At 62.7% G+C, this 112,782-nt stretch carries 104 protein-coding genes, 2 tRNA genes and 1 pseudogene (2 of these 107 cut by a window edge); 42 read left to right on the top strand and 65 right to left on the bottom strand.

Going from position 1 to position 112,782, the window contains the following annotated elements; genetic code table 11:
• The 3 genes in view from AC5XE7_RS07120 to AC5XE7_RS07130 are tightly spaced (at most 9 nt apart) and all read right to left on the bottom strand, a layout consistent with a single transcriptional unit that may run on beyond the window.
• Positions 1-247: the 5' end (the start) of an ATP-binding cassette domain-containing protein gene (locus AC5XE7_RS07120; RefSeq protein WP_495365425.1), read on the bottom strand. It extends 1,235 nt beyond the left edge of the window; only the first 247 of its 1,482 coding nucleotides appear in the window; it begins with the start codon at positions 245-247; its stop codon lies beyond the left edge, outside the window.
• Positions 247-1,806: a high-affinity branched-chain amino acid ABC transporter permease LivM gene (livM, locus tag AC5XE7_RS07125; protein WP_495365426.1), complete on the bottom strand. Its 1,560-nt coding sequence runs from the start codon at positions 1,804-1,806 to the stop codon at positions 247-249. The genes AC5XE7_RS07120 and livM overlap by 1 nt, the downstream gene beginning before the upstream one ends.
• Positions 1,807-1,815: 9 nt before the next feature.
• Positions 1,816-2,718 (bottom strand): branched-chain amino acid ABC transporter permease, encoded by a 903-nt coding sequence (locus tag AC5XE7_RS07130; protein ID WP_183825519.1) that lies wholly within the window; start codon positions 2,716-2,718, stop codon positions 1,816-1,818.
• Positions 2,719-3,406: 688 nt separating this feature from the next.
• Here AC5XE7_RS07130 and AC5XE7_RS07135 point away from each other — a divergent pair.
• The gene (locus AC5XE7_RS07135; protein ID WP_495365427.1) at positions 3,407-4,069 is read left to right on the top strand and encodes a GntR family transcriptional regulator; all 663 of its coding nucleotides are present in this window, start codon (positions 3,407-3,409) and stop codon (positions 4,067-4,069) included.
• A gap of 118 nt (positions 4,070-4,187) precedes the next feature.
• Here AC5XE7_RS07135 and AC5XE7_RS07140 read toward each other — a convergent pair whose 3' ends face one another.
• Positions 4,188-4,664: an OsmC family protein gene (locus AC5XE7_RS07140; protein WP_495365428.1), complete on the bottom strand. Its 477-nt coding sequence runs from the start codon at positions 4,662-4,664 to the stop codon at positions 4,188-4,190.
• Between the two features lie 68 nt (positions 4,665-4,732).
• Here AC5XE7_RS07140 and AC5XE7_RS07145 point away from each other — a divergent pair, with 68 nt between their 5' ends.
• Positions 4,733-5,365 (top strand): GntR family transcriptional regulator, encoded by a 633-nt coding sequence (locus AC5XE7_RS07145; RefSeq protein ID WP_495365429.1) that lies wholly within the window; start codon positions 4,733-4,735, stop codon positions 5,363-5,365.
• 66 nt (positions 5,366-5,431) lie between these two features.
• Here the strand turns inward: AC5XE7_RS07145 and AC5XE7_RS07150 are convergent, their stop codons facing one another.
• Positions 5,432-6,928: a CoA-acylating methylmalonate-semialdehyde dehydrogenase gene (locus AC5XE7_RS07150; RefSeq protein WP_495365430.1), complete on the bottom strand. Its 1,497-nt coding sequence runs from the start codon at positions 6,926-6,928 to the stop codon at positions 5,432-5,434.
• Positions 6,929-7,106: 178 nt separating this feature from the next.
• On the opposite strand from AC5XE7_RS07150, the gene AC5XE7_RS07155 reads away from it, so the two are divergent.
• Both AC5XE7_RS07155 and AC5XE7_RS07160 read left to right on the top strand, forming a co-directional pair.
• Positions 7,107-7,988, top strand: a complete 882-nt coding sequence (locus AC5XE7_RS07155; protein ID WP_183825533.1) for a LysR family transcriptional regulator — start codon at positions 7,107-7,109, stop codon at positions 7,986-7,988.
• Between the two features lie 102 nt (positions 7,989-8,090).
• Positions 8,091-8,399, top strand: coding sequence for a hypothetical protein (locus AC5XE7_RS07160; protein ID WP_239801094.1), 309 nt, complete (start codon positions 8,091-8,093; stop codon positions 8,397-8,399).
• A gap of 18 nt (positions 8,400-8,417) precedes the next feature.
• On the opposite strand, the gene AC5XE7_RS07165 is transcribed toward AC5XE7_RS07160, so the two are convergent.
• The 7 genes from AC5XE7_RS07165 to AC5XE7_RS07195 all read right to left on the bottom strand — a co-directional run bounded on the left by AC5XE7_RS07165 (position 8,418) and on the right by AC5XE7_RS07195 (position 17,128).
• Positions 8,418-9,662, bottom strand: coding sequence for a Gfo/Idh/MocA family protein (locus AC5XE7_RS07165; protein WP_495365431.1), 1,245 nt, complete (start codon positions 9,660-9,662; stop codon positions 8,418-8,420).
• Between the two features lie 27 nt (positions 9,663-9,689).
• Positions 9,690-10,709, bottom strand: a complete 1,020-nt coding sequence (locus tag AC5XE7_RS07170; protein WP_495365432.1) for a LacI family DNA-binding transcriptional regulator — start codon at positions 10,707-10,709, stop codon at positions 9,690-9,692.
• Positions 10,710-10,731: 22 nt separating this feature from the next.
• The gene (locus tag AC5XE7_RS07175; RefSeq protein WP_495365433.1) at positions 10,732-11,688 is read right to left on the bottom strand and encodes an ABC transporter permease; all 957 of its coding nucleotides are present in this window, start codon (positions 11,686-11,688) and stop codon (positions 10,732-10,734) included.
• Positions 11,685-12,677 (bottom strand): ABC transporter permease, encoded by a 993-nt coding sequence (locus AC5XE7_RS07180; RefSeq protein ID WP_495365534.1) that lies wholly within the window; start codon positions 12,675-12,677, stop codon positions 11,685-11,687. Before AC5XE7_RS07180 ends, AC5XE7_RS07175 begins: the two co-directional genes overlap by 4 nt.
• Positions 12,677-14,173: a sugar ABC transporter ATP-binding protein gene (locus AC5XE7_RS07185; protein WP_495365434.1), complete on the bottom strand. Its 1,497-nt coding sequence runs from the start codon at positions 14,171-14,173 to the stop codon at positions 12,677-12,679. The genes AC5XE7_RS07180 and AC5XE7_RS07185 overlap by 1 nt, the downstream gene beginning before the upstream one ends.
• A gap of 159 nt (positions 14,174-14,332) precedes the next feature.
• Positions 14,333-15,358 (bottom strand): ABC transporter substrate-binding protein, encoded by a 1,026-nt coding sequence (locus tag AC5XE7_RS07190; RefSeq protein WP_495365435.1) that lies wholly within the window; start codon positions 15,356-15,358, stop codon positions 14,333-14,335.
• 651 nt (positions 15,359-16,009) lie between these two features.
• Positions 16,010-17,128: a saccharopine dehydrogenase family protein gene (locus AC5XE7_RS07195; RefSeq protein ID WP_495365436.1), complete on the bottom strand. Its 1,119-nt coding sequence runs from the start codon at positions 17,126-17,128 to the stop codon at positions 16,010-16,012.
• Between the two features lie 121 nt (positions 17,129-17,249).
• Between AC5XE7_RS07195 and AC5XE7_RS07200 the strand changes: the two genes are divergently transcribed.
• A complete protein-coding gene (locus AC5XE7_RS07200; RefSeq protein WP_183825555.1) occupies positions 17,250-17,678 on the top strand; it encodes an Lrp/AsnC family transcriptional regulator in 429 nt (142 codons plus the stop codon).
• A gap of 136 nt (positions 17,679-17,814) precedes the next feature.
• Here AC5XE7_RS07200 and mnhG read toward each other — a convergent pair whose 3' ends face one another.
• From mnhG to AC5XE7_RS07230, 6 genes are read right to left on the bottom strand one after another with little or no spacing between them, the layout of a single operon-like run.
• Positions 17,815-18,225: a monovalent cation/H(+) antiporter subunit G gene (mnhG, locus tag AC5XE7_RS07205; protein WP_495365437.1), complete on the bottom strand. Its 411-nt coding sequence runs from the start codon at positions 18,223-18,225 to the stop codon at positions 17,815-17,817.
• Positions 18,222-18,503, bottom strand: coding sequence for a K+/H+ antiporter subunit F (locus AC5XE7_RS07210; protein ID WP_495365438.1), 282 nt, complete (start codon positions 18,501-18,503; stop codon positions 18,222-18,224). The genes mnhG and AC5XE7_RS07210 overlap by 4 nt, the downstream gene beginning before the upstream one ends.
• Positions 18,500-18,985, bottom strand: a complete 486-nt coding sequence (locus tag AC5XE7_RS07215; RefSeq protein ID WP_495365439.1) for a Na+/H+ antiporter subunit E — start codon at positions 18,983-18,985, stop codon at positions 18,500-18,502. The genes AC5XE7_RS07210 and AC5XE7_RS07215 overlap by 4 nt, the downstream gene beginning before the upstream one ends.
• Positions 18,982-20,604: a monovalent cation/H+ antiporter subunit D gene (locus AC5XE7_RS07220; RefSeq protein ID WP_495365440.1), complete on the bottom strand. Its 1,623-nt coding sequence runs from the start codon at positions 20,602-20,604 to the stop codon at positions 18,982-18,984. The genes AC5XE7_RS07215 and AC5XE7_RS07220 overlap by 4 nt, the downstream gene beginning before the upstream one ends.
• Positions 20,604-20,945, bottom strand: a complete 342-nt coding sequence (locus tag AC5XE7_RS07225; RefSeq protein ID WP_239799989.1) for a Na+/H+ antiporter subunit C — start codon at positions 20,943-20,945, stop codon at positions 20,604-20,606. Before AC5XE7_RS07225 ends, AC5XE7_RS07220 begins: the two co-directional genes overlap by 1 nt.
• Complete coding sequence (locus tag AC5XE7_RS07230) at positions 20,942-23,857, bottom strand: monovalent cation/H+ antiporter subunit A (RefSeq protein ID WP_495365441.1); 2,916 nt, start codon at positions 23,855-23,857, stop codon at positions 20,942-20,944. The genes AC5XE7_RS07225 and AC5XE7_RS07230 overlap by 4 nt, the downstream gene beginning before the upstream one ends.
• 87 nt (positions 23,858-23,944) lie before the next feature.
• Between AC5XE7_RS07230 and AC5XE7_RS07235 the strand changes: the two genes are divergently transcribed.
• Positions 23,945-24,208, top strand: coding sequence for a helix-turn-helix domain-containing protein (locus AC5XE7_RS07235; RefSeq protein WP_239799991.1), 264 nt, complete (start codon positions 23,945-23,947; stop codon positions 24,206-24,208).
• An 80-nt stretch (positions 24,209-24,288) separates the two neighbouring features.
• Here the strand turns inward: AC5XE7_RS07235 and AC5XE7_RS07240 are convergent, their stop codons facing one another.
• Both AC5XE7_RS07240 and AC5XE7_RS07245 read right to left on the bottom strand, forming a co-directional pair.
• On the bottom strand, positions 24,289-25,659 hold the full coding sequence (locus AC5XE7_RS07240; RefSeq protein WP_239799992.1) for an aspartate aminotransferase family protein: 1,371 nt from the start codon (positions 25,657-25,659) through the stop codon (positions 24,289-24,291).
• Between the two features lie 190 nt (positions 25,660-25,849).
• Complete coding sequence (locus tag AC5XE7_RS07245; protein WP_495365442.1) at positions 25,850-27,286, bottom strand: NAD-dependent succinate-semialdehyde dehydrogenase; 1,437 nt, start codon at positions 27,284-27,286, stop codon at positions 25,850-25,852.
• Positions 27,287-27,498: 212 nt separating this feature from the next.
• On the opposite strand from AC5XE7_RS07245, the gene soxR reads away from it, so the two are divergent.
• From soxR to metH, 3 genes are all read left to right on the top strand, one after another.
• Positions 27,499-27,948 (top strand): redox-sensitive transcriptional activator SoxR, encoded by a 450-nt coding sequence (soxR, locus tag AC5XE7_RS07250; protein WP_239799994.1) that lies wholly within the window; start codon positions 27,499-27,501, stop codon positions 27,946-27,948.
• A 64-nt stretch (positions 27,949-28,012) separates the two neighbouring features.
• Positions 28,013-29,437: an MFS transporter gene (locus AC5XE7_RS07255; protein WP_495365443.1), complete on the top strand. Its 1,425-nt coding sequence runs from the start codon at positions 28,013-28,015 to the stop codon at positions 29,435-29,437.
• 254 nt (positions 29,438-29,691) lie between these two features.
• The gene (gene metH / locus AC5XE7_RS07260; protein WP_495365444.1) at positions 29,692-33,501 is read left to right on the top strand and encodes a methionine synthase; all 3,810 of its coding nucleotides are present in this window, start codon (positions 29,692-29,694) and stop codon (positions 33,499-33,501) included.
• Positions 33,502-33,719: 218 nt separating this feature from the next.
• Here metH and AC5XE7_RS07265 read toward each other — a convergent pair whose 3' ends face one another.
• From AC5XE7_RS07265 to AC5XE7_RS07275, 3 genes are all read right to left on the bottom strand, one after another.
• Complete coding sequence (locus AC5XE7_RS07265) at positions 33,720-35,612, bottom strand: sensor histidine kinase (protein WP_495365445.1); 1,893 nt, start codon at positions 35,610-35,612, stop codon at positions 33,720-33,722.
• Positions 35,613-35,735: 123 nt separating this feature from the next.
• Entirely contained in the window at positions 35,736-37,178 is a 1,443-nt protein-coding gene (locus AC5XE7_RS07270) for a UdgX family uracil-DNA binding protein (protein ID WP_495365446.1), read from the bottom strand.
• A gap of 27 nt (positions 37,179-37,205) precedes the next feature.
• Positions 37,206-38,435 carry a putative DNA modification/repair radical SAM protein gene (locus AC5XE7_RS07275; protein ID WP_495365447.1) on the bottom strand — a complete coding sequence of 410 codons (1,230 nt, stop codon included), beginning with the start codon at positions 38,433-38,435 and terminating at the stop codon, positions 37,206-37,208.
• Between the two features lie 184 nt (positions 38,436-38,619).
• Here AC5XE7_RS07275 and AC5XE7_RS07280 point away from each other — a divergent pair, with 184 nt between their 5' ends.
• Positions 38,620-39,012, top strand: a complete 393-nt coding sequence (locus AC5XE7_RS07280) for a YkvA family protein (RefSeq protein WP_210307194.1) — start codon at positions 38,620-38,622, stop codon at positions 39,010-39,012.
• A 4-nt stretch (positions 39,013-39,016) separates the two neighbouring features.
• Positions 39,017-40,669: an ABC1 kinase family protein gene (locus AC5XE7_RS07285; protein WP_495365448.1), complete on the top strand. Its 1,653-nt coding sequence runs from the start codon at positions 39,017-39,019 to the stop codon at positions 40,667-40,669.
• Between the two features lie 69 nt (positions 40,670-40,738).
• On the opposite strand, the gene AC5XE7_RS07290 is transcribed toward AC5XE7_RS07285, so the two are convergent.
• From AC5XE7_RS07290 to AC5XE7_RS07315, 6 genes are all read right to left on the bottom strand, one after another.
• On the bottom strand, positions 40,739-41,584 hold the full coding sequence (locus AC5XE7_RS07290) for a metal ABC transporter permease (protein ID WP_495365449.1): 846 nt from the start codon (positions 41,582-41,584) through the stop codon (positions 40,739-40,741).
• On the bottom strand, positions 41,581-42,441 hold the full coding sequence (locus AC5XE7_RS07295) for a metal ABC transporter permease (RefSeq protein ID WP_495365450.1): 861 nt from the start codon (positions 42,439-42,441) through the stop codon (positions 41,581-41,583). The genes AC5XE7_RS07290 and AC5XE7_RS07295 overlap by 4 nt, the downstream gene beginning before the upstream one ends.
• Positions 42,438-43,337 carry a manganese/iron ABC transporter ATP-binding protein gene (locus AC5XE7_RS07300; RefSeq protein WP_495365535.1) on the bottom strand — a complete coding sequence of 300 codons (900 nt, stop codon included), beginning with the start codon at positions 43,335-43,337 and terminating at the stop codon, positions 42,438-42,440. Before AC5XE7_RS07300 ends, AC5XE7_RS07295 begins: the two co-directional genes overlap by 4 nt.
• Before the next feature lie 40 nt (positions 43,338-43,377).
• The gene (locus tag AC5XE7_RS07305) at positions 43,378-44,283 is read right to left on the bottom strand and encodes a metal ABC transporter substrate-binding protein (protein ID WP_495365451.1); all 906 of its coding nucleotides are present in this window, start codon (positions 44,281-44,283) and stop codon (positions 43,378-43,380) included.
• A gap of 702 nt (positions 44,284-44,985) precedes the next feature.
• Entirely contained in the window at positions 44,986-45,765 is a 780-nt protein-coding gene (locus tag AC5XE7_RS07310) for an ABC transporter substrate-binding protein (RefSeq protein ID WP_495365452.1), read from the bottom strand.
• A gap of 1 nt (position 45,766) precedes the next feature.
• Positions 45,767-46,726: an arginase family protein gene (locus tag AC5XE7_RS07315; RefSeq protein ID WP_495365453.1), complete on the bottom strand. Its 960-nt coding sequence runs from the start codon at positions 46,724-46,726 to the stop codon at positions 45,767-45,769.
• 100 nt (positions 46,727-46,826) lie between these two features.
• Between AC5XE7_RS07315 and AC5XE7_RS07320 the strand changes: the two genes are divergently transcribed.
• A complete protein-coding gene (locus AC5XE7_RS07320; protein WP_495365454.1) occupies positions 46,827-47,753 on the top strand; it encodes an ArgP/LysG family DNA-binding transcriptional regulator in 927 nt (308 codons plus the stop codon).
• Between the two features lie 565 nt (positions 47,754-48,318).
• Here AC5XE7_RS07320 and AC5XE7_RS07325 read toward each other — a convergent pair.
• Positions 48,319-48,393, bottom strand: a tRNA-Gly gene (locus AC5XE7_RS07325).
• 279 nt (positions 48,394-48,672) lie between these two features.
• On the opposite strand from AC5XE7_RS07325, the gene AC5XE7_RS07330 reads away from it, so the two are divergent.
• From AC5XE7_RS07330 to AC5XE7_RS07345, 4 genes are all read left to right on the top strand, one after another.
• Positions 48,673-49,170, top strand: coding sequence for a prolyl-tRNA synthetase associated domain-containing protein (locus tag AC5XE7_RS07330; RefSeq protein ID WP_495365455.1), 498 nt, complete (start codon positions 48,673-48,675; stop codon positions 49,168-49,170).
• An 84-nt stretch (positions 49,171-49,254) separates the two neighbouring features.
• On the top strand, positions 49,255-50,217 hold the full coding sequence (trxA, locus tag AC5XE7_RS07335) for a thioredoxin (RefSeq protein WP_495365456.1): 963 nt from the start codon (positions 49,255-49,257) through the stop codon (positions 50,215-50,217).
• Positions 50,218-50,274: 57 nt separating this feature from the next.
• Positions 50,275-50,949, top strand: coding sequence for an LON peptidase substrate-binding domain-containing protein (locus AC5XE7_RS07340; RefSeq protein WP_183825620.1), 675 nt, complete (start codon positions 50,275-50,277; stop codon positions 50,947-50,949).
• A 59-nt stretch (positions 50,950-51,008) separates the two neighbouring features.
• The gene (locus AC5XE7_RS07345; protein ID WP_280198813.1) at positions 51,009-51,218 is read left to right on the top strand and encodes a Trm112 family protein; all 210 of its coding nucleotides are present in this window, start codon (positions 51,009-51,011) and stop codon (positions 51,216-51,218) included.
• A gap of 288 nt (positions 51,219-51,506) precedes the next feature.
• Here the strand turns inward: AC5XE7_RS07345 and AC5XE7_RS07350 are convergent, their stop codons facing one another.
• Genes AC5XE7_RS07350 through AC5XE7_RS07360 form a run of 3 tightly spaced genes read right to left on the bottom strand, consistent with a single transcriptional unit; the run spans position 51,507 to position 57,197 of the window.
• Positions 51,507-54,851, bottom strand: coding sequence for an error-prone DNA polymerase (locus AC5XE7_RS07350; protein ID WP_495365457.1), 3,345 nt, complete (start codon positions 54,849-54,851; stop codon positions 51,507-51,509).
• A complete protein-coding gene (locus AC5XE7_RS07355; protein ID WP_495365536.1) occupies positions 54,848-56,293 on the bottom strand; it encodes a Y-family DNA polymerase in 1,446 nt (481 codons plus the stop codon). The genes AC5XE7_RS07350 and AC5XE7_RS07355 overlap by 4 nt, the downstream gene beginning before the upstream one ends.
• Positions 56,235-57,197 (bottom strand): ImuA family protein, encoded by a 963-nt coding sequence (locus AC5XE7_RS07360; protein ID WP_495365458.1) that lies wholly within the window; start codon positions 57,195-57,197, stop codon positions 56,235-56,237. Before AC5XE7_RS07360 ends, AC5XE7_RS07355 begins: the two co-directional genes overlap by 59 nt.
• A gap of 172 nt (positions 57,198-57,369) precedes the next feature.
• Here AC5XE7_RS07360 and AC5XE7_RS07365 point away from each other — a divergent pair, with 172 nt between their 5' ends.
• Both AC5XE7_RS07365 and AC5XE7_RS07370 read left to right on the top strand, forming a co-directional pair.
• Positions 57,370-57,792 carry a metallopeptidase family protein gene (locus tag AC5XE7_RS07365; protein WP_239800011.1) on the top strand — a complete coding sequence of 141 codons (423 nt, stop codon included), beginning with the start codon at positions 57,370-57,372 and terminating at the stop codon, positions 57,790-57,792.
• Positions 57,789-58,133, top strand: coding sequence for a YunG family protein (locus AC5XE7_RS07370; protein WP_495365459.1), 345 nt, complete (start codon positions 57,789-57,791; stop codon positions 58,131-58,133). Before AC5XE7_RS07365 ends, AC5XE7_RS07370 begins: the two co-directional genes overlap by 4 nt.
• 99 nt (positions 58,134-58,232) lie before the next feature.
• On the opposite strand, the gene AC5XE7_RS07375 is transcribed toward AC5XE7_RS07370, so the two are convergent.
• Both AC5XE7_RS07375 and AC5XE7_RS07380 read right to left on the bottom strand, forming a co-directional pair.
• Positions 58,233-58,442, bottom strand: a complete 210-nt coding sequence (locus AC5XE7_RS07375; RefSeq protein ID WP_183825634.1) for a DUF1737 domain-containing protein — start codon at positions 58,440-58,442, stop codon at positions 58,233-58,235.
• 30 nt (positions 58,443-58,472) lie between these two features.
• Positions 58,473-59,342 carry an HpcH/HpaI aldolase/citrate lyase family protein gene (locus tag AC5XE7_RS07380; protein ID WP_495365537.1) on the bottom strand — a complete coding sequence of 290 codons (870 nt, stop codon included), beginning with the start codon at positions 59,340-59,342 and terminating at the stop codon, positions 58,473-58,475.
• A 186-nt stretch (positions 59,343-59,528) separates the two neighbouring features.
• On the opposite strand from AC5XE7_RS07380, the gene AC5XE7_RS07385 reads away from it, so the two are divergent.
• Positions 59,529-60,698 carry an NAD(P)/FAD-dependent oxidoreductase gene (locus AC5XE7_RS07385; RefSeq protein ID WP_495365460.1) on the top strand — a complete coding sequence of 390 codons (1,170 nt, stop codon included), beginning with the start codon at positions 59,529-59,531 and terminating at the stop codon, positions 60,696-60,698.
• Between the two features lie 12 nt (positions 60,699-60,710).
• Here the strand turns inward: AC5XE7_RS07385 and AC5XE7_RS07390 are convergent, their stop codons facing one another.
• From AC5XE7_RS07390 to AC5XE7_RS07410, 5 genes are all read right to left on the bottom strand, one after another.
• Complete coding sequence (locus tag AC5XE7_RS07390) at positions 60,711-61,712, bottom strand: esterase-like activity of phytase family protein (protein WP_495365462.1); 1,002 nt, start codon at positions 61,710-61,712, stop codon at positions 60,711-60,713.
• A 107-nt stretch (positions 61,713-61,819) separates the two neighbouring features.
• A complete protein-coding gene (cobT, locus tag AC5XE7_RS07395) occupies positions 61,820-63,709 on the bottom strand; it encodes a cobaltochelatase subunit CobT (RefSeq protein ID WP_495365463.1) in 1,890 nt (629 codons plus the stop codon).
• Between the two features lie 14 nt (positions 63,710-63,723).
• Positions 63,724-64,071, bottom strand: a complete 348-nt coding sequence (locus AC5XE7_RS07400) for a GFA family protein (protein WP_495365464.1) — start codon at positions 64,069-64,071, stop codon at positions 63,724-63,726.
• A 16-nt stretch (positions 64,072-64,087) separates the two neighbouring features.
• On the bottom strand, positions 64,088-65,074 hold the full coding sequence (gene cobS, locus AC5XE7_RS07405; RefSeq protein ID WP_183825652.1) for a cobaltochelatase subunit CobS: 987 nt from the start codon (positions 65,072-65,074) through the stop codon (positions 64,088-64,090).
• A gap of 126 nt (positions 65,075-65,200) precedes the next feature.
• Positions 65,201-65,815 carry a J domain-containing protein gene (locus AC5XE7_RS07410; RefSeq protein ID WP_495365465.1) on the bottom strand — a complete coding sequence of 205 codons (615 nt, stop codon included), beginning with the start codon at positions 65,813-65,815 and terminating at the stop codon, positions 65,201-65,203.
• Between the two features lie 192 nt (positions 65,816-66,007).
• On the opposite strand from AC5XE7_RS07410, the gene AC5XE7_RS07415 reads away from it, so the two are divergent.
• Positions 66,008-66,310: a BolA family protein gene (locus AC5XE7_RS07415; RefSeq protein WP_239800017.1), complete on the top strand. Its 303-nt coding sequence runs from the start codon at positions 66,008-66,010 to the stop codon at positions 66,308-66,310.
• Between the two features lie 12 nt (positions 66,311-66,322).
• Here the strand turns inward: AC5XE7_RS07415 and AC5XE7_RS07420 are convergent.
• The 4 genes and pseudogenes from AC5XE7_RS07420 to AC5XE7_RS07435 form a co-directional block, all read right to left on the bottom strand.
• A pseudogene (locus AC5XE7_RS07420) lies at positions 66,323-67,215 on the bottom strand (dihydrodipicolinate synthase family protein).
• 131 nt (positions 67,216-67,346) lie between these two features.
• Positions 67,347-68,246: a transporter associated domain-containing protein gene (locus tag AC5XE7_RS07425; protein WP_495365466.1), complete on the bottom strand. Its 900-nt coding sequence runs from the start codon at positions 68,244-68,246 to the stop codon at positions 67,347-67,349.
• On the bottom strand, positions 68,243-69,358 hold the full coding sequence (aroB, locus tag AC5XE7_RS07430; RefSeq protein WP_495365467.1) for a 3-dehydroquinate synthase: 1,116 nt from the start codon (positions 69,356-69,358) through the stop codon (positions 68,243-68,245). Before aroB ends, AC5XE7_RS07425 begins: the two co-directional genes overlap by 4 nt.
• A complete protein-coding gene (locus AC5XE7_RS07435; RefSeq protein WP_495365468.1) occupies positions 69,355-69,951 on the bottom strand; it encodes a shikimate kinase in 597 nt (198 codons plus the stop codon). The genes aroB and AC5XE7_RS07435 overlap by 4 nt, the downstream gene beginning before the upstream one ends.
• Before the next feature lie 129 nt (positions 69,952-70,080).
• On the opposite strand from AC5XE7_RS07435, the gene AC5XE7_RS07440 reads away from it, so the two are divergent.
• The 5 genes from AC5XE7_RS07440 (at position 70,081) to AC5XE7_RS07460 (ending at position 74,069) form a co-directional block, all read left to right on the top strand.
• Positions 70,081-70,233 (top strand): histidine kinase, encoded by a 153-nt coding sequence (locus tag AC5XE7_RS07440; protein ID WP_239800021.1) that lies wholly within the window; start codon positions 70,081-70,083, stop codon positions 70,231-70,233.
• Entirely contained in the window at positions 70,230-71,177 is a 948-nt protein-coding gene (locus tag AC5XE7_RS07445) for a site-specific tyrosine recombinase XerD (RefSeq protein ID WP_495365469.1), read from the top strand. Before AC5XE7_RS07440 ends, AC5XE7_RS07445 begins: the two co-directional genes overlap by 4 nt.
• Before the next feature lie 106 nt (positions 71,178-71,283).
• Positions 71,284-72,234 (top strand): acetyl-CoA carboxylase carboxyltransferase subunit alpha, encoded by a 951-nt coding sequence (locus tag AC5XE7_RS07450; protein ID WP_239800023.1) that lies wholly within the window; start codon positions 71,284-71,286, stop codon positions 72,232-72,234.
• A 304-nt stretch (positions 72,235-72,538) separates the two neighbouring features.
• On the top strand, positions 72,539-73,828 hold the full coding sequence (locus AC5XE7_RS07455; protein ID WP_495365470.1) for a L,D-transpeptidase family protein: 1,290 nt from the start codon (positions 72,539-72,541) through the stop codon (positions 73,826-73,828).
• 7 nt (positions 73,829-73,835) lie between these two features.
• The gene (locus AC5XE7_RS07460; protein WP_495365471.1) at positions 73,836-74,069 is read left to right on the top strand and encodes a sulfurtransferase TusA family protein; all 234 of its coding nucleotides are present in this window, start codon (positions 73,836-73,838) and stop codon (positions 74,067-74,069) included.
• A gap of 90 nt (positions 74,070-74,159) precedes the next feature.
• On the opposite strand, the gene AC5XE7_RS07465 is transcribed toward AC5XE7_RS07460, so the two are convergent.
• Together AC5XE7_RS07465 and AC5XE7_RS07470 are read right to left on the bottom strand one after the other, a co-directional pair.
• Positions 74,160-75,263, bottom strand: coding sequence for a CobW family GTP-binding protein (locus AC5XE7_RS07465; RefSeq protein WP_495365472.1), 1,104 nt, complete (start codon positions 75,261-75,263; stop codon positions 74,160-74,162).
• 10 nt (positions 75,264-75,273) lie between these two features.
• Positions 75,274-76,389, bottom strand: a complete 1,116-nt coding sequence (locus AC5XE7_RS07470) for a D-alanyl-D-alanine carboxypeptidase family protein (RefSeq protein ID WP_495365473.1) — start codon at positions 76,387-76,389, stop codon at positions 75,274-75,276.
• Between the two features lie 191 nt (positions 76,390-76,580).
• On the opposite strand from AC5XE7_RS07470, the gene AC5XE7_RS07475 reads away from it, so the two are divergent.
• The 3 genes from AC5XE7_RS07475 (at position 76,581) to AC5XE7_RS07485 (ending at position 78,682) form a co-directional block, all read left to right on the top strand.
• Positions 76,581-77,744: a M20 aminoacylase family protein gene (locus AC5XE7_RS07475; protein ID WP_495365474.1), complete on the top strand. Its 1,164-nt coding sequence runs from the start codon at positions 76,581-76,583 to the stop codon at positions 77,742-77,744.
• A 99-nt stretch (positions 77,745-77,843) separates the two neighbouring features.
• Positions 77,844-77,920: transfer RNA gene (locus AC5XE7_RS07480), tRNA-Arg, on the top strand.
• Positions 77,921-78,025: 105 nt separating this feature from the next.
• Entirely contained in the window at positions 78,026-78,682 is a 657-nt protein-coding gene (locus AC5XE7_RS07485; RefSeq protein WP_280198832.1) for a CatB-related O-acetyltransferase, read from the top strand.
• A gap of 30 nt (positions 78,683-78,712) precedes the next feature.
• Here AC5XE7_RS07485 and lpdA read toward each other — a convergent pair whose 3' ends face one another.
• From lpdA to AC5XE7_RS07505, 4 genes are read right to left on the bottom strand one after another with little or no spacing between them, the layout of a single operon-like run.
• Positions 78,713-80,107, bottom strand: a complete 1,395-nt coding sequence (lpdA, locus tag AC5XE7_RS07490) for a dihydrolipoyl dehydrogenase (RefSeq protein ID WP_495365475.1) — start codon at positions 80,105-80,107, stop codon at positions 78,713-78,715.
• 55 nt (positions 80,108-80,162) lie between these two features.
• A complete protein-coding gene (locus AC5XE7_RS07495) occupies positions 80,163-81,521 on the bottom strand; it encodes a dihydrolipoamide acetyltransferase family protein (RefSeq protein WP_495365476.1) in 1,359 nt (452 codons plus the stop codon).
• Between the two features lies 1 nt (position 81,522).
• Positions 81,523-82,536 (bottom strand): alpha-ketoacid dehydrogenase subunit beta, encoded by a 1,014-nt coding sequence (locus tag AC5XE7_RS07500; RefSeq protein WP_183825704.1) that lies wholly within the window; start codon positions 82,534-82,536, stop codon positions 81,523-81,525.
• Positions 82,537-82,539: 3 nt separating this feature from the next.
• Positions 82,540-83,772 carry a 3-methyl-2-oxobutanoate dehydrogenase (2-methylpropanoyl-transferring) subunit alpha gene (locus AC5XE7_RS07505; RefSeq protein ID WP_280198836.1) on the bottom strand — a complete coding sequence of 411 codons (1,233 nt, stop codon included), beginning with the start codon at positions 83,770-83,772 and terminating at the stop codon, positions 82,540-82,542.
• A gap of 351 nt (positions 83,773-84,123) precedes the next feature.
• Here AC5XE7_RS07505 and holA point away from each other — a divergent pair, with 351 nt between their 5' ends.
• Positions 84,124-85,167, top strand: coding sequence for a DNA polymerase III subunit delta (holA, locus tag AC5XE7_RS07510; protein ID WP_495365477.1), 1,044 nt, complete (start codon positions 84,124-84,126; stop codon positions 85,165-85,167).
• Between the two features lie 90 nt (positions 85,168-85,257).
• On the opposite strand, the gene AC5XE7_RS07515 is transcribed toward holA, so the two are convergent.
• The 5 genes from AC5XE7_RS07515 to mnmE all read right to left on the bottom strand — a co-directional run bounded on the left by AC5XE7_RS07515 (position 85,258) and on the right by mnmE (position 91,002).
• Positions 85,258-86,133, bottom strand: coding sequence for a ParB/RepB/Spo0J family partition protein (locus tag AC5XE7_RS07515; RefSeq protein WP_495365538.1), 876 nt, complete (start codon positions 86,131-86,133; stop codon positions 85,258-85,260).
• Positions 86,134-86,182: 49 nt separating this feature from the next.
• A complete protein-coding gene (locus tag AC5XE7_RS07520; RefSeq protein WP_495365478.1) occupies positions 86,183-86,983 on the bottom strand; it encodes a ParA family protein in 801 nt (266 codons plus the stop codon).
• Positions 86,984-87,022: 39 nt separating this feature from the next.
• Entirely contained in the window at positions 87,023-87,652 is a 630-nt protein-coding gene (rsmG, locus tag AC5XE7_RS07525; RefSeq protein WP_495365479.1) for a 16S rRNA (guanine(527)-N(7))-methyltransferase RsmG, read from the bottom strand.
• Positions 87,649-89,523 carry a tRNA uridine-5-carboxymethylaminomethyl(34) synthesis enzyme MnmG gene (gene mnmG / locus AC5XE7_RS07530; RefSeq protein WP_495365539.1) on the bottom strand — a complete coding sequence of 625 codons (1,875 nt, stop codon included), beginning with the start codon at positions 89,521-89,523 and terminating at the stop codon, positions 87,649-87,651. The genes rsmG and mnmG overlap by 4 nt, the downstream gene beginning before the upstream one ends.
• Positions 89,524-89,679: 156 nt before the next feature.
• Positions 89,680-91,002, bottom strand: coding sequence for a tRNA uridine-5-carboxymethylaminomethyl(34) synthesis GTPase MnmE (gene mnmE, locus AC5XE7_RS07535; protein WP_495365540.1), 1,323 nt, complete (start codon positions 91,000-91,002; stop codon positions 89,680-89,682).
• Positions 91,003-91,063: 61 nt separating this feature from the next.
• Between mnmE and AC5XE7_RS07540 the strand changes: the two genes are divergently transcribed.
• Positions 91,064-93,079: a thioredoxin domain-containing protein gene (locus AC5XE7_RS07540; protein WP_495365480.1), complete on the top strand. Its 2,016-nt coding sequence runs from the start codon at positions 91,064-91,066 to the stop codon at positions 93,077-93,079.
• A 105-nt stretch (positions 93,080-93,184) separates the two neighbouring features.
• On the opposite strand, the gene rho is transcribed toward AC5XE7_RS07540, so the two are convergent.
• From rho to hemE, 3 genes are all read right to left on the bottom strand, one after another.
• Positions 93,185-94,450 carry a transcription termination factor Rho gene (gene rho, locus AC5XE7_RS07545; protein ID WP_183825725.1) on the bottom strand — a complete coding sequence of 422 codons (1,266 nt, stop codon included), beginning with the start codon at positions 94,448-94,450 and terminating at the stop codon, positions 93,185-93,187.
• Positions 94,451-94,602: 152 nt separating this feature from the next.
• On the bottom strand, positions 94,603-95,136 hold the full coding sequence (hemJ, locus tag AC5XE7_RS07550) for a protoporphyrinogen oxidase HemJ (RefSeq protein ID WP_495365481.1): 534 nt from the start codon (positions 95,134-95,136) through the stop codon (positions 94,603-94,605).
• Positions 95,133-96,167 carry a uroporphyrinogen decarboxylase gene (gene hemE, locus AC5XE7_RS07555; protein ID WP_495365482.1) on the bottom strand — a complete coding sequence of 345 codons (1,035 nt, stop codon included), beginning with the start codon at positions 96,165-96,167 and terminating at the stop codon, positions 95,133-95,135. The genes hemJ and hemE overlap by 4 nt, the downstream gene beginning before the upstream one ends.
• A 403-nt stretch (positions 96,168-96,570) precedes the next feature.
• Between hemE and AC5XE7_RS07560 the strand changes: the two genes are divergently transcribed.
• Genes AC5XE7_RS07560 through dnaQ form a run of 5 tightly spaced genes read left to right on the top strand, consistent with a single transcriptional unit; the run spans position 96,571 to position 100,243 of the window.
• The gene (locus tag AC5XE7_RS07560) at positions 96,571-97,392 is read left to right on the top strand and encodes a pyruvate, water dikinase regulatory protein (protein ID WP_495365483.1); all 822 of its coding nucleotides are present in this window, start codon (positions 96,571-96,573) and stop codon (positions 97,390-97,392) included.
• Between the two features lie 49 nt (positions 97,393-97,441).
• Positions 97,442-98,041 (top strand): Maf-like protein, encoded by a 600-nt coding sequence (locus AC5XE7_RS07565; RefSeq protein ID WP_495365484.1) that lies wholly within the window; start codon positions 97,442-97,444, stop codon positions 98,039-98,041.
• Entirely contained in the window at positions 98,034-98,873 is an 840-nt protein-coding gene (locus AC5XE7_RS07570; RefSeq protein ID WP_495365485.1) for a shikimate dehydrogenase, read from the top strand. The genes AC5XE7_RS07565 and AC5XE7_RS07570 overlap by 8 nt, the downstream gene beginning before the upstream one ends.
• Complete coding sequence (gene coaE / locus AC5XE7_RS07575; RefSeq protein WP_495365486.1) at positions 98,873-99,478, top strand: dephospho-CoA kinase; 606 nt, start codon at positions 98,873-98,875, stop codon at positions 99,476-99,478. Before AC5XE7_RS07570 ends, coaE begins: the two co-directional genes overlap by 1 nt.
• Positions 99,479-99,529: 51 nt before the next feature.
• Entirely contained in the window at positions 99,530-100,243 is a 714-nt protein-coding gene (gene dnaQ / locus AC5XE7_RS07580; protein WP_495365487.1) for a DNA polymerase III subunit epsilon, read from the top strand.
• Between the two features lie 117 nt (positions 100,244-100,360).
• On the opposite strand, the gene secB is transcribed toward dnaQ, so the two are convergent.
• The gene (gene secB / locus AC5XE7_RS07585; protein WP_183825748.1) at positions 100,361-100,861 is read right to left on the bottom strand and encodes a protein-export chaperone SecB; all 501 of its coding nucleotides are present in this window, start codon (positions 100,859-100,861) and stop codon (positions 100,361-100,363) included.
• A 111-nt stretch (positions 100,862-100,972) separates the two neighbouring features.
• Positions 100,973-101,476: an FxsA family protein gene (locus tag AC5XE7_RS07590; protein WP_495365488.1), complete on the bottom strand. Its 504-nt coding sequence runs from the start codon at positions 101,474-101,476 to the stop codon at positions 100,973-100,975.
• A 187-nt stretch (positions 101,477-101,663) separates the two neighbouring features.
• On the opposite strand from AC5XE7_RS07590, the gene AC5XE7_RS07595 reads away from it, so the two are divergent.
• The 4 genes from AC5XE7_RS07595 to AC5XE7_RS07610 are packed head-to-tail and all read left to right on the top strand — an operon-like array spanning position 101,664 to position 104,425.
• Positions 101,664-102,362 (top strand): Tim44/TimA family putative adaptor protein, encoded by a 699-nt coding sequence (locus tag AC5XE7_RS07595; RefSeq protein ID WP_495365489.1) that lies wholly within the window; start codon positions 101,664-101,666, stop codon positions 102,360-102,362.
• Positions 102,363-102,383: 21 nt separating this feature from the next.
• Positions 102,384-103,526, top strand: a complete 1,143-nt coding sequence (mltA, locus tag AC5XE7_RS07600; RefSeq protein ID WP_495365490.1) for a murein transglycosylase A — start codon at positions 102,384-102,386, stop codon at positions 103,524-103,526.
• Positions 103,523-104,050 carry a Smr/MutS family protein gene (locus AC5XE7_RS07605; protein ID WP_495365491.1) on the top strand — a complete coding sequence of 176 codons (528 nt, stop codon included), beginning with the start codon at positions 103,523-103,525 and terminating at the stop codon, positions 104,048-104,050. The genes mltA and AC5XE7_RS07605 overlap by 4 nt, the downstream gene beginning before the upstream one ends.
• A gap of 6 nt (positions 104,051-104,056) precedes the next feature.
• On the top strand, positions 104,057-104,425 hold the full coding sequence (locus AC5XE7_RS07610) for a helix-turn-helix domain-containing protein (RefSeq protein WP_183825763.1): 369 nt from the start codon (positions 104,057-104,059) through the stop codon (positions 104,423-104,425).
• A 27-nt stretch (positions 104,426-104,452) separates the two neighbouring features.
• On the opposite strand, the gene AC5XE7_RS07615 is transcribed toward AC5XE7_RS07610, so the two are convergent.
• Positions 104,453-106,039, bottom strand: a complete 1,587-nt coding sequence (locus AC5XE7_RS07615; protein ID WP_495365492.1) for a peptide chain release factor 3 — start codon at positions 106,037-106,039, stop codon at positions 104,453-104,455.
• Between the two features lie 189 nt (positions 106,040-106,228).
• On the opposite strand from AC5XE7_RS07615, the gene dut reads away from it, so the two are divergent.
• Positions 106,229-106,711: a dUTP diphosphatase gene (gene dut / locus AC5XE7_RS07620; protein WP_183825768.1), complete on the top strand. Its 483-nt coding sequence runs from the start codon at positions 106,229-106,231 to the stop codon at positions 106,709-106,711.
• A gap of 45 nt (positions 106,712-106,756) precedes the next feature.
• On the opposite strand, the gene AC5XE7_RS07625 is transcribed toward dut, so the two are convergent.
• Positions 106,757-107,251 carry a universal stress protein gene (locus tag AC5XE7_RS07625; RefSeq protein WP_495365493.1) on the bottom strand — a complete coding sequence of 165 codons (495 nt, stop codon included), beginning with the start codon at positions 107,249-107,251 and terminating at the stop codon, positions 106,757-106,759.
• 12 nt (positions 107,252-107,263) lie between these two features.
• Positions 107,264-108,775 (bottom strand): APC family permease, encoded by a 1,512-nt coding sequence (locus AC5XE7_RS07630; protein WP_495365494.1) that lies wholly within the window; start codon positions 108,773-108,775, stop codon positions 107,264-107,266.
• Between the two features lie 1,014 nt (positions 108,776-109,789).
• On the opposite strand from AC5XE7_RS07630, the gene AC5XE7_RS07635 reads away from it, so the two are divergent.
• Entirely contained in the window at positions 109,790-110,602 is an 813-nt protein-coding gene (locus AC5XE7_RS07635) for an isocitrate lyase/PEP mutase family protein (protein WP_495365495.1), read from the top strand.
• A gap of 96 nt (positions 110,603-110,698) precedes the next feature.
• A complete protein-coding gene (locus AC5XE7_RS07640; protein WP_495365496.1) occupies positions 110,699-111,691 on the top strand; it encodes an adenosine kinase in 993 nt (330 codons plus the stop codon).
• 10 nt (positions 111,692-111,701) lie between these two features.
• On the opposite strand, the gene proC is transcribed toward AC5XE7_RS07640, so the two are convergent.
• Positions 111,702-112,517 carry a pyrroline-5-carboxylate reductase gene (proC, locus tag AC5XE7_RS07645; protein ID WP_495365497.1) on the bottom strand — a complete coding sequence of 272 codons (816 nt, stop codon included), beginning with the start codon at positions 112,515-112,517 and terminating at the stop codon, positions 111,702-111,704.
• 95 nt (positions 112,518-112,612) lie between these two features.
• On the bottom strand, positions 112,613-112,782 hold the 3' portion of the coding sequence (gene hemA / locus AC5XE7_RS07650) for a 5-aminolevulinate synthase (RefSeq protein ID WP_495365498.1). The gene runs 1,108 nt beyond the window's last position; 170 of the gene's 1,278 nt are visible here — the last part of the coding sequence; the start codon falls outside the window, past its right edge; the stop codon is at positions 112,613-112,615.

Here is a 112,782-nt window from a genome sequence, read left to right on the forward strand (position 1 = left end):
GACGCTCAAGCAGGAACTCGTTGCCCTCGCGCCCGGTGAAGCGGATCATGCCTTCGGTCGGCTTGTAGAAGCCGGTGATGCAGTTGAACACGGTGGTCTTGCCGGCCCCGTTGGGGCCGATCAGCGCCGTGATCTCGCCGCGCCTGACGTCGAAGGACAGGTCACCGATGGCCACGAGGCCACCGAACTTCATCGACAGATGCTCGACACGCAGGATCGGCATCTCTGTGGTGATCGTCGCGCTCATCAGCCGTGCCCTTCCTTCGTAAACGAGCCCGAGACGGCTTTGCTCTCCTTCAGGAAGGCTGTCGGCTCGCGACTGCCGACAAACCCGCGCGGTTTCCACACCATGACGATCACCATCGCCGCGCCGAACAGCAGCATGCGATAAAGTTCAGGCGTGAAATCCGGTCCGAAGATCTGCTTGAGGAACTGCATTTCACGCAGGATCTCGGTGCCGCCTACCATGACGGCCGCCGCGACCGCGATGCCGCCGAGCGATCCCATGCCGCCCAGAACCACGATGGCGAGGATGATCGCCGATTCCAGGAAGATGAAGGATTCCGGGCTGACGAACCCCTGCCGCGCAGCGAAGAAGGAGCCGGCGAAGCCGCCGAACATGGCGCCGATGGCGAAGGCGGTGAGCTTGGTGGTGGTGGTGTTGATGCCGAGCGAGCGGCAGGCGATTTCATCCTCGCGCAGCGCTTCCCACGCACGCCCCACGGGCAGGCGGCGCAGGCGGATGGTGACGTAGCCGGTCAGCAAGCACAGCGCCAGGATCAGGTAATAGAGGAAGATCTTGTAGTAGGACCCCGACTGGGCGATGCCGAGCACCTTCGAGATGTAGTTCGGGTCGGAGACGTTGAACGAGATCAGGCCGAAGAAGCTGACCTTCGGGATGCCGGAAATGCCGGCCGCGCCATTGGTCACTTCACGCCAGTTGATCAGCACCAGGCGGATGATTTCGCCGAAGGCCAGCGTGACGATGGCCAGATAGTCGCCGCGCAGGCGCAGCACCGGAAAGCCGAGGATGATGCCCCACATCGCCGCCATGGCTCCGGCCGCCGGAAGCAGGATCCAGAACGACCAGCCGAACTGGGTGCCGAGCAGCGCATAGGAATAGGCGCCGACCGCGTAGAAGGCGACATAGCCGAGATCGAGCAGGCCGGCGAGGCCGACGACGATGTTCAGGCCCCAAGCCAGCATCACATAGATGAGGATCTGGATGCCGAAATTATCGACCCATTTCAGCGAGCCCTGGAAGCCAAACAGCGACACCATCACGACGGGATAGAGCACCAGCAGGATGAAGCCGAGCAAATAGGAATAGGTGCTGATGAAATTGCGGAAGTAGAAGATGCCCCACGCGATCACGAAGATGATCGCCGCAGCGCGCAGCAGACCCACATAGGCGCCCCAGTAAGGGCCGACGGCCTCCTGGATGGCATTGCCGAACAGGAGCAGCGCACCGGCCACAACCACGCCGATGATCAGATTGCGCTTGCTGAACACGCGCAGCGCAACACTGGTGGGCAGAAGGCCGGTTTTCACATCGACCGTCTTCTGCGATGCGAGGAACGGCATCAGATAGACGACCTGAAGGAAGCGCACGACAGCAGCCAGCACCACCACGGTCGCCAGAAGGCCCCAGCGCGTCACCAGCACCAGTTCGTTGTGAATGTTCTGTTCGGTCTTCACGCCAATGAACAGCACGAACATGAAGAAGGCGATCACCGCTGCATAGACAGCTTCGCGCAGCCCGGCAGCGATGTTGGCGCTGCCAGCGGAGTTTTTCGTTTCAGCCATGGCCATGGGTCAGACCTTTTCGACTTCTGGCCGGCCGAGAATGCCGGAGGGCATGAAGATGAGCACGATGGCAAGGATCGAGAAGGCCGCGACGTCCTTGTAGTCGATGGAGAAATAGGCCGACCAGATGCTCTCGATGAAGCCGATGGCGAGGCCGCCGATCACGGCGCCCGGAATGGAGCCGATCCCGCCGAGCACTGCCGCGGTAAATGCCTTAACACCAGGCACGAAACCATCCGAGAAGACCACCACGCCGTAATACATCAGGAACAGGGTACCAGCGACGGCCGCGAGCGAAGCGCCGATGATGAAGGTGATTGAAATGGTGCGGTCGACATTGACGCCCAGAAGCGCCGCCATCTTGCGGTCCTGCTCACAGGCACGCTGGGCGCGGCCCAGAGCGGTCTTGTTGACGACATACCAGAAGATGACCAGCAGCAAGGCTGTAACCACGACGATTATGATCTGCTTGAGCGAGATCGAGATGCCATAGACATTGTAGACTTGGCTGACCATGGGAGGGATCGGCTTGTTGCGCGGACCCTGCGTGACCTGCACGAAGTTCGACAGCACGATCGACATGCCGATGGCGGTGATCAGCGGCGCCAGACGGAAAGAACCGCGCAACGGCCGGTAGGCGATCTTTTCGATCACCCAGTTGTAAAGGCTGACCAGCAGCATCGAGACGATCATCATGATCAGAAGCGCGGCAACGACCGGCACCGAATAGAACATGGCACCAAGGATCAGGAACACGATCAGAGCCGTGAAAGCACCGACCATGAAGATATCGCCATGTGCGAAGTTGATCATGCCGATGATGCCATAGACCATCGTGTAGCCGATGGCGATGAGGCCATAAATCGATCCCAGCGTCAGCCCGTTGATAAGCTGCTGGATGAAATATTGCATATTATGCCGCTCCCCTGGAATGTCGCCGGCTCGGGCGCATTCCTTTTCGTAGTTCCCCTAGTGGTACGGTTTCAAGTCCGGATTGCAACTCCAAATTTTGTTCTTTTACGCGACTTTGGGATGAGATCGGCCCCTTATCGCGGGAGGTGCATCCTGTTGGCAGGTCAGGGCGGAACCTATCATCGGACCAACGCAATGTCATTGACGTTTTGGGCGCACTTTCAGCTTTATGGGAAAGGAATCCGCTTCATGGGAGTAAATAATAGGTGATTCTTGCAAATCTCAGAAGCGACAGTCCCATCCGCAAATGCCGGCCGGCGCCATCACGCAGACCTGATCACAATTCCGCTACGGAAGAATTGACGTCATTTTTCTTGTCCGGACCAGCACCGATACTTGGAGGCGGCGCAGATCGGGATGACAGGCCCTCCGCAGACGCTTTTTGCCCTCGCGCCCAGAAACCCCGCCCCCAGCCTGCCCCGCACGCACTTTCCAACTTTCGGCAAACTGGGTGAAGCAGAACGACGCTCCGGCCCTGCAGGATTACATCGCCGTTCTCACCTGCGCGCGATCTCTGAAAAACCATGCATCCTCTTGTTCTTCCAGTGAGATACGACAGATATATCTGTGGACGACGCGGGCGGTCTGCAGAATGAACTGGTGATATATGATTTCGCGCAGCATGGAGATGCGCGTGATATCCGAACCTTTCGACAGCTCAGTTCCCGCCACCACCAGAGCCTTCAACGCGCTGGAGCGGATGGTCGTCACTCTCGAACTGGCGCCCGGAAGCTTCGTCACCGAAAGCGCGCTGATCCAGAAAACCGGCCTCGGCCGCACGCCCGTTCGCGAAGCCGTTCAGCGGCTGGCGTGGGATGGGCTTCTGGAGATCAGGCCCCGCGCCGGCATCACGGTCACGCCACTTTATGGCAGCGACTGGCTGCGCATCATCGACGCGCGGCGCGGCATCGAAAAACTGCTCGCCCGATCGGCGGCACGCTTCGTCACCCGCGAAATCGCCGGGAGGTTCCATGAGGCTGCCCTTGCCATCCAGCAGGCCGTTCTGGCCACCGATGTCGTTGCCTTCCTCGCTGCTGACAAGGCGATCAACGAAGCGCTCGCAACCGCCGCAGACAACATGTTCGCATCCCGTGCAGCGGCAGCCCTGCAATCGCATAGTCGCCGCTGCTGGTTCCGCTTCCGCGCGCATGTGGGAATGGCCGACTGCGCCGCACTGCATGTGGCGCTGATCCAGTCAGTGCTTGAGGGTGACGAGAACGACGCCGCCGTCAATGCCGACAAGCTGATGGATTTCCTGCGCGGCATGGCCGAGGATGCCGCCACCCGGTAGGTCTCCCGACAGCAGGACGGAAAGAGCAGCCTGCCCTGCGCGCCGGTTGACCGGAAGTCGCTGACCGGAAGTCTCGTCTGCGCCCCGTCCTCACCAATCAGCCACGGACGCTCGCAACCTATGCCTGCACCGTGATCTCGGGCTCGTTCCCCACCGGGAAATTGACAGATCGGGCAATGAAGCACATGGCGTGCGCCTTGTGGTGCAGGGCGGCGGCAACATCCGGGTCGGACTGAGCATCGATCACGATCTTCGGACGCAGCATCACCGACGTGAACTGACCGGCGCCATCGGCCTCCTCCACCATCTCGCCCAGCGCATCATCCTCATAGGAGAGCACGGTTACGCCCGCCTGCGCGCAAAGCCCGAGATACCAGAGCTTGTGGCAGGCGGAGAGCGAGGCCACGAGAAGATCTTCCGGGTTCCACCGGGCCGGATCTCCCCGGAAAGCCGGATCTGACGAACCCGCGATCGCCGGCTTTGCACCCGCAGTTACTTCATGATTGCGGCTGTAGCCGCGATACGAGCCGGTTCCCGTTCCCTCATTTCCCGTCCATGTCACGTTGACTTCGTACCTGTGCAGCTTCCCATCCACGATCAATCTCCAGATTGGATACATGTTTACATGTGTTCATGTATCAGCGCCTGTGATATGTGGCAACCATGCTCAGATCGAACACGACCTCCGACCTCATCGCCGACCAGCTGAACGCAGAGATCATGCGCGGAGACATCAGGCCCGGCGCACCGTTGCGGCAGGAGGATCTTGCCACGCGTTTTGGCGTCAGCCGCATCCCCGTGCGCGAAGCTTTGCGCCGTCTGGAGCGCGACGGGCTGGTTGCCGTCTTTCCCAATCGCGGTGCCTTCGTCATCGAGGTGACGGCGCAGGATATCCGCGAGATTACTCACATGCGCATTCTGGTGGAGTGCGATCTGATCGAACGCGCGGCAAGCCTTCATGACCAAAGCGACATGGAAGCCCTTGGCGAAGCGCTTGAGCTTGCCGAGCGCACCGCCGCCGCCCCGGATTGGATCAGGACCGACCGCGCCTTTCACATGCAGCTTTACAAGCCGGCCGTTGCACCGCGCCAGATCCGGCTCGCCATGTCGCTGCGCACCGAGGTCGAACGCTGCAACGCCCTCTACGATCAGCTGCCGGGGGCCAGAGATGAATGGCTCACAGATCACCGGCAAATGTTCGACGCCTATGCGAGGCGCGATGCCGGCCATGCCGCAGAATTGCTGCGCGGGCACATTCAGCGGGCCGGCGATTTCCTCGTCCGCTGCCTGAGCTGAGATCAGCCCCGAACGAAAAAAGCCGCCGGATGATCCGACGGCTTTTTTTGTGATGGAAACGAAGCGTTACTTCATCAGGGGCATCGAGAACTCGGCACCCTCCTTGACGCCGGACGGCCAGCGCGAGGTGACGGTCTTGGTCTTGGTGTAGAAGCGCACCGCATCCGGGCCGTACTGGTTGAGGTCGCCGAAGCCGGACTTCTTCCAGCCGCCGAAGGTGTAGTAGGATACCGGCACCGGGATCGGCACGTTGATGCCGACCATGCCGACATTGACGCGGGACGCGAATTCGCGGGCCGCATCGCCGTCGCGGGTGAAGATGGCGACGCCGTTGCCATATTCATGCTCGGAAGGCAGGCGCACCGCTTCCTCGAAATCATGCGCGCGCACCACCGAGAGAACCGGCCCGAAGATCTCTTCCTTGTAGATGCGCATGTCGGGCGTGACGTTGTCGAACAGGCAGCCGCCGAGATAGAAGCCGTCCTCATAGCCCTGCATCTTGAAGCTGCGGCCATCGACCACCAGCTTGGCGCCTTCCTCGACGCCGAGGTCGACATAGCCGCGCACGCGCTCCAGCGCCTGCTTGGTCACCAGCGGACCGAAATCGGCGCTCGGATCGGTCGAAGGGCCGATCTTGAGGCTTTCCACGCGCGGGATCAGCTTTTCCATCAGCTTGTTGGCGGTTGCCTCGCCAACCGGAACAGCCACAGAAACGGCCATGCAGCGCTCGCCCGCCGCACCGTAGCCGGCGCCCACCAGCGCATCGACCGTCTGGTCCATGTCGGCGTCGGGCATGATGATCATGTGGTTCTTGGCGCCGCCGAAGCACTGCACGCGCTTGCCGTTGGCGCAGCCACGGGAATAGATGTACTGCGCGATCGACGACGAGCCGACGAAGCCGATGGCGGAAATGTCGTCATGATCGAGAATGGCGTCGACCGATTCCTTGTCGCCGTTGACGACGTTGAGGATGCCGGCAGGCAGGCCCGCCTCGATCATCAGCTCGGCAAGACGCATCGGCACGCCCGGATCGCGCTCCGAGGGCTTGAGGATGAAGGCATTGCCGCAGGCGATGGCCGGGCCGAATTTCCACATTGGGATCATGGCCGGGAAGTTGAACGGGGTGATGCCGGCGACCACGCCGAGCGGCTGGCGCATGGAATAGAGGTCGATGCCGGGGCCCGCGCCCTCGGTGTACTCGCCCTTCATCAGATGCGGCACGCCCAGCATGAACTCGATCACCTCGACACCGCGCTGGATGTCGCCCTTGGCGTCGGGAATGGTCTTGCCGTGCTCGCGGGCCAGCAGCTCGGCCAGCTCGTCATTGTCGCGGGCGACGAGTTCGAGGAACTTCGACAGCACGCGTGCGCGGCGCTGCGGGTTGGTGGCAGCCCAGGCAGGCTGCGCTGCCTTTGCCGAAGCGACGGCGGCATCGAGTTCGCCCTTGGTGGCCAGCGCCACCTTCGCACGCACCGAACCGTCGAGCGGCTGGAACACGTCCGCCGTGCGGCCGGAAGCGCCCTTTACATGCTTGCCGTCGATGAAATGACCGTATTCAATCATCGTCTCTCTCCCTGATGGATGCCAGAATTTGCAGTGGGCCTGATTGTTCACCGTCCCGACAAGCTTGGCAATGCGAGTGGAAACGCATCCGTTGTGCAAATTTACGATAACGAATTCGCATCGCGCTTCATTTGGTGCATAGTAAGGCTTGCCGCTGGTCCAGCGGGAGGAGAGCCATATGAACTGGGACGACGTACGCATCTTTCTGGCCGTGGCGCGGTCGGGACAGATTCTCGGTGCAGCGCGGCGGCTGGAGCTGAACCACGCAACGGTCTCGCGCCGCATCGGTGCGCTTGAGGAGGCGTTGCGCGCCAAGCTGTTTCGCCGTCTCACCACGGGCAGCGAGCTGACGCCGGCCGGCGAGCGGTTTCTCGAAATCGCCGAACGCATGGAAGCCGACGTGATCGCCGCGCGTTCAGCCGTCGCCGATGAGGACGAAGACATTTCCGGCTCGGTCCGCATCGGGGCACCAGATGGCTTTGGCGTCGCTTTCCTCGCCAGACATCTAGGCGAACTGACGCGCCAGCACCGCGACCTGACCATCCAGCTCGTGCCGGTGCCGCGCTCCTTCTCGCTGTCGCGGCGCGAGGCCGACATCGCCATCACCGTCGAGCGGCCGCAGGAAGGCCGGCTGGTGGCGGGAAAGCTGGTTGACTACACGCTGGGTCTCTTCGCCTCGCGCGACTATGTCCGCGAACACGGATTGCCGCAAAATCCCTCCGAACTGCCGCAGCATGCGCTGATCGGCTATGTGCGGGACCTGATCGTCAGCCCCTCGCTCGACTATGAGGCCGAGTTCAGCCCGGACTGGCGTTCAGCCTTCGCCATTTCCTCCGCGCTCGGCCAGGCGGAAGCGGTGCGCGCTGGCGCCGGCATCGGCATCCTGCACACATTCATCGCCCGCTCCATGCCGGAACTGGTGCCGGTCGAGGCGATCCCCCCCATTCGCCGTTCCTACTGGCTGGTCTATCACGAAACGGTGCGGCCGTTGCGCCGCGTGCAGGCGGCGGCAAGTTTCATCACGCGCGTCGTGGAACGCGAACGGGCCCTGTTTTGCTGAGCCCGACGCTTCCGGAACAAATATAATCTTGATTGTTTTTATCCACTTTAATATGAAGGCTGCCGGGATCGGATAAAAGCGGAGTTGCGTGTCTTGACCAACATGGCGGAAATCGAGCGGCGTCAGGATGAGGCGCAGGAGCACCTGCGCATGACGCTCATGAACGAATTCTGTCGAATCATGGGCCGCAGCGGCCTGCCGCCGATGGCTGTCATGCGTCTTGCCGCGCGCGCCGTTGGCGACGTTTACCGCGAGGTCGCCGACAGCCATTCCGGGCCGAACGCCTGCCCCTGCAACTGGCGGCCGGATGAGCGCGCCGACACCGACATGCTGTGCACCGCGCTGATGGCGGCGATCCGCTTCAGGCCGGTGGCGGACCTGCGCACCATGCGCATTGCCGGTTCGGCCTGAAGCCTTTCCCTCGTTTCCTTACGCGCCGCGCCGCGCAACGACCGGCACGTAATCTTCCAGTTCGGGAGCCGGGAAGCGCACCGTCTCGCCGGTTTCGGCCGAGCGGTAGAGCCCCATCAGCATCTCCACCACGCCCAGCCCGTCCTCGAAGGTTTCCAGCGGCGTCTCGCCCTTGCGGAAGCATTCCACCATGTGGCGGTTCTCGTCCGTGTAACCATAGACGCCCGGCTCGTCCTCCAGCACCGGCATCAGTCCCTGCTCGGCATTCTGCTTCTCGACGAGATCCTCGCCTTCCGAGCCCTTCACCTCGCGCGACATGAACACCTTCAGTCCGGTCGAAAGCGAGTTGAACTCCATGGCATATTCCGGCCCCAGCAGTTCGAGCTGGATGCGCAGGCCGGCCCCTACATAGGCCCATGAGGTGGTCGCCTCGATCACCAGCTCGTTGCCGTCCTCGTCCTCCAGCGTGATGGTGCCGCGCGCGAAATCCTCCGAGGGCCGGTTGCGGTAATCGACTTCCGCGCCGAAGCGGGCCCGCAGCTGGTCGGCATAATGCGGCCGGGTCCATTTCAGATTGGCGACCGTACCGTTGACCGATTTGATGGTGAGCGAGCTGCGCGGCGCGCCGGGTGCAGTCAGCAGATGGCGCGCGACCTCGACCGAATGGCACATCATGTCGGAGAGCACGCCGCCGCCCTGCTTGTCGCCCTGCCAGAACCACGGCTCATGCGGGCCGGCATGCTCCTCCGCCGCGCGGGCCAGATAGGGCCGCCCGGTGGTGGAAGCGGCGCGTCGCCAGATGATCTCCTTGCCGCGCAGCACCGGCGTCGAAAACACCTGATTTTCCAGATAGCCGTGATTGAGCCCGGCATCTTTTGCCAGCGACAGCATTTCGCGCGCCTCGCGCACGGTGCGCGCCAGCGGCTTCTCGCAGGCAACGGCGAAGACCTTGCTGCGCCCCGCCTTCACCTCGGCATGGATGGTGCGCATGATGTCGAGGCGCGTGTGATTGGGCGACAGGATCCAGATGGCGTCGACATCGCCGGCGCGCAGCATCGATTCAAGGCTGTCATGGCTGGTGCAGGCGCCAAGCCCCAGTTCCGTAACCTGATCGACGAAGCGCTGGCGGTTGTCGGCGCTGCGACTGTAAACGCCCGTCACCTCGACATTGCGCACGCCAAGCATCGACTTCAGGTGGAAATGGGCAATGAAGCCGCTGCCGACGAAACCGACCCGCAGCGTGGCTTTCGGAAACTCCGTCATGGTCGCTCCTTTCAGGAAATGCGTTGTTCAGGACATTTTGGGCGCGGCGGTGGTGCCGCGCACTTTCAGCGTGGTGGGCAGGATCACCGGCTCTTTGGGCGCAGACCCGCCGCCGAACATGTCGAGCAGCATGCCCATGGCCCGCCGGCCGATCTCGGCGCGCGGCTGCGCCACCGTGGTCAGCGGCGGGGAGAAGGCTTCGCTCAGATAGAGATCGTCGAAGCCGACCACGGAAACGTCGCCCGGCACGTCGCGCCCCATCCGGCGCAATTCGTGGATGGCGCCGAAGGCCATCTCGTCATTGGCCAGAAAGATCGCGGTCGGCGGCACAGGCAACGCCATCAGCCGGCGGCAGGCATCGCGGCCCGATTGCAGCAGGTAATCGCCGCGCTGCTCATAACCTTCCGGGATCGACAGGCCGGCTTCATGCATCGCAGCGCGATAGCCGTCGCGGCGGCGGATGCTCATCACCTCCGGCACAGGCCCGCAGACATGGGCGATACGGGCATGGCCCAGCCCGACAAGATGCGCGATCGCCTGCCGGGCGGCAGCGGCATTGTCGATCTGCACATGCGGAAAATCCACATCCTCGATCATTTCCAGCGCCACCACGACCGGCAGGTTCGGCGACAGGCGGCGGCGAAATTCCGGCGTCGAGGGCAGCGAGCCGGTCATCAGGATCATGCCGTCGGCATGGCCGTCGCGCAGCATGTCGAAATATTCGCTTTCGCGCCCCGGATCGTTCTCGGCATTGCCCATCAGAACGGCATAACCGGCGGCGCGCGCCGCCGCCTCCACGCCCTTGACCACGTCGAGATAGAACGGGTTGCCGATGTCGCGCACCACCAGAAGCACTGCCATGGAACGGCGGGTGCGCAGATTGCGCGCGCTGACATTGGGCCGGTAGTCGAGCGCGCTCGCCGCCTCGCGAATGCGCGTCAGCGTCGGCTCAGCGACGAGCCCGGTATCGGCCAGCGCCCGCGACACGGTGGCCGGCGAGACGCCGAGACGCTCGGCAATGTCCTTGATCTTCGGGCGCCTTGTCATGGGTTTCGTCACGCCCGCCCCATTACGCGCGCATCGAGCGGCCGCGGCCGTAGAACAGCATCAGCACCAGAAGCGTCGCCCCGAACACCATCTGGCGGCCGGATTCGTCGATGTTAACGGTGGTGAGGATGCTTTGCAGGATGACCAGCAGGAACGCGCCGGCCATGGTGCCGGTATAGCCGCCTTTGCCGCCCGACAGCGGCGTGCCGCCGAACACCACGGCGATAATCGAGGCCAGCATATATTGCTCGCCGACATTGGCGAAGGACGAGCCCGAATAGCCGAGCAGGCAGATGCCGGCGATCGCCGCGAATACGCCCGACAGCACGAACAGGGCAATGCGGATCACCTTCACCGGCACGCCGGCCATGAACGCCGCCTGCTCGTTGGAGCCGATGGCATAGATGCGATGGCCGAAGACGGTGCGGCTGAGCAGGAAGGCCATGACGAGGCCGATGGCCACCCACAGCCACAATATGCCCGGCAGGCCGAGCAGGAAGTCGCGCGATACGAAATCGGCCAGCGCCGGGGCGGCGCGCCCCGAGGGGATGCCCTGCCGCACCACAACCAGCAGGCCCTGCAACACACCCAGCATGCCGAGCGTCATGACCAGAGGCGGGATGCGCAGCAAGGTCACGCCGATGCCGTTGATCAGGCCGAAGAAAGCGCCGGTTAAGATGCAGGCGAGGATGGCCAGCGGAATGCCGCCATTTTCGCCCGCCATCAGATTGCCGGCGATGATGGCGCTGAGCGACACCACGCCGCCGACCGACAGGTCGATGCCCTCGCGTCCGCCGAGGATGACGAGGTTCTGGCCGGCCGCGACGATGCCGAGAAGGGCCGCTACGATCAGCAGGCGCAATATCTGCTGGCCGGACGCGAAGCCCGGCGACAGCGTCTCGCCCAGCCACAGAAGGGCTGCGATCAGGATCAGGGCCACCACCAGTGGCTGCCTGAGGAAGGTGGTCATGCTGCTCATGCCCGCGCCCTCCGCCCGACCAGCACGCCGGTCATCAGCGCCAGCAGGATGGCGGCGCCCTGAACGAGGTTCTGCCATTCCGAGGGCGTACCGACGAAGAACACCAGCGAGTTGATGAAGCCTATGATCAGCGCGCCGATGACCGAGCCGACGACGGTACCGTAGCCGCCGGACAGCGCGCTGCCGCCCAGAACGACGGCGGCGATGGAGAACAGCGTCATCTTGCCGCCGACCAGCGGATCGCCGCTCGCCGTGTCACCGGTGATGCAGAAGGCGGCGAGTGCCGCGAACACGCCGCACAGCGCATAGCCGCCCATGCGGATGCGAGTGACCGGCAGGCCGCTCTGGAACGCCTCCTGCTGACCGTCGCCGACCGCAAGAAGGCGCAGCGACAGGCGCGTGCGCACCAGCACCACAAGCAGGATCGCGAACAGCACCGCCATGTAGAAGACGAAGGGAATTTCGAGAATGCGCCCGCCATAGGTGCGCCAGAAGGCGGTGGGTGCCGGCGTTCCCGCCACCGGCTGGATGTAGAGCGCGAGCCCGGTGAAGAAGATCGAGGTGGCGAAGGTGGCGACGATGGCCTGCAAGCGAAGTGCGGCCACCACGAGGCCGTTGACGATGCCGCAGGCGAGCCCGGTCGCCAGCCCGATGGCGAGCGCGGCAAAGATGGTGACACCGTCCCCGCCCCATTGCGCCATGACGCCGACGATGACGACATTGACCAGCGACACGATCGCGCCTGCCGAAAGATCGATGTCGCCGGCATAAATGACATAGGTCTGGGCGACAGCCAGAAGCATCAGCGCCAGATAGGTTTTGATCTGCCCGGTCATGCCCACCAGCGACACGCTGCGCGGCTGGAACCAGCCATTTAGCGCGATCAGCACCAGAAGAATGATCAGGGCCGGCAGGAACGGATAGCGCTCGAACGCGCGCTTGACGGCGCTGCTGCTGCGGGAACGGGCGGGTGCCTCGATGCTTGCCATCATGCAGCCTCGTATGCGGCCTGGTAGAGGTTGAAGCGGGTGCGCTCCGCGCCGGTCAGCTCGCGCCGGACCGAGCCTCCGTTGAACACGAGGATGCGGTCGGCATTGTCGAGCAGCTCGGCGTCCTCGGATGCATAGAGCACGATGCCCATGCCTTCCGCGGCCAGCTTTCGGATCAGCGTGAACAGGTCCGTCTTGGCGGAGAGATCGATACCCTTGGTGGGATCGTCGAGCAGAAGCACGGCCGGGCGGTCGATGAGCCAGCGCGCGATCACCACCTTCTGCTGGTTGCCACCGGAAAGCGACGAGATCGGATGGCCGAGGCCCGCGAATTTGGTCCTCAGCGCCTGCAAAGCGGGCAATGCCTTCGCCGCCAGCGCGGAAGGATTGGCCAGCACCATGCGTTCGCGCAGGTAATGGATCGGCATAACGTTTTCGAGGATCGGACGGCCCGTCACCACGCCGTCGCGCGAGCGGTCGCCCGACACATAGGCGACGCCCTGCCGGATGGTCTCGCGCGGGTTCTTCGGGTGGAGCGGCTTGCCGCCGAGTTCGACATGGCCCGAGGCCGGCGGGTTCGCGCCGAACAGCGCGCGCAGCACCGCCGACTGGCCCTGCCCGTGCAAGCCGCCAAAGCCGAGGATTTCACCGGCACGCACCTCGAAGCTGACATCCGAGAAGCCGGCACCGGAGAGATTTCTCACCGACAGCACCGAAGCCGCGCCAGCCCGGGCAGGGGCGGCTTCGGCAGGCGCTGCCGCTTCTTCCTGCGCGCCCACCATCAGCGAGATGATCTCTGCCGGTGTGGTGTCCGCGATCTGGCGGGTGCCGACGATCTCGCCGTCGCGGATGACCGTGGCCCGGTCGCCGATCGCAAAGATCTCGTCCATGCGGTGCGAGATGAAGATGATGGAGCGGCCTTCGCGCTTCAGGTCGCGCAGGATCTCGAAGAAGCGCTCGACCTGCGCCCGGTCGAGCGCCGAGGTCGCCTCGTCGAAGATGAGCACCGACGCCTCGCCGGCCAGCGTCTTCATGATCTCGACGAGCTGGCGCTGATCGGCGCGCAGATCCTGCACCACCGCATCCAGTGAAAAGCCCTCGCCGGTCACACCCTCGAACAGCGCGGCATATTTCGCAGCCAGTGCTTCCAGCGCCTTGCGGTCCACGAAGGCTCCGCGCGACGGCAGGTCGGCAAGGCAGATGTTCTCAGCCACCGTGCGGTGCGCGGCCAGCGACAGTTCCTGATAGAAGATGGCGATGCCGAGCGCCCGCGCCGCCTGCGGCCCGCTGATGGTAACCGGCTTTCCGTCGAGAACGATCTCGCCCGTATCGGGCCGCACGGAGCCGGCGACGATCTTGGACAGCGTGCTCTTGCCGGAGCCGTTGGAGCCCATCAGCACATGCACCTCGCCGGCCCCGATGTCGAGATCGGCATGGCGAAGCGCCTTCGTCGCGCCATAGCTCTTGGCGACGCTCTTGAGTTGCAGCCTGCTCATGGTCCTGCCGTCATCATCCGGTGGCGGGGACAAGCCCCGCCTGCCGTTTCCGGAACGGTTCCGCCTTGCCTCGAAAGACGGAAACGCCCTCACCTTCTGTTCTTTGCAATCCCGGCAAAAGCGCGAAGCTGTTTTGCCGGGATTGCTATGCTCGCTCTGTTACTTGAACAGCGCCTCTGCGTCGGAGATCGACAGCGCGCTGGTGTAGGAATAGTAGCCGGGCTTGCCTTCGACCTGCTTTGCTGCTTCCTCCAGATTGGAGCTGTCGATGAACGGGATCGGCAGGTACATCGCGTTCTTGTACTGGCCCGCTTCCGCCGGCTCCTTCAGCTCTTTGCCCTGCAGCATCAGCACGGCAACGTTAAGCGCCGAAGCCATGACGCCCGGAGGATTCACCGACGCGCCGGAGTTCAGCTTGTCCTTGGTCCAGAGATCGATGAAGTCCTTGCGGATCTCGCCGGTGGCGGCGATGGAACCGGCCTTGCCCGCATCCATGATCGACTTCCAGGCCCCGGCGGCCATGCCGTCCTGCACCCACACGCCGTTGATGTCGGGATAGGTGGCGAGCAGGTTCTGCATGGCCTGCTGGCCCTGCGCCTGATCCCAGTTGGCGTTCACTTCGTTGACGACCTTGATGTCGGGATGCTTGGCGAACACTTCCTTGTAGCCTGCGACGCGCATCTCGTTGGCCGGATGGCCGGCGACGCCGTTGATGGCGACGACATTGCCCTTGCCGTCGAGCGTCCTGGCCAGCCACTCGGCGCCCGCAGCGCCCCATGCCTTCTGGTCGATGCCGACATAGATGGCGTCCGGCGAAGAAACTTCGGCATCGGTGGCGATGACGAGGATGCCGGCTTCCTTGGCCTGCGCGAACACCGGATCGAAGGCGGTCGGGCTGTTCGGATTGATGATGATGGCATCGACGCCGGCGCTGATGAAATTGCGCACATGGGCGATCTGGCCGGGAACGTCGACATTGGCGCTCTGCACCTCGACGGTGACGTTGACGCCCTTTTCCTTCCACGCCTCGGCGGCGGCCTTGGCTTCATCGATCATCTGCGTGCGCCACTCAGAGCCGACCCAGCCGTTGGAAAGGCCGATCTTGAAATCCTGCGCGAATGCGGAGACCGCCGAAAATGCGAGTGCAACGCCCGCAACGGCGGAGAGTATGTGCGACTTCTTCATGTGAAATCCTCCCTGGAGCTCAGTTTCGGGAATGAGCTTAGAGACAAATGAAATCGATTTCAACGGGGATCGGAAGCGCTCACCGATTCGTGCATCCGGCCCGGAAAAAGCAGGAAATCCGCCGCCGCACGGCGCCCCCGGAACATTCCCGTTTTCTACGACCCGCAGAAACGCTCCAGTTCGTTGTTTTCGCGCAGTTGCGACCGCAAGGCAGCTTCGCACCTCTGCTGGCACTGTCAGGGGCGCTTAAAAAGTCCGTCTGGCTTGCATATGCGCTGCGGCCACCCGTCAGCGGTCCGGCGTCTCCGCGCAGACCGGCTCGCAGGATCAAGGCCGCCGAAACAGTGACGAGGGAGAAAACAGGGGCTGAAATAACAACACCCGCCGGGGGAGGAGGTCCGGCGGGTGTCGTATGAGAAGGCCAGCTATCGGGAGGAGGATAATGGCTGGCCTATATCCGCTGGGTCTGGGAGGAGGTAGGCCCCGCGGAATTCGATGATCAATAGATACAGGCAGCCCCCTTTCGGCGAAAGGCTCAATTTTGCATGGCTGCGTTGCGTTTTGTGCAATGCAACATAAACGTTGATGCATATACGCCCCCGCATCCGATTCGGAGCGGGGGCGCGCGGTTTTCCCTGCAGTCTGTGGCGATTACGCCGCCTTGCCCGTCAGGTTTTCAGCACCATGGTTCTCCGGCTGGGCGTAGGCGCGGCCGAAACGGTTGGCGAGGAAGATGTCGAGCGCGATGTCTTCCTGCCGCACAAATCCCTGCTGCGGCAGGTCGCCGGAGGCCAGCATGTCGAGCACGGCGCAGATGCCGGAGGCCGTGGTGATCTGGATGGCGCTCAGCACCTTGCCGTTGATGCGGCGGCTGTAGACCTTGTTGGCATAGGTTTCCTGCAGCAGACGGCCATCCTTGCGGCCCGCCACCGTCACGAAGACGATGACCACGTCCTGCGTGGTGGCCGGCAGGGCGCTTTCGAAGATGTCCTTCAGCACCTCGCGGCGGTGACGCAGGCCGAGATCGTTGAGCAGCGCCTTCATGATCGCGGCATGGCCGGGATAGCGGATGGTGCGGTAGTTCAGCGTGCGCACCTTGCCCTTCAGCGTCTCGCAAAGCGTGCCCAGCCCGCCCGATGTATTGAAGGCCTCATAGGTCACGCCGTCGAGCGAGAATTCCTCGCGCTCCTCCAGTGGCGGCACCTCGACCAGTTCGCCCTCGACGATCGCCTCGCACGGCTCGCAATATTCGTTGATGACGCCGTCCGTGCTCCAGGTCAGGTTGTAGTTCAGCGCATTGGACGGGTATTGCGGCAGGGCGCCGACGCGCATGCGCACGCTGTCCAGCGTGTCGAAGCGGCTGGCAAGGTCGGCGGCGACGATGGAGATGAAGCCCGGAGCCAGCCCGCACTGGGGAATGAAGGTGCTTTTGGCCGTCTTCGCCAGTTCCTTCACGCGGCGGGTCGAGGCGACGTCCTCGGTGAGGTCGAGATAATGGACGCCGGCGGAAGCGGCCGCCTCGGCGATACGCGTGGTAAGGCTGAAGGGCGCAGCGCTCAGCACGGCGAACTTGCCGTCCAGCGCCTTTTCCAGCTCGCCGGGCGCGGCGATATCCAGCTCCAGACCCGATACGCCTTCCACCCGGTCCAGCCGTGCAAGCTGCTCTGCGGAACGGTCGACGATGGTGACCCTGTAGTCGCCGGTCCCCGCCAGCATGCCTGCAATGGTGGAGCCGATCTTGCCCGCGCCGATGACGACGATTTCCTTCATGGCCAATCCCTCTGTTGGTGAAATCAGGGAGGAATCATCGCAACTTCCACGTCGAAAGAAAGGATGCATTCAGGCAGATCGATGCTATATTTTCAGCAGTCTGATATGTGAGTTTGACGATATGCCGAAAAATACCGATCAGGAGCTTATCGCCCTTCTGCGCGAGAATGCGCGTGCGCCAACGGCGGAGCTTGCCCGCAGGCTCGGCGTGTCGCGCACCACCGTGCAAAGCCGCATCGAACGGCTGGAGGCGCGCGGCGTCATCACCGGCTACGGGGTGCGGCTGTCGCCGGACTATGAGAAGGGCCTGGTGCGCGCCCATGTGCTTTTGACCGTCACCCCGAAACTCTCCGACAAGGTGGTCCGGGACCTGAGGGCAAAGCCGGCGGTGCGCGCGCTGCATTCGGTGAGCGGCAGTTTCGACATGATCGTGGTGGTCGAATCGCCCTCGATCAGCGATCTCGACACGCTTCTGGACGAGATCGGCGCGATGGAGGGGGTTGAGAGAACCCTGTCCTCCATCATCCTGTCGACGCGCATCGAGCGCTAACGCATGTCGCCGGAAAGCGGGAACCGGTTTCGGGACAACGACAAGCCTGAAAACAGGGGGCTTAAAGCATAAGAAGCGAATCGGAAAAATCGCGGCACGCTTCAGGAGCCGTTTGAGCAGGGAACCCGCCGCGCGATCAGCCCTCTGCCGCTCCGCCATTGTTGACGCCGCGCGCCACCACTTCCGACGAGCGCTCCGCAACGGCAGTAAAGGTCGGAACCTCGGGATTCTTCTCGGTGCGGTCGCGGAACAGCGCCGCGCGCGCCAGCAGCATCAGCGTCACCGGCGTCGTCACGGTGACGAACACGGCGATCAGCAGCTCGTGCAGCACCGGGCGGCTTTCGATCACCGAAAAGAACAGCATCGAAGCCAGCAATATGCCACCCGTGCCCCATGTGGTGCCGAGCGTCGGCGAATGGACGCGCTTGTAGAAGCTGTCGAGACGCACCAGCCCGATCGTGCCGAGCAGCGTCAGGCCCGACCCCAGAAGCAGCAGGAAAGCGACGATGAGCGCCGCCCACAGCGGAAGTTCGGCGGCGTGGCTCATTCGATCACCTCCCCGCGCATGAGGAACTTCGCCAGCGCCGAGGTCGAGACGAAGCCGATCAGGGAGATCACCAGAGCCCCCTCGAAATAGAGCGTCGAACCGGTGCGGATGCCGAAAGTGATCAGCAACAGCATGGCGCAGACATAGAGCGCATCGAGGGCCAGCACCCTGTCCTGCGCGCGCGGCCCCTTGAACAGCCTCACGCCGCAGCACAGGGCGGCTGCCGCAAGGAAGAGCTGCGCCAAGGTGATGGACCAGAACAGAATGGTGACGCTCATTCGAAAATCTCCATCAGCAGCGCCTCGTAGCGGCCCTTGATCAGTTCGCTCCACGATTCCTCGCTGACCAGATCCAGCACATGGATCAGCAGAAGATCTTCAGTCGACCTGTATTCCACCCAGGCGGTGCCAGGTGTGCTGGTGATGATGCAGGCGAGGAAGGCAAGGCCGGTCGGATCGCGCATTTCCAGCGGGATAGCCACGAAGCCCGACACGACCTCCAGCTTCCTGCCACCGAGGTTGATGCGCGCCACCGCGATGTTGGAACGCAGGATGTCGACGAAGACAATGCCCATCAGCATGGCGATCCGGCTCCAGCGGCGGATGCGCGGCTTGGACGGCTGCAGGGCCGACATGGTCGATGCCGCGACCAGCGCAATGACGGCTCCCAGCAGGAAATGTCCGGCCGTGAAACCGTTGAGCAGCAGCCACATGAACAGCAGCGAGACGGCCAGCAGCGGATAGGGAAGCAAGCGTGTCATCGGCCGGCCTCCATCTTCGGCGACGGCACCTGACGGGCCGACAGCACGCCTTCGATATAGGCATCCGGCGAGTGCAGCGATTGCGAGGTGGCATCGACATAGGCCATCACCGGCCCGGCCTTGACCGTCATCACCACGCACAGCGCCAGCAGCAGCGCCACCGGCGCAAACTCCACCACCAGCACGCGCGGCACCACGCCCTCGATGGGCGGCGCCCAGAAGGTGCGGATACCGACGCGCAGCATGGCCACCATGGCAAACAGGCCCGAGATGATGAGGACGGCGAAGAAGGCCCAGGCCATGCCGGAAATCGCGCCGTCATCGCCGGCCGACAGCGCCGCCGACAGAAGCGCGAACTTGCCGAGGAAGCCCGACAGCGGCGGCAGCCCGGACAGGAGCAACCCGCACAGCACGAAGCAGATGCCGAGAATGGCGAGCGTTGCCGGCAGGGTCACGCCGATCTCCTCGTCGATCTCCTCTTCTTCCGGATCGTCGCCATAGGCCTCCATCGTCACCGCAAGAACGTTGGCGGCGGGGTCCTGCGAGCGGTCGACCAGTTCGACCAGCAGGAACAGCGCGCCGATGGTGAGCGTGGATGAGACCATGTAGAACAGCGCGCCGGTGGTGACGCCGGCATCGGCCATGCCCACCGCGGCCAGCAACGTGCCCGAGGAAACCAGAACGCTGTAGGAAACGAGGCGCGCCATGGCCTGCGAGGCCAGAACGCCGATGGTGCCGAAGGCCATCGTCACCAGACCGGCGACCAGCAGGCCGACGTCGCCGAAGCTGGCGGAATCGCCGGCGCGCGCGCCGAGCAGCAGCGGCGACAGGCGCAGCACCGCATAGACGCCAACCTTGGTCATGATCGAGAAGATCGCGGCAACGGGTGCCGCCGCCGCCGAATAGGCGCCGGGCAGCCAGAAACACAGCGGCCAGATGCCGGCCTTGGTGAGAAAAGCGATGCCCAGAATGGCGGTTCCGGCCTCCAGAAGCGCCCGGTCCTGCGCCGGGACCGCCGGAATGCGCACGGCAAGCTCTGCCATGTTCAGCGTTCCGGTGACGCCATAGATGAGGCTGACGCCGATCAGGAACAGCATCGAGGCGGCGAGATTGACGGCGATGTAGTGCATGCCGAAGCGCACCCGCGTCACACCCAGCCCATGCAGCATCAACCCGTAGGAGGCGGCCAGCAGAACCTCGAAGAAGACGAACAGGTTGAACAGGTCGCCGGTGAGGAAGGCGCCGTTCAGGCCCATAAGCAGGAACTGGAACAGCGAATGGAAATGCGGGCCGGCCTTGTGCCAGCGCGCCAGCGAGAACACCAGCGCCGCAGTTGCCAGCAGGGCGGTCAGCAAAAGCATCATGGCCGAAAGCCGGTCGACGACCAGCACGATGCCGTAAGGTGCGGCCCAGTTGCCCAGCAGGTAGACGCTGGCCACCGAACCTTCGACATCGGCCTGAGCCACCAGCGTGCCGGCAATAAGAAGCAGGCCGAGCGTGGCCGCGATATTGACCAGCGACTTGAAGGTGTGCCGCCTCTCGTCGAACAGGAGCAGGAATGCGCCTGTGACCAGCGGCAGGATGATGGGCGCTATATCGAGATGATTGGCCAGCTGCATCACGGCTCCCTGCCGTCGACATGGTCGCTTCCGGTCAGACCGCGGGCCACGAGCATCACCACCAGAAACAGGGCTGTGGTGGCGAAGCCGATGACGATGGCGGTCAGCACCAGCGCCTGCGGGACCGGGTCGGTATAGGCTGTCGGGTCAACCACGCCGCCCGTATCCAGCACCGGCGGCACGCCGCTGCGCAGCCGCCCCATGGAAAAGATGAACAGGTTGACGCCATAGGCGATCAGCGACAGGCCGACGATCACCTGATAGGTACGCGGCCGCAGAAGCAGCCAGACGCCGGAGCCGACCAGAACGCCGATGGCGAGCGAGAGGGTCAGTTCGGTCATTGCACCTCCTGCTCGGCAAGGGCCGCCGTCTTCGCCACCCTGAGCTTGCGGATGGACTGGTGCGCCAGCGCGATCAGCATCAGAACCGTGGCGCCGAGAACCAGCGCGAAGACGCCGAGATCGAAGAACAGGGCCGTCGCGGCCGGTACTTTTCCGATCACGGGCAGGTCCACATATTGCGCGTGCGACGTCAGGAAGGGATAGCCCAGTGCCCAGGAGCCCATGCCGGTGGCGGCCGCGATCAGCAGACCCCAGCCGATCCACTTGACCGGCAGTACTCTCAGCCGCTCCTCCACCCAGCGCGTTCCGGCAGCCAGATATTGCAGGATGAACGCCGAGGCCAGCGCAATGCCCGCCACGAAACCACCACCCGGCAGATCATGTCCGCGCAGGAACAGATAGGCCGACAGAACGATGATGACCGGGAACATCCACTGCATGATGACGGAAGGCACATACAGATAGTCGCTGGCAATGGTGCCGGCGCCCGGCTTGGCGGCCGGATCATCCGCCGACTGTCGGCGCTGCTGGTCGGTCGAGCCGACACTCTCCGGTGCGGGGCGGAAGCGGCGCAGCAGCACGAAGACGGTAATGGCGACGATGCCCAGAACAGTGATCTCGCCGAACGTGTCGAAGCCGCGGAAATCGACGAGGATCACGTTGACGACATTGGTGCCGCCGCCCAGCGGATAGGCGTTCTCCACGAAGTAATCGGCAATGGTCTGCGGCGGTCGGCGCGCCATCACCGCATAGGAGATGACCGCCATGCCGAGTCCGCAGGCAATCGCCATCGCAAAGTCGCGGTAGCGGCGCAGTTGCGCCCAGAACGCCTGCACCGGCGTCTCGACTTCCTGAAAACGCTGCGGCAGCCAGCGCAGGCCAAGCAGGATCAGCACTGTGGTAACGACTTCCACCAGAAGCTGGGTCAGCGCCAGATCGGGCGCGGAGAGCCACACGAAGGTGATGCAGGTGATCAGCCCTGCCCCGCTCAGCAGCATGAGAGCGACCAGACGGTGGAACTTCGCCTGATAGGCGGCCCCGATGGCGCAGGCCATTCCAAGCAGCCACAGCGCGGAGAAGACCAGATCGCTGCTGGCAGGCAGCTTGACATCCGGCAGCATCGGCCCCCGCCACAGCGACAGGATGCCGGCAATGAAGGCGATGACGACAAGCAAGCGAAGCTGAGGCTGCAGACGGCGGGTTCCGAGCCACCCTTCGAGGAAACGCGCCCAGCGCCATGACACGGTGACCATGACCTGCTCGAAGATGCGCTGCCCGTTGATCCGCCGGAAGAAGGGCGGCCCCTCCTCGCTGGTCGCCAGATAGGTGCGGATGACGAGGAACATCAGGACGCCGGCGACCAGCGCCACGATGCTCATCATCAGCGGCAGGTTGAAGCCGTGCCACACGGAAAGGCTGTAATAGGGCGTGGAATCGCCGAGCACCGAAACCACCGCGCTGTGCAGGTAGGGGCCAATGGTGCGCCCCGGAACGATGCCGACGATGAGGCAGATCAGCACCAGCAGGAGCACCGGCAGGCGCATGAAGAAAGGCGGTTCGTGCGGCTCGTGCGGCAGGGGTTCGGGCGCCTTGCCGAAGAAGACGCTGTGAATGAAGCGGATCGAATAGGTGACGGCGAAGGTGCTGGCGATGACGGCGGCATAGGGCGCGATGGTGTCCAGCCACGAATCGGCATGATGCTCGATCGCCTCGGCGAAGAACATCTCCTTGGACAGGAAGCCGTTGAGCAGCGGCACGCCCGCCATGGCCGCGCTCGCCACCATGGCGAGCGTCGCCGTGATCGGCATGGCGCTGAGCAGCCCGCCGAGGCGGCGCATGTCGCGCGTTCCCGTTTCATGATCGATGATGCCGGCGGCCATGAACAGCGACGCCTTGAAGGTGGCATGGTTCATCATGTGGAAGATCGCCGCGACCGCGCCCAGCGGACTTCCCAGGCTGAGCAGCATGGTGATGAGGCCGAGATGGCTGATCGTCGAATAGGCGAGCAGGCCCTTGATGTCCTGCTGGAAGATCGAGAAGAAGGCCCCCAGAACCAGCGTGATCATGCCGGCCAGACCGACGATGAAGAACCACTCATAGGTTCCCGCCAGCACCGGCCACATCCGTGTCATCAGGAAGACGCCGGCCTTGACCATGGTGGCCGAGTGCAGAAACGCCGAAACCGGCGTCGGCGCGGCCATGGCGTTCGGCAGCCAGAACTGGAACGGAAACTGCGCGCTCTTGGTGAAGGCGCCGAGCAGCACGAGGATCAGGATCGGCGTGTAGAGATCATGCTCGCGCAACAGATTGCCGGAGGCCAGCACCTCGTCCAGATCATAGCTGCCAACCACATGCCCGATCAAAAGCATGCCGGCCAGCAGCGCCAGCCCGCCGATGCCGGTGACGGTCAGCGACATGCGCGCCCCATCGCGCGCCGCCGGATTATGATGCCAGTAGCCGATCAGCAGGAAGGAGAAGACGCTCGTCATCTCCCAGAAGATCACCAGCTGGATGAGGTTTCCGGACAGAACGACGCCCAGCATCGACCCCGCAAAGGCAAGGAAAAACATGTAGAAGCGCGGAATGGGATCTTCCGGCGACATGTAGTAGCGCGTGTAGATCACCACCAGGAAGCCGATGCCGGAAATCAGCATGGCGAACATCCAGGCAAAGCCGTCGAGACGGAAGACCAGCTCCAGTCCCAGCTCCGGCACCCAGCTGATTTCCTGACGAACCGCATTGCCCGCGGCGATGTCCGGATAAGACATCATCACCACGATGAAAATGACGAGCATCACACCGCCGGCCAGCCATGCTTCGGCATTGCGTGCATTGGACGGCAGCAGCGCGGCGACAGCGCTCGCCACGAACGGCAGCACAATCATCCAGATGAGAGACGCGCCGCCCAGCATGCGGTGATCCTTGGATAGAGTCGAGACGATATTGCCTGATTTCATCCATTATGGTTGAATCTACCGCCGTACTGCAAGGGCTGATCGATGCAAATATTTCCCGAACAGTGTCGGGCCGCGCGTGGCCTTCTGAACTGGACACAGGACCGGCTCGCCAGCGCTGCCGGCGTTTCGCGCAGCACGATCAAGGATTTTGAATGCCACCGCCACGCGCTTCAGCGCGGCTCTGAAGAGCTGGTCATCAGGGCGTTCACGCGCTGCGGCGTCGAACTGCTGTTCGACACAGATGGCGCGGGCATCGGCGTGCGCATGGAAAAGGCAGGTAACCTGCCGGTCGCTGCAAGGCCCTGAAAAGGCAAACCGGCCGCCCTCTTTTCGAGGCGGCCGGCTTCCATAAGTCGCACGACGGGCAGGGCCCGTAATGAAGGGGATCAGCCCCTTACTTCAGGCAGCGAGGCGTCGAGAGCTTTTTTCACCGCCGCGACCATGTCGTCGACCTGGCTCTCGGTGATGATCAGCGGCGGGCAGAAGCCCAGCGTATCGCCCATGTTGCGCGAGATGACGCCGTTTTCCTGCAGATGGCCATTGACCAGCAGGCCGAGCGCGCCGGCGTTCTTCCACGGTGCCCTGGTGGCCTTGTCGGCCACCAGCTCGACGCCGGCGATCAGGCCGACGCCACGCACTTCGCCAACCAGTTCATGATCCGCCAGCTCGCGCAGGCGCTTCTGCATGTGGGCGCCGACCCGCTTTGCATTGCCGACCAGATCGTTCTCCTCGATGATCCTGAGGTTTTCGAGCGCGACAGCCGCCGGAACCGGATGGCCACCGGCGGTATAGCCATGGCCGAACGTGCCGATGCGGTTGCTCTCGTCGGCCAGCGGCTGGTAGACGCGATCGTTGATGAGCAGCGCAGAGATCGGCAGATAGGACGAGGACAGCTGCTTCGACATCACGAGAATGTCGGGCCTGATGCCGAAGGTCTCGCAGCCGAACATGCTGCCGGTGCGGCCGAAACCGCAGATCACCTCGTCGGCGACCAGCAGGATGTCGTACTTCGCCAGAACCGCCTGGATCTTCTCCCAGTAGGTGGCCGGCGGAACCACGACGCCGCCGGCGCCCATCACCGGCTCGCCGATGAAGGCGGCGACCGTATCCGGGCCTTCCGCGAGGATGAGCTGTTCGAGCTCATCGGCGAGGCGCGTGGCGAAAGCCTCCTCGCTCTCGCCGGGCTGCGCATCGCGATAGTGATGCGGCGTGCCGGTGTGGATCACATTGGCGATCGGCAGGTCGAAGGAAATGTGGTTGTTGGGCAGGCCGGTCAGGCTGGCCGAGGCAATGGTGACGCCGTGATAGCCGCGCTTGCGGGAGATGATCTTCTTCTTCTGCGGCTGGCCCAGCGCATTGGAGCGATACCAGATCATCTTCATGGCCGTGTCGTTGGCTTCCGAGCCGGAATTGGTGAAGAACACCTTGCTCATCGGCACAGGCGCGATCGACACCAGCTTCTCGGCCAGATCGATCACCGGCGCATGACTTTTGTGCGTGAAATTATGATAGAAAGGCAGCTGTTTCATCTGCCGCGTGGCGGCATCGACGAGACGCTGCTCTGAGAAGCCGACCGCCACGCTCCACAGCCCCGCCATCGCTTCGATGTAACGCTTGCCCGATGCATCCTCGACATAGATGCCGTCGCCCTTTTCGATGACCAGCGGCCCGATTTCCTCATGCCTGCGGGCATTGGTGTAGGAATGCATGTGGTAGCTTATATCGCGGGCTTCGACTGAGTTCGGCTGGGCTGTCATGACGGCTCCTTGCATTCGGGTTCAGGCAGGCAGGGAAAAGCGCGCTGCCATTATGGTATTTGATGCATCATGTTTTCGGGCAGATGCATTGTCAATGTCAGTGCATTGGTCCACGCGGGGGACCGGCATCCCCGGCTTCATAACAGAAAAGGCCGGGACGAACCCGGCCTTCGATGCATGGTAAAGCGTCCTACACGCCGGACTGGCTGACGAATTTGGTCACCAGATAGGCTTCGAGGGCTTCGGTGCCACCTTCCGAACCATAGCCGCTGTCCTTGATGCCGCCGAAGGGCACTTCCGGCAGCGCCAGACCCAGATGATTGAGGGTCAGCATGCCGGTTTCCAGTTCCTGCCCGAGCGCGGTTGCCGTCTTTGCCGAGGAGGTGAAGGCATAGGCGGCAAGCCCGTAAGGCAGGCGGTTGGCCTCGGCGATGACGTCATCGAAACCGCTGAACGGCGCGACCAGCGCCACCGGCCCGAACGGCTCCTCGTTCATGATGCGCATGTCGCTGGTCACGCCCGACAGCACGGTCGGCTCGTAGAAGCTGCCCTTGTTGCCGATGCGCTTACCGCCGGTTTCCAGCTTCGCGCCCTGGCTGACCGCTTCCGCGATCAGCGTGTCGACCGCCTGCACCCGGCGCTCATTGACCAGCGGGCCCATTTTCGTGCCCTCGGCCAGCCCATCGCCGACCTTGATGGATTTCACGCGGTCCACGAACTTGTCGAGAAATGGCTGATAGGCCTGCTCCTGAATGAGGAAGCGCGTGGGCGACACGCACACCTGCCCGGCATTGCGGAATTTCGATGCCACCAGCAGCTCGGCCGCCCTGTCGAGATCGGCGTCGTCGAACACGATCGCCGGCGCGTGACCGCCGAGCTCCATCGTCGCCCGCTTCATGTGCTGGCCGGCGAGTGCGGCCAGATGCTTGCCCACAGGCACCGAGCCGGTGAACGAGACCTTGCGGATGACCGGATGCGGAACCAGATAGCCCGATATGTCGGGCGGATTGCCGTAGACAAGGTTGAGCACGCCGTCCGGCAGGCCGGCATCCCTGAAGATATCGGCCAGGGCGGCCGGCGAGGCCGGCGTTTCCTCCGGCGGCTTGACGATGATGGAGCATCCGGTGGCCAGCGCCGCGGCAATCTTGCGCACGGCCTGCGAGACCGGGAAGTTCCACGGCGTGAAGGCGGCAACCGGGCCGACCGGCTCCTTCACCACGAGCTGATAAATGCCTTCGGCGCGCGCCGGCACGACCCGGCCATAGGTGCGGCGGCCTTCCTCGGCGCACCAGTCGATGATGTCGGCGGAACCGTGGATCTCGGTCAGCGCCTCGGCCAGCGGCTTGCCCTGCTCCATCGTCAGAAGCCCGGCAATGCGCGGCGCGCGCTCGCGCATCAGGCGGGCGGCCTCGCGCAGCACCTTGCTGCGTTCGAAAGGTGAAACCTTGCGCCACGTGCGGAAACCACGCTCGGCAGCCGCAAGTGCCCGGTCGAGATCCGCCGGCGTGGCACAGGCCACCGTGCCGATCACCTCACCCGTCGCCGGGTTGAGCACGTCCATCGTCCTGCCGTCCGAAGCCGCGCTCCACGCGCCATCGATGAAGAGTTCTGTCTGCGGATACATCATGCCATCCCGTTCCATAGCCGGTGTCGAGGAATTGCGAAATCAAAGGCGATGCATCGGCTCGGGAGAGAGCTGACGCACGCACCCGGCTGCTCTAGACGATGCACCCCGCCCATGGAAAGAGCTTTCGCCCGCGCATGTCGCCGCATGGAGTGCGGCTTGCATTGAGCGTTACGGCACACCATGATTACCTCATCAATAGTTGAGGTTTGATCATGCCCAAAAAGCCGGCCGCCGTTCTCACGGTGGGCGAGGTGGCGCGGCGCTCCGGCATAGCCGTCTCGACCGTGCATTTTTACGAAACCAAGGGTCTGATCGAGGGCTGGCGCACGCAGGGCAACCAGCGCCGCTATCATCGCGCGGTGCTGCGCCGCATCGCCATCATCCGCATCGCGCAGCGCGCCGGCATTCCGCTGGCGCGCATCCGCGAGGCGCTGACCGATCTGCCGCACGATCATGTGCCGAATGCCCGCGACTGGCAGAAGTTCACCGACGAGTGGCGCGGCATGCTCGACGACCGCATCACCCGCCTGCTCCAGCTTCGCGATCAGATCGCCAGTTGCATCGGCTGCGGCTGCCTGTCTCTGGAGGAGTGCCCGCTGCGCAACCCCGACGATGTGCTGGGCGACGAAGGGGCCGGACCCCGCCGGCTGAAGCTGCGATAAAGGCGCTTGACCTTAACCAAGGTTGAGGTCCTACAAGGCATGTCGACCAAAACAGGAGTCGACAATGCAGGATTCGATCGATACCGCCCTTTCGCCCCCGGCGCCGGCCGGCTGGGGCGATCTCTTTTCCGGCGGCAACGCCATGCCGATGCTGGTTCTGGCCGGCGGGGTGACGCTCTATTCCGTCAACATGTACATCGCCATCACCGTCATGCCTTCGGTGGTGCAGGAGATCGGCGGGCTCGACTTCTATGCCTGGACCATGACGCTGTTCGTGGTCGGCTCCATTCTGGGGGCAGCACTGGCGGCCAATCTCCTGCGCCAGTGGGGTCCGCGCGGTGCCTATTTCATCGCCTCGGTGCTGTTCGCCGCCGGCACGCTGACCTGCGCCATGGCGCCGAGCATGTCGGTCATGCTCATCGGCCGCACGCTGCAGGGCCTCGGCGGCGGCTTCCTCTATGCGCTGGCCTATGCGCTGACCCGCATCGTGCTGCCGGAGCGGGTCTGGGGCCGCGCCATCGGGCTCATCTCGGCCGTGTTCGGCATCGCCACGCTGATCGGTCCGGCCATCGGCGGCATCTTTGCCGATGGCGGCTCGTGGCGCACTGCCTTCTGGTCGCTGATGCCTTTCGCCGTCGGCTTCGCGCTGCTGGCGCTGTTCGCCTTCCCGCGCCGGAGCAGCGACAGGAACGAGCGCGCGCCGGTGCCGGTGCTCCAGCTCATCCTGCTGACGTTGGCGGTTCTGGCGGTTTCGGCCGGCGGCCTGTCGAGCGAAACGCAATGGGCCGCGGCAAGCCTGATCGGCGCGCTGGTGCTGATCGTGCTGATCGCGCGCACCGACGCGATCGCCGGCGCCCGCCTTCTGCCGCGCCGCTCGTTCCGCTTCTCCTCCGCACTCGCGCCGCTCTATCTCAGCGTGGCGCTGTTGATGCTGTCCATGCAGCCGGAAATCTACGTGCCCTACATGCTCCAGCAACTCCATGCGCAGACGCCGCTGTGGGCCGGCTATCTGGCCGCCATGATGTCGATGGGCTGGACGCTGGGCTCGCTGCTCTCCGCCCGCCGCCAGTCCGGCGGCAAGGGCATGCTGACGATTGGCCCCGCGCTCACCTTCATCGGGTTGGTCATTCTTGCCATCTGCCTGCCGGTTCAGGGCAACGGATCCTGGATGTGGCTTGGCCCGATCTGCCTCGCGCTGATCCTCGTGGGCCTCGGCATCGGCATCGCCTGGCCGAATCTCGTCACCGAGGTCTATCGCAGCGCCCCGGCCGACGAGCAGGATTTGGCGACCGGCGGCATGACCACGGTGCAGCTCTTCGCCATCGCCATGGGCACGGCGCTGGCCGGCATGATCTCCAACACCGCCGGCATCGGCACGCCGGGCGGCGTCGAGGGAGCGGCGTCCGCAGCCTTCTGGGTCTGCGCCCTGTTCGCACTGGCGCCCGCGATCGGCGTGCTCGTGGCCGCACATATTCAGGGTCGCTCCTGACCCTGAAGCACGGAGCCTCGCGCCAAAGCCTGCGCCCTTTCCCCGTCATTTTACCCGGGGCGGCCAGCGCTTCGGCCCGGGCGGGTGTCGCTCCCCTGCCCCTTCCTGCCCCTCGGGCACCGTGCCACCCATCCCGTCACCAGGCGTGACGGGATGGGTTTTTCATTTTCCGAACAGCAGGGTGCTCGCAATTGTATATGTTGACATAAAGATATCTTTATGCGATTTCGCATGCTTCACATCGGGACCGGGATATGTCGCAGAATTCGCAAACGCTGGACGGCCTGTTCGGGCCCGTCGGTCGCAAGGCTGACGGATCGGAAATCCTTGCCGCGCTGAAGGCCGCAGCGCGTGAGCGCATTCTCGTTCTGGACGGCGCCATGGGCACCCAGATTCAGGGCCTCGGCTTCGATGAGGATCATTTCCGCGGCGTCCGCTTCACCGGCTGTGCCTGTCACCAGCAGGGCAACAACGACCTGCTGATCCTTTCCCAGCCGAAGGCCATCGAAGATATCCATTACGCCTACGCCAGGGCAGGCGCCGACATCGTCGAAACCAACACCTTCTCCTCCACCTCGATCGCGCAGGCCGACTACGGCATGGAGGAGATGGTCTATGAGCTGAACCGCGACGGCGCCCGTCTTGCCCGGCGCGCCATGATCCGCGCCGAACAGGAAGATGGCCGCCGTCGCTTCGTCGCCGGCGCGCTTGGCCCGACCAACCGCACCGCCTCGCTCTCGCCCGACGTCAACAATCCCGGATACCGCGCCGTCACCTTCGACGATCTGCGCATCGCCTATGGCGAGCAGTTGCGCGGCCTGATCGACGGCGGCATCGATATTGTCCTGATCGAGACCATCTTCGACACGCTGAACGCCAAGGCGGCGATCTTCGCAGCAGAAGAAATCTTCGTCGAGAAGGGCATTCACCTGCCGGTGATGATCTCCGGCACCATCACCGACCTCTCGGGCCGCACCCTTTCGGGCCAGACGCCGACAGCCTTCTGGCACTCCATACGCCACGCCAAACCGTTCACCGTGGGCCTCAACTGCGCGCTGGGCGCAGCCGCCATGCGTCCGCATCTGGCCGAACTGTCCGGCGTCGCCAATACCTTCACCTGCGCCTACCCCAATGCCGGCCTGCCCAACGCTTTCGGCCAGTATGACGAATCGCCGGAATTCATGGCGAAGCAGGTCGAGGACTTCGCACGCGAGGGGCTGGTCAATGTGGTGGGCGGCTGCTGCGGCTCGACGCCCGAACACATTGCCGCGATCGCCGAGGCGGTTTCACGGCACAAGCCGCGCACCGTCCCGAATGTGAAGCCGCTGATGCGGCTATCGGGCCTCGAACCCTTTACGCTCACCAAGGACATTCCCTTCGTCAATGTCGGCGAGCGCACCAACATCACCGGCTCGGCCCGCTTCCGCAAGCTGATCACCTCAGGTGACTATGCCGCGGCCCTCGACGTCGCACGCGATCAGGTCGCCAATGGCGCGCAGGTCATCGACATCAACATGGACGAGGGCCTGATCGATTCGAAGAAGGCGATGGTCGAGTATCTCAACCTGATCGCCGCCGAGCCAGACATCGCCCGCGTTCCGGTGATGATCGACAGTTCCAAATGGGAAGTGATCGAGGCCGGGCTGAAATGCGTGCAGGGCAAGCCGATCGTCAACTCGATCTCCATGAAGGAAGGCGAAGAGGCGTTCCTGCATCACGCTACCCTGTGCCGCATGTATGGCGCGGCCGTCGTCGTCATGGCCTTCGACGAGGTGGGTCAGGCCGACACGCAGGCGCGCAAGGTTGAAATCTGCACCCGCGCCTACAAGCTGCTGACCGAAAAGGCCGGGCTCGCGCCCGAGGACATCATCTTCGATCCCAACGTGTTCGCCGTCGCCACCGGCATCGAGGAGCACGACAATTACGGCGTCGACTTCATCGAGGCGACACGCCAGATCACGTCCACCCTGCCGCATGTTCATATATCCGGCGGCGTCTCCAACCTGTCCTTCTCCTTCCGTGGCAACGAGCCGGTGCGCGAGGCGATGCATGCCGTGTTCCTCTACCACGCCATTCAGGCGGGCATGGACATGGGCATCGTCAATGCCGGGCAGCTTGCCGTCTATGACACGATCGACCCGGAACTGCGCGAAGCCTGCGAGGACGTGGTACTCAACCGCCAGCCGCAGGCGGGCGGTTCGGCCACGGAGCGTCTGCTGGAGCTTGCCGAGCGCTTCAAGGGCACCGGCGCCAGGGAAGCCAAGGAACGCGACCTGAAATGGCGCGAATGGTCGGTGGAGAAGCGGCTCGAACATGCGCTGGTGAACGGCATCACCGAATTCGTCGAGGCCGACACGGAAGAGGCGCGGCTTGCTGCGGAACGTCCGCTGCATGTCATCGAAGGCCCGCTGATGGCCGGCATGAACGTGGTCGGCGACCTGTTCGGCGCGGGCAAGATGTTCCTGCCGCAGGTGGTCAAGTCTGCACGCGTCATGAAGCAGGCGGTGGCTGTCCTGCTGCCTTACATGGAAGCCGAGAAGCTCGCCAATGCCGAGAACGGGATTGACGGCGGCGAACGCGAAAGTGCCGGCAAGATCCTGATGGCGACCGTCAAGGGCGACGTCCACGACATTGGCAAGAACATTGTCGGCGTGGTCCTTGCCTGCAACAATTACGAGATCATCGACCTCGGCGTCATGGTGCCGGCGGCGAAGATTCTTGAAACGGCGCGCGAACAGAAAGTCGACATCATCGGCCTGTCCGGACTGATCACGCCCTCGCTCGACGAAATGGCGCATGTGGCCGCCGAAATGGAGCGGGAAGGTTTCGACATCCCGCTGCTGATCGGCGGTGCCACCACCAGCCGCGTGCACACGGCGGTGAAGATCCATCCCCGCTACAATCAGGGACAGGCCGTCTACGTCACCGACGCCAGCCGCGCGGTCGGCGTGGTCTCAAGCCTGTTGTCGCAGGATCTCAAACCCGGTTACATCGATGCGCTGCGCGCCGAATACCGCAAGGTGACGGAGGCGCATGAGCGCTCGGAGCGCGAGAAGCAGCGTCTTCCGCTGGCCAAGGCCCGCGCCAACCTCCACCGCATCGACTGGCCGGCCTATGAGCCGCCAAAACCCTCCTTCACCGGCATTCGCGTGTTCGAGACATGGGATCTGGCCGAACTGGCGCGCTACATCGACTGGACGCCTTTCTTCCAGACATGGGAGCTGAAGGGCCGCTATCCGAAAATTCTCGAAGACGAAAAGCAGGGGGCCGTTGCGCGCCAGCTGTTCGAGGACGCGCAGGCCATGCTGAAGAAGATCATCGACGAAAAATGGTTCGCCCCGAAAGCCGTCATCGGTTTCTGGCCCGCCAACGCTGTCGGCGACGACATTCGCCTGTTCACCGACGAGAGCCGAACCCAGGAACTGGCCACCTTCTTCACGCTGCGCCAGCAATTGCCACGGCGCGACGGCAAGGCGAACCTCGCCCTGGCCGATTTCGTAGCGCCTGTGGAGAGCGGCAAGACGGACTGGCTGGGCGGTTTCGTGGTGACGGCCGGCATCGAGGAGGTGGCGATTGCCGAGCGCTTCGAGCGCGCCAATGACGACTACTCCTCGATCCTCGTCAAGGCGCTCGCCGATCGCTTTGCCGAAGCCTTTGCCGAGCGCATGCATGAGAAGGTGCGTCAGGAGTTCTGGGGCTATGCTCCCGACGAGAACCTGTCGCCCGACGACCTCATCGGCGAGCCCTATCAGGGCATCCGTCCCGCACCCGGCTATCCCGCCCAGCCCGACCATACGGAAAAGGTGACCCTCTTCAGGCTGCTCGACGCGGAAAAGCAGGCAGGCGTCAGCCTCACCGAAGGCATGGCGATGTGGCCCGGCTCTTCCGTTTCCGGCCTCTATTTCTCGCACCCGGAAAGCTTCTATTTCGGCGTTGCCAAGGTCGAACGCGATCAGGTCGAGGACTACGCGAAGCGCAAGGACATGAGCGTCGAGGACGCCGAGCGCTGGCTCGGACCCATCCTTAACTACATCCCCGGCCCGAAGGTCGAAGCGGCGGAGTAGAGCAATTCCAGCAAAAGTGCGAAGCGGTTTTGCGTCGGGGAATGCGACAAGACAAATGATTAGAGCGTTTTTGACGATTCCATCAAAACAGGCACCGCTCTGGAGCCGTTCCGTATTTTACGGAATCACTGAACGGCTCTAAGTCTTTGGTTTGTCGCGTTTCCGAACCGGAAAAGTGTTTCCACTTTTCCTGGAAACGCTCTAGAAGCCGCTCTTCCTCACGCCGTCCGGTCCAGCATGTGGAGCGGGAACTCGATCTCGACGCGAACGCCGTCCGGCTCCCAGTGGCGGCGGAAGCTGCCGCGCAGCTGTGCCTCGACCGACAATGTCAGCAGCCTTGTGCCAAAACCGGCATGGTCCGGCGCTTCCGCGCGCACCACGCCGCCACGCTCCGCCCATTCGATGGAGACACTCTCCGGCGTACGGCTGAACCGCACGCGAATGTTGCCCCCCGGCGTTGAGAGCGCGCCATATTTTGCGGAATTGGTCGCCAGTTCGTGAAAGACCAGCGCGAGAGGCGTCGCGGCCCCGGCATCGATTCGCGCATCCGGGCCTTCTATAGAGATGCGCTGGCCGTTTTCGTCATCGTAAGGCTGCAACAGCCGCTGCAGCAATTTCTGGAAGGAATGGGAAACACGCTGCGCGGTGCGCGCACGGTCGTCCGGCCGGATGAAGTCATGCGCATCGTTGAGCGCCAGCAGCCGCCCGCGCAGTTCCTCCGCGAACTCCTTCATGTCCGGCCGCTCGCGCATCGACAGGCTGATCATGCCGCCGACAATGGAAAAGATGTTCTTGATACGGTGGTTGAGTTCGCGGGCGATCAGATCGCGCTGCTCCACCCCTATGCGGGATTCATGAATGTCCGTGGCGGTGCCGAACCAGCGTTTGAGCCGGCCTCTGCCGTCGCGCTGCGGCAGCGCCATCACCCGCATCCAGCGATATTCGCCGCTCTGGCTCCGGAACCGGTATTCGATGTCATAGACATCGCCGCTCGTCAGGCAGCGCCGCCAGACTTCCATCACCCGGTCCTGGTCATCGGGATGCAGAAGGTCGACCCAGTTCTCGGTGTTCAGGGCTTCTTCTTCGGGAATGCCGGTAAATTCGAACCAGCGCTTGCTGAAATAGTCGTGAACACCTTCCGCCGTGGCGCTCCACACGATCTGCGGCAGCGTGTCGGTCAGCGTATCGAACCGGAATTCGCTTTCGGCGAGCGCGGCGGCGGTCTCCATCTGCTCCGTGACGTCGAGAACGACGCCGATCATGTGCGTTTCGAGCCCGCATGTCCCTTTTGTCAGGCGTCCCGAGGCCATCACCCATCGCACCTTGCCGCAAGGCGAGACCACGCGATACTGGCACCGGAACTCCCGCTTCAGGTCGATCGCCTCATACAGCGTCTCCAGAACGGCGCGCCTGTCATCGGCATGGATGGCGGATGTCATCCTCTCCTTTTCGACCCCCGCCACGGCAACTTCCGGTTCCACCCCGTAGATGAGCGCGAATCCCTGATCTCCGGTACAGGACAGGGTCGCGACATCGAGATCCCAGATGCCGACCAGCCCGGACGCCGAGATCGCAATGCTCAGGCGTTCGTCGGCGCGGCGTCTGGCCCGCAGGGCCGTAACCCGCTCCGTGGTTTCGAAGGAGTGCAGCAACACTCCGCAAGGCATGCCGAATTCGTCACGGATCGGCGAGAAATCCAGATTGAACCATGCGGTTTCAAGATTGCCATTGCGCCGCAGTTTCAGCGGCTGATCCTTGTAGCTGTGCGACTTGCCGCAATAGCAATCATCGATCGTGCTTCTGTAGAAATCGGCGGCTTCGGTGAGCACTTCCGTGATCGGCCTGCCGATCGACCCCAGATAGGTATCGCCGAAAATCTCGCTGACCGTATCATTGTAGAGAACCAGCCCGTCGCGTCCGATCAGGATAGACATCGGCGCCGATGCACCCAGAACGGTGCGGGCCATGACTCGCAACGCCATGGGCCAGTCATCCATGGCGCCGGCGGCTGTCTTCGACCAGTCGAAAGCAAGGGCTTCGCCCAGCATCCGGTTTGCAACGATTCCCGCGGGCAATTGCTTGCCGAAAGAGGTGGTCAATGAAGCCGGCATCGGGAGCCTCCTGCGATTGCCTGCTCAAACCCCGTTGGTCACTATTTGTTTCAGCCGGGCCTTTATCCGCGAGGAAAACAGTTTCTCCACCTGCGTGCAAGCCGGAATGGGGTTTGTAACGGCTCAACCAGTGGTTTTGGAAGCAATGGTTGCCAGATCGTTGCGAAATTGCGTCATCTCCCCGGCGGCGCGAACCGGGTCCGGAATGCGCAGCAGATAGGAGGGGTGCACCGTTACGAACAGGGACCGGCCACCGCCGAACGGCAGCAGCCTGCCGCGCACATCGCCCAGCCGCTGCTTGCGGCCGGTCAGCGCGCCGAGCGCGGTCGCTCCCATCGCAACCACGAGGCGAGGCTTCACGGCCTCGATCTCCTGCTCCAGCCACCAGCGGCAACGCTCGACTTCGCCGGCATTGGGCGTGCGGTGGATACGGCGCTTGCCGCGCGGCTCGAACTTGAAATGCTTCACCGCATTGGTGACATAGGCCCTGCCCCGATCGATGCCCACTTCCCCCAGCGTCCTGTCGAACAATTGCCCTGCGGGACCGACGAAGGGCCGGCCGGAAAGGTCCTCCCGGTCGCCCGGCTGCTCGCCCACGAACATCAGGTCGGCCGCGTCCGGCCCTTCGCCGAACACGGTCTGCGTGGCATGGCAATGCAGGGGACAGCGGGTGCAGGCGCTGGCGTGCCGGCGCAGGACTGCCAGCGGCGTGGCAGGCGTGGCGGCTTGCCGCGCCTCATGCAGGGACTGAACCCGGGCATGAAAGGCCGGCGGCGCAAGCGCCTCCTGCCGGGCCATGTCCGCCACGCGCGCCTGCGCGCTGGCGACCAGCTCCGGAATCAGGGCGGCTTCGGGCAGGTTCTTCCAGTATTTCTTCGGCATTTCGGCCCGCATCGCCTTCACCTTCACCCGGGCCGGATTGAAGATCGAGGCATAGTAGGTCAGCCACAGCGCATCGGCCGGATCGGCAAGGTCGGGCTTTGCCGCCGGCTCGTCCGACACCCGCAACTTGCCGGCCTCGAAGGTCGCGGACCCTTTCGGCGTGAGGATCGTCCAGTCCATGTCGGCGAAGCGCGCCGCGAAGAAGGGCGCGGTGCGTGCGACGATGAAATGATCCGGCTCGAACCAGGCCGCAAAGCGCCGCCGGCCACCCTCCCCCGGATGCGCAAGCTCGCGGAAGCGCACGAAGGCCGTCATCTTGTGGCAGTCGCGCCGCACGGATTTCGCCAGCCTTAACGCCTGCACCACATCTTCATCGGAAGCCACGGACAGAAGATGCCGTTCGCCCTGCAGCCGGTGGAGCAGGCGGTAGAGCAGCGCGAAAGATCCCGGATCGCTGTAGCAGACGATGGCTTCGGCCAGTTCCGGAAAGGACGCGGGCACCACGGGCCGCGGCATGGCCGGCGTCGCCACGGGCAAAGCCCGACCCGGCGCGGCGAACAGTCCGCCCTCGCTTTCGAGACACCAGTCCACCTCGTGAGGCGCGATGCCCGCCTGCAGCAGCCTGCGCGCCGCGTCGCGCCATTCACCAAAGTTGCCCCTGCGGGAAAGACAGATCCTGTACATCACAACCCCGGCATCACAGGCCCGGCATCACAGCAACGACATCTGCATGGCCGGCGGCTCGAACAGCGCGCGCAGATCCTGCCGGTCGATGAGCCGCAGCGGCGTCCACCCTTCGGCAACGATGAACGGCCTGACCTTGCGCAGCGACACCTTCAGCCGGCCGAGATCCTCGAGCCGCACGCGGCGATGACGGCGCGCGGCGATCAGCGCGTCCACCGTGCGCACCCCGAAACCCGGCACCCTCAGCAGCATTTCCCGCCCCGCCCGGTTGACGTCGACCGGGAAGCGGTCGCGGTGCGCCAGCGCCCAGGCGAGCTTGGGGTCAATGTCGAGATCGAGCATGCCGTCGGTCCCGGCCGCCGTGATCTCGGCCACCTCGAAACCGTAAAAGCGATAGAGCCAGTCGGCCTGATAGAGACGGTGCTCACGCATCAACGGCGGCTTCTGCGGCGGCAGGCGCGACGAGGCGTCCGGGATCGGGCTGAACGCCGAATAATATACCCGCTTCAGCCCGTAGCTGCCGTAAAGCCCGGCGCTGCTGGCGAGAATGGTGGAATCGTCGGCGCCATCGGCACCGACGATCATCTGCGTCGACTGTCCCGCCGGCGCGAATTTCCGGTGCGGGCGGCCGCCCAGCGTCCGGTCTGCGGCATCCTCGATGCCAAGGCGCACATCCGCCATGGCACGACGAATGACGGGAGTCTGCTTTTCCGGCGCAAGCTCGGCCATGCCGGTTTCCGTCGGCAGCTCGATATTGATGGAAAGCCGGTCGGCATAGAGCCCCGCCTCCTCGATAAGCGCCGGCGACGCCTCGGGGATCGTCTTGAGGTGAATGTAGCCGTTGAAATTGTGAACCGTGCGCAGGTCACGCGCCACGCGCACCATCTGCTCCATCGTGTAATCGGAAGAGCGAATAATACCGGAGGACAGGAACAGGCCTTCGATATAGTTGCGGCGGTAGAACTCCAGCGTCAGCCACACCACCTCCTGCGGCGTGAAACGCGCCCGCTCGACATTGCTGGACGAGCGGTTGATGCAATAGGCGCAGTCGTAGATGCAGAAATTGGTCAGCAGGATCTTGAGCAGCGAGATGCAGCGCCCGTCCGGCGCATAGGCGTGGCATATGCCCGAGCCTCCGGCAGACCCCAGCCCGCCCGCCCGCGAATCCCGGCGCTGGCCGCCGGACGATGCGCAGGAGGCGTCATATTTGGCGGCGTCGGAAAGAATGGCGAGACGTTGCTGCAGCGTTCTCTTCATTATTTTGTTCACTATATGTTCCAAATCAATCCCGTCAAGACCGACTGCGAAAACAGGCCGGGCCGAGGTCGGGAATTCTGTTTCCAGATAGGGCTGCCCGTTGCGCCGGCAAGACCGCGCTGCAAAACCTTGAGCATCGCGTGAAGACGCCTATCTTATCCGTCTCGGCTTGGAGGGTTTCTGATTGGCTGTTTTCGGCATTCTCAAGCGGCGTTTCCTTGCGTTCCGCCGCGAGGCCGTGGTGCTGTGGTATGCGTTTCGCGATCCGCGCACACCACGCTGGCTGCGGCTCGCCAGCCTTGCCACGGGATTGTACCTGCTCAGCCCGATCGACCTGATCCCCTTCACCATTCCCCTGCTTGGCGTCGTCGACGATCTGATCATCGTGCCGGCGGCTGTCGGCTTCATAGCCAAACGGCTGCCGGCCGGAGTCCATCTCGAAGCCGGCGAAAAGGCCGACCGCTGGATCGCGCGCTGGTTCAAGCGCCCGCTGCTGGCGGCAGCGGTCATTCTGGGCATTCTCGTCGTCATCTGGGCGGTTCTGCTCTACCTCATCTATCGCTGGCTTGCGGGATAGTGCGATGACCGTTCTCGAAACCACCTTCGCCGCCGCCCGCGACCACAAACGCATCGCCGAGATTGCAGCCGTGCTGGTGCGCTTCGGTGTCGACGACATCGCCATCCGGCTGGGCCTCGGCGGCCTTCTGCCGAAACGCCGCACCCGTGCATCGCATGCGGACCCCGAAAGCCGGTCGCAGCCGGAGCGGCTGCGGCTTGCCATCGAATCGCTTGGGCCGACCTTCATTAAGCTCGGCCAGATCCTGTCGACGCGCGCCGATCTTCTGTCGCCGGAGTGGATCACCGAGCTGGAGAGGCTGCAAAGCGATGTCGCGCCCGAGCGGTGGGAGGCGATCCGGGCGCAGGTGGAGGAAGACCTCGGCGCTGCGCCCGACACGGTGTTCCGAAGCTTCACGCACACCGCGCTCGCCGCCGGCTCCATCGCACAGGTCCATCGCGCCACGCTGCAGGACGGCACCGATGTCGTCGTCAAGGTGCGCCGGGCAGGCCTCAGGCCGCTGGTCGAGGCCGATCTCAGATTGCTGTCGCATGCGGCGGGGCTTGTCGAGGCGCAATGGCCGGAATTCGCCCGCTACCGGCCGCGCGAGATCCTCAATCACCTGGGCGCGGCGATGGGCGAGGAACTCGACCTTGCCGCCGAGGGCCGCAATTGCGAGGCCGTGGCGCAGAATCTCGAACCTATGGAGCGCATAAAGATCCCGCGCATCTTCTCCGAATGGAGTTCCGAGCGGCTTCTGGTGCAGGAATATGTCGACGGCATCGTTCCCAATGACCACGCCGCGCTGAACGCCGCCGGGCTGGACGGGCGTGAGCTTGCCCGGACCGGCACCGCCGCCTTCCTGCGCATGGCGCTTGTCGACGGCCTGTTCCACGCTGATCCGCACCCCGGCAATCTGCGCGCCCTGCCCGGCAACCGGGTTGCGTTCATCGATTTCGGCATGGTCGGCCGGCTGGGCTCGCGCCGTCGCGAACAGTTGCTGATGCTGGTGGCTGCCATCGTGGAAACCAGTGGCGAGCGCGTGGCCACCCTTCTCATGGAATGGTCGGGGGCGGCCGACATCGACCTGCCGCGGCTGGAGGCCGCCTGCGACACCTTCGTCGCACGCCATGGCGTGCCGCCGCTGCGACTGGGCGAGGCGATCACCGATTTCATGGCGCTGGCGCGCGAGCACGACCTTGCCCTGCCCGCCGACCTTGCCCTGCTGTTCAAGGCGCTGATCACCGCCGACGGCGTCATGCGCAGCCTCGACCCCGATTTCGACGCGCTGGCCGTTGCCGGCCCGATCGTTCAGGAAGAGATGATCCGCCGCTACAGGCCCGGCGCCCTCATGGGCAAGGGGAAGTCGCTGGCGCTTGATTTCGCCGGACTGGCCGCGGAAGCGCCCTCGCTGCTGCGGCTGCTGGCGCTGCGCCTGCGGCAGGGCCGGATCGCCGCCGAAGTGGAGCTGAAGGGGCTCGACCGTATCGGTGCCGACATCCGCTGGGCCGCCACCCGCATCGCGGTCGCCATCGTCACCGCAGCCTTCGCGCTGGGGCTTGCACCGCGCCTGCTGGATTTCGGTCCGACCCTGCTCGGCATCCCGGTTACAGCACTGCTTGGAATAGCCGTCATTCTCGGCGGACTGGCGTGGCTTCTGGTTCCGCGCCGCCGCTGATTTTTGTTTCAAACCGATACGATAAAAAAAAGCACCGCCATGCGACGCGGGACGCATGGCGGTGCGCGCTCAGGCCTGCTCGCTGGCTTCCGTACGAGCAGCCCGGCGTGTGGCAAGAACAAAGGCGGCAAGAAATGCGGCTGACATCAAAAGCACGATGGTGGGCGCCGGCGCGCTGTCGATGAAAAAGGACGCGTAGACCCCGAGGAAGGACGACGCCACGGCGACCAGCACCGACACCGCCAGCATGCCTGAGAAGGTGCGCGCCAGCAGGAAGGCGATGGCGCCGGGCGCGATCAGCATGGCGATGGCGAGGATGATGCCGACGGCCTGCAGCGCGCCGACGATGGTCAGCGAGATCAGCGCCAGCAGCCCATAGTGCAGCAGCCTGACATGCAGCCCCACCGCCTGCGCCTGCGCCGGATCGAAAGCGTGCAGCAGGAAGTCGCGCCACTTCACCAGAATGATGCCTGCCGTGACCGCGGCGATGGTGGCCGACACGGCGATGTCATTCCACGAGACGCCCAGCATGTCGCCGAACAATATGTGGTCGAGATGCACGTCCGACTGGATCCTGACGTAGAGCACCAGTCCGAGCCCGAACATGCCGGAAAAGACGATGCCCATCACAGTATCCTGCTTGATGCGGCTGTTGTCTTTGAGGAAGCCGGTGGCGACGGCGGCGAACATGCCGGCCGCAAATGCGCCGATGGCGTAGGGAAAGCCCACGATATAGGCCACCACCACGCCCGGGAACACGGCATGGCTGATGGCATCGCCCATCAGCGACCAGCCCTTCAGCACGAGGAAGCACGACAGCAGCGCCATCGGGATCGCCACCAGCACCGAGATGACCATGGCGTTGACCATGAAGTCGAACTGGAAGGGGGAGGCGAGCGTTTCCATGATGGTCACGGCGCGGCCTCCTTCAGCGCGGCGGCAGCCTTGCGGCGCGCCGCCAGCATACCGTGCTTGGGCGCAAGCAGGAACACGATGAGAAACACCGTCGTCTGCAACACCACGATGATGCCGCCGGTAGCGCCATCGAGGAAATAGCTCACATAGGCGCCGATGAAGCTGGTCAGCGCACCGATGGCAACGGCCAGCGCCAGAAGGCGCGGAAAGCGGTCGGTCAGCAGATAGGCCGTGGCGCCCGGCGTCACCACCATGCAGATGACGAGGAAAGCGCCGACCGTCTGCATGGCCGCGACCGTCGAAGCCGACAGAAGCGTGAAGAAGATGACCTTGAGCAAAGTCGGGTTGAGGCCGATGGTGCGGGCATGGCTCTCGTCGAAGAAGGTGACCATCAGATCCTTCCAGATCACCATGAGCACGGCCAGCGACACGAAGCCGATGATGGCGAGTTGCAGCGTATCTTCCGGCGTGATGGCGAGGATGTTGCCGAGCACGATGGTCTGGATGGAGACCGAGGTCGGCGAGATCGACACCATGAACAGCCCCAGCCCGAAGAAGGCCGAGAAGGTGAGGCCGATGATGGCGTCCTCCTTCAGCTTCGTGCGCTGGTTGAGGAACAGCATGGCCGCCGCCGCGAGCCCGCCGGAGAAGAAGGCGCCGATGGAGAAGGGCAGGCCCAGCATGTAGGCGCCCGCCACGCCCGGCACGATGGAATGCGAGAGCGCGTCGCCGATCAGCGACCAGCCCTTGAGCATCAGGTAGCACGACAGGAAGGCGCACACGCCGCCGACCAGCGCCGACACCCACATGGCGTTGACCATGTAGTGATAGGAGAAGGGTTCGAGCAGAAGGCTCATTTGCGGCTCCCGCTCAGCTTGTGCTCCATGCTGTCCTTTTCCCCGTAGAAGACCAGCGGGCGCTCGTCGTCGGTGAAGACGGAAAGCCGGCGCCGATCGTCATCCTCGTGCAGATGGTCGCCGCCGAGCACGAAGTGGCGCAGAACGCCGCCGAAGGCGCGCTCCAGATTGGCTTGCGTGAACACCTCGCTGGTGAGGCCGTAGTCGAGCACCGTGCCCTTGATGAGAACGGTACGGTCGCAGAACTCCGGCACTGAGCCCAGATTGTGGGTGGAAACCAGCATCACCCGCCCTTCGTCGCGCAACTCGCGCAACAGGGCGATGATCTGGTCCTCGGTCTTCACGTCGACGCCGGTGAAGGGTTCGTCGAGCAGGATGACGCGGCTGTCCTGCGCCAGCGCGCGGGCGAGGAAGACGCGCTTCTTCTGCCCGCCGGACAACTCGCCGATCTGGCGCTTGCGAAAGTCGCCCATGTTGACGCGGGTAAGGGCGGCCGCCACCGCCTCGTGATCGGCGCGGCGCGGAATGCGCATCATGCCCATATGGCCGTAGCGGCCCATCATCACCACGTCCTCGACCAGAACCGGAAAGTTCCAGTCCACCTCCTCGGCCTGCGGCACATAGGCGACGAGGTTGCGGCGCAACGCCTGCTTCACCGGCATGCCCAGCACCGAGATCTCGCCTTTGGCCAGACGCACGAAGCCCATGATGGCCTTGAACAAGGTGGACTTGCCGGACCCGTTGACGCCGACCAGCGCCGCGATGGTGCCGGTCGGTATTTCGAAACTGGCGTTTCGCAGTGCCGTGTGCCCGTTGCGATAGGTGACGGTTGCCTCCCGGACCACGATGCCGGACCCCGCATCCGAAGATGCGGGGCGGCGGGCCAGGTCTTTCATATGGGTAGTCACGTCATCATTTCCTTCGAGGTCAGTCGCCCTAAGTGAGCCCCTTGGCGATGGTGTCGGACGTTACCCGCAGCAGATCGATATAGGTCGGAACCTCACCGTCGGCTTCCGTCAGGGAATCCACATAGAGCACGCCGCCATAACGGGCACCAGTCTCGCGCGCCACCTGCCTGGCTGGCTTGTCGGAGATGGTGCTTTCGGAGAAGACCACCGTGATGCCGTTCTCACGCACGGCGTCGATGACCTTGCGCACCTGCTGGGGCGTACCCTGCTGGTCGGCGTTGATCGGCCACAGGTAAAGCTCCTTCAGGCCGAAATCTCGGGCGAGATAGGAGAAGGCCCCCTCGCTGGTGACCAGCCAGCGCTTGTCTTCGGGAACCACGTCGAGCTCGGCCTTGATCGGATCGATGACGGCCTTGATCTTGTCCTTGTAGGCCTCGGCATTGGCCTTGTAGATGTCGGCATTGTCCGGATCGTGCTTGACGAAGGCGTCACGGATATTGTCGACATAGATCAGCGCCGATGTCGGCGACATCCAGGCGTGCGGGTTCGGTTTGCCGCTGTAGGGGCCCTCGGTGATGCCCATCGGCTCGACGCCGTCGGAGACCACAACGCCCGGCACGTCCTTCAGATTCTGGAAGAATTTCTCGAACCACAGTTCGAGGTTGAGACCGTTCCACAGGATCAGGTCGGCGCCCTGCGCGCGCTGAATGTCGCCCGGCGTCGGCTGATACTCATGGATCTCGGCGCCCGGCTTGGTGATGGATTCCACGATGGCAGCATCGCCGGCGACATTTTTTGCCATGTCGGCGATCACGGTGAAGGTGGTCACCGCCTTGAATTTTTCCGCCGCCTGAGCCGGCATGGCCATCATCAGTGCGGCGAGCGCACCGCCTGCCATTCCGGCAAGAACCGAGCGCCTGAGTTTGTCGAACATGCGAATTCCCTTTTTTGCGATTCTGTCCCGATCGCAGCCCGTGAATACCCTCCACAACATTGCAATTGCAAATGAGTTGCAAAAAAGGCCGCCGAGCGCGCCCTTTCCTTTATTCTGCATTTGAGAATGAATTGCAAGTAGTAGAATGAGAGAAGGCGAACGGCCGGCCTCCGTCGCGGTTTTCCGGATGAGGAACCCCGCGGGATTGTTGGGAGAACGAGCGCGGAACATGGATAGCTGAAGGAGTTCTCGCGACCTACCGGCAGCGAGATCTCCGGCTTCCGGCAGCCCTGCGTTCAGCCGACGGAGCGGTGTCAGGACATGACAGCTATCTTCTGTAATGGATGGCTGATTGAAGCTTGAGCCTTGCAGCCCTTCCCTCAATCTCCCGGACACGGAACAGCCATTTCCCACCTGACAGCCACAAGATTTCTACAAGAGCGTGACCGCCGCCACATCGTCCCGCCGGTGATAGGTATGACAGCGATTGGACCGACAGCACCGGCGTGCATATAGGGAACGCGATGTGAGATGAAAGCCGTTTCTGTTTCCGCTCATCTGGATGCAATGTCCGATGACTCGTTCCCACGACGAACGCAGCTTCCGCTCTCTGACTTTGCGTGAGAATGACCGGTGACCGCCGATACCCAATCAGTCACCTGGACACCATCTCAGCTTCAGGCCATCCGCCGACGGTCACAATCACTGGAACGTAAAAATATCCATGCGAAAATATTTCTCGCTAATGGCTGCATAAGTTCCATCTGCCCGGATGGCCTTCAATGCCTCGTTCAGCCTGTTGCGGAGATCATCGTCTTCATTGCGCAGGGCGATCGCAATACCTTCACCGGCGAATGTGGGATCCGTCACCGGCTTGCCGACAAACTTGCAACACGCGCCATCAGGCGAATTGTTGATCCAGTCCAGCATCGGCAGATAATCGCTGACCTGCAGATCCAGACGCCCGTTGATGATATCCAGATTAACCTCTTCCTGAGTCGGATAGAGCTTCACGTCTGACCTGGTAAAGGTCTGTGCATATTCGCCCTGCGTTGTTCCCGCTTGCGCGCCGATCATTTTGCCAGCCAGAGCGTCCACACTCACATCAACGATGTCACTGTCCTTAGGGGCAACCAATGCAAGTGCCGACCTGTAATAAGGTTCTGTAAATGAAACCTGCTTCTTGCGCTCATCCGTAATCGACATCGATGCGATGACAAAATCATACTTCTTGGCTTGCAGCCCGGGAATAATACCGTCCCAGTCCTGTGTTACAATTTCACACTCAGTTTTCATCTGCTTGCAAAGCGCGAGCCCGATCTCGACATCGAAGCCACCAACTTTGCCGTCGGCATCGATGAAATTGAAGGGCGGATAAGCTCCTTCGGTGCCCAGGCGAAGCTTTTCCGCAGCTGCGGTTTGGCTCCACCCGGCTGCCAGCGCAGCCAATACGGCGATCGAAAATACTGTTGTCTTCTTCACGTCAGTTCTCCGATTCCCAGTTGCGCAGCCCGGCGCCGAGGGCGTTCAGGATCAGCCGTCCGGCAGTAAGGCTGGTAATATTGTTTGGCAGGTCGATACTCGGTGCGACTTCCACCACATCCATTCCCACCAGCCCATCTTTGGCCAACTGGTGGATGATCGGCTGAACCTGCTCGAACCGCAGACCACCGGGGGCCGGGCCAAGCACCGCTGGCATCACCGAGGGATCCAGCCCATCCGCATCGACGGTCAGATAGAAGGGACCCTTTCCTTTAAGGTGGGCCAGAACCTGCCCGATGCCATCGGCATGAATTTCGGCTGCGGTGATGATTTTCGCACCGTGGTTCCGAGCAGCTTCGACTTCGGAGGCTCGGGCCGATCCGGTGCTGCGCACACCGATCTGGGTGATGCCGCTTATCCACGGCAGCTCGCTCGCACGCCGGATAGGGCTGCTATAGCCGAGTCTGGAACCGCGTACGTCATCGCGCCAGTCGATGTGAGCGTCAATCTGAACCAGATGGATCGGTTTTCCGACGACCTCCAATGCATGCAGGACCGGAATGGTAATGCCGTGATCGCCGCCCAGGACAAACGTCATACCACTGTTGGCGAAAAGGGCCTTCAGATGGGCAACCGTTGCGCGAAAATAATCTTCGAAGCTGCCCGACCACCGCGGGCAATCGCCGGCGTCGACGCCCTTATTGGGGAGGATGCTCTCAAGTGTACCGCCGAAATCGAAATCCCATTGCGCGGGGCCATCACAGAATTGACCCGATTGCAGGCGGATGGCGGATGGCGCGTTCGCCTGATCGTTCGGAAGAGGCTCGCCAGAATAGGGCTCGCTGTAGGGAACTCCGATGACCGCCGCCGCGATATTCTTCCACCTTGTCGGATCGGTGATGACCGGCCAGTCAAGGAATGGCCGGACAGGCGCAGACGTGGGATTGTTCTCTTCAGACATATGCTAAGCTCTCAAGATCGCTTATTTCTCTTGAGCTAGTCAGGCTTTCTGCAGCCAGGCAATCGAATACGTCTAAACCTGCTTTAGCGATGCTATAATCATGCTGGAAATTCGCGATCTCGTATCACTACGCGCTTTGGCCAGTACCGGCAGCTTCGACGCTGCCTCGCGGGCTCTGGGTATCACAGCGGGCGCGATGTCCCAGCGCATCAGGCAGATCGAAGACAGGCTCGGTCAGATAGTGGTGGTGCGAAGCAATCCTGTTCGGCTGACCACGACCGGGGAAACCCTGCTGGGTCTTGCGCAGCAGGTAGAGCTTGTGATGGCAGACACGATCCGTTCGCTGACCAGCGATGATATTCCCTCTTCCGTGACGGTTGCGGTAAACCATGACTCGCTGGCTAGCTGGTTTCTTCATGCCGTGACCGACTTCGCCACCCGCTCAACGGCGACACTGGATATCCGTTGCGCCGATCAGGCTGTGACGGCTTCGCTGCTGCGCTCCGGCACTGCTATCGCAGCTGTTTCGGCTGAATCTGCACCTGTCCAGGGTTGCGACGTCGCTCTTCTGGGAGGGCTGGACTACGTGACGGTCTGCACACCCACGTTTCTGGAAAAGTGGTTTGATGCCGCAGGAAAACCAAGGAACGGTTGTCCGGTTCTGATGTTCGAATATTCAGACTCGCTCTCACAGCGCGTTTGTGAGGAGATGAAACCTGCGGATGGATGGGTCCGCACCCATTATCTGCCAGATTCCAACGCTATCCTTGCCGCCACGACAGAGGGAATGGGATGGGCTGTGGTTCCCTCGCTGATGGCATCGAACTCGATCGATCATGGTGCCCTTGTCGCTGTCAAACCCGGCTGGCGTCTGACAGTGCCACTTTACTTACATTACTGGAGGCTGGGTAACGCCACGCTCAATCTGCTCGTCGATTGTATACAAATGGCAGCCGGGCAAAATCTTTGCTTCATTCCCGCAGACAGACAACAAACCGAAAGAGGACGTCACAGCACGCAGCCGTGACCTGCCACCGAATTCTATCCATTGGAAAATAGTCGTTCATTCCCTGTATCTGGTTGATCGGGATTGGGATGAATATATCCGGGGCCGAATCCCGGATCTTTCATACTCATTATTTTGGCGCGAGGCCGTTGAGGATCTTTAGCCTGCGTACGAAACTGTATGCGGCCATGAAGTTGCGGAGGTGTGGTCGCAACTGATCGTGGTTATCGTAATTGAAGCGTTTGACCATAGCCATCCCTGATGATCCGCTTCATGCGCTGGATCGCCCATTGGTCCATGGACGGTTTGGTTTTGTCGGCCAGTGCCAGATCCCATTTGCCTCGCAGATTTTGTCAAAGCCGCATTGGCCGGGAGAAGATGGCGTTGCGGTCTTGCTCCTGTTGCGCAGACCGGATGCCATTATCTGTCAGAATCGTATGGATCTTGCAGGGAACGGCCGTCAGCAGATGCCCGGAATTCCCATACTGTTCTCCTGTCGGCCTTGGCGGCTTCCGCGCCTTGCGATTTCAACCACCCGGAAAACACGAAAGCCGCGGTTTCCCGCGGCTTTTCGGTGGGGATATCTTGGAGCGGGTGAAGCGATTCGAACGCTCGACCCCAACCTTGGCAAGGTTGTGCTCTACCCCTGAGCTACACCCGCTCTGCGCGGCTCTCGCCGCAGCCGCGCCTATATGGCCGAAGACCGAGGCGAATGCAACAGGGAAATCGCGTCTTTTTTTACGCTTTGCATATCTGCCGCAAATACGCGCTTCCGCAGCCTTTCGCCGCCCGCGACAGGCAGGCATGTACAGCATCTGCCGGCGCTTCGATGGCGTGGCCGATGCGAAGCCGAAATGGCTCGCCCGCGACCGTGCGGCCCTTGTGCTGGCCGCGCCAATGGTCCTAAACCATACCGCAACGGAAAGAACCGGGTGGGGACATGCCGAAAACCGAGACCGATCTGCACGCATTTCTCGCCGACATGGGCATCGATGCCACGACCGCACGCCACCCGCCCCTGTTCACCGTTGCCGATTCGCAGGCCCTGCGCGGCGACATTGCCGGTGCGCATACCAAGAACCTCTTCCTGAAGGACAAGAAGGACAATTTCTTTCTGGTCACCGTGGATGAAGACGCGGAGGTGGACCTGAAGCAGGTTCACCATCTCATCGGCGCCGCCAGCCGGGTGTCGTTCGGCAGGCCGGAAATGCTGATGGAACTGCTCGGCGTCATTCCGGGCGCGGTCACCGTCTTTGGCCTGATCAACGACACTGGTGCCAGGGTGAAGGTCGTTCTCGATGAGCGCCTGATGGAAAACGACATCATAAACGCGCATCCGCTGACCAACGAGGCCACAACCTCGATCCGTTCATCCGATCTCGTCAGATTCATCAAGGCAACGGGCCATGATCCTGTTATCTTGAAAGTCACGGCCTGATCGCCACATTGAAGACCACGCGGGAAGACCTTGCGGGAAATCCACGCAGCTCGCCCCCGCACTCCAACATCTGGGACCAAGACAATGAGTGACAGCAATCCGTTCGGCTCGGGCAGCCAGTATGCAACCACCGTCCAGTTCGGCAATGGCGCCGATGCGACGACACCCGCGCTGGCCGATGTCATCAAGGACACGACGACGGCCAGCTTCAGTGCGGACGTGATACAGGAATCGCGCAACCAGCCGGTTCTGGTGGATTTCTGGGCACCGTGGTGCGGCCCCTGCCGGCAGCTCGGCCCGATGCTGGAAAAGGCGGTCATGGCCGCCGGCGGACGGGTGAAGATGGTCAAGATGAACATCGACGAGCATCCGGCCATCGCCGGCCAGCTCGGAATCCAGTCCATTCCGGCCGTCATCGCCTTCCGCGACGGCCAGCCGGTGGACGGCTTCATGGGCGCCGTGCCCGAGAGCCAGATCAGCGAATTCATCGCCAGGCTGGGCGGCAAGGACGACGGCAAGGCAGCCGTTGAAGAGGCCCTCGCCGCAGCTGCCGACGCACGCACGCACGGCGATTCACAGACGGCGGCCGACATTTACGGCGCCATTCTCCAGCAGGCGCCCGATTCGGCCGAAGCCGCGGCGGGACTGGCCGACCTTTTGTTCGAGGCGGGCGATCACGAGGGCGCCAGTGCGATCCTCGACGGCGTTCCCGAGGACAAGCGCGACCATGCGGCGATCGCCGCCGTGCGCACCAGATTGTCGCTGGCCGCGCAGGCCGCAGAACTCGGCGATGCGGGCGAGCTGGAAAAGCGGCTGGCGCAAAATCCGGCCGACCATCAGGCGCGCTTCGACCTCGCCATGATCCAGAATGCCCGCGGCGAACGGACGGAGGCCGCCGACAATCTCCTCGCCATCATCAGGGCCGACCGGGGCTGGAACGACGAGGCGGCGCGCACGCAATTGCTGCAGTTCTTCGAGGCATGGGGCATGACCGACGAGGCCACGCTCATGGCCCGGCGCAAGCTCTCCTCGCTGCTGTTTTCATGAGGAGGCGGCGCACGGTCCCGACAACGGGCGCAGAAAACAAGGGCACGGAATAAGGAAATGCAGGCAGGAAACGCTCATTATCGGCAGGAGTCGGATCTGCCGCACACTGTTGCCCTGTTTCCTCTGGAGGGGGCCCTGCTTCTGCCGGGCAGCCGTCTTCCGCTCAACATTTTCGAGCCGCGCTACCTGCAGATGGTGGATCACGCCATCGCATCGAACCGGCTGATCGGGCTCATCCAGCCGAGCCTCGACGGCGCCACCCGCGCCGATGGGGAGCCCGGACTTTGCGAGGTTGGCTGCTTCGGCCGCATCACATCCATGACCGAGACGGGGGACGGACGCTACCTGATCGCGCTGCAGGGCGTTTGCCGCTTCCGCCTTGGCGAGGAGCTGACCGTGAAGACGCCGTTCCGGCAGGCAAGGATCATGCCCTTCCTCGCCGATCTCGACGACAGCGGCAACGACGCCGGCGCCATCGACCGGCCGGCCCTTCTGAAAGTGTTCCGCGCCTATCTGCAGGCCAATGAGTTGCAGGCCGACTGGGAGGGTGTCAGCCGCGCCGATGACGCCATGCTCGTCAACGCTCTGTCGATGATGGCGCCTTACGGCCCGGCGGAAAAACAGGCTTTGCTGGAAGCGCCGGACCTGCGCACCCGCGCCGAGACGCTGATCGCCATTACCGAAATGGCGCTGGCGCGCGACAATGACGATTTCGGCACCAGCCTCCAGTAGAGCAGGGACACAAGTAGAGCAGGAATACGGGCACTCCGATAACTGGGAAAGGCGGCCAGATGGCGAACGAGCGCGGCAAGAACGAACCCCAGGTCGATCCGAAGCTTCTGGAGCTTCTCGCCTGCCCGCTGACGAAGGCGCCGCTGAGCTGGGACCCGGAGCGCGGCGAACTGGTCTCGCGACTGGCAAAGCTCGCCTATCCGGTCCGCGGCGGCATTCCCATCATGCTGCCTTCGGAAGCGCGCGCGCTGGGCGCCGACGAAGGCTGAAGCCGCGCGACTCGATGGCCTCCGGTCTGCGGTGGTCTCTGCAACGCATTCTTTCGGGCGCACCACGACGAATACCGAACTTTGAGTCATCATCGGATGACCGGAAGCCGGGCTCGCTTTCCAGTCAGAAGCGCTGCAGCGATTCCGGCAAAGTGCGGCGCGGTTTTGCGGGTGCAACTGCGTAAAACAGAGGGATGGCACGTTTGTGCAACCCGCTGAAATGCTTTGCGTGATTATTTTTACATCATTCATGCGGTGCCGAATGTCTCCATTCAGCGGTAGAATGCTCTAATGAAAATTCCTGCCCTTCGGCATGACCGAACGCGCGCTCCGGGCAAGCATGTGCGGGCTGTTTTCCGCAGGGATGCCCGGCATGCCTTTTTCCTCCACCAGTTTCTGGGGCGCATCGAGCAAATCGCCCAGCCATGAGGAAAGATCCTCTATCCGTTCGGCGACGATATGAAGGACGTCAGACTGGGATTGCAGCCTGCCGGTAACGCGCACGAAGCGCCCGCCCATAATGGCAGGCCGGTAGCGGTTGAACGTGCCCAGCCAGAAGATGATGTTGGCGATCGCTCCTTCATCCTCCAGCGTCAGGAAAACGGCCTTGCCCTTGCCCGGCCGCTGGCGCACCAGCACCAGCCCTGCCACGGTGACGCGCGCGCCATCGGCCAGCGCGCCAAGCCGCACATTGGGCGTCACCCCCGCCCGGTCGAGCCGGGCGCGCAGGAAGCCGACCGGATGCGCCTTCAGCGACAGGCCGAGGCTGCGATAGTCGTGAACGACATGCTCGCCCGGCTGCATGACGGGAAGATGGGTGACGGGCTCCGGATCCGGCAGGTCCAGTTCCGGCCTGTCGAACAGCGGAAGGGATTCGACCGCACTTTTCGCATCGAGCGCGCGCACGGCCCAGAGCGCCTCGCGCCGGTCGAGCCCGATTGAACGGAAGGCGTCGGCATCGGCAAGCCTTCCGATTTCGCCCGTATCCAGCCCGGAGCGCAGCCAAACGTCGCGCACAGAGACATAGCCATCGCCCCGGCGGGCGACGAACTCCGCCATGCGTTTTTCGGCAAGCCCCCTGATCTGGTTGAAGCCCATCCGCATCGCATGCATGGTGCGGATGGTGCGGCGCATATCGACATGGCGCTCCGAGACGCGGGCCGGATCGAAAGCCGCCTTTTCCAGTGTGCACTCCCATGCGGAAGCGTTGATGTCGACGGGCCGGATCTCGACGCCATGCTCGGCCGCATCGCGTATGAGCTGGGCGGGCTTATAAAAACCCATCGGTTGCGAGTTGAGGATCGCCGCGCAAAAAACGTCCGGGTAGAAGGCCTTGAACCAGCAGGAGGCATAGACCAGCAGGGCGAAGGAGGCGGCGTGGCTTTCGGGAAAGCCATATTCGCCGAAGCCTTCGATCTGTTTGAAGCAGCGCTCGGCGAACTCCTTCGGATAGCCTTTGGCGACCATGCCGCTGACCATGCGGTCCTGATAGAGGCTGACTTTGCCGGTGCGCCGGAAGGTCGCCATGGCGCGGCGCAGCAGGTCCGCCTCGTCCGGCGTGAAGCCACCGGCGACGATGGCGATCTTCATCGCTTGTTCCTGAAACAGCGGAACACCCAGCGTCTTGCCGAGAATTTCCTCCAGCTCGGGTTTGTAATACTCGACCTTTTCCTTGCCCTCGCGCCGGCGCAGATAAGGGTGAACCATGTCGCCCTGTATCGGGCCGGGGCGCACGATCGCCACCTCGATAACGAGATCGTAGAATGAGCGCGGCTTCAGGCGCGGCAGCATCGACATCTGGGCGCGCGATTCGACCTGAAAGACGCCCAGCGTATCGGCCCGGCAGATCATGTCGTAGACGATCCGGTCCTCCTTCGGCATGGTGGCCAGCGTGATCGGCCTGCCGTGCCCATCGCGCACCCGGTAATGATCTTCAAGCAAGGTGAAGGCGCGCTTCATGCAGCTCAGCATGCCGAGCGCCAGCACGTCGACCTTCAGGATGCCGACGGCGTCGAGATCGTCCTTGTTCCACTCCACCATTTTGCGGCTTTCCATGCCCGTCCTGACGATGGGCACGATCTCGTCCAGCCGGTCGCGGGTGATGACGAAGCCGCCGACATGCTGCGACAGATGGCGCGGGCATTCGGTCGCCACCAGCTCGCCGGCGCTGGCCAGCACATGGCGCGTCACCGGATCGGACGTATCGAGCCCGCCGGCCTTCGCCTGCTCGGAGCCGATGGAGGAGGTCCACCATCCCCAGATCGAGCCGGACAAGGCGCCCTGCACATCCTGCGACAGGCCCATGGCCTTCGCCACCTCGCGCAGCGCCGAACGGCCCCGGTAGCTGATCACCGCACAGGCCAGAGCCGTGTGTTTTTCCTGATATTTCTCATAAATATAGGCCATGACCTCCTCGCGCCGCTGGTGCTCGAAGTCGACATCGATGTCGGGCGGCTCGTTGCGCTTTTCCGAAATGAAGCGCTCGAACAAAGAATCGATCTGGTCCGGCGCGACGGCGGTGATGCCGAGCAGGAAGCAGACCACCGAATTGGCGGCCGAACCGCGCCCCTGGCACAATATGTCCCTGCTGCGTGCGAACTGGACGATGTCCTGCACGGTGAGGAAATAGCGCGCGTAATTCATCCTTTCGATCAGCGCCAGCTCCTTGCCGATCCGCTCGCCCAGTTTCGCCGAGACACCCTCGGGATAGAAACGGGCGGCACCTTCCCATGTCAGCCGCTCCAGCTCCTGCTGCGGAGTGGCGCCGTCGCGCGTCGGCTCGTCGGGATAGTTGTGCTGCAACTCGGACAGCGAAAAGGACAGCGTCGCTGCAAAGCGCCGTGTCTCGGCCAGCGCCTGTGGGTGCAGCCTGAACAGCCGCGCCATCTCGGCCGGTTCCTTCAGATGTCGTTCGGCATTGGCACCAAGCGCGAAGCCGGCCTCAGCAACCGTCGTCCTGAGCCGGATGGCGGTGAGCACGTCCTGAAGGGGCCGCCGTTCGGCAGCATGATAAAGCACGTCATTGGTCGCCATCAGCGGCAGGCCGGCCTGATCGGCAAGGGCCTCAGCCTGCGCCAGCCGGAAGCGGTCATTGCCGCGATAGTCGGGCGCGACAGCCAGCCAAAGGTTGCTGCCGAAACGGTCTTTCAGCCGGGCAAGCAGGGCAAGGGCTTCGGCAGGAGGCCCCAGTGGATCGGGCAGGATGGCGAGCGAAATATCGTCGCCCCACTCCAGCAGATCGTCCAGATAAAGCAGCGAAACACCCTTTTCGCTTCCCTCGCGCAGATTGCCTGTCGTCAGCAGCCGGCACAGATGCCCCCAGCCCCTGCGGTTCTGCGGATAGGCGAGCACGTCGGGCGTGTCATCGGCGAAGGCCAGCCGGCAGCCGGGATGATAGGGCAGCACATGCGCTTCGCCTTTTTCCGAAAACCGGATCGCCTTCGACTGGCTCCACGCCCGCACCACACCCGACACCGTGTTGCGATCCGCCAGTCCCATGCCGGCATGGCCCAGCGCGCAGGCCGTCACCACAAGCTCTTCCGGCCGCGAGGCCCCGCGCAGCAGCGAGAAATTCGACTGCACGCCGAACTCGATATAGGCGGGCACGCCGCTTCCGGCAGCAGAAGCGTTCATGCGAACAGCCCGTGCATGAACCAGCGCGGCGGCGGCTGGCCGGCTTCATGATGGCCGAGCCGATAGAGCCAGTAGCGGCGGCCTTCGCTGTCCTCGACGCGGTAATAATCGCGCTCCGGCACCTCTTCGCCATTGCGCCACCATTCGGGGGCGATGCGCTCCGGCCCTTCGGCGCGCACCACGCTGTGCAGGGCACGCCGCCAGCGGAACCGCATCGGCGGGCCTTCCGGCAATTCGGTGGCCGGCACCTCGACCGGCTCGGGCCGGCCGAACAGGCGCACCGGCCGCTCCAGCAGCGCGGGCCGAGACACGCCTGCGGTGCCGGCCTCGGGAAGCTTCCCGGCAAAGGGTTGCAGGGCGACGGCCCGTTCGGGAACATGGCTCCCGACCGCCACCGGCTGCATCACGGCCCCGCGCCCCAGCCTTGCCCGCACGCGGTCCGCGAACAGGGCGAGATCCTCCTCCCCCGTGCCGGCCTCACCGGAAAGATCCGTCTGGCGCATGTCGAAAGGCGCGGTCGAAAAGGCGGCAAGGCGCACGAGATCGAAGCCGTAACCGGCGTCGAAATCGCCGCCGGCGGCGGCCAGCCTTTCGCGAAACAGCTTGTGAATCCTGTCCGGGTCGCGCAGCGGCAGCGATGCGGCAACAGCGATGCGGCTGACCGCGCCATCGACCCTGAACAGCGACAGGCCAAGCTGCCGCGCACCCTCGCCGCGCCGCTCCAGATCGCCTTTCAGCGACAGGGCCAGTATCTGCACCAGCCGCTCGATGTCCTCGGTAAGCACGACCGGCTCGGCCAGTTGCCGCTCCACGACCAGCGCCGGCACCGGCAGGCGCGGCGACACCGCCTCGTCGACGCGGCCAAGCGCCTGATCGAGACGCAGCATCAGGTGCCGGCCGAAGCGGCGGGCAAGCGGCGCGCGCGGTGCGGCTATGATCTCGCCAATGCTGCGCAGGCCGACACTGTCGAGCCCCGTGCAGAGCTGTGCGTCAAGGCGCAGCGCCTGCGGCGGCAGCCGTGCCAGCAGGTCTGTCTCGGCACCCGGTGCGACCACCAGCCTTCCCTGAAACCGCGCCGCCGCCCATGCGGCCCCGGGCGTCGAGGCAAGGCCGGCACGCACGTCAAAACCCTGATCGAAGAATTGCGCCAGCACCATCTCCAGCATCGGCTTCTCCCCGCCGAACAGCGCGGTGCAGCCGGTGACGTCGAGAAACAGCCCGTTCTCGCCGTCCAGCGCCACCAGCGGCGTGTAGCGGTCACACCAGTCGGCAAGCGCTTCCAGCAGGCGGCGCTCGCCTGCCGGATCGGCTTCGACCACATCGAGGGCCGGATGCATGGCCCGCGCATCGGCAAGGCCCATGCCGCGCTTCAGGCCCAGCGCCTCAGCCCGTGCGTCGAGGGCCGCGACCTGCACCGTGTTGTGACGCTGCAGGCTCAGCACCAGCGGTGGATGCGCCTTGTGTGCGGAACGCCACGACCTGCCCAGACGCCGGCGCAGCACCCGCTCCGCGGCCAGATAGGGAAACCACAGCGACAGGATCCGCTGTTCCGATTTGCGGATTTGCTCTTTCGGTGAAACGGCAAGCATCGGAATTCCACTCCAGTGTGAACAGGCCCGGCAGGACGGCAGGGGATTTGTCGAGCGAGACGGCGAAGGCAGGCAGGCCGATGGAGCCTTCGAGCGGGCCGGCAAGCGTGCTGCGCATGCCGGACGATGCCGGCGAGACGACAAGGCGCACGGGAGCTGCGGTGGCTTCAGGCCGTGCCGCCTGACGCAGGAGCAGCACCGGCCGGCCGGCCGCCTGCGCGCGGCGATGCAGGCGGCGCGTGGCGGTGAGGTCGAGCCTTTCGGGGTTGCCGTGCACTTCCACCACCACGGCGGCCAGCTTCTGCAGCGGAATTGCCTCCTCCGCCACCCACAGCGCATCGGCAAGCTTCGGTGCCTGCGCCAGCAGAAGCCGCTCCGGCGCAAGACCTGACAGCGCCTGCGCGCCCACGACATGGGGAAGGCCGGCCTCATGCAACACACCCGACATGCCGACCCACAGCACGAGGCCCGGTTCCTTCGCCTGCCCCAGCAGCAGACCGGCCAGAGCCAGCGCAAAACCGGCGACCGCACCGGCATCGCGCGTTTCACGACCATGGATCTCGGTCAGCGCCGCCCGCATGAGCCCGCCGCCGAGCAGCCTGTCGAGACTGCCGACGCCGATGGGCAGGCGCGGGGCCTCCCCTTCGCCTTCCGCTCCCACAGGCACTTCAAGGCGCTGCGGCAGCGCGCCTTCAATTCTCGCAATTTCCCGGCGCAGGGCAAAAACGGCGTCCCGCGCCACGGCGCGATTCGCCATGGCGGTCGATCTCTCTTATTTGTTCCTGTTATGTTCTTATAGATTCCAGAGCCGAACTCAGGAGTCAAGCAGACAAGATAAGAATTTATTCCTTCGAAAGACCCTGCCTGTGCATCAGCGTTTGCCCAGCCGCGCGCAAAAGCCTATATGCCGCGGGAAAGAAGGACGAAGCATGGCCCGCATCTACAAGACACGCACCTGGCACGGAGAACTCTCCCCCTCGCTGGAGGAAATGGAGATGCTGGCGCTGGAGGCCTATGCGCATCTGCCCGAGGAATTCCGCACGCTGACCGGCGAGATCATCATCCAGGTGGCGGAATTCCCGACCGACGAGATCATGGACGATCTGGCGCTGGAAACGCCTTTCGATCTGCTCGGCCTGTTCGAGGGACGCGGTATCGCCGAACGCTGGAACCCCGCCACGGGCGAGGGGCCGAACCGCGTCACCCTCTACCGGCGCGCCATCCTCGATTACTGGGCCGAGAACGAGGAAACGCTGAGCGACATCGTCACCCATGTGCTGATCCACGAGATCGGCCACCATTTCGGCCTTTCCGACGACGACATGGAGCGCATCGAAGCGTCGTCGGAATGACGAAAGGCAGCGAAATCATACCACTGGAACTATATGCAAGGCTCATGGCGGCATGGAGCGCGGAGACTTACAGCCGGTGGCGAGCGGATAATCCGGCCACAGGCCAGTGCAGCGTCACCGCACTTGTGGCGCAGGATATGCTGGGCGGCGACATTCTCAAGACCCGGACGCCGGACGGCACGCGCTTCTACAACCGGATCGGCGGGATAAAGTGGGATTTCACCATCAGCCAGTTCGATCGGCCGATCCCGTTCGAGGACCTGTCCTCAAGCCGCGAAGAGGCGATGGCGGATACCTATTCCGCGCAATATGAGGCGCCCAAAACCCGGCTGGGTGTTTAGATCATGTTGCAGTCAGACCAAATCGTCTGACGTCGCATAAATACGGCAAAGAACGAGACCAGAGCAGCATTCGTCAGAACGCCCGCTGCTCCGGGCCCTTTACCAGTCGCTGAGCTTCGTTTCGCCGGGCTCATACTCCTGCCCCTCGACATCCTTCACCACCGCCTGCCCGCAGCGCATGACCTTTTCTTTTTTGTCATAGGCATAGGTGGGCGAGCCGTAGAGATGCCAGCCCTTGTTCAGGGCAGCCGTCACCTTGTGGCAGAAGGTGGCGTCATCGACGGCGGTCAGAAAACGGTAGAGTCGCATCGTATCTTCCTGTGAGAAACGGAGGCGCCATCATGCAGCGATGGCGGCCGCTTTCGCCAGCAGTTTTTCGGCCTGCGCCAGATGCAGGCGCTCCACCATGCGCCCGTCAAGAGCGATCACGCCCTTGTCCCGGTTTTCGGGATGCGCGAAGGCATCGACAATGGCCTGTGCCGCGGCAAGGGCGGAAGGCTCAGGCGAAAAGGCAGCATTGGCGGCCTCGATCTGGGAAGGGTGGATCAGCGTCTTGCCGTCGAAGCCCATGCTGGCCCCTTCCGCGCATTCCCGGAGAAATCCTTCGGCATCACGGAAATCATTGTAGACGCCATCGAGCATATCGAGCCCGCCGGCACGCGCGGCGAGCAATATCTGCATCAGCCACGGCATCACATAACGCCGGTCGGGCTTAAGCGAGACGCCGGTTTCCTTGGCGATGTCGTTGGTTCCGATCACGAAGCAGGAAAGCCGCGAGGCGGGATCGCGCCCGAGCTCGGCGATGGCGCCGCTGTTCATCAGCCCCCGGGGCGTCTCGATCATCGCCCACAGGGCGATGGCGGCATCCTCGTCGAGTTCGTCCAGACGGTCGTTTGCTTCCAGCACGTCGCGCGCCGTATCGACCTTGGGCAGCAGGATGGCATCCGGTTTACAGGCAACGACCGCCGCGAGATCATCCTCGCCCCATTCGCTGGACAGCGCATTGATGCGCACCACCATCTGAGCGTGCTGCGGACGGGCGGCGAAAATGCCGGCCAGCTTCCGCCGCGCCGCCACCTTCTGGTCCGGCGAAACCGAATCTTCCAGATCCACCACGATCGCATCGCAGGGCAACTGCCCGATTTTGGCCAGCGCCTTGTCGTTGACGGCAGGGACATAAAGCACGGAGCGACGGGGGCGGTTCTGCATATCGGTCATCTGGCCTTTGTGACCCGGCAGGCTGGCCCTTGCAAGAGCTTGCGGCAAGACCTTTTTTCGGCCAGACAAAACGCATCCGGCATCGCCCGGATATCAGATCAGAGACGCGTTGTTGGGCAATGCGCGCAGGATGGCCACAGCCATCGTGACCGGAACAGGAAAATCGGGAATCGCATCATGGCGAAATACGACATCGTCATCATCGGCGGCGCAATCATGGGTGCGTCGCTCGCCTACTATCTGCGCAAGGAAGGCTTTTCGGGATCGCTCGCCGTGATCGAACGCGATCCGAATTTCACCCATTCGGCCACGACGCTTTCGGCGGCCTCCATCCGCCAGCAGTTTTCGCAACCTGAAAACATCCGCCTGTCGCGCTTTACCCTCGACCTGTTCCGCCGGCTGAAGCAGGAGTTCGGCGACGAGGCCGATATCGGTTTTCGCGAAGGCGGCTATCTCATTCTGGCGACGGAGGAGGGGCTGCCGGTCCTGCGGGCCAATCATGCGGTGCAGGCGGCCGAAGGCGCCGACATCGTGCTGGAGGATGCCGCCGCGCTGGTGAAGCGGTTCCCGTGGCTGTCGGGCGAGGGGGTGGCCGCCGGCGCTTATGGCGTGAGCGGCGAGGGCTGGTTCGACGCGCATGCCTATCTGCACCTCTTCCGCAAGGCGCTGCGCAGCATGCAGGTCGATCTTGTCACCGCCTCGGTCACGGCCATCGACCGGCAGGGCGACAGGATCGCCTCGGTCACGCTCGACACTGGCGAGACGCTGGAGGCCGGACTTGTGGTGAACGCGGCAGGTCCGAACGCCGGCCAGGTGGCGGCGCTTGCCGGCATCGAACTGCCGGTCGAGCCGCGCAAGCGCAACGTTTTCGTGTTCGAGGCGCGCGAGCGCTATGAGGACATGCCGCTTCTGGTCGACCCCTCCGGCATCTATGTGCGCCCGGAAGGCTCGGTCTACATCACAGGCGGGGCCGAGGACGAGGCCGGCGAACAGGCGGCCGACCCCACCGATTTCGAGCCGGACTGGAGCCTGTTCGAGAATGAGATCTGGCCGGTGCTGGCCACCCGCATTCCCGCCTTCGAGGCGATCAGGATGACGCGCGCCTGGGTCGGCCACTACGATTACAACGTGCTCGACCAGAACGCCGTGATCGGCCCGCACCCGCAGGTGGCGAACTTCATCTTCGCCAACGGCTTTTCCGGGCATGGCTTGCAGCAGGCGCCTGCCGCCGGCAAGGCGTTGGCCGAACTGATCGTGCATGGCCAATATCGCACCATCGACTGCCGGGCGTTTTCCTATGAGCGGATCGTGGAAGGCCGCGTGTTCCGCGAGCTCAACGTGATCTGACAGATCTGTACGTCAGTCATCGTGCAGCACGAATTCCAGATAAAGATTGCGCTGCAGGATCGAGTAATTGTCGTCCGACATCATCGAGATCATGGTGGCGCCGTCCTCGCGCCGCCACACATCGAGCGCTTCCATATTGTCGATCTGAAAGGTCATGTCGGCCTGCAGCAGCACCGGCCCGTCGACCAGCGCGCCCTTGCCGATGCTGTCGCCGGCAATGCGGCGCAGCCGCATGCGCACACCGCCCATGAGCGTATAGCTGCGCTCCAGCAACAGCAGATCGCCGCCGGGCAGGAAAGCGCCATCGGTGATGTCGAAACCGTCATAACGGCGCACGGTGAAGATGCCTTTGCGCGGCCCTTCGGTCACCGCGGCAAAGATGTTGCCCTGACGGTCGATGCTCTTTTCGGTGACCACCACCAGCGCCCCTGCGAGCGGCCCGTCCTCCGGCGCGTGGGTAACAGTCTCGAAGCCGCGGTTCTGCCGCAGCTCATGGGCCGGTACGAGAAAATCGACATTGCCGATGGCCGCCTTCATGCCCTCCGGATCGAGGCCAAAACGGCTGATGCGGTGCCGCCGTTCGAAGCCGACAAAAACCTCGCCATTCTTCACCGAAAGCCCTTCGGCATCCACGTCCCACTTGTCGACGACAGCGTTGCCGGTCGCATCGACCATCTGTTGCAGGCGCATCTGCTCGATGCCTGCAGGCCGGCCTGCCTCGTCGCGCGCGATCCGCCCGAACAGCCAGACGCCGACATCGGAGACGGCGATGAAATCGCGGCCGGGGGTCAGGAAGCGCATGGACGAGATGCCGCCGAAGTCGCGCGCCGGCGAGGACATTTCCAGTCCGCCGACGAACTCCAGCTGGCCGAAGCGTTGCGCGCTGCGTCCGATATGGAAATAGCCGATCTGGCGGGACGACACCTCGGCCTGCTGAACGGGCGCCGGCTCGGCAAAGGCGGGGAATGCCAGCAGGCAGACAAACGCGAACAGCAGTCCACGCCACAGATTCATGGAAAAATTCCGGCGAAAGCGCGCAGCGAAACTTCTGCCGGCGAGATCACCGGAGCCTTGCCGCGGTTGCGGGAAAAGCGGAAATGCTCCAGCCGCGCTGGCGGGCATCAGGATGCCCGTCGCGATCCGCGTCCGTGGGAGCTTTCTTCCTCGAACAGCGAGGCGAGCTGCTCGGTCATGGCGCCGGCCAGTTCCTCGGCATCGACGATGGTGACGGCACGGCGGTAATAGCGGGTGACGTCATGGCCGATGCCGATGGCCAGAAGCTCGACCGGCGAGCGCGTCTCGATCAGATCAATGACGCCGCGCAGATGCCGTTCCAGATAGTTGCCGGGATTGACCGAGAGCGTGGAGTCGTCGACCGGCGCGCCGTCCGAGATCATCATCATGATCTTGCGCTGCTCTGGCCGGGCCATCAGCCGCTGATGCGCCCACAACAACGCCTCGCCGTCGATGTTTTCCTTGAGCAGGCCTTCGCGCATCATCAGGCCGAGATTGCGGCGCGCGCGCCGCCACGGCGCATCGGCGGACTTGTAGACAATGTGGCGCAGATCGTTGAGGCGGCCGGGATTGGCGGGCTTGCCATCCTTCAGCCACTTCTCGCGCGCCTGCCCGCCCTTCCAAGCGCGGGTGGTGAAGCCGAGGATTTCCACCGAAACGCCGCAGCGCTCCAGCGTGCGCGCCAGAATATCAGCGCAGGTTGCGGCAACCGTGATCGGACGGCCGCGCATCGAGCCGGAATTGTCGAGCACCAGCGTCACCACCGTGTCGCGGAATTTGGTGTCACGCTCCTGCTTGAAGGACAGCGCCTGCATCGGATCGATCACCACGCGCACCAGACGCGCCGGATCGAGATAGCCTTCCTCCAGATCGAAGTCCCACGACCGGTTCTGCTGCGCCATCAGGCGGCGCTGGAGGCGGTTGGCGAGCCGGCCGACCACGCCCTGCAGATTGGCGAGCTGCTTGTCGAGGAAAGCGCGCAGGCGATCGAGCTCTTCCTCCTCGCACAGTTCCTCAGCCCCGACGGTCTCATCGAACTGGGTCGTATAGACCTTGTAGTCCATCTCCTTCGCCAGATTGGAGAAGGGGTTTTCGCCGCGCCGCGCCTCGCCGGGATTGTCGGCATCGGCGTCGTCATCATCGGAAAGGTCTTCCGACATGGCGTCGTCAGCTTCCGCCTCGGCCTGTGAATCATCGTCCTCGGAGGCAGCCGCTTCCTCGGCCTGCGCATCCTCCGAGCCGGAATCCTCCTCGCCGCCATCCTCGGAATCGTCGCCGCCCTGCGGCTCCTCTTCCTGATCGTCCTCGGAGTCCTCGGTCTCTTCTTCTTCCTCGAACTCCTCGGCCATGTTCATGGAGGCGAGCATGTCGCGCACGATGCGGCCGAAAGCCTGCTGGTCCTCCAGCTTGCCATCCAGCCCGTCAATCTCGGCGCTGGCCTTTTCCTCGATCCAGCCGCGCCACAGATCGACCAGACGTTCGGCGCTCGGCGGTACCTTCTGGCCGGTCAGGCGTTCGCGCACCAGAAGGGCGACGGCTTCCTCGAGCGGCGCCTCTTCCCGGTCGCGCACCTCGGCCAGATTGGCCTTGGCGTATTTGTCTTCCAGCATGGCGTCGAGATTGCCGGCAACGCCTGCCATGGCGCGCGCGCCGATCGCTTCGACACGGGCCTGCTCGACCGCGTCGTAAATGGCGCGGGCCTGCTTGCCCTCGGGCGCCAGCCTTGTGTGGATGCGCTGATCGTGACAGGCGCGCCGCAGAGCCATGGAATCGCCGATGCCACGGGTGACCGCGATGTCGGCCAGCGTCGGCTTCTTCGGCAGTTCGGGAAGCCTTGCCCGGTTGCCGGCCATCGCCGGCTTGTCCTTGGCGAAGGAGATTTCCATTTCCCTGTCATTGGAAATGGCGCGCATGCAAACCGTCATGGCGCGCTTGAAACCATCGGTCTCAGCGCCTGCCTTTGGTTTGTTTCGTGTGTTGTCGCCGGGGCCTGCCATGATCCTGTCGCCTGTCAGCGCGAGCGGCCATCGACCTGATGCGGCTGAAGCGCATCGAGGTCGACACCGTCGAGGCAGCGGACATTGACCGCCACCATCTTCCTGCCATCCGGCATCTGGCCGCGCGCAAAGGATTCCATGCCGCAGGCGCTACAGAACAGATGCTCGATGGTTTTCGAATTGAACCGGTAGCCGGTGAGATCAGCCGCACCGCTTTCCAGCGAGAAGCTGTCGGCCGGCGTGAAGGCAAGGATGCTGCCCCGTTTGGAGCAGTAGGAGCAATTGCAGGTGATGGGGCCCGACAGGTCGACCTCGACGCTGAACCGCACCTTACCGCAATGGCACCCGCCCTGATAGGTCACGCCGTCCTCCCGATCCTCACCCCAGAACGACGTTCGCCGCGCTCTCCGGCAGATCCTCGCCGAACACGCGCTGGTAGAATTCAGCCACCACCGAACGCTCCAGCTCGTCGCACTTGTTGAGGAAGGTCAGGCGGAAGGCCATGCCCACATCCTCGAAAATCTCGGCGTTTTCGGCCCAGGTGATCACCGTGCGCGGGCTCATGACCGTAGAGAGATCGCCATTGATGAAGGCCGAGCGCGTCATGTCGGCGACACGCACCATCTTGTTGACGATCTCGCGGCCCTTCTCGTCGCGATAGTGCTTGGCCTTGGCGACGACGATGTTCACCTCGTTGTCGTGCGGCAGATAGTTCAGCGTGGTGACGATGGACCAGCGGTCCATCTGCGCCTGGTTGATCTGCTGGGTGCCGTGATAGAGACCCGTGGTGTCGCCGAGACCAACCGTGTTGGCCGTTGCAAACAGGCGGAAAGCGGCGTGCGGACGGATGACGCGGCTCTGGTCCAGCAGGGTCAGGCGGCCGGACGATTCCAGCACGCGCTGGATCACGAACATCACGTCGGGACGGCCGGCATCATATTCGTCGAAGCAGAGCGCCACGTTGCGCTGATAGGCCCAAGGCAGGATGCCGTCCCGGAATTCCGTAACCTGCTTGCCGTCCTGCAGGACGATGGCGTCCTTGCCGACCAGATCGATACGGCTGACATGGCTGTCGAGGTTGACACGCACGCAGGGCCAGTTGAGGCGAGCTGCGACCTGCTCGATATGGGTCGACTTGCCGGTGCCGTGATAGCCCGAAACCATGACACGGCGGTTATAGGCAAAGCCTGCCAGAATGGCGAGGGTGGTGTTCCTGTCGAAAAGGTAGTCGGGATCGACTTCCGGTACATGTTCGCTCGTCTCGGCATAGGCCGGCACGACCATTTTCGATTCAAAACCGAAAGTGTCCTTCACCGAAACCGTCGTATCCGGCAGGTTGGCGATGTCTCGATCCACCTTGTTCATGATGCTTCCAACGTCTCCGCAGGCGAAAAAACTATATTTCGCCGGTTATGATGGTTTGTCCGGGGCGGTCTTAAAGCCTTTTCCGGCCGGATGAAAGTTGGAAAAGCGCTCTGGCCCTGTCACTTATCAGCACAGGCCTGCCTGCTTGAGCACCCGGTAAGCCTGCAAAACGTCCCTGAACCTGTCTTCCGATCCCCGATCGCCGCCGTTCGCGTCGGGGTGATGGCGTTTGACCAGTTCCTTATAGCGGGTCTTGATGTCCGTGGCGGTCGCCTGCGGCGTCAGTCCCAGAGTCTCCAGCGCCTTGGTTTCCAGCGGCCGCGCCTTGCGCTGACGCGGCGGATTGTTCGGATCGGTCCCGAACATGTTGAAGGGATCGCGCACGCGGTTGTAATAGCCGGCGCGTCCCGACCGGGCCTGCGCGAAATCCGGCGCCGAACGGGCCGAGCTGTTGACGCCCATCTTCCATGTCGGACGATGGCCGGTCATCGCTTCCTTCTGGAAACGGGCGACCTCGGAGTCCGACACGCCGGAAAAATAGTTGAAGCCCTTGTTGTACTCGCGCACATGGTCGAAGCAGAAGCGGAAATACTCGCCTTCGCGCATCCGCCCCACCGGCGCGCGATGGGTGCCGGGCTCGCAGCAGCCGTCCCACTGGCACACGGGCGTCGTGGTCTTGGCCTCCGCATCCTTCTCGCGGCGGATGCGAATCTTGTCGAAATATTTGGGATACGCTTTCATTTGACCGTTCTATGGGGCCTTCGCCGCCGCGAAACAAGAATTGACATTTACGCTTTCGTGTCCCTAACCCGTCGGGAGGGCTGATCACGCGCGATTTTGCGCATTCTGTGGCAATGATGTCCGCGCTGGAAATTCCCGCGGCGGGCAGCCATATCCCGGAAAGCAGAGCCCATATGGTAAGGAGCCGCGTGGATGTCCAGACAGGATCGGATCGAGAAGAAGCTGACGGGCGCTTTCGCGCCCGAGCGGCTTGTCGTCATCAACGAAAGTCATCTCCATGCCGGTCATCACCACCATGATTCCGACCATCATGCCACCTTCGACGGCACCGGCGAAACGCATTTTCGCGTGCGCATCGTCTCGCCCGCCTTCGCCGGCATGAACCGGATCGAACGCCACCGGGCCGTCAACGAGGCGCTGGCCGACGAGATCGCCGGCGGCCTTCATGCGCTGGCCGTGGAGCCTGCGGCACCGGGCGAAAAAACCCGCTGGTAGCTTGCCCGGAAACTATGGCGCTCCGAGCGCCTCCAGCGCTGCTTCCACCCTTGTCCGGGCCTCGCCCGAAAGCGGAAGGATCGGGCGCGGCGGAGCCAGATTGTAAAGGCCGAGGCTGTCGGCCACCGCATACATGACGCGAAAGCTGCCGAATTCCTGAAACAGCGCCCATAGCGGCCGGAACCTTGTATCGATCCGGCGAACTTCGGCCTCATTCCGCGCCTGAGCCGCACGCATCAGCGCCAGTGCAGGCGCGGGCAGCAGCCCGGCAATGACGCTGAACCATGCATCACAGCCTGCAAGCAGGGCATCGGCGGCACCCCAGTCGCCGCTGTAACCGATCGTGAAATCCTGCGGCAGGCGGGCCCGCAGGCGTACAAGCTCTCCGGCAAAGCCGCCGTCGGCCGGCAAGGGCATCTTGACGGCCACGATGTGCGGCACCTTCGCCAGCCGCGCGATGAGGTCTTCGCTGAAGGTGAATTTCGTGGTGCCGGGATTGTTGTAGATGCACAGGGGCAGTTCGCCGGCCTCAGCCACCGCCACCACGTGCTGAAAAACCTCTTCCTCTGTCAGCGGCGTGTAGGACATGGGCGCGACCAGCAACCCGTCGGCGCCCGCTTTGCGGGCAGCCAGTGCCAGCGCCTGCGCGTCGTCGGTCCGCAGCGCACCCACCCCGACAAAAAGAGGACGCTTGCCACCCAGACATTCGACCGCGACACGAACCGCGCGCTGCCGCTCCGAAGGCCTGAGATAGGCATAGCCGCCCGTGCTGCCGAGCAGTCCGATCGAATCCGCTTCCGTAGCCGCGATGCGCCCGATGAGGGCGGCAAGCAGATTCTCCTGCACGTGCCCCTGCGCATCGGCCGGCGTGGGCGGAAAGCCGAAAGTCCGTCAAACAATCCCAAAGCACACTCCCATGGCCATCGGGCCGGATGCTACAGGCGCGCGTCCCCCATGTCCGCAAGCCTGCGGCGCTGAACCGTTGGTGCAGCGGCCAATCCTGATGGCGGGCCTACTGGCGGGCCTACTGGCGGCCCTACTGGCGGGGTGCGGGAGCAGGCGGAACGGCGATCAGAGCCTGCGCTTCATCAACCGGCCTGATCCTGAGCCGCGCGATGCGGTTCTTGTCGCGTTTCATCACCACGAAGCGCTTGCCGTGGAAGGTGAAGGCCTGCTTCTCTTCCGGAATCGACTGCGTTTCGTGGATGACGAGCCCGGCGATGGTCGTCGCCTCCTCATCAGGAAGGTCCCAGTCGAGCGCGCGGTTGAGATCGCGGATCGGCACGGTGCCGTCCACCACCACCGACCCGTCGGCTTCCTTCTTGACGCCGGCCAGATCGATGTCGGTTTCATCCGCGATCTCGCCGACGATCTCCTCGATGATGTCGCCCAGCGTCACCAGCCCCTCGACCTCGCCATACTCGTCCACCACGATGGCGAAATGCGCCTTGCGGCGCAGAAAGGCGTTGAGCTGCTCCTGCAAGGTCGTGGTGTCGGGAACGAACCACGGCTTTTCGGCGAACTTCATAAGGTCGACGCGCGCAAGGTCGTTGCCGGCTTCATCGAGCGCACGCAACACGTCCTTGGCGTGCAGCACGCCAACGATATTGTCCAGCGAACCGCGCCATAAGGGCATGCGCGTATTCTGGCTCTGCAGGATTTCCCGCACGATCACCTCGGGCGTGTTGTCCGCATTGAGCGAGCGCATATTCATGCGGTGGACCATCACGTCCGAGACTTCGAGTTCATCCAGTTCGAAGCGTTCGCCCAGCCACTGCCGGTCGGCGCGCGTTCCGTTGCCGCGCTGCAGTTCCTCGCCGCCATTATCTCCGGCGCGGACATAGCCCATGGCTTCGGCCAGCCTGTGGCGCAGCAGAAATGCCGCGGCACCGAGTACCGCCAGCACAAGGGCAACGATCCAGCCGGCCTGCGTCATCCGGGATGGTTCTCCTTCAGGAAGGCCAGCACCTCCGAAGTCGGCACGTCGCGGGCGATAAAGGACTGGCCGATGCCGCGGGTGAGAATGAATGTGAGCGCACCGCGGCTGACCTTCTTGTCCTGCGCGATGAAGGAAAGCAGGGTATCCGCATCGGGCAGTCCACCCGGAACGTCGGCCATGCGCCATGGCAGGCCGACAGCCTTCAGATGCGCCTCGACGCGCGCCGCGTCGTCGGGGCTGGCAAGGTTCAGGCGCGCCGAGAACCGATGCGCCAGCGCCATGCCAATGGCGACGCCTTCGCCATGCACAAGGCGGGCGCCGTCATAGGCGACCGCCGCCTCCAGCGCATGACCAAAGGTGTGGCCGAGATTGAGCAGCGCCCGGTCGCCGGTCTCGAACTCGTCGCGCGCCACCACGTCGGCCTTGGCACGGCAGGATTGCGCGATCGCCTCAATGCGGGCCGGCCCGCCTGCAAAAACCTCCTGCCAGTTCTTCTCCAGCCAGGCGAAGAAATCAGGCCTGTCGATCAGTCCGTATTTGGCGACCTCGGCATAGCCGGCGCGGAACTCGCGCACCGGCAGCGTGTCGAGCACGGCGGTATCGGCCAGCACCAGCTTAGGCTGGTGGAAGACACCGATGAGGTTCTTGCCGCGCGCGCTGTTGATGCCCGTCTTGCCGCCGACGGAAGAGTCGACCTGCGCCAGCAGCGAGGTCGGCATCTGCACGAAATGCATACCGCGCCGCACGATGCCGGCCGCAAAGCCGGAAAGGTCGCCGATAACGCCGCCGCCGAAAGCGATCACCGCATCGCCGCGCTCCAGCCTTGCGGCCAGAACCGCATCGACGACTTCCTGAAGCGCCGTAAAATTCTTGGTCTTTTCGCCGGCCGGCAGCACCACGGAGGAAGACGCGATACCGCCTTCATCGAGACCCGCCTTCAGCGTTTCGAGATGGGTGGCCGCGACATTCTCGTCGGTGACGATGGCGACGCGAACGCCGGGCAGCCGCCTGCTGATCTCTTCGCCGGCACGCGCGATCAGCCCCGGCCCGATCAATATGTCATAGGCCCGCTCGCCAAGCCCGACCTCGACCTTTACGTCTTCGCTCACTTGTTCACCTCGCCGGAAAGTTCCATATGGCGGCTGATCGCCTCGATCACCTCGGCGGCGATCACCTCCTTGGTCTCGTCGCGCGTCACCACCGTCGCGTCGGCCAGGGCATAGACCGGATAGCGCTCATCCATCAGCCGGCGAAGAACGCCGCGCGGATCGGGATCGCGCAGGAGCGGCCGGTTCTGCTTCTTCGCCACCCGCTCCATGAGCAGATCCAGATCGGCTTTGAGCCAGACCGACACGCCATGGCTGGCGATGGCCGCGCGCGTCTGCTCGTTCATATAGGCGCCGCCGCCGGTTGACAGCACCTTCGGCCCCCCTTCGAGAATGCGGGCAATGACACGCTGTTCAAGCGCCCTGAATTCCGGCTCGCCATAGGCTTCGAACAGTTCCGGGATGCTCATGCGCGACACATCCTCGATTTCGAGATCGCTGTCGACGAAAGGCAGTCCGAGCGCCGCCGCCACCTTGCGCCCGATCGAGGTCTTGCCGGCCCCCATCAAGCCGACAAGCACGATGCAGCGTTTGCCCAGCCTGTCGAGGAGGGCGGCGCGGCCATGCTGCAATTCGGGTGCCTGCTGTTGGGTCATCGTGGCGTATCCACATGAAAAGGCGTGTTGCGTCAAGCAGCGGTGCCATCTGCATGCCCTTGAAATGGCCGCAACACCGCCTCATAAGGAAACAAATCCGGGCCGGCGAGAAAGAACCAGCGAAAATTCATGCCGACACTCTTCCGCTTCATTGTCACGCTCGCCGTTCTGGCCGGCATCGTTTACGGCGCCATGGTGGCGCTGGTGATGTTCGTGGAGCCGAAGCAGGCGGAGCTCAGCGTGCGCATTCCGGCCGAAAAGCTAAACCCGCAAAAGCCATGAAGGATGCGGCCCGCATTGAGGCTTTCCTCGAAATGATGAGCGCCGAACGCGGGGCGGCTCTGAACACGCTGGAGTCCTACCGCCGCGACCTCGAAGATGCTTCCGAGATCATCACAAGCGGGCTGGCGCGGGCCGACACGGCAGCCTTGCGCAGCTATCTGGACGGCGTTGCCGCGCGCGGCTTCGCGGCCTCCTCGCAGGCCCGCAGGCTTTCGGCGCTGCGCCAGTTCTTCGCCTTCCTCTATGCCGAAGGTCTGCGCGATGACGACCCCACCGGCACGCTGGACAGCCCGAAGAAAGCGGCCACGCTGCCGAAGATCATGAGCGAGGCCGAGACCGGCCGCCTGCTCGACCGCGCCGCGCTGGAAGCCGCCGATCCGGCACTCGCCGGTGGCGACGCGGTTACCCCTTTGCGCGCCGGCGGCGGCGCGGTTGCCACCCAGCGCCTGCATGCGCTGGTCGAGGTGCTTTATGCGACGGGCCTGCGCGTGAGCGAGCTGGTCGGTCTGCCGGTTGCGGTGGCCTTGCGGGACGAGCGCTTCTTCGTGGTCCGGGGCAAGGGCAACAAGGAACGCATGGTGCCGCTTTCACCCAAGGCGCGGGCGGCCATGCAGGCATGGCTCGCCGCACGCAACAAAATTCCGGCCTTCGCTGAAAACCCGTTCCTGTTCCCGGCAGCATCCGAAAGCGGCTATCTGGCCCGGCAGGTCTTCGCCCGCGATCTCAAGGCGCTGGCCGCCCGGGCCGGCATTTCAGCCGAAAAAATATCGCCTCACGTGCTTCGCCATGCTTTCGCCAGCCATCTGCTTCAGAACGGTGCGGATCTGAGAGCTGTCCAGCAGCTTCTCGGCCATGCAGACATCTCCACCACCCAGATTTACACCCATGTTCTGGAAGAGCGGCTTATGCGCCTTGTCAATGACCACCATCCGCTTGCCGACTAGGCCTCATATCGTTATGTGAGGGCGACATTTCGCGTCTGATAACCTTCTGTTCAGGGTTGCGCAGGCATCAATCAACGCCATTTCCGGCGCACTGGTCCGATCACGAATGTACAATTATCTCGACTTCGAAAAACCGGTTGCCGATCTCGAAGGCAAGATCCTGGAACTGAAAAAGCTCGCTGAAGGCGGCGAGTCCGTGGATGTTGCCGATGAGATCGCACGGCTTGAAAAGCGCTCCCGCGACGCGCTGCGCGACCTCTACAAGGCCCTGACGCCATGGCAGAAGGTGCAGGTGGCGCGCCATCCCGACCGTCCGCACTGTCTGGAGTATGTGCGCGGCCTGTTCACCGACTTCACCCCGCTGGCCGGCGACCGCACCTTCGGCGAGGATCAGGCACTTATCGGCGGCTTCGCCCGCTTCCGCGGCGAGCCGGTGGCGATCCTCGGTCAGGAAAAAGGCTCCGATACGACCAGCCGCCTGAAGCACAATTTCGGCTCCGCCCGCCCTGAAGGCTACCGCAAGGCGGTGCGCATCATGGAGCTTGCCGACCGTTTCGGCATTCCCGTCATCTCGCTGGTCGATACGGCGGGCGCCTATCCCGGCGTCGGCGCCGAGGAACGCGGCCAGGCCGAGGCCATCGCCCGTTCGACCTCGACCGGCCTTGGCCTCAAGGTGCCGTCCATCTCCATCATCATCGGCGAAGGCGGATCGGGCGGTGCGATCGCCATCGCGACGGCCAACCGGGTCTACATGCTGGAACACGCCATCTATTCGGTGATCTCGCCGGAGGGAGCCGCCTCGATCCTGTGGCGCGACACGACGCGCTCGAAGGATGCGGCGACCAACATGAAGATCACCGCGCAGGACCTGCTCAATCTCAGGATCATCGATGCGGTGATTCCCGAGCCTCTGGGCGGAGCCCATCGCGGCCCCGAAGCCGTCATCAGCGCCACCGGCGACCTGATCGCGCGCACCATGAAGGAATTCGGCGAAGGAAACGTCGATTTCCGCGAGCAGCGCCGCGAAAAATATCTGGCAATGGGCCGCAACCTCTGATCGTTGCGGCTACCACCGCATTTTCGCCATAAAGATGACACCGCATCCCGCAATAACGCAACCGTGAAGGCTGTTGCGTGCATGAGGAGTGCGGTGGTGGCTTGTGGTAAGGATTTCGCAAGGTTAACGAGTTTATAGCAAATTGAGGAAAAGGCCCGCGATCTGCATATCGCAGGGGCCATTTCCGGTGGAATTGAGCGGCCATGCCATTCGTGAGAGAATGGCGCGAAATGTTCTCTTCCGCCTGTATTGACGTTCAGGCCGCCGGAAGGCAGGCCAATGCAGAAAGACGAAGAGCGTGTCCATGCTGACCAGATTCGCCAGGGCCGGACTTCTCATCGGCGCCATTGGAGGCGCCATAGCGCTTGCCGGCTGTACCGATTCCTCCATCGGTGACTTCGCCCCCCAGCACGCCAACCGCCAGCTTCCGCCAAAGATCCAGCAGGCCATGAAGGCCAAGGGCATGAACAAGACCGCGCCGGTCATGGCCCGCGTCTTCAAGGAAGAAGGCAAGCTGGAAATCTGGAAGCAGAAGACCAACGGCCGCTACGACCTGATCGCCAGCTATGACATCTGCAAATGGTCGGGCAAGCTCGGGCCGAAGTTCACAGAGGGCGACCGTCAGGCGCCGGAAGGCTTCTACACGGTGCGGCCGTCGCAGATGAAGCCGAACTCGCAATATCATCTTGCTTTCAACATCGGCTACCCGAACAGCTATGACCGAGCCAACGGGCGCACGGGGTCCAACCTGATGGTCCATGGCGCCTGCTCCTCGGCCGGCTGTTATTCGATGACCGACCAGCAGATCGAGGAGATCTACGCCTTCGGTCGTGACGCCTTCCAGGGCGGCCAGACCGAATTTCAGGTGCAGGCCTTCCCCTTCCGCATGACCGCCGCCAACATGGCCCGCTACCGCAACGACCCGAACTACGAGTTCTGGAAGATGCTGAAGGTCGGCTACGACCATTTCGAGCTGACCAAGGTGCCGCCGAAGGTGGACGTGTGCGAGCGGCGCTATGTGTTCAACCAGCTCCCCGTCGACGGCCAGCCCTTCAACCCGACCGGCGCCTGCCCGGCCAGCTCCCAGCCCGATTCGCTGAAGGTCGCCTATACCAGCTACCAGAGCACCTATGAGGCAGCCTTCAACAGCGCACTGAAATCCTCCACCCCCGCGCCGAAGCCGACCATCGGTGGGCTCAAGGAAGCTCACATCGTCTCGGAATGGACGCGCAAGCGCGCCCGTGGCGAACGCGTGCCGGTCGAGCCGCCATCCCTGAACGCTGATGGGACCATCACCCAGACCGAGCGCATGGGCCGCATCGATTCGGCGGAAGGCCGCCGCATGGCCGCCATCGACGCCGAGCAGGACGCGAAGAAGAAAGCCGCCGAAGAAAAGGCAAGAGCCGTCGCCACTGCAAAGGCGGCCGCCGAAGCGCAGAAGGTGGAAACCGCCGCTGCCGCAAAAGCTGCTGAAATTGCCGCGCAGACACCGCAACAGGCACTGGAGATCCAGGCGGCTCAGTCCGGCGCTCCCACTGACGACGGCGCCGCCGCGAAGCTGAAGAAGCGCCTGCTTGGCATGTTCGGCGGCTGATGGCGTCTTGGCCGACAGTACGGATGTCTATGACCTGAAAGGTCTCAACTGTCCCCTGCCGGTGCTGAAGGCGCGCAAGCGCCTTCAGGGTCTGCCAGTCGGAGCGCGCCTGTGGCTGGAAACCACCGACCCGCTGGCCGTTCTCGATATTCCCGCTTTCTGCAACGAAGCCGGCCACATCGTCATCGAAACCGCCGCAATTGACGGCGGCCATCGCTTCCTCATCGAGCGTGGCGGATAACCGAGCGCCGGCCTCAAAAAAAGCCTTAAAAATCAAGCTGAAACAACAGCTTGAAGTTTCGTGCCAGCTTGCGGATGGGAATGCGGCGCTTCAGGTGCCGGGTATTGCCAGCGGATTGGCTTCGAGTGCCGCGCGGTCCGGCATGTCGATCTGCGGCGTGTTGGTGATCGCCGCGAACAGACGCTTCACATAGTCGCCCGGCATGTCGAGCGTGATCAGCACCAGCCGCGTCCCGCGCCTTTCGTCCGGCCAGGCAGGCAGGCGTGCCGGCGGATGCAGGATCTTCTGCACGCCGTGCACCACCAGCGGCCGCGACGGGTCTTCGGCCAGTTCCACGATGCCCTTCATGCGCAGAAGGTTCTCGCCATGGCTTGAGCGCAGAAGGTCGAGGAACATCTCGATGGCAGCGAACGGCACCGGCCCGTCATGAACCAGCGTGTCAGTGCGGATACGCGAATCGTGATGGTGATGCGCATGGCCGTGGTCGCAATCATCATGATGATGGTGATCATGATCGTGATGATCATGTCCCGCCTCGCCCAGCCAGCGGCGCACATCGGCGATCTTGGTTTCGGGGTCGTAGAGGCCGCAGCCGAACAGCTCCGCAAGCCCTGCATTGCGGACATCGAGGATGGGCGCGGAGGGATTGAGACGGCTGAGCCGCGCCAGAAGCTCCGCCGGCACCGCCTCGTCCGGCACCATATCCAGCTTCGACACGATGATGCGGTCGGCGACCGCCGCCTGCTTCACCGCTTCCATATGGGCGTCCAGCGTGGCCGCGCCGTTGACCGCATCGACCAGCGTCAGCACGCCGTCCAGCCGGAAGGCCTGAACGAGCACCGGATGCGCCATGATCGACTGGAGCACGGGCGCCGGATCGGCAAGGCCGGTCGTCTCGATGACGACGCGCGACAGCGACGCGATGCGGCCGGTCTGCACCCGGTCGACCAGTTCGGCCAGCGTGTCGACAAGTTCGCCGCGCACCGTGCAGCACAGGCAGCCGTCCGACAATTCGATGATGCCGTCGGATGCCTGCTCGACCAGAAGATGGTCGATGGCGACGTCACCGAATTCGTTGATGATGACGGCGGTGTCTTTCAGCTCGGGGTTCTTCAGAAGACGATTGAGCAATGTCGTCTTGCCGGAGCCGAGAAAGCCGGTGAGCACCGTGACCGGAATGGGAAAGCCGGACATGAACACGCGATCAGCCGCCCTGCGCCGAGGCAGCGAATGTCGGCGGCGGCAGGTCCGGACGCCAGCCCGGCACCGGCACGTCGGCAAATTCCGCACGACCGATCATGGCTTTCGGCACCGGCCCGGTTGCCCCGCCCAGATCCACCACCACCAGCTTCGGATCGGTGAGCTTTTGCTGGTAGATCGATTTCGGCCCTTCTTCCTTCGGCCCGGTGGAGGCCTCCGACTGGGCGTTTGCCTCGGCCGGCTTGCACACCACGGGGCGCAGATTGGTCGATGTCTGCGTGTCGCCGTAAGGCGCGAGCGTCGCGATCGTGGTGGTGCCCTGCGCCGGCGTGGCAAAGCCGATGTCGAGCAGCTTGGCGACCGCTTCGGCGCGCGTCAGGCCATTCTTTTCGCCAAGCACCACAGCCGCCAGCGTGCGGCCGTTGCGGGTGGCGGTGCCGACCAGATTGAAGCCCGATTCGCACACGAAGCCCGTCTTCATGCCATCCGCACCCGGATAACGCCCGACCAGAAGGTTGTAGTTAGGAATCCTGGTCTTGCCGAAGGCCAGCCCCTCGATGCTGTACCAGGAATTGTACTGCGGAAAATCACGGCGCAAAGCCGCCACAAGCAAGGCCATGTCGCGCGCGGTCGTGTATTGCTCGGGCGAGAACAGGCCGTTGGGGTTGACGAAATGCGTGCCGGTCATGCCCAGACGGACAGCTTCGGCATTCATGCGCTTTGCAAAGTCCGCCTGCGTGCCGCCGATGTTTTCGCCGATGGCCATGGCGACATCGTTGGCCGACTTGATCATCATTATCTTCAGCGCGTTATCGAGCCGCATCACCTGTCCGGTCTTGAAGCCCATCTTGCTGGGCGGCTGATTGACGGCATTGCGCGTCATCCGGATCGGCGAATCGAGCGCAGCTTCTCCCGCCTCGATGGCACGGAAGGCGACATAGGCGGTCATCATCTTGGTCAGCGAAGCCGGGTACCAGCGCTTGAACGCATCCTCATGCGAAATGATCCTGCCGGTGTTCAGCTCGAAAAGAAGCGTCGGGCTCGCGGCAGCAGCCATCGACGAAGCGGCAAGCCCGATTGCGCCAAGAAGCGCCAGTTTCACGAAACGCGTGGGTATCATCTCTATCCGAATATCCTGTACCGCAGCCGGTCTGGCTCCAGAGGAACCGCAAACAGGTCCGCAAACAATGGCGACAGCGCTCTTCCCCGGCCGCTTCAGCCGGTGCTATTTAACCTATATGACATCAACATGGCAAAAGGCAGATGTTCATCATGCCTGTGCCACATGTCCATCTGGAGCAGATATCCGTCATGCCAATTCTGAACCGCGCCGCCGAAATGCAGGAAGAGGTCGCCGGCTGGCGCCGCCATCTGCACAGCAACCCTGAAATCGGCTTCGACGTGTTCGCCACCGCGGATTTCGTCGCCGGCAAGCTGCGCGCCTTCGGCTGCGACGAGGTGGTGACGGGGATCGGCCGCACCGGCCTTGTCGGCGTCATCCGCGGCAAGCTGGGCGATGGCCGCGTTGTCGGCCTGCGTGCCGACATGGACGCCTTGCCGATCACCGAGATCACCGGCAAGCCTTACGCCTCGACCCATGAAGGGCGGATGCACGCCTGCGGCCATGACGGCCACACCGCCATGCTGCTGGGTGCTGCCGCCTATCTGGCCGAGACCCGCAACTTCGCCGGCACCGTCGTCGTCATCTTCCAGCCGGCCGAGGAATCCGGCGGCGGCGGCCGCGAGATGGTCAGGGACGGCCTCATGGATCGTTTCGGCATCGAACAGGTGTTCGGCATGCACAATCTGCCGGGCCTGCCCGTCGGCCGGTTTTCGATCCGGCAGGGGCCGATCCTTGCCGCCACCGCGGAATTCGACATCAGGGTTTCGGGGCGCGGCGGGCACGCGGCCATGCCGCACCGTTCCAACGACCCCATCGTCGCCGCCAGCCATCTGGTTGCCGCCAGCCAGTCGATCGTCGGGCGCAATGTCGACCCGCTGGAAGCGGGCGTGGTGTCGATCACGAAATTCCATGCCGGAGATGCCCACAACATCATTCCGGAAAAGGTCGCGCTCGCCGGCACCGTGCGCACGCTGAAGGGCGAGACCGCAACGCTGATCGAGCAGCGTCTGCAAGCTGTCTGCAATGGAATTGCCGCAACCTTCGGCGTCGAGATCGAGCTGGATTTCCGACAGAACTATCCCGTGACCTTCAACCATGCGCAGGAAACGGATTTCGCCGGCACGGTCGCCATCGGTGTTGCCGGCGAAAGCCAGGTCGACCGCGCCATGCAGCCGCTGATGGCAGGCGAGGATTTTTCCTACATGCTGGAAGCGCGTCCCGGCGCCTTCATCTTCATCGGCAATGGAGACAGCGCCGGCCTTCACCACCCTGCCTATGACTTCAACGACGAAGCTATTCCCTATGGCGTCAGTTACTGGGTGAAGCTGGCCGAACAGGCCCTCGCCGGCTGAAACCGGAGGCTTTGCGCATTTTTTGCAGGTCGGCGTGGCTTTTTTGAAGGCTTCCAGCCTTGGCGAGCCGGCCTGAAACCGTTATGTGTCTGCGCCAGTGGTCCCGTAGCTCAGTAGGATAGAGCGGCAGATTCCTAATCTGTAGGTCGCAGGTTCGATTCCTGCCGGGATCACCACCTCATCAGCCCCGATGCCCTGAACTGTCTGCGTTCGGCATGCGTATCGGCGCGCAACCAGAAGGCCGGTTCCGGTGCGAACCGATAAGGAAAGCCAGAACCGCAATGTCGAACCAAACCCTGCCGCAAAAGCACTGGTCGGTCGTGGAATATCTCCATGAGACCGTGAAAAATCCCAACATCCACATTCGCGGCCGCAACAGCTATTATAGCAACGCGTGGACCGGCTCCTTCGAGGACAGCGTGGTGCGCTATCTCTATGGCGACGCCTACAGCCTGAGCGCATGGGAGCCCCAGTGGGAAATCGACCAGCTCCATATCGGCGATTATGTGTGCATCGGGGCCGAGGCCGTCATCCTGATGGGCGGCAACCACACCCATCGCACCGACTGGTTCAGCCTCTATCCCTTCGCCGATGTCATTCTCGACGCCTACAAGGCAAAAGGTGACACCATCATCGCAGACGGTGCCTGGATCGGCATGCGCGCCATGATCATGCCGGGCCTCACCATCGGCGAAGGCGCCATCGTCGCTTCCGGCGCGATGGTGACGAAGGACGTGGCGCCCTACACCATCGTTGCCGGCAATCCGGCCACGCCCGTGCGCCGGCGTTTCCCGGATGCGACCACCGATGCCCTGCTGGCGCTCGGCATCTACACATGGGAGCGCGAAAAATTCGATGCCCTGCGGCCGGTTCTGTGCGCGGACGACATCGACGCGCTGGTCAGGGCTGCCGCCGACTACGACGCCGGCAAAGCCTGAACCTCATCACGCCTGAACTGCCACGGCGGTTCAGGCGTGCAACGCCAGACCGAGCGCCTTGAGTGCTGCTTCCTGGAAAGCCTCGCCCTGCGTGGGATGCGCGTGGATGGTGCCGGCGATGTCTTCCAGCCGCGCGCCCATTTCCAGCGCGAGGCCGAAGGCCGCCGAGAGTTCCGACACGCCCTGCCCCACCGCCTGAATGCCCAGAACCAGATGATTGTCGGCACGCGCCACGACGCGCACGAAGCCATCCTCGCCCTGCCGCGTCATGGCGCGGCCATTGGCCGAGAACGGGAACTGGCCGATCTTGATCTCGCCCTGCGCCTTTGCCTCATCCGGGGACAGGCCAGCCATTACCAGCTCCGGATCTGTGAAGCAGATGGCGGGAATGGCGCGCTTGTCCCAGCTGCGCCGGTGGCCGGCCACGATCTCGGCAACCATCTCGCCCTGTGCCATGGCCCGGTGCGCCAGCATGGGTTCGCCGGTGACATCGCCAATGGCATAGATGCCGCGCATGGAGGTGCGGCAACGGTCGTCGATGCGGATGAAGCGGCCGTTCATGTCGAGGTCGATCTCCTCAAGGCCCCAGCCTTCCGTCACCGGCCTGCGCCCGACGGTGACAAGCACCTTGTCGGCCGCAATCTTCCTGTCCTTGCCCTCGGCGGTCTCCACCAGCAGTGCATCGCCCTTCGAAGACATTCCCTTGGCCTTCGCGCCGACCAGAACGTCGATGCCAAGGGCAGCAAGCCGTTTGGAGACCGGTCGCACCAGCTCGGCATCATACTGGGCAAGGATGCGCGGCAGCGCCTCCACGATGGTGACCTTCGCCCCCAGCTTTGCGAAGGCAGTTCCAAGTTCCAGCCCAATATAGCCGCCGCCGACAACCGCCAGCTTCTGCGGCACGCTCTTCAGCGACAAAGCCTCCGTAGACGAAATCACATGCCCCCCGAACGGCAACGAAGGCAGTTCGACCGGCGCCGAGCCCGTAGCGATGACGACATTTTCCGCGCGGATGATCTGCTGGCCGATCTCCGTCTCGACCTCGACCGTCTTGCCGTCGCGAAAGCGGGCGCGCCCCTGCACATATTTCACCCGGGCTTTCTTCAACAGTCCGGCAACGCCACTATTAAGCCGACCAACTATATTATCCTTCCAGCCGATCGTGCGTCCGAAATCGAGCGCCGGCTCCTTCACGGAAATGCCGAGCGGATCATCCGAGCCGGCCCACAGCTTTGCCTTCTCGAACTCTTCGGCAGCATGAATCAGCGCTTTTGAAGGGATGCAGCCGACGTTGAGGCAGGTGCCGCCGGGTTTTGCAGCCTCGACGATCACCGTATCGATGCCAAGCTGGCCCGCCCGGATGGCGCAGACATAGCCGCCGGGGCCGGCTCCGATGACCAGAAGCTTGCAGGAAATATCCTTCATTTCGCGCCGCCCTTCATGATTTTTATTAGCCGGCTTTTTAAAGAGACTTTCACGATCATCCCTCCACGAAAATCATGGCGGGCGTTTCGAGCAGCGCCTTGATGCGCTGAACGAAAACCGCGGCATCCCAGCCGTCGATGACCCGGTGGTCGAAGGAAGACGACAGGTTCATCATCTTGCGCGGCACGAACTGCGATCCGTCCCACATCGGGCGGACCATCATCTTGTTGACGCCGATGATGGCCACTTCGGGATAGTTGATCACCGGCGTCGTCACCACGCCGCCCATGGCACCGAGCGAGGTGATGGTGATGGTGGAACCGGACAGTTCCTCGCGCGTGGCCGTGCCGGATTTCGCCGCCTCGGCCAGACGGTTGAGCTCCGCCCCGCTTTCCCACAGGTCGAGGGCCTCCGCGTGCTTCACCACCGGCACGACGAGGCCATTTGCGGTCTGCGCCGCGATGCCGATATGCACGCCGCCATATTGGCGGATGATGCCGGCATCGTCGTCGTAGAGCGCGTTGAGCTGCGGTTGCTCGGCTATGGCCCTGACCATGGCGCGCATGAGGAAGGGCAGCAGCGTCAGCTTCGGCCGTTCCGTTCCAACGCCGCCCGCCGGCTTCTGCTTGTTAAGGCCGGCACGCAATTCTTCCAGCGCCGTGACGTCAACCTCTTCGACATAGGTGATGTGGGGGATGCGCGCTTTGGCAAGCTGCATCTTTTCGGCGATCTTGCGCCGCAGCCCGACGACCTTGATCTCGTCGACATGATCGTTGCGCGCGAGGCCCGACACCTTGCCGGCCTGAGGCCCGCGCGCGATGAAGGCGTCGAGATCGTCATGGCCGATGCGTCCGGCCGGGCCGCTCCCGGATACCTGCCTGAGATCGATACCAGCTTCCCTGGCGCGCAGACGCACGGCCGGCGAAGCCAGCGGCTTCTCGCCTTCCTTGCGCGGCGCGCCTGTGGAGCCGCGCACGCCTGACGGCCTTGTCGGTGCGGAAGCAGCTTCCTTCCTGCTCTCCACAACAGCGGCGGGTGTCACCGATTTTTGCACGGCGACAGCCGGCTGGCGGGGCTGTGCGGGCGGTTCAGATGCGGCCTGCGGCTTCGCCACGGCGTCGCGCTCGCCACCATCGCTCTGGCCGACATCGCCTTGCCCGACATTGCCTTCACCGGCCACCTTGAGCCGCACGATGGGCGAACCGATGGCGACCGTTTCGCCAATTTCGGCGCCCAGCCACAGGATCTCGCCCTCCACCGGCGACGGGATCTCGACCGTCGCCTTGTCGGTCATGACGGCGGCCAGAACCGCGTCCTCGCGGACCATGTCGCCGACCTTGACGTGCCACTCGACCAGTTCAGCCTCGGCAACGCCTTCGCCCACATCCGGGAGCCTGATGACATGCTCGCCCATCTCAAGCCTCCATCGTCTCAATGAGCGCCCGGCCGACGCGTGCCGGTCCAGGGAAGTAATCCCACTCCTGTGCATGCGGATAGGGCGTGTCCCAGCCAGCCACGCGCGCCACCGGCGCCTCCAGCCGATAGAAGCAGTTCTCCTGCACCAGCGTCGTCAGCTCGGCGCCGAAGCCGGAGGTCTGTGTCGCCTCGTGCACGACCACGCAGCGCCCGGTCTTGTTCACCGAGGCGACGATGGTGTCGAGGTCGAGCGGCAGCAGCGTGCGCAGATCGATGATCTCCGCATCTATCCCGGTCTCTGCCGCCGCAGCCTCCGCCACATAGACCATGGTGCCATAGGCGAGCACGGTGAGATCGCTGCCTTCGCGGCGGATTTCCGCCTTGCCGAGCGGCACGGTGTAATGCCCATCCGGCACCTCACCCAGTTCATGCTTCGACCACGGCGTGACCGGACGTTCATGATGCCCGTCGAACGGCCCGTTATAGAGCCGCTTGGGCTCAAAGAAGATCACCGGATCGGGATCTTCGATGGCCGCGATCAGCAGGCCCTTGGCGTCGCGCGGATTGGACGGCACCACCACCTTGAGGCCCGAGACGTGCGTGAACAGCGCCTCGGGGCTCTGGCTGTGGGTCTGGCCGCCGAAGATGCCGCCACCGGACGGCATGCGGATGACGATCGGGCAGGTGAAATCGCCATTGGAGCGATAGCGCAGTCGCGCGGCTTCCGACACGATCTGATCGTAGCCCGGATAAACATAGTCGGCAAACTGAACTTCAACGCAAGGGCGCAGGCCATAAGCGGCCATGCCGATGGCAGCACCCACGATGCCGGATTCATTAATCGGCGCGTCGAAGCACCGGCTCTTGCCGTATTTGGCCTGCAGGCCGGCCGTACAGCGAAACACGCCGCCGAAAAAGCCGACATCCTCACCGAAAACGATGACGCGTTCGTCGCGCCCCATGGAAACGTCCATGGCGTCGCGAATGGCCTCGATCATGGTTTTGCGCGCCATGGCTTACACCCCCGCCTGCTGGCGCTGGCGCCGCAAATGCGGCGGCATCTGTTCATAGACCCCTTCGAACATATCGCGCGTCGAAGGCTTGTTGCCGGAATGCAGCGTGCCGTTGTCCTCGGCCTGTTTCTGGGCCGTAATCACCGTATCGAGGATTTCGGCCTCTGCCTGCGCATGGCGTTCCTCCGACCACACTCCCTTCAAAATGAGATGGTTCCTGAGCCGGATAACAGGATCGCCGAGCGGCCAGGCGTCCGATTCCGCCTTTGGCCGGTAGGCCGACGGGTCATCCGATGTCGAATGCGCGCCGGCCCGATAGGTGACGTGCTCGATCAGCGTCGGGCCAAGATTGCGCCGCGCCCGCTCGATCGCCCATTTCGCCACCGCATGCACGGCAAGGTAATCGTTTCCGTCGACCCGCAGCGCCGGGATGCCGAAGCCGAGGCCGCGCGCCGCGAACGTGCCCGAACCGCCACGGGCGATGCCCTGGAAGGTCGAAATCGCCCACTGGTTGTTCACCACATTGAGCACCACGGGCGCCTTGTAGGTCGAGGCGAACACAAGTGCAGCGTGAAAGTCGGATTCGGCCGTGGAGCCATCCCCGATCCACGCGGCCGCGATGCGCGAATCGCTGCTGATCGCCGAAGCCATGGCCCAGCCGACCGCCTGAATATACTGCGTGGCCAGATTGCCGGAGATTGAGAAGAAGCCGTGCTCCTTCGAGGAATACATGATCGGCAATTGCCGGCCCTTCAGCGGATCGGCCTCGTTGGAATAGATCTGGTTCATCATGGTGACCATCGGATAGCCGCCAGCGATCAGCAGGCCGGCCTGACGATAGGTCGGAAAGTTCATATCGCCCGGCGCAAGCGCCTTGCGGAAGGCGCAGCTCACGGCTTCCTCGCCCAGATGCTGCATGTAGAAGGAGGTCTTGCCCTGCCGCTGCGCCATCTGCATGCGCGCATCGAAGGCGCGCAGCGTCATCATGTGGCGCAAGCCGTCGAGCAGTTCCTCGTCGGTCAGCAATCCCGCCCATGGCCCGACTGCTTCCCCGGCCCGGTTCAGGACACGGATGATCGAAAAGGCGAGGTCGCGGATCTCGCGCGGATCGACATCGACCTCCGGGCGCGGCACGGATCCCGCTTTGGGGATCGTCACATTTGAAAAATCCGGTGTCCCGCCCGGTCTTACTTCCGGCTCGGGCACGTGAAAACGCAACATTCCGGTATCGGTCATGACCTCTCCTCCTGTCGCCACGTCCGATCTTCGCACATTCCCGCCACATGACCAGCGGCGGCGCGGATCAACAGCGACGATGTCGCGATACTGGCAGGAAATCAGAGCAATTTCCCGTTTTTGAAGCCCTCTCTGCAGTAATAAAGCGAATGCCGCAGGCGGGTTCCGTTAAGGAATGCTGCGCAAGGATATTATTCTCCCCGCTCGGTCATCCTCGCCTTAAACGTACCTTCACGCGAAATCCCCGACGCGCCGCCCGCATCAGGCATGCCAACCGGTTCTGAGGGACATCCGCATGGACACATGCGCCAGACGTTTCCGTTGGCCAGCAAAATGCTCTAGAACGACCGCATGGCACAGAAGAAAGCTCACGAAGTCGATTCCTGGCTGGCACGGCCCGATCCGCAAACCTTCCTCGTCCTGATCTACGGTCCCGATCGCGGGCTCGTGGCGGAGCGCGGAAAGGCGTTCGCGGAACGTACGGGACTGCCACTGGACGACCCCTTCAGCGTCGTGAAGATGGACGGCGCTGAAGTCGAGCGCGGTGAAAGCCGCCTGCTTGAGGAAGCCCATACCGTTCCCATGTTCTCGGACCGCCGCCTTCTGTGGGTGCGCAACGCCGCCGGCCAGAAAGGGCTGGCAGATCAGGTCAAGGCCTTGCTTTCGCAACCGCCGCGCGATGCCATCATCCTGATAGAGGCGGGTGAGCTGAAGAAAGGAGCGCCGTTGCGCTCTGTCGTCGAGGCATCCGACGCCGCCATCGCCCTGCCGAGCTATGCGGATGAGGGTCGCGACATCGAGGCGGTGATCGATGACGAGTTACGCAAGGCGGGCATGACCATGGCATTGGAAGCCCGGCAAGCGCTTCGCCGCAATCTCGGCGGCGATCGCCTCGCGACCCGCGCCGAGTTGCAGAAGCTTGTCCTCTACGCACAGGGACAGACGGAAATCTCGCTGGAGGATGTGCGCGAGTTGACCGGAGACGTGTCGGGACAGTCGCTCGACGACATCATCGATGCCGTTCTTGATGGGCGCATCGGCGATTTCGACACCGCATTCGCCCGCCACTGTCAGGCCGGAAGCCCTCCCTTTCTTGCTCTTTCCGGCGCCATGCGGCAGTTCCATGCCATCCACGTCATGCGTGGAAACATGGACGAAAGCGGCCGCAACGCCGCCTCGGTAGTGGCAGGCGCCCGGCCCCCGGTATTCTTTTCGCGTCGCAAGCTCATCGAGCGCACGCTGGAACGCTGGAACCGGCAATCCATAGAACGTGTTCTGGCGCGCCTTCAGTCAGCGGTTTTGCAATCACGGCGGCGGCCGGAACTGGGTTCGGCTCTGGTGCGACAGGCTTTGCTCGGGGTGGCAGTGGAAAGCGCCCGTCTTTCGCGGCGCTGAAACATTCAAACCTTGAGAAGTTATTTGAAAACAAGGGGATAATAAAAAGGCCCACATGATGCGGGCCTTTAAGTTCCAATCATTTGCTCTTCAGAGCTTCAGCTTGCGGCACAATTCGTCGAGCTGATCGAGTGTCTTGTACGCGATACGCAGCTCACCGCCGCGCTCTTTGTGTGCGATGGCGACCTTCATGCCGATCGTGTCGGTCAAAAGCTTCTCCAACGCCAATGTATCAGCATCCTTTTCCGCCGGACCTGACGAACGCGATTCACGCACAGGCGCGGTAGGAGCCTGCGCCAGCGCCTCGGCCTGCCGCACCGAGAGCCCTTCCTCGATGATGCGTCTGGCGAGGCCGGCCGGGTCTTCCGCCGTGACCAGCGTGCGGGCATGGCCCGCCGACAGCGAGCCGTCCACCACCAGATCGCGGATGGCATCCGGCAGCTTCAGCAGTCGCAGCGTATTGGCGACATGGCTTCGGCTCTTGCCGATCACCTGCCCCAGATCGGCCTGGCTATAGCTGTGCTCTTCGATCAGCTGCTCATAGCCCAGTGCTTCTTCGATCGGGTTGAGATCGGCGCGCTGCACGTTCTCGATGATCGCCAGTTCCAGTGCCGTCCGGTCGCTCACGTCCCGTACGATGACAGGAATTTCGACCAGCCCGGCGCGCTGGGCGGCGCGCCAGCGCCGTTCCCCGGCAATGATCTCATAGTGTCCCTGATGCTGCGGCGATGGCCTCACCACGACAGGCTGGACGATGCCGTGCTCGCGGATGGACTGCGCCAGATCGGTCAGTTCCGCTTCGCCAAAATGACGACGGGGATTGCGCGGATTGGGAGAAACGAACTCGATCGGCACCTTGCCGTCCGCCAGCGCGGCCGCCTTTTCCGGCTCCGCGGGGCGGTCGATCTCACCGATCAGTGCTGCCAGTCCCCGGCCCAGCCGCTTTCTTGAAGGATCTTCGCTCATCATTCACCAGAATCGTTTCACTACCGAATCAACCCGGACACAATCCGGATCATGCAGCCCGCAGGCGACGTTCGCGGCGGATCACCTCCGACGCAAGCTGAAGATAGGCCTGACTGCCCGAACACTTCAGATCATACAAGATTGCCGGCTTCCCATAAGACGGCGCCTCCGACACACGCACATTGCGCGGAATGACAGTTTCATAAACTGTCTCACCCATATGAGCGCGCACGTCCTGCACAACCTGATTGGCCAGATTGTTGCGACCATCATACATTGTCAGCACGATACCCTGAATTTCCAGATGAGGATTGATCGAGCCTCTGACCTGCTGGACCGTTTCCAGAAGCTGGCTCAGGCCTTCAAGCGCGAAGAATTCGCATTGAAGCGGAACGAGAACCGAGTCCGCCGCGGCCATGGAATTCAGTGTCAGCAGATTGAGCGACGGCGGACAATCGATCAGCACGTAGCTGAAAGTGTTTGTGCGCGCCGAAGCCTGAAGCAAGGCATCACGCAACCGGGTGACACGATCCGGTGCGGCAGCGATCTCCATCTCCACGCCAAGCAGGTCAAGCGTCGACGGAACGATGGAAAGGCCCGGTACGGCTGTCTGCATGGCTGCGGCATCGATGCCCGCCTCTCCCGTGAGAACATCATAGGACGAAACGAGCCGGTCCCTACGATCGATGCCGAGACCCGTGCTGGCATTGCCCTGCGGATCGAGGTCAACAATCAAAACCTTTTCCCCGATCGCGGCGAGCGCGGTCGCAAGATTGATCGTCGTCGTCGTTTTACCGACGCCGCCCTTCTGATTCGCTACGGTGATGATGCGGGGTTTGCTGTTGATCATGTTTTCCTGCCGGAAATTCACTCCGATAGAGGGGCACGTTCAGAGATGACTCAAACTGCTTATCTCGAGCAGAACCCCTTCAGAATCTGTCGAACTTCTATGTTCTACCAGACGGAAGGACCAACGTTTACAGCTTTCTTCAACTTCGGAGCGGTAATCCCGACCTTTGTGAAAGAAAGCCGTCGCGCCTTCCAGCAGCCAGGGCGAAGCCAGATCTAGCAGGAAAGGAAGCGGAGCGAGCGCCCTTGCCGTCACGACATCCGGCTGACCGACAATTCCTGCGGCATCTTCAATACGCCGTGGAACAACCCTTGCCGGCAGGCCGAACTCGCCAACCATTGCCTGAAGAAAACCGGCCTTCTTGCGATTGCTTTCGACAAGATCGATGTGCCCCCCTCTTTCCTTCATCAGGAACGCCAGCACCAGTCCGGGAAATCCTCCGCCAGACCCCAGATCCAGCCACTTCCGTGCCTGCGGAGCAAGTGACGCCAGCTGGGCGCTGTCAACTATATGGCGGGACCAGACGTCTCCCAGAGTAGACGGAGCGGCAAGATTGATCCTCTGATTCCATTTCTGAAAAACAGTCTCGAAGCGGAGCAGCACCTCAAACGTTTCACGTGAAACGGGTCCTGCTGCATTCTGAAGTGAGGCCAGACGGGTATCTGTCATGCTGCGCCCCTACGGGCTGAACTTTCATGATTGCGAATATGTGCGATGATAATCGCCAGTGCCGCTGGGGTCATACCTTCGATCCGTTCCGCATCCGCAACAGATCTGGGCTGCCGCTGAAGCATCTTCTGCTTCAGTTCATTGGACAAGCCTGAGACATTGCTGAAATCAATGTCCTCAGGGATCAGCCGCGCCTCTTCCCCCTTGATCCGGGCAGCATCCACCTTCTGCCGCTCCATATACACTGCATATTTCGCCTCTATTTCCAGAGCTTCCGCGGCCTTCTTATCAATCGAGCCGAACCTCGGATCGACGCGTTGCAGCCATGATATATCAACGTCTGCATAACTCAGAAGGTCATAGGCCGAACGCCGAACTCCATCCTGATTGATGGTGAGGCCGTAGCGAGCAGCTTCACGCGGCGTCAGATCTATACTTTTCGCCAGCTCACGGGCGGCATTCAGCGCGCCCACCGACTGCTCGAAATGTACGTGTCGCTGCGAAGAAACAATGCCAAGACGGATCGCGAGCGGAGTCAGACGTTCATCCGCATTGTCGGCGCGCAGCGACAGTCGGAACTCTGCCCGTGATGTAAACATCCGATAAGGCTCGGTAATGCCTCGCCTGATCAGATCATCGACCATGACGCCAATATACGCCTCCGTACGGCTGATCGTCAGCAGTTCACTGCCGGAAGCCTTTCGCGCCGCATTGATACCGGCCAGAAGTCCCTGCCCTGCAGCCTCTTCATAACCGGTTGTCCCGTTGATCTGTCCGGCGAGAAAAAGACCGCTCAGGCGCCTTGTTTCAAGCGTTGCTTCGAGCTCGCGAGGGTCGACGTGATCGTACTCGATGGCGTAACCCGGCTGGAGCATGACAGCCTTCTCAAGACCGGCAATAGTTTTCAGAATTTCGAGCTGAACATCCTCCGGCAATGAGGTCGAGATACCATTCGGATAGACGGTGTGGTCATCGAGACCCTCCGGCTCCAAGAATATCTGGTGAGTATCCCGATCGCCGAATTTGACGATCTTATCCTCGATCGACGGGCAATAGCGCGGTCCAATGCCCTCAATGGAACCCGAATACATCGCCGACCGGCCGAGATTGGCCCGGATCAGATCATGCGTAGCTGTAGTGGTCCGGGTGATCCCACATTCGATCTGCTGTACCGTAATCTTCTCCGTCAGAGACGAAAACGGAACCGGATCGTCGTCCGCTTTTTGCATATCCAGCGAGGCCCAGTCGATGGTACGCCCATCAAGCCGCGATGGCGTCCCGGTCTTGAGCCGTCCCAGCACAAAGCCCTCGCGGGCCATCGTCACAGACAATCCGTTGGTCGCCTGCTCGTTCATGCGCCCGGCAACTATTTTTCTGTCGCCAATGTGAATGAGGCCTCGGAGAAAGGTGCCTGTGGTCAGAACAACGGCGCCGCATGCATAACGCGTTCCATCCGCCATGATGACGGCAGTGACCCGGCCGTTATCGATCTCCAGATCATAAACCTCCCCCGCAACGATATGCAGATTGTCCTGCTCCCGGAGGATGTCCTGAACAGCAAGCCGATACAGCTTTCGGTCGGCCTGGGTGCGGGGCCCTCTGACTGCGGGCCCCTTGCGCCTGTTGAGCATCCGAAACTGTATACCTGCCCGATCTGCCGCTTTGCCCATCAGGCCGTCGAAGGCATCTACTTCCCGTACAAGCTGGCCCTTTCCCAATCCACCAATCGCAGGATTGCAGGACATCACACCAATCTTGCTGGCATCCAATGTAATCAACGCGGTAAGCGCGCCACTTCGTGCGGAAGCGCTTGCCGCTTCGCATCCTGCGTGGCCACCGCCGACGACGATGACATCATAGCCGTTCATAATTGAGGACTGTGGGTTCATTGCAGACACATCGAAAACCAATCTGCGGATGTCAAGAGATCATTTCTGTGTTTCACGTGAAACGTTGTCCTTGTCCGGTAATAGGGCAAAGTGTTTGGTGTTTCACGTGAGTCATAGCTGGCCCGTGTTTCACGTGAGTCACTTTCCAATGCAGAATTGCGAGAATATCACGTCGAGAAGTTCCTCGACATCTACAGCGCCAGTGATCCGGCCCAACCGATCCGTGGCAAGTCGAAGCTCCTCGGCCCTGATTTCCAGTGGTGAATGAGCATCTCTGAGTGCATTGCCGATGTGAAAAAGCGCGTCCTGAAGCAGTTCCACGTGTCGCAATCGGGAAGGAAGAACATCGCCGGCCTCCCGGATTTTCCGGTCGGCGATGGCGCCGATGGTTTGAATGAGGAGTGCCAACCCCTCGCCGGTAACTGTTGAAATACAATGTCCGTGGTCAGATGTCCCCCCGTGCGAGGCGGAAACAAGATCCAGCTTGGTTCCTATTCTGATGACCTCGCCGGCGGCCCAGCTCGTATCTACTGGATGAGGATCGGCCAGATCCTCCAGTTTCAGAACCAGATCCGCATTCCGTCCCCGCGCTTTGGCTTTCTCAATGCCGATGCTTTCAACTTTATCGGCGCCGTCCCGAATGCCGGCAGTATCCGCAACAATGACTTTCAGACCATTGATGTCCAGCGCAACCTCCAGAACATCACGCGTTGTTCCGGGTTCTTCCGTGACGATCGCTGCATCCCGCCGGGCAAGTGCGTTCAGAAGGCTCGATTTGCCAGCGTTCGGCGCACCAAGAATAACCACATGAAAGCCGTCCTGAATGATTTCGGCGGCAGAATACCCGCCGATGTGTTCAGAAATCTGATCAGCCAGAGCAGCGACATCAGTCCACACCCGATCAGCGACAGAGCCGGGAACATCGCCCTCGTCCGAAAAATCGATGTCCGCTTCGATCAGCGCCCGGGCGTTGACCAGCCTGCTTCGCCATTCCGTATAAAGCCTGCTTTGCGCACCGTCGGAATTGCGCTGCGCAAGTCGGCGTTGCGCCTCGGTTTCTGCATTGATGAGATCAGCCAGCGCTTCTGTCTGAACGAGGTCCAATTTGCCATTCATGAATGCGCGCCGGGTGAATTCCCCTGCTTCGGCCAGACGTACCTGCGGCAGCCTTGTTATTTCATGCAGAATGGATGACACCGTCGCCCGGCCGCCATGCACCTGGAACTCGGCAACATCCTCACCTGTGAAACTGTTCGGTGCGGGAAAAAACAGCACAAGTCCGCGATCCAGAATTTCTCTATCCCTATGTAGCATCTGTAATGACGCCACGCGAGGAGCCGGGACAAATTCGCAAATCGTTTCGATAACGAATCGAGTTTGATGGCCGGAAATCCGGATCACAGCCACCCCCGAAGGCAGGCGTCCGCTGGACAACGCGACGATGGTATCCCCGAATATCATTTGATCCCTGCCTGTTTCCTCTTTACCACTCACACAGAGCCTTCCAATCAAAGGCGATACCATGGTCCTGCCGCCTCAGAATCTGCTTTCCGGAGAAGCCAGCCCCTATCTCCGGCAACATGCCGAAAACCCGGTTCACTGGCGGCCGTGGTCGACAGCAGCACTGGAGGAAGCCCGGCAACTGGACCGGCCTATCCTGCTTTCCGTCGGCTACGCCGCCTGTCACTGGTGCCATGTCATGGCCCATGAGAGCTTCGAGGATGCCGATATTGCAGGGGTCATGAACCGCCTGTTCGTCAATATCAAGGTGGACCGGGAAGAACGACCGGATATCGACCAGATCTATATGGCTGCCTTAACTGCCATGGGCGATCAGGGCGGCTGGCCGCTGACCATGTTTCTGACGCCGGATGCAAAGCCTTTCTGGGGCGGAACCTACTTCCCGCCTCGCGCCCAGTATGGGCGTCACGGATTCGTTCAGATTCTGGAAGCTGTGGCCGGTGCCTGGAACAACAAACGCGCTGATATTCTGCACAGCGCCGATACGCTGAACGCCCATGTGCAGAGCAAGCTCGGCGCCTCGCTCCCAAGCCAGATGATAGACGCAAATGCGCTGCCCGGTCTGGCAAATAACATTTACAGGATGATCGACCATGACCAGGGCGGCATCAAGGGCGCGCCAAAGTTTCCAAACGCCCCGTTCATGCACACATTGTGGCTGTCCTATCTGAACTCCGGCAATACAGCTCACAAGGAGGCTGTCGTTGCTGGTCTGTGCCACATGCTTGCCGGCGGTATCTACGATCACGTCGGTGGCGGTCTCACCCGGTACTCGACCGACGCGCAATGGCTTGTGCCGCATTTTGAAAAGATGCTCTATGACAACGCCCAGATGCTGAGACTTGCAAACTGGGCCTATGGCGAAACCGGGACAGAAATATTCCGGATCCGAATCGAAGAAACGATCGGGTTTCTGCTCCGCGAAATGCGCGTTGACAGCGGAGCTTTTGCGTCGAGCCTCGACGCGGACAGCGATGGCGAAGAAGGGCTGTTCTACACATGGGAACAAAATGAGATTGAAGCCATTCTCGGTGAAAACCCGGCCTCCTTCTTCAGGCACTACACCCTGAGCAAACCGACTTCCTGGCACGGAAAGCCCATTCTGCATCAGTCCGCCGAACAGGTAAAAAGCTTCGGGAACTGCCACGCAGTGTTAAGGCCGTCGCTACACAAGCTGCTCATCGCAAGAGAAAAAAGAGTCCGTCCGGGTCGCGATGACAAGATCCTGACGGACTGGAATGGCCTGACCATAACGGCACTTGCTGAATGCGGACGTTCTTTCGCACGTCAGGACTGGATCGATGCGGCACGCGCGGCCTTCGACCACATTCTTTGCTCTGCTCGCAACGGCCGCCTGCCCCACTCCACACTGGGTGACACGGCGCAATTCCCCGCCATGTCCAGCGACTATGCAGCCATGGCGAATGCCGCAATCTCGCTCTACGAGGCAACGTGGGATGCGACCTTCATCGAACACGCCCGCCATTTCATTGATCAACTGGAGTTGTGGCACGCGGATGAGGACAAAACCGGCTATTATCTCAGTGCATCCGACTCCGCAGATGTTCCAATCCGCATTCGCGGTGATGTCGATGAAGCCATCCCATCAGCCACCAGTCAGATCATAGAAGCACTGGCACGCCTCTCGTCCATAACCGGGGACGCCACCCTCCATGATAAAGCATGGAAAGTTGGAGAGCATGCGAGTGGCCGTATTGCCAGACAGGCTTATGGGCAGGCGGGCATCATCAATGCCTGTGAAATTCTTCGTGATCCGTACAAGCTGGTCATGGTAGAAAATCAGCGGAAATCGCAGTTCGTTCCGGTAGCGAATCGACATGCCGATCCCCGTCGGGTGGATATCCTCATTCGCCAGGGTGATCCAATAGACATCAGTCTTCCCGGAGGAATCTCTCCCAGCCCCCATGAGGCGGGCGCCTATCTGTGCAAGGGACAGACCTGCCTTCCGCCGGTAAAAGATAGTGAAGAGCTGGAACAGGCTCTGAAAACAAGCTGACTCGGCATAGTCAGCTCCGCGCGAACACGAAATACGGCTCTCAACGAAAACGCCCGGAAGCGATCCGCACTCCGGGCGTTTGATAGTGCGGAAACTTCCGACTGATCAGGTGTTCATCGAATCGAAGAAATCGGAATTGGTCTTGGTCTGCTTGAGCTTGTCGATGAGGAACTCGATAGCATCCGTCGTGCCCATCGGAGCCAGAATGCGGCGCAGCACGAAGATCTTCTGCAGATCCTGACGGGCGACGAGCAGGTCTTCCTTACGCGTGCCAGACTTGAGAATGTCCATGGCCGGGAAGATGCGCTTGTCGGCAACCTTGCGGTCAAGCACGATCTCGGAGTTGCCGGTGCCCTTGAACTCTTCGAAGATCACTTCGTCCATACGGCTGCCGGTGTCGATCAGCGCGGTGGCGATGATGGTGAGCGAACCGCCCTCTTCGATGTTGCGTGCTGCACCAAAGAAACGCTTCGGACGCTGCAGAGCGTTGGCATCGACACCGCCGGTCAGCACCTTGCCGGAAGACGGCACGACAGTGTTGTAGGCGCGGCCGAGGCGGGTGATCGAATCGAGCAGGATGACCACGTCGCGGCCGTGCTCGACCAGGCGCTTGGCCTTCTCGATGACCATCTCAGCCACCTGAACGTGACGCACAGCCGGTTCATCGAAGGTCGAGGAGACAACCTCGCCCTTCACCGAGCGCTGCATATCGGTCACTTCCTCCGGGCGCTCGTCGATCAGCAGAACGATCAGATAGCACTCGGGATGATTGGTAGTGATCGAATGGGCGATATTCTGCAGGAGAACGGTTTTACCGGTGCGCGGCGGCGCCACGATCAGCCCGCGCTGACCCTTGCCCAGCGGTGCGACCAGATCGATCACACGCGCCGAAATATCCTTGCCTGTCGGCACTTCCATTTCCATCTTCAGCCGCTCATTCGGATAGAGCGGCGTCAGATTGTCGAAATGGATCTTGTGGCGGATTTTCTCGGGATCGTCGAAGTTGATCGTATTGACCTTGAGAAGCGCGAAGTAGCGCTCGCCTTCCTTCGGGCTGCGGATCGGACCTTCGACGGTATCACCAGTCTTCAGCGAAAAACGGCGGATCTGCGAGGGCGAGATATAGATATCGTCCGGACCCGGCAGATAGTTCGCGTTGGCCGAACGCAGGAAGCCGAAGCCATCCTGCAGGACTTCCACCACACCATCGCCGATGATTTCGATGTCCTGCGCCGCCAGCTTTTTCAGAATGGCAAACATCAGCTCCTGCTTGCGCATGACGCTGGCGTTCTCCACTTCGAGCGATTCGGCGTAAGCGATCAGCTCAGGCGGCTTCTTGTTCTTGAACTCTGCGAGTTTCATTTCCTGCATGGCGGGACTCTGGGTGTGCTTGGCGGGGAATAAGCGAATGCTATGAAGATGCCGGACGCGGTCGATCTGAAGAAAACAAACGGCGCATGGCTAAAAGGAGGGCCTTCCTTTTACCGCCGCCACCGCCAAAGAGCAAGACGCCTTTTAGGTTCTCAGAAAGGCTTCACGATCACCAGAATGACGATCACGATCATCAAAACGGTCGGAACTTCATTGACGATCCGCCAGTGCCTGGCCGGCTTGGTGTTACGGTCCTCGGCAAACCTGCGCACCGCTCCGGACAGATAACCATGCACTCCGGACATCGCCACGACGGCAGCGATCTTGCCGTGCAGCCAGCCGCCCTGAAATCCGAATCCCTTCCAGGCGAGCCACAGACCAAACACCCAGCTCGCGATCATGGCGGGATTGATGATGGCGCGCAGCAGGCGCTGTTCCATGACCTTGAAGGTCTCGGACTGCGCGGAGCCCTTTTGCGTATCGGCATGATAGACGAACAGGCGCGGCAGATAGAGCATGCCAGCCATCCACGAAATCACCGCGATGACGTGAAACGCCTTGATCCAGTTATAGGCCTCCTCCGAAGCATAGAAAAAAAGTACGGCCGTCAGAGCGATGAGGATGACGACTGCGACCAGTGCCCGTACGGCCGCGTTGCGGTTGCTTGCCTGAACGGGTCCGCTCATCTGCCCGTTTCTCCGCGAACCTGACGCACCATCGCCTCGACATGCGCAATTGGCGTTTCGGGAACGATGCCATGGCCGAGATTAAAGATGAACGGTCCATCCTTCATGGCGTCCAGGATCGCCGACACGCCCTCGGAGAGCGCCGTGCCGCCTGCCACCAGACGCAAGGGGTCGAGATTGCCCTGCACGGCTCCACCCTTCTGCAATTCGATTGCCTGCGACAAAGGCACGGACCAGTCGAGCCCGAGACCCGTCACACCGGTCTTGTGGCGATATGAGCTGTAGTTGGCGCCGGCGCCCTTGGGGAAACCGATGACCGGGACGTCGGGATAAACCTCATGAACCTTGCGCACGATGCGTGCCACCGGTTCAACGCAGAAAGCTTCAAAAGAAGCCTCATCCAGAACGCCGGACCAGGAATCGAAGATCTGGACCGTATCGGCGCCAGCTTCGATCTGGCGGATGAGATAGGCGGCCGACTGATCTGCAAGAACGGCCAGCAGTTTCCTGAAAGCTTCCGGCTCCCGATAAGAAAACAGCCGTGCCGGCGCCTGATCGGGGGTTCCGTGGCCGGCGATCATATAGGTGGCAACGGTCCAGGGCGCGCCACAAAAACCGATCAGCGTCGTTTCATCCGGCAGCTGACGGCGCAGACGCCGCACCGTTTCGTAGACGGGTTCCAGATTCACGTGAAACGTTTGCGTATCGAGCGCCTCGATTTCGGCCGCCGTGATCGGTGTCATCAGCGGTCCCCGCCCCTCTTCAAAGCGCAGATCGCGACCGAGCGCGTGAGGCACCACGAGAATATCGGAGAACAGGATGGACGCATCAAAGCCGAAGCGTTCGATTGGCTGCAGGGTCACTTCGACAGCCCGGTCGGGATTGTAGCAGAGGTCGAGGAAGGAGCCTGCCTGCTTCCGGGAATTCCGGTATTCGGGCAGATAGCGCCCTGCCTGACGCATCATCCATAGCGGAGGCGGGAAAACGACCTCGCCTTTCAGAACCCGCATCATCTTCCGGTCGGCGCTCATTGCGTCTCGCTTTCAGGATCTGAATCTAAAAACAAATCTCTCTTATGAGAGAATCTTTTGATTCTATGAGTCTGTTGGAATCGGTGATTGTGATCTTTCCCGTTTTCCGGATTTGAAAGCCATCCAGCATTTTGTCGCGACCAAACTTGTCCAGACTGGAAAAGGTTGGGGATCGGAAAAGAAAATTCTGCTGAATCAAGCCTGTTGCAGATCTTTCCTGATTCAGTGGACTGTGGATTTCAGACTCATTTCCGTAATGTTCCACGTTTTTGTCCCCAGCGCTAAAACGAAATGCACGCAGGCATGAATTGTGGACAAACAGGCATCTGATACAGTCGCCCGGCCTGAGAGGCGGAATTCATCCCCTCTTGTCCACAGTCGCCCACAGAGCCGGATGTATGGTGTGAACAAGCCACAAAGTTTCTTTCATCTGCACATGATTTCTGACGCGACGGGGGAGACTCTGCTCGCGGCGGGCCGCGCTGCATCCGCGCAATACAAGGATGCACGGGCGATCGAGCACATCTATCCGCTGATCCGCAACGAAAAGCAGCTGATGAAGGTGTTCGAGGAGATCGAGGAGGAGCCGGGCATCATCCTCTATACGGTCGTGGATCAGAAGCTCGCACGCATCATAGATGATCGTTGCGCCTCGATGGGGTTGCCCTGCGTTTCGGTACTCGAACCGGTACTGACCGTGTTCCAGTCCTATCTCGGCACGCCGGCCGGCCGGAGAGTGGGCGCTCAGCATGTTCTGGACGCCGATTATTTCCGCCGCATCGACGCGCTCAATTTCACCATGGAGCATGATGACGGGCAGTTGCCGGTCGATATGGATGATGCCGATGTGGTGCTGATCGGCATTTCGCGCACGTCAAAGACCCCGACCAGCATCTATCTCGCTAATCGTGGCATCAAGACCGCCAATATCCCCATTGTTCTGGATGTTCCCGTGCCTGACAGTCTGATCAAGGCCAGAAAGCCGCTGATCGTGGGGCTGATCGCCACCGCCGAGCGCATATCCCATATCCGCCAGAACCGGACGCTCGGCAACACGACCGGTTTCGAGGGCGGCACCTATGTCGACAGGGCGTCGATCACCGAGGAACTGGCCTATGCGCGCAAGATCTGCACCCGCTACAACTGGCCGATGATCGACGTCAGCCGCCGTTCGATCGAGGAGACGGCGGCTGCCATTCTTGCCCTGCGCAACAAGAGCCGGTAATCGCTGGCATAGTGAACCGAAGCGTCAAAACCGAAGCCGGACTATCCAGATGACGGAAAAACTCGTTCTTGCCTCAGGCAGCCCTTTCCGCAAGGCCATGCTGGTCAGTGCCGGAGTGGATGTGGAAGCGGTTCCGGCCGAGATCGATGAGCGCGCAGTGGAAGCCCCTTTGCAGGACAGCGGTGTTTCTCCGGAAGACGTCGCCGTCATCCTTGCCGAAGCCAAGGCACTGGAAGTGAGCGAGCGTCGGCCCGGTGCGCTGGTTCTGGGTTGCGACCAGACGCTTTCGCTGGGAGACGAGGTGTTTCACAAGCCGGCGGACATGGAAGGCGCGCGCCGTCATCTTCTGGCGCTGTCTGGAAAAATCCATCAGCTGAACAGCGCGGCGGTTCTGGTCCGCAACGGCGAGGTTCTGTGGCGCCATGTCGGCATTGCCAATCTCACCATGCGCAAGCTGGAGCCTGCCTTTATCGGAAGGCATCTGGCACGTGTCGGCGACAAGGCCCTGTCCAGTGTTGGGGCCTATCAGATCGAGGGCGAGGGCATTCAGCTTTTCGAGAAGGTCGAGGGCGATCACTTCACCATTGTCGGCTTGCCGCTGCTGCCGCTGCTGAGCGAACTGCGCCGGCTGGGAGCGATCGATGGCTGAAGCAATGAACAAGGCCTTTGTCATCGGCCATCCCATCGCTCATTCGCGGTCGCCTAAAATTCACAGACACTGGCTGAAAGCTCATGATCTTGCCGGCAGCTATGAGGCGATAGATGTCGCCCCGGGCGATCTGCCGGAATTTGTTGCCGGCCTGCGCAAGAACGGGTTTCGCGGAGGCAATGTCACCATTCCGCACAAGGAGGCCGTGTTTGCGCTGGTCGACCGGATCGATCCTGCCGCGGAACAGATCGGCGCGGTCAACACCCTGTGGTTCGAAGGTGAGACCCTTGTCGGCGGCAACACCGATGGGCATGGCTTTGCGGCGAATCTCGATGAATTTGAACCGGGCTGGGCCGAAAACGGTCCGGCGGTCGTCCTCGGAGCCGGTGGCGCGGCGCGTGCCATCATTCATGCCCTGAAGGAACGGGGCGTGCGCGATATCCGCATCGTCAACCGTACCCTGTCACGTGCGCAGGAACTGCGGGATCGTTTTGGAGCCGGCATAACCGCCCATGAAATGGCCGCGGTGAGCGAATTGCTGGATGATGCCGGTCTGCTGGTGAACACCACGGCGCTTGGTATGCATGGCAATGAGGGATTGCCCGCCGACCCCGCCGGTCTGCCTGAAAAGGCCATCGTTACCGACATCGTCTATGTTCCGCTGGAAACGCCACTGTTGGCCGCCGCGCGGGCACAAGGCCTGAAATGCGTGGACGGGCTCGGCATGCTGCTGCATCAGGCGGTGCCGGGTTTCGAACGCTGGTTCGGCCGTCGCCCGGAAGTCACGGCCGAATTGCGCAACCTCATTCTTGCCGATCTGGCGGGTCGCTGATGATCGTGCTTGGCCTGACCGGATCGATCGGCATGGGAAAATCCGCGACGGCGCGGATTTTTCAGGAGGAAGGCGTTCCGGTTCACGATTCCGATGAGGCCGTTCATCGTCTGTATGCGGGAGTGGCAGCGCCTCTTGTTGAAGCGGCCTTTCCCGGAACGACCGTCGCCGGTGTCGTCGATCGGGCAGAGCTGGGAAAACATGTTCTGGGCAACCCGCAGGCCATGAAAAAGCTGGAGCAGATCGTCCATCCGCTGGTACGGGCCGATGCCGACCGGTTTCTGGCCGAACAGCGTGCCGCCGGAGCGCGGCTGGCGGTGCTCGACATACCGCTTCTGTTCGAAACCGGCGGCAGGGAGCGGGTCGATAAAGTCGTCGTCGTTTCCGCACCCGCCGAAGCCCAGCGCGAACGGGTGCTGGCCCGGCCCGGCATGACCCCGGAAAAATTCGAGTCCATCCTGGCAAAGCAGATGCCGGATGCTGAAAAACGCCGTCTTGCGGATTATGTTGTCGATACCGGCAGCGGTTTCGATGTCACCCGCGCCCATATCCGCCGCATCATTGACGAACTGGCGGGAGACAGGGCCGGGCAGGCTGATCGCTGAACAGGTCGGCGAACCGGCTATTATGATGGATTGGCTCAGGAGAGCAAAACAGTGCGTGAAATCATATTCGATACGGAAACCACGGGGCTCGATTCACGCGAGGATCGCATCATCGAGATCGGTGGTATCGAGTTGCTGAACCGGTTTCCGACCGGGCGCACCTTTCACCACTACATCAATCCGCAGGGCCGTCAGATTCACCCCGATGCGCAGGCCGTGCATGGCATCAGTGCCGAGGATCTGGTGGGCAAGCCCGGCTTTGCCGACATTGCGGACGAATTCATAGGTTTTTTCGAAGGCGCGCGGCTGGTGGCCCACAACGCCAGTTTCGACATCAATTTCATCAACGCCGAACTGGCCCGCATCGGTCAGCCGCCGGTAGCGCCCGATCTGGTGGTCGACACGCTGGCGCTTGCCAAGCGCAAGCACCCGATGGGCCCGAATTCGCTGGATGCGCTGTGCCGCCGCTACGGCATCGACAACAGCCACCGCACCAAGCACGGCGCGCTGCTCGACTCCGAGCTGCTGGCGGAAGTCTATATCGAGCTGATCGGCGGCAAGCAGGCAGCACTCGTGCTGGATACGGCCGTCAAGACGGGTGTCGAACAGGTCCGCGCTGAAACCACCGAAGTGAAGATAAGCGCCCGCCCCTCGCCCCTGCCGCCGCGGCTGAGCGAGGCTGAACGTGCCGCCCATGCCGTGCTGGTTGAATCGATGGGTGAAAAGGCTCTCTGGCTTCAGGTCGCGGATCGAAGCGCATCCTGATTGGCATGCGTTCACAACGCGTTTATCTTATTGATTTTATTTAATTAATAAAAAAGTGAAGCCAACAAAAAACCCGGCGCGAGGCCGGGTTTTTCACAGTTCCGTTCTGGCGGTGGCTCAGCTTACCTGAACCTTGGAAGCGGCCTGGTCCTCGGCGATCTTCTGCTGGAACATCTGCGCGAAATCGATCGGGTCAAGCATCAGCGGCGGGAAGCCGCCATTGCGGGTTGCGTCGGCAATGATCTGGCGCGCGAAGGGGAACAGCAGGCGCGGGCATTCGATGAACAGCAGCGGCAGCATGTGCTCCTGCGGGAAGCCGTCGATGTTGAAGACGCCGCCATAGAGAAGCTCGACATTGAACAGCACGTCCTTGTCGACGGTGGCCTTTGCGGTCAGCGACAGGTGCACGTCGAACTGCTTCTCCGAAAGCGGATTGGCGTTGACGTTGACGTTGATGGCAATGCCCGGAGCCTTGTCGCGGCCGCGCAGCGAATTCGGCGCGCCGGGGCTCTCGAAGGACAGATCCTTCACATACTGAGCCAGCACATTGAGCGTCGGCTGCTGCTGGGTTGCGGTGCCATTGCCGTTGCCGGCTTTCTTTTCATTCTCGTCGGCCATGAGCCCTGTTCCTGTTTTCGGACCGTGTGGCCCCGAGGTGGATTCGCGGGGTTGGCTATCACGGCAGGGCAGCCAAGACAAGGTTTTGGCTTTTTACCGGGAGCGAAGCGGTTATTCGTCAGGAAGTCGCCGCCATGGCGAATTCTCATCCGGCTTGCCGTTTCTTCTGAAGTCTTCGCTGTCGAGATTGATCGTATGATCGTCCTGTTCGCGCCGGAAACCGCCCCTGCTGAACTGGCCCCCACCGAACTGGCCGGCAACAACGACGCGGCGCCCCACAAGGCGCCAGAAAAGCGCGCGTACCGGCGGCAGAAGCACCAGAAGACCGATGATCGAGGTGATGAAGCCCGGGATGATGAGCAGGATGGCGGCGAGCACGCCCATGGCGCTGTTAGCCAGCTGCAGGCCGGGGTCGCGGCCTGCTTCCACTGCCGAGCGCACCTTGTTCATGGCGCCGAGGCCCTGATAGCGAAGCAATATGCTGCCGGCGAGTGTGGACGCGATGACAAGGCCGACGGTAGCCAGCGCTCCGACCTGCTTGCCGACAACGACAAAGCCTGCGATCTCCGCCAGCGGCAGCAACAGAAAGAGCAGAGGAAAGAGAGAAACACGCAAATTTGTAACCGTTTGCTGGTCGTTTACGCTGGCGGCATCATTTGCCGCTGGCACTGGACCCTACACATAGGTATGCGTGCCTTTGATTTGAATGATTGTGTCTCGCGTTCTATATGTTTTGATAGAATGACGCCAGACGGGTGCTGTGCGTTGGTTACAGCCGAAAAAGGGATTGATTGGCGCGCGCATGGAATTCTTCGACTTCGGCACGATTTTCTTCATGATCGCGGCAGTGGTGATCTTCTTCCAGCTGCGCAATGTGCTCGGTCGCCGTACCGGCAGTGAACGTCCCCCCTTCGATCCCTATTCCTCCCGCAAGGCAGAAAAGCCTGCTGCCGCCGATGGGGACAATGTGGTGGCGCTGCCGCGCAAGCGCGGCGAAGCAGCTCCCGAAGTCTATGCCTCCATCGACGCGGTCGCCGCTCCCGGCAGCGAGCTGAACCGTGGCATGAGGGCAATTCGCGACAACGATGCCTCTTTCGATCCGAAGGGCTTCGTCGACGGCGCCAGGATGGCTTACGAGATGATCGTGATGGCCTATGCCGACGGCGACCGCAAGGCGCTGAAGAACCTTCTGTCGCGCGAGGTCTATGATGGTTTCGTTGCCGCCATTTCCGATCGCGAGGCGCGCGGCGAGAAGATTCAGTCTTCCTTCGTTGGCATCGACAAGGCCGAGATCGTTTCCGCCGAGATGAAGGGCAGCGAAGCCCATGTCACGCTGCGCATCGTCAGCGAGCTGATTTCAGCGACGCGCGACAAGGCCGGCGAAATCATCGATGGCGATCCGGAAACGGTTGCCGAAGTCAAGGATGTGTGGACCTTCGCCCGCGACACCCGCTCGCGCGATCCGAACTGGAAGCTGGTCGCCACCGAAGCCGAAGACTGACCGGCTGGACGATTTCGTCCGGTGGCCGACAGGAAAGCCTCTTCGTTCTGCCCCGCCGGTTTCGGGACAATCCCCGGCTGGCAAACCGACGATCATCTGGCCGCTTTCGACGCTTTCCGCCGTTCAGCCCACCATGTTCTGATACGGCCCTACCGCAGCGGATCGCTCGGCATCCGCTTCGAGGCTTTCGCCGGCGCTTACGGGGAAGCGCGAACGTTTTCACCGAAAAGCCCCGGCGCGGCGCGTGCCTTTTTCGAGCGCCATTTCGTGCCCTTTCATGTGCAGCCTGAGCCGGGTGGACATGGGGGCGATCGCGGATTCGTCACCGGCTTTTATGAGCCGCAGGTCGAAGCATCGCCGGTCAAGACTGGACGCTTCACCATACCGCTGCTGTCGCGTCCGCCCGACATGATCGACATCGATGACGCCAATCGCCCGCCCGGCATGGATCCCTATCTGGCCTTTGCGCGGGATACCGGGGCCGGGCCGGTCGAATATCATGACCGTGCGGCAATCGAGCAGGGTGCACTTTCAGGATGCGGGCTTGAGATCGCCTGGCTGGAGAACAAGGTCGATGCCTTCTTCATCCATGTGCAGGGCGCGGCGCGGCTTGCCATGACAGATGGGCGCAATATCCGCGTCACCTATGCGGCCAAATCCGGTCAGCGTTTCACCGGTGCTGGCCGTGTGCTGGCCGATCTCGGCGAAATTCCGCTTTCCGAAGTCACCATGCAGTCGATCCGCGCCTGGTTCCGCCGCAATCCCGGCCGGGTGAACGAGATATTGTGGCAAAACCGCTCCTATATCTTCTTTCGCGAGGCATCCGTGGACGATCCGGCGCTCGGTCCGGTGGCCGCAGCCAAGGTGCCGCTGACGCCCGGCCGCTCGGTGGCGGTGGACCGCCTGCTGCACACCTTCGGCACGCCATTCTTCATCCACGCGCCGGAGCTGACCGTTTTCGACGGCAAGCCGTTCCGGCGGCTGATGATCGCGCAGGACACCGGATCGGCCATCGTCGGACCGGCGCGAGGCGATCTGTTCGCGGGCTCGGGCCATGCTGCGGGCGAGATTGCCGGTGTGGTGCGTCATCAGGCCGATTTTTATGCCCTTGTGCCATTGCTGCTTGCAGACCATTTCTCATCCGTTACGGATGCGAATCGATGACGCGACGGCCGCAAAAGACATTGAGCGACGAGGACCGGGTTCTGTGGAACCTGGTGGCGCGTTCGGCCGTGCCTCTGAAAGGCCGCGCAGTGCCGCTGATGGATGTGGCGGAACCGGCGGCGATTGCGCCTCCCGCACCTTCACCTTCCGCCTCCATTTCTCAGCCGCAGGCCAAGGCTACGCCCCCTGCCGCGCCGCGCAGTCTTGACCGCCCTACCCTCGACAAGCTCGCCAAAGGACGGCTGCCGATCGAAGGCCGCGTCGATCTTCATGGCATGACGCAGGACGAAGCCTATTCGCTGCTGTTCTCCTTCCTGCACCGGGCCTATGCGGGCGGTCTGCGCTATGTTCTGGTCATCACCGGCAAGGGCTCGTCATCCGGCGGCGATGGCGTGCTGCGCCGTTCGGTTCCGGCATGGCTGGCAACGCCGGCCTTTCGCATGTTCGTGTCGAGCCATGAGCATGCGGCGCGTCATCATGGCGGCTCGGGCGCGATCTACGTGCGCCTGCGCAAGGTAAGGTAGGGGCAGATGACGCCGCTGGGCGAAAAGATCCGCGAGCTGCGGCAGGAGCGCGGCGCCAGCCAGAAGGAGATGGCGGCGGCCATCGGGGTCAGCCCCGCCTATCTGTCGGCGCTGGAGCATGGGCGGCGCGGTGCGCCGAGCTGGACCCTGATCCAGAAGATCATCGGCTATTTCAACATCATCTGGGACGAGGCGGAGGAGTTCCAGCGCATCGCGCAGGCTTCGCATCCGCGTGTGAAGGTCGACACCTCCGGCCTCTCGCCGGCCGCCACCGAGCTCGCCAACCTGCTGGCGGAAAACATCGCGCGCATGGACGAGGCGGAATTGCGCGCCATCACCGCCCGCATCCGCGAGGTGCTGGCGCGCCGCCGGTAAATAGCCGCCCGGCTGGCGGTCGGGAAATCAGGCGTCGCGGATCTGATAGTCCTTCACCGCCGTGAAGCGGATCGCCTTCCAGCGTTCGGCCTCATAATTGAGCGAAAACTCGTGCTGGGCGAGGAACACCGGATCGTCATCTAGGTCGCGGGCGATGTCGCCGCGATGCGCCTCGACGAAGCGGTTCAGCTCTGCCTTTTCATCGGCGTCGATCCAGCGGCAGACCGAAAAGCGCGAAATCTCGAAATCGACCGGCAGGCCGTATTCGATGTTGAGTCGCTCCTTCAGCACGTCGAGTTGCAGTGCGCCGACCACGCCGACGATTGCCGGCGAGCCGTCTTCCGGCGAAAACAGCTGCACGACACCCTCTTCCGCCATCTGGTGAAGCGCATCTTTCAGCTTCTTCGCCTTCATGGCGTCGCCAAGGCGCACGCGGCGCAGGATTTCCGGCGCGAAGTTCGGCACGCCGCGGAACAATATGTCCTCGCCCTCGGTCAGCGTGTCGCCGATGCGCAGCGTGCCGTGGTTGGGAATGCCCACCACGTCGCCGGCATAGGCCTCGTCGGCGGTGATGCGCGATCGCGCGAAGAAGAACTGCGGCGCCGACAGCGACATCGGCTTGCCGGTGCGCACCAGCTTGGCCTTCATGCCGCGCTGAAGCACGCCCGAGCACACGCGCACGAAAGCGATGCGGTCGCGGTGGTTCGGGTCCATATTGGCCTGAATCTTGAAGACGAAGGAGGTCATCTTGTCTTCGGTGGCCTCAACGGTGCGGGTGTCGGCTTCCTGCGCGCGCGGCGGCGGGCCGAAGGCGCCGAGCGCCTCGATCAGGTCGCGCACGCCGAAATTGCGCAGCGCCGAGCCGAAATAGACGGGCGTCAGGTGGCCTTCAAGAAAGGCTTCACGGTCGAACGGGCGGCATGCCTCGCGCGCAAGTTCCGTTTCCTCGATGAAGGCCGCGCGATCGTTCTCCGGCAGAAGGCCGGCGGCGCGGTTGGAGTCCGGCCCGTGAACGGGAGTGCGCTCGGTTTCCGCATCGCCGCGGCGCACCGCGTTTTCCGCCAGATGATAGGTGCCCGCAAAAGTCTTGCCCTGCCCGATCGGCCAGGTCACGGGTGCTGTGTCGAGGGCCAGCTTCTCCTCGATCTCGTCGAGAATCTCGAACGTGTCGCGGGCCTCGCGGTCCATCTTGTTGACGAAGGTGATGATGGGAATGTCGCGCAGGCGGCAGACCTCGAACAGTTTTAGCGTCCGTGGCTCGATACCGCGCGCGGCGTCGATGACCATCACCGCCGCGTCGACGGCCGACAGGGTTCTGTAAGTATCGTCGGCGAAGTCCTCGTGGCCCGGCGTGTCGAGCAGGTTGAAGACGTTGTCGCCATATTCGAAGGTCATCACCGAGGTGACGACCGAGATGCCGCGCTCGCGCTCGATCTTCATCCAGTCGGAGCGGGTCTGGATCTTGTCCTTCTTGGCCTTGACTTCGCCGGCAAGCTGGATGGCGCCGCCGAACAGCAGCAGCTTTTCCGTCAGCGTCGTCTTGCCCGCGTCCGGGTGCGCGATGATCGCGAAGGTCCGGCGGCGCTTCACCGCCTCTTGAATTGTCTCTGCCATGTCAGGAATCCCGTCTGGTGGCGGGCTTCTAGCAATAACGGAGAAGGCTGTCGAACATAAATGGTTCGGGTAGACTGCATATGCGGCACTGGTCTATTCGCAAGGCCTGCTGTAAGCGGAACCGCCGGGGCGTATCGTCGTTGAGGCGGCACCCCTGCCCTGCCCGTCTGTCTCGATAGGATTTGCGCCATGTCCTCCTCCCAGCCCGCTTCCGTCATTGGTCCCACCGTTGGTTTCGTGCGCCTGCCGCATGCCGCCGATCTGCCGTTGCCCGCCTATGAAAGCAGGGGCGCGGCCGGCATGGATCTGCGCGCGGCGATCCCCGAGGATCGGTCCATCCTCATCCTGCCCGGCAAGCGGGCGCTGGTGCCGACCGGCCTGATCATGGAAATTCCGGAGGGCATGGAAGGTCAGGTCCGCCCGCGCTCCGGCCTGGCGCTGAAGCACGGCATCACCTGCCTGAACACGCCCGGCACCATCGACAGCGACTATCGCGGCGAGGTGCAGGTGCTGCTGGTCAATCTCGGCGATGAGGATTTCTCCGTCAGCCGCGGCATGCGCATCGCCCAGATCATCTTCGCACCCGTCACGCAGGTGCGCACCGAGGAACGCACGCTGGCCAGCGACACGTCGCGCGGCTCCGGCGGGTTTGGCTCCACCGGAACAGCCTGAGCCATCCGGGTTCGATTGCCGGAGCAAGCTTTGTGGAAAAAAGCCTCAGATCGGCCCTGACGGGCCGATCAGATGCACGGGGATATGCGCCCGCGCCAAAACGCGATACGGTTCCTGGCTCCACATCATGCTGCGGATGAGCCAGGGCCTTTTCGGGTCCGTGCCCATGATGATGGCCCGGCAGTTCTGTCGCCTTGCCTCATTCAGGATGCTCTTGCCGGGATTGCGGGTGGTGACGATGTGGCCATCGGCATCCACACCCGCTTTCTCGAGCTCGCCGATGGCCCAGTGGACATTGTCCTGCTGCTCGGCCATCTCGCTTTTGCTGGGGCGCAGGCCCGGATTGGGCAGGCCGAAGCTGGTGCCCCACAGGCGCGCAATGGTCAGAACCCGCGCCTGGCCGCCCCTCTCCCGAAGCATGCGGACGGCCGTTTCGATCACATCCGCGCTGAACCGCCGCCCTTCCGAGGCAATCAGCACCCGCTGTGCGACCTGCGGATCGCACGCCTGTGGCGAGCGCCTGAAAGGGTTGCGGATCATGCGCTGCGCTCCTCAACTGCCCGACGTGGCCATTTCTGCGGCTGAGTAGCCGTTTCGGGCGTCTTCCCATTTCCGGTACCAGTAGAGCGGCAGGTACATGAACGTCGCCGCTATGCCGAGAAAGTAGTAGATCGCCTGCCCGCCGATGTAGGAGTAGATGATGCCTCCACACAGCCACACGAAGAAATACAGCGCTGCCAGAGCCAGTGCGATGTATTTGAAATACTCCGGAAGCCGGAACGGACGATGCACGTTGGGACGGTCCTTGCGCAGCAGATAATAGGCGATCAGGACCGGCACGAACGAACCGAGATATCCGACGTTGGAGAAGGAGTAGATCTCGATCGCCCCGCCCATGAAGGCGATGAGCAGGCTGGCGCCGACATTGGTCATCATGGCGCGATCCGGCACGTGATACCTGTTCAGATGTTGGTAGAACCGCGGAAATTGCCCGTCCAGCGACATCTGATAGAGCGAGCGCGAGCAGCCCATCAGCGAGTTCAGGGCTGACAGCACCAGAGCGATGATCAGCATGATCGCCATCAGCCATTCCATCACCGCTCCGGCCACGCCGGGGAAGATGTTGCTGGCGAAGGTGACGAACATCGTCTTCGGATCGACAAGGGCGGGGTCCGAGATGGCCTGTGCGCCCAGCACGACGACGAACGAAACCGGCAGCATCGTGTAGACGAACACGCCGTATCCGCCCTCGAGCGTCATGGCGATGCGGGCGTCGCGGCCGGGGTTCCTGCACTCGCCGATGTAGCAGGCTGCCGCCTCATAGGCGATCACGGTCCACAACAGCGGGAAGGCATAGGCGATGTACATGATCCATGCCGGATACCCGCCGACGGGATCGAAGAAGCTCGATCCGTCGAGATGCGGGAAACCGGCAAGCTCGCTCCAGTTGGCGGCATCAAGGTTGAAGATGAAGCCGATCGACAGGAAGGTGAGCGGGATCATCGACAGAACCGCCAGTATAGTCGCCATCGAAGTGCCGAAGCGGATGCCGAGATAGGCGGGAATCGACAGGATGATCAGCCCGACCGCCGTGATGCCCAGCGTCCAGTACGGAATGAAGGTGCTGATCGGCGTGATCCCCTGCGTCGCGTCCAGCCCGAACAGGTGTGTGATGTAGAACGAGGCAAGGATCATGTTGAGCGGTGCTACAGGCATCCATCCCACCCAGTACATCCAGGCAGTGACGCCGTTGACATGTGGCGCCAGCCGCGGCCAGCGGTTCCTGTAGGCCGGATAGGCATAGGATGGAGACCCGCCGGTACGGCCCGGCATCATCGCCGACAGTTCCGCCAGCAGAAGGCACAGCAGAACGCCGGTCAGCGTGAAGAAGGTGATGAAGGGAATGTAGGATGCGCCGAATACGGTCAGGAAGGCCGGCGCAGCACCGGTTACAAGGATGGTTCCGGCAAGACCGATGACAAAGGCACCCCACCAGTTCGTGCCGGTCTGAAGATTGCCCTGCTCGTATTCAAGGACGTCGGTGGCTCCTCCGCTCGGGCTCATCTTGCGTCCTCCCGTACGGCCGGGCGTCGCATCGCCGGGCTGGTGTGAGCCGGGCATCCGGCGGTCGCCATGGGTCCGGCCATCGCGATGAAGATGGCATGCTGTGGATCGGTAAAAGTCATCGAGTGTCCTCCTCCTCCTGACTTGTACGTGGTCGTTTTCTTCTGTTCTTACCTGCCTGCTCTGCTGGAGTTCGGCGCTCTCGCGGCCGCGGTCCGGGACTCCAGAAACACGTCTGCCGGGCTGCCGGTCACAGTCCCCGCACCGGTTTTCGAAGCAAAAAAGGCCCCCGCGCTCCAACGTGGTTGCGAGCGCGTCTGGCAGCTGCGAAGTCCGGCATTCCCATGCATCGGCCCGATCGGATTGGCTGTCTGCGTGTTCTGACGCGAACACGACCTTGCCGGTGTCGCAACGATGCGATCCCGGCATTGGACAGCCAGGGCAATACGCGCCATGCAGATGTGGCCGTGGGCGGATCTCGGACGGAGCTCCCCCTTAAGGGAACGCTCCCGTTTTACCTGCTTTCAAAGGGCTGCGCGCGATGGTGCGCGACGGCCTTTTCAGGCAGGTTCCGCATGTCCGCTTCCGATCCGTAATTCATTCCTCCCCTTCGACAAACCACGGATAATGAATCGAAGAACCGCTATGTGTCGGATGAAGTTGTTTTTCCATTTTTGATTCATTTTAAGAAAAAACATTTCATATGATGCATATCAGGTCACAAGGCCATCCCGATGTCAACCGGATATTTCCGTTGCGGAAAATCCGGATTTTCCTGAAATGAAATCAGGATTAAGTATCTGAACATAATATATATTTTGTCTCTTCCTAAAACGGGCGACACGCATCCTGCCTGTCCCGGAGCCCGGGTGAGTTCGGCTAAAATGGTGAAGGCCGGTAGCTCGAAATGCCGGCATCAGGGCGTTTGTTGCAGGAAGTGCAATTCTGATTTGCCGTGCCGTTTTTCACCCGCTAGGATCGATTTGAACCGATCATGTCCGGGCGAGCGTTGCTATGGAAAATACCTCCGACAAGGGCGCGGTTTTTCGCGAACTGCACGCTTCAACCTTCGTAATTCCCAATCCGTGGGATGTGGGGACGGCAAGGCTTCTGCAATCGCTGGGCTTCCGGGCGTTGGCAACGACCAGCGCGGGCTTCGCCTTCTCGCGGGGCCTGCCGGATGGTGGCGTCAGCTTCGAGACCATGATTGCCCACTGCCGGGAGATTGTCGGGGCGACGGACCTGCCGGTCTCGGCGGATCTGGAAAAGGGCAAGGGCGACAGTCCCGAAAGTGCGGCTGAAACGGTGTTTGCGGCGGCAGCGGCGGGGCTTGCGGGCTGTTCGCTGGAGGATTTTTCCGGCGACGAAGACAGACCGATCTATGAGTTCTCCCATGCGGTCGAGCGTGTGGCGGCCGCGGTGGAAGCGGCGCGTGCTCTCAAAAGCGATTTCGTGTTCACCGCCCGCGCCGAGAATTTCCTGCACGGCGTTCCCGATCTCGACGATACGATCAGGCGCCTTCAGGCTTTCGGGAAGGCGGGAGCCGATGTTCTCTACGCGCCGGGGCTCGCCGACATCGGCCAGGTGCGCACGCTGTGCGCGGCTCTGGAGAAGCCGGTCAACGTGCTGGCAAATCCCGCCTTCACCGTTGCCGCTCTCGCCGATGCCGGCGCAAAACGCATTTCGCTCGGCTCGAAGCTGACCACCTGCGCTTTCGGCGCTGTGGAAAGGGCGGCAAGGGAAATTCTGGAAAGCGGCACCTTCGCCTTTGTTCGCGAGGCCATGGACTTCGACCGTCTGCAGGAAATGTTCCAGCCGCTCGATTGATCGCCCCACCTGCTATGCAAACCCATCCTGATGATCTACCACCGGCCAGCCCTTTGGCTGCCTGAAGACAAATCTGCCCGCATCGGAGAGGACTGCATGCCGGACTATGACGTGTTGTGCATCGGCAATGCCATTGTCGATATCATTGCCCAGAGCGACGAAAGCTTCCTCACCGAGAACGGCATCATCAAGGGCGCGATGAACCTCATTGATGCCGAACGCGCCGAACAGCTCTATGCACGCATGGGGCCGGCGGTGGAAGCCTCCGGCGGATCGGCCGGCAACACAGCGGCGGGCATTGCCAGCTTCGGCGGCAGGGCGGCCTTCTCCGGCAAGGTGGCCGACGATCATCTCGGCGGCATCTATGCGCATGACATTCACGCGCTTGGCGTGGCCTTCGACACCGCGCCGCTTGCCGGCACGCCGCCCACGGCGCGCTGCATGATCTTCGTCACGCCCGATGGCGAGCGTTCGATGAACACCTATCTCGGCGCCTGCGTGGAATTCGGGCCGGAGGATATCGAGCCTGAAAAGCTCTCCGGTTCGAAAGTCGTCTATTTCGAAGGCTATCTGTGGGATCCGCCGCGCGCAAAGGAAGCGATGCGCGAGGCGGCGCGGATTGCCCATGAAGCGGGGCGGGAAGTGGCGATGACGCTCTCCGACAGCTTTTGCGTCGACCGCTACCGCGACGAGTTTCTGGAGCTGATGCGCGGCGGTACGGTCGACATCGTTCTGGCCAACGACCATGAGATCAAGGCGCTTTACCAGACCTCCTCCTTCGACACCGCGCTGGAGGCCCTGCGCAAGGATTGCAGGCTCGCCGCCGTCACCCGTTCCGAACAGGGTTCGGTGATCGTGCGTGGCGACGAAACCGTAAAGATCGATGCCATTGCGATCCGCGAACTGGTGGACACCACCGGCGCCGGTGATCTTTATGCCGCCGGCTTCCTGTTCGGCTACACGCAGGGGCGGTCTCTGGAAGACAGCGGCAGGCTGGGATCGCTCGCCGCCGGGCTCGTCATCCAGCAGGTCGGCCCACGCCCGCGCCAGAACCTGCGCGAAGAGGCAGAGCAGGCCGGGCTGCTTTAAGCAGCCTGCCTCAGCTTCCAAGCTCGATGGAGCGCCTGCGCGCGGCATCGACAGTTTCGGTCATCAGGCGCGTGAGGGCTTCGTCGCCCATCAGCACATCGAGCCCGGCGGCGGTCGTGCCCTTGTGGCTCGTCACCTGCTGGCGAAGAACACCGGGCTCCTCGCTGCTCGTCGCAGCCATGGTCGCCGCGCCATAGACGGTCTGCACAGCAAGCCGTGCCGCCGTTTCCGCCGGCAGGCCAGCGGTTCTGGCCGCGGCGGTCAGCGCTTCGATGAAGTGGAACACATAGCCGGGACCCGAGCCGGAAACGGCTGTCACCGCATCCATCAGCTTCTCGTCGTCGACCGTGGCAACCTCGCCGCTGGCGGCCAGCAGGCCGGCCACGAAATCGCGTGCCTTGTCACTGACAAGGCCGTTGGCGAACACCACCATCATGCCCTTGCCGATGGCGGCCGGCAGGTTGGGCATGCAGCGGATGACGGGGGTCTTTTCGCCGAGAATGCTCTCGAAGGTGGCGACGCTGGTGCCGGCGGCGATGCTGACGAAGGTGGTCGCACCATTGCCGAAGCGCGCATAGCCGGCCAGAACATCGCGGATCGCCTGCGGCTTGACCGCGATCACCACGATCCCGGGGGTGATGTTTGCCGGCAAGGCTTCAGCGCCGGACACGGTGACGCAGCCCAGTTCCGTGGCCTTGTTGCGCAGCTCTTCGTTCGGCTCGACCACCACGACTTCAGCTGGCGCGATCCGGCCGGAACTGATCCAGCCCGACAACATGGCGCGGCCCATATGGCCGCAGCCGACGAGAACAAGCTTCGCAGTCATCCTGATCCTCCGAACTGACCCGCGTTCTTAACCCGGCCAGCTTCGGCTGGAAAGGCGGTTGACGCCCAACTGCCCGACGCTCAGCCGCCGGACCTTCAACCGCCGGACTGGGGCACCAGAAGCGGCACGATGCGTTCGCTGGTGCTGACCTGCGGGCTCCGGGCCGTGCCATAGGGAATGCCCAGCGCATTCCAGGTTTCCACCAGCGCGTCGCGCAGCTGAAGGATCAGCTCATCGGAATGGAACGGCGTCGGCGTGATGCGCA

The sequence above is a fragment of the Aquamicrobium sp. YD-1-mutant5 genome, from assembly GCF_059509755.1.

What these genes read in the sequence shown, in the direction of transcription:
- secB (WP_183825748.1), bottom strand. Translation starts at nt 100,861, where the DNA reads ATGGCCGACGAGAATGAAAAGAAAGCCGGCAACGGCAATGGCACCGCA.
- AC5XE7_RS07385 (WP_495365460.1), top strand. Translation starts at nt 59,529, where the DNA reads ATGGCGAAATACGACATCGTCATCATCGGCGGCGCAATCATGGGTGCG.
- mnmE (WP_495365540.1), bottom strand. Translation starts at nt 91,002, where the DNA reads ATGATATTCGGGGATACCATCGTCGCGTTGTCCAGCGGACGCCTGCCT.
- AC5XE7_RS07270 (WP_495365446.1), bottom strand. Translation starts at nt 37,178, where the DNA reads ATGTACAGGATCTGTCTTTCCCGCAGGGGCAACTTTGGTGAATGGCGC.
- lpdA (WP_495365475.1), bottom strand. Translation starts at nt 80,107, where the DNA reads ATGAAGGATATTTCCTGCAAGCTTCTGGTCATCGGAGCCGGCCCCGGC.
- AC5XE7_RS07190 (WP_495365435.1), bottom strand. Translation starts at nt 15,358, where the DNA reads ATGAAGAAGTCGCACATACTCTCCGCCGTTGCGGGCGTTGCACTCGCA.
- AC5XE7_RS07295 (WP_495365450.1), bottom strand. Translation starts at nt 42,441, where the DNA reads ATGAGCCTTCTGCTCGAACCCTTCTCCTATCACTACATGGTCAACGCC.
- AC5XE7_RS07500 (WP_183825704.1), bottom strand. Translation starts at nt 82,536, where the DNA reads ATGGCGCGCAAAACCATGATCGAGGCCATTCGCGACGCCATGGACGTT.
- AC5XE7_RS07565 (WP_495365484.1), top strand. Translation starts at nt 97,442, where the DNA reads ATGACGGAAAAACTCGTTCTTGCCTCAGGCAGCCCTTTCCGCAAGGCC.
- AC5XE7_RS07415 (WP_239800017.1), top strand. Translation starts at nt 66,008, where the DNA reads ATGTCCAGACAGGATCGGATCGAGAAGAAGCTGACGGGCGCTTTCGCG.
- AC5XE7_RS07445 (WP_495365469.1), top strand. Translation starts at nt 70,230, where the DNA reads ATGAAGGATGCGGCCCGCATTGAGGCTTTCCTCGAAATGATGAGCGCC.
- AC5XE7_RS07170 (WP_495365432.1), bottom strand. Translation starts at nt 10,709, where the DNA reads ATGACAAGGCGCCCGAAGATCAAGGACATTGCCGAGCGTCTCGGCGTC.
- AC5XE7_RS07130 (WP_183825519.1), bottom strand. Translation starts at nt 2,718, where the DNA reads ATGCAATATTTCATCCAGCAGCTTATCAACGGGCTGACGCTGGGATCG.
- AC5XE7_RS07450 (WP_239800023.1), top strand. Translation starts at nt 71,284, where the DNA reads ATGTACAATTATCTCGACTTCGAAAAACCGGTTGCCGATCTCGAAGGC.
- AC5XE7_RS07245 (WP_495365442.1), bottom strand. Translation starts at nt 27,286, where the DNA reads ATGATGTATCCGCAGACAGAACTCTTCATCGATGGCGCGTGGAGCGCG.
- AC5XE7_RS07365 (WP_239800011.1), top strand. Translation starts at nt 57,370, where the DNA reads ATGGCCCGCATCTACAAGACACGCACCTGGCACGGAGAACTCTCCCCC.
- AC5XE7_RS07215 (WP_495365439.1), bottom strand. Translation starts at nt 18,985, where the DNA reads ATGACACGCTTGCTTCCCTATCCGCTGCTGGCCGTCTCGCTGCTGTTC.
- AC5XE7_RS07435 (WP_495365468.1), bottom strand. Translation starts at nt 69,951, where the DNA reads ATGACCCAACAGCAGGCACCCGAATTGCAGCATGGCCGCGCCGCCCTC.
- AC5XE7_RS07470 (WP_495365473.1), bottom strand. Translation starts at nt 76,389, where the DNA reads ATGATACCCACGCGTTTCGTGAAACTGGCGCTTCTTGGCGCAATCGGG.
- AC5XE7_RS07175 (WP_495365433.1), bottom strand. Translation starts at nt 11,688, where the DNA reads ATGAGCAGCATGACCACCTTCCTCAGGCAGCCACTGGTGGTGGCCCTG.
- AC5XE7_RS07475 (WP_495365474.1), top strand. Translation starts at nt 76,581, where the DNA reads ATGCCAATTCTGAACCGCGCCGCCGAAATGCAGGAAGAGGTCGCCGGC.
- AC5XE7_RS07240 (WP_239799992.1), bottom strand. Translation starts at nt 25,659, where the DNA reads ATGACAGCCCAGCCGAACTCAGTCGAAGCCCGCGATATAAGCTACCAC.
- AC5XE7_RS07485 (WP_280198832.1), top strand. Translation starts at nt 78,026, where the DNA reads ATGTCGAACCAAACCCTGCCGCAAAAGCACTGGTCGGTCGTGGAATAT.
- AC5XE7_RS07465 (WP_495365472.1), bottom strand. Translation starts at nt 75,263, where the DNA reads ATGTCCGGCTTTCCCATTCCGGTCACGGTGCTCACCGGCTTTCTCGGC.
- AC5XE7_RS07165 (WP_495365431.1), bottom strand. Translation starts at nt 9,662, where the DNA reads ATGACGGAGTTTCCGAAAGCCACGCTGCGGGTCGGTTTCGTCGGCAGC.
- AC5XE7_RS07440 (WP_239800021.1), top strand. Translation starts at nt 70,081, where the DNA reads ATGCCGACACTCTTCCGCTTCATTGTCACGCTCGCCGTTCTGGCCGGC.
- rsmG (WP_495365479.1), bottom strand. Translation starts at nt 87,652, where the DNA reads ATGACAGATACCCGTCTGGCCTCACTTCAGAATGCAGCAGGACCCGTT.
- AC5XE7_RS07195 (WP_495365436.1), bottom strand. Translation starts at nt 17,128, where the DNA reads ATGAAGGAAATCGTCGTCATCGGCGCGGGCAAGATCGGCTCCACCATT.
- livM (WP_495365426.1), bottom strand. Translation starts at nt 1,806, where the DNA reads ATGGCTGAAACGAAAAACTCCGCTGGCAGCGCCAACATCGCTGCCGGG.
- AC5XE7_RS07285 (WP_495365448.1), top strand. Translation starts at nt 39,017, where the DNA reads ATGACCGTTCTCGAAACCACCTTCGCCGCCGCCCGCGACCACAAACGC.
- AC5XE7_RS07360 (WP_495365458.1), bottom strand. Translation starts at nt 57,197, where the DNA reads ATGGCGAATCGCGCCGTGGCGCGGGACGCCGTTTTTGCCCTGCGCCGG.
- AC5XE7_RS07135 (WP_495365427.1), top strand. Translation starts at nt 3,407, where the DNA reads ATGCGCGTGATATCCGAACCTTTCGACAGCTCAGTTCCCGCCACCACC.
- AC5XE7_RS07160 (WP_239801094.1), top strand. Translation starts at nt 8,091, where the DNA reads ATGGCGGAAATCGAGCGGCGTCAGGATGAGGCGCAGGAGCACCTGCGC.
- AC5XE7_RS07350 (WP_495365457.1), bottom strand. Translation starts at nt 54,851, where the DNA reads ATGAACGCTTCTGCTGCCGGAAGCGGCGTGCCCGCCTATATCGAGTTC.
- AC5XE7_RS07520 (WP_495365478.1), bottom strand. Translation starts at nt 86,983, where the DNA reads ATGATCAACAGCAAACCCCGCATCATCACCGTAGCGAATCAGAAGGGC.
- AC5XE7_RS07595 (WP_495365489.1), top strand. Translation starts at nt 101,664, where the DNA reads ATGGAATTCTTCGACTTCGGCACGATTTTCTTCATGATCGCGGCAGTG.
- hemE (WP_495365482.1), bottom strand. Translation starts at nt 96,167, where the DNA reads ATGAGCGCCGACCGGAAGATGATGCGGGTTCTGAAAGGCGAGGTCGTT.
- soxR (WP_239799994.1), top strand. Translation starts at nt 27,499, where the DNA reads ATGCCCAAAAAGCCGGCCGCCGTTCTCACGGTGGGCGAGGTGGCGCGG.
- AC5XE7_RS07570 (WP_495365485.1), top strand. Translation starts at nt 98,034, where the DNA reads ATGGCTGAAGCAATGAACAAGGCCTTTGTCATCGGCCATCCCATCGCT.
- coaE (WP_495365486.1), top strand. Translation starts at nt 98,873, where the DNA reads ATGATCGTGCTTGGCCTGACCGGATCGATCGGCATGGGAAAATCCGCG.
- AC5XE7_RS07230 (WP_495365441.1), bottom strand. Translation starts at nt 23,857, where the DNA reads ATGCTGGGCGGCGCGTCTCTCATCTGGATGATTGTGCTGCCGTTCGTG.
- AC5XE7_RS07210 (WP_495365438.1), bottom strand. Translation starts at nt 18,503, where the DNA reads ATGAGCGTCACCATTCTGTTCTGGTCCATCACCTTGGCGCAGCTCTTC.
- AC5XE7_RS07265 (WP_495365445.1), bottom strand. Translation starts at nt 35,612, where the DNA reads ATGCCGGCTTCATTGACCACCTCTTTCGGCAAGCAATTGCCCGCGGGA.
- AC5XE7_RS07455 (WP_495365470.1), top strand. Translation starts at nt 72,539, where the DNA reads ATGCTGACCAGATTCGCCAGGGCCGGACTTCTCATCGGCGCCATTGGA.
- AC5XE7_RS07410 (WP_495365465.1), bottom strand. Translation starts at nt 65,815, where the DNA reads ATGAAAGCGTATCCCAAATATTTCGACAAGATTCGCATCCGCCGCGAG.
- AC5XE7_RS07630 (WP_495365494.1), bottom strand. Translation starts at nt 108,775, where the DNA reads ATGAGCCCGAGCGGAGGAGCCACCGACGTCCTTGAATACGAGCAGGGC.
- AC5XE7_RS07340 (WP_183825620.1), top strand. Translation starts at nt 50,275, where the DNA reads ATGCAGGCAGGAAACGCTCATTATCGGCAGGAGTCGGATCTGCCGCAC.
- AC5XE7_RS07615 (WP_495365492.1), bottom strand. Translation starts at nt 106,039, where the DNA reads ATGGCAGAGACAATTCAAGAGGCGGTGAAGCGCCGCCGGACCTTCGCG.
- cobT (WP_495365463.1), bottom strand. Translation starts at nt 63,709, where the DNA reads ATGGCAGGCCCCGGCGACAACACACGAAACAAACCAAAGGCAGGCGCT.
- AC5XE7_RS07315 (WP_495365453.1), bottom strand. Translation starts at nt 46,726, where the DNA reads ATGTCTGAAGAGAACAATCCCACGTCTGCGCCTGTCCGGCCATTCCTT.
- rho (WP_183825725.1), bottom strand. Translation starts at nt 94,450, where the DNA reads ATGCAGGAAATGAAACTCGCAGAGTTCAAGAACAAGAAGCCGCCTGAG.
- cobS (WP_183825652.1), bottom strand. Translation starts at nt 65,074, where the DNA reads ATGAACAAGGTGGATCGAGACATCGCCAACCTGCCGGATACGACGGTT.
- AC5XE7_RS07610 (WP_183825763.1), top strand. Translation starts at nt 104,057, where the DNA reads ATGACGCCGCTGGGCGAAAAGATCCGCGAGCTGCGGCAGGAGCGCGGC.
- AC5XE7_RS07180 (WP_495365534.1), bottom strand. Translation starts at nt 12,677, where the DNA reads ATGGCAAGCATCGAGGCACCCGCCCGTTCCCGCAGCAGCAGCGCCGTC.
- AC5XE7_RS07625 (WP_495365493.1), bottom strand. Translation starts at nt 107,251, where the DNA reads ATGATCCGCAACCCTTTCAGGCGCTCGCCACAGGCGTGCGATCCGCAG.
- AC5XE7_RS07305 (WP_495365451.1), bottom strand. Translation starts at nt 44,283, where the DNA reads ATGTTCGACAAACTCAGGCGCTCGGTTCTTGCCGGAATGGCAGGCGGT.
- AC5XE7_RS07150 (WP_495365430.1), bottom strand. Translation starts at nt 6,928, where the DNA reads ATGATTGAATACGGTCATTTCATCGACGGCAAGCATGTAAAGGGCGCT.
- AC5XE7_RS07300 (WP_495365535.1), bottom strand. Translation starts at nt 43,337, where the DNA reads ATGAAAGACCTGGCCCGCCGCCCCGCATCTTCGGATGCGGGGTCCGGC.
- AC5XE7_RS07635 (WP_495365495.1), top strand. Translation starts at nt 109,790, where the DNA reads ATGGAAAATACCTCCGACAAGGGCGCGGTTTTTCGCGAACTGCACGCT.
- AC5XE7_RS07225 (WP_239799989.1), bottom strand. Translation starts at nt 20,945, where the DNA reads ATGACCGAACTGACCCTCTCGCTCGCCATCGGCGTTCTGGTCGGCTCC.
- trxA (WP_495365456.1), top strand. Translation starts at nt 49,255, where the DNA reads ATGAGTGACAGCAATCCGTTCGGCTCGGGCAGCCAGTATGCAACCACC.
- AC5XE7_RS07255 (WP_495365443.1), top strand. Translation starts at nt 28,013, where the DNA reads ATGCAGGATTCGATCGATACCGCCCTTTCGCCCCCGGCGCCGGCCGGC.
- AC5XE7_RS07605 (WP_495365491.1), top strand. Translation starts at nt 103,523, where the DNA reads ATGACGCGACGGCCGCAAAAGACATTGAGCGACGAGGACCGGGTTCTG.
- AC5XE7_RS07540 (WP_495365480.1), top strand. Translation starts at nt 91,064, where the DNA reads ATGGTCCTGCCGCCTCAGAATCTGCTTTCCGGAGAAGCCAGCCCCTAT.
- AC5XE7_RS07380 (WP_495365537.1), bottom strand. Translation starts at nt 59,342, where the DNA reads ATGCAGAACCGCCCCCGTCGCTCCGTGCTTTATGTCCCTGCCGTCAAC.
- metH (WP_495365444.1), top strand. Translation starts at nt 29,692, where the DNA reads ATGTCGCAGAATTCGCAAACGCTGGACGGCCTGTTCGGGCCCGTCGGT.
- AC5XE7_RS07390 (WP_495365462.1), bottom strand. Translation starts at nt 61,712, where the DNA reads ATGAATCTGTGGCGTGGACTGCTGTTCGCGTTTGTCTGCCTGCTGGCA.
- AC5XE7_RS07515 (WP_495365538.1), bottom strand. Translation starts at nt 86,133, where the DNA reads ATGAGCGAAGATCCTTCAAGAAAGCGGCTGGGCCGGGGACTGGCAGCA.
- proC (WP_495365497.1), bottom strand. Translation starts at nt 112,517, where the DNA reads ATGACTGCGAAGCTTGTTCTCGTCGGCTGCGGCCATATGGGCCGCGCC.
- mnhG (WP_495365437.1), bottom strand. Translation starts at nt 18,225, where the DNA reads ATGAGCCACGCCGCCGAACTTCCGCTGTGGGCGGCGCTCATCGTCGCT.
- AC5XE7_RS07345 (WP_280198813.1), top strand. Translation starts at nt 51,009, where the DNA reads ATGGCGAACGAGCGCGGCAAGAACGAACCCCAGGTCGATCCGAAGCTT.
- AC5XE7_RS07185 (WP_495365434.1), bottom strand. Translation starts at nt 14,173, where the DNA reads ATGAGCAGGCTGCAACTCAAGAGCGTCGCCAAGAGCTATGGCGCGACG.
- dut (WP_183825768.1), top strand. Translation starts at nt 106,229, where the DNA reads ATGTCCTCCTCCCAGCCCGCTTCCGTCATTGGTCCCACCGTTGGTTTC.
- AC5XE7_RS07145 (WP_495365429.1), top strand. Translation starts at nt 4,733, where the DNA reads ATGCTCAGATCGAACACGACCTCCGACCTCATCGCCGACCAGCTGAAC.
- AC5XE7_RS07235 (WP_239799991.1), top strand. Translation starts at nt 23,945, where the DNA reads ATGCAAATATTTCCCGAACAGTGTCGGGCCGCGCGTGGCCTTCTGAAC.
- AC5XE7_RS07275 (WP_495365447.1), bottom strand. Translation starts at nt 38,435, where the DNA reads ATGAAGAGAACGCTGCAGCAACGTCTCGCCATTCTTTCCGACGCCGCC.
- AC5XE7_RS07220 (WP_495365440.1), bottom strand. Translation starts at nt 20,604, where the DNA reads ATGCAGCTGGCCAATCATCTCGATATAGCGCCCATCATCCTGCCGCTG.
- AC5XE7_RS07370 (WP_495365459.1), top strand. Translation starts at nt 57,789, where the DNA reads ATGACGAAAGGCAGCGAAATCATACCACTGGAACTATATGCAAGGCTC.
- AC5XE7_RS07330 (WP_495365455.1), top strand. Translation starts at nt 48,673, where the DNA reads ATGCCGAAAACCGAGACCGATCTGCACGCATTTCTCGCCGACATGGGC.
- AC5XE7_RS07155 (WP_183825533.1), top strand. Translation starts at nt 7,107, where the DNA reads ATGAACTGGGACGACGTACGCATCTTTCTGGCCGTGGCGCGGTCGGGA.
- AC5XE7_RS07495 (WP_495365476.1), bottom strand. Translation starts at nt 81,521, where the DNA reads ATGGGCGAGCATGTCATCAGGCTCCCGGATGTGGGCGAAGGCGTTGCC.
- AC5XE7_RS07200 (WP_183825555.1), top strand. Translation starts at nt 17,250, where the DNA reads ATGCCGAAAAATACCGATCAGGAGCTTATCGCCCTTCTGCGCGAGAAT.
- AC5XE7_RS07505 (WP_280198836.1), bottom strand. Translation starts at nt 83,772, where the DNA reads ATGACCGATACCGGAATGTTGCGTTTTCACGTGCCCGAGCCGGAAGTA.
- AC5XE7_RS07375 (WP_183825634.1), bottom strand. Translation starts at nt 58,442, where the DNA reads ATGCGACTCTACCGTTTTCTGACCGCCGTCGATGACGCCACCTTCTGC.
- holA (WP_495365477.1), top strand. Translation starts at nt 84,124, where the DNA reads ATGGCACAGAAGAAAGCTCACGAAGTCGATTCCTGGCTGGCACGGCCC.
- AC5XE7_RS07425 (WP_495365466.1), bottom strand. Translation starts at nt 68,246, where the DNA reads ATGACGCAGGCCGGCTGGATCGTTGCCCTTGTGCTGGCGGTACTCGGT.
- AC5XE7_RS07320 (WP_495365454.1), top strand. Translation starts at nt 46,827, where the DNA reads ATGCTGGAAATTCGCGATCTCGTATCACTACGCGCTTTGGCCAGTACC.
- AC5XE7_RS07640 (WP_495365496.1), top strand. Translation starts at nt 110,699, where the DNA reads ATGCCGGACTATGACGTGTTGTGCATCGGCAATGCCATTGTCGATATC.
- hemJ (WP_495365481.1), bottom strand. Translation starts at nt 95,136, where the DNA reads ATGAGCGGACCCGTTCAGGCAAGCAACCGCAACGCGGCCGTACGGGCA.